Origin of the sequence: Desulfopila aestuarii DSM 18488 (genome assembly GCF_900143695.1) — a bacterium.
In the GTDB taxonomy this organism is placed as follows: Bacteria; Desulfobacterota; Desulfobulbia; order Desulfobulbales; family Desulfocapsaceae; genus Desulfopila; species Desulfopila aestuarii.
The window spans coordinates 57,672-143,272 of the sequence record NZ_FRFE01000016.1 but is presented as its reverse complement, the minus strand read 5'-3'; the positions used below and the strand labels follow the sequence as shown (position 1 = coordinate 143,272).

The 85,601-nt window shown below is 51.2% G+C and carries 75 protein-coding genes and 1 tRNA gene (1 of these 76 only partly in view); 47 read left to right on the top strand and 29 right to left on the bottom strand.

Annotation, left to right across the window (positions count from 1 at the left end):
• A partial coding sequence (locus BUF15_RS15970) for a transposase domain-containing protein (RefSeq protein ID WP_143170739.1) occupies positions 1-313 on the top strand: 313 nt, incomplete at its 5' end.
• 470 nt (positions 314-783) lie between these two features.
• On the top strand, positions 784-963 hold the full coding sequence (locus BUF15_RS26825; protein WP_143170738.1) for a hypothetical protein: 180 nt from the start codon (positions 784-786) through the stop codon (positions 961-963).
• Between the two features lie 107 nt (positions 964-1,070).
• On the opposite strand, the gene BUF15_RS15960 is transcribed toward BUF15_RS26825, so the two are convergent.
• Together BUF15_RS15960 and BUF15_RS15955 are read right to left on the bottom strand one after the other, a co-directional pair.
• Positions 1,071-1,727, bottom strand: coding sequence for an alpha/beta hydrolase (locus tag BUF15_RS15960; RefSeq protein ID WP_084554068.1), 657 nt, complete (start codon positions 1,725-1,727; stop codon positions 1,071-1,073).
• Positions 1,728-1,752: 25 nt separating this feature from the next.
• Positions 1,753-2,220 carry a flavodoxin family protein gene (locus BUF15_RS15955; protein WP_073614702.1) on the bottom strand — a complete coding sequence of 156 codons (468 nt, stop codon included), beginning with the start codon at positions 2,218-2,220 and terminating at the stop codon, positions 1,753-1,755.
• 465 nt (positions 2,221-2,685) lie between these two features.
• Between BUF15_RS15955 and BUF15_RS15950 the strand changes: the two genes are divergently transcribed.
• The 3 genes from BUF15_RS15950 to BUF15_RS15940 all read left to right on the top strand — a co-directional run bounded on the left by BUF15_RS15950 (position 2,686) and on the right by BUF15_RS15940 (position 4,716).
• On the top strand, positions 2,686-3,345 hold the full coding sequence (locus BUF15_RS15950) for a ferric reductase-like transmembrane domain-containing protein (protein WP_073614701.1): 660 nt from the start codon (positions 2,686-2,688) through the stop codon (positions 3,343-3,345).
• Positions 3,346-3,669: 324 nt separating this feature from the next.
• Positions 3,670-4,260 carry a YceI family protein gene (locus BUF15_RS15945; RefSeq protein ID WP_073614700.1) on the top strand — a complete coding sequence of 197 codons (591 nt, stop codon included), beginning with the start codon at positions 3,670-3,672 and terminating at the stop codon, positions 4,258-4,260.
• 267 nt (positions 4,261-4,527) lie between these two features.
• Positions 4,528-4,716, top strand: coding sequence for a hypothetical protein (locus BUF15_RS15940; RefSeq protein WP_073614699.1), 189 nt, complete (start codon positions 4,528-4,530; stop codon positions 4,714-4,716).
• Positions 4,717-4,854: 138 nt separating this feature from the next.
• Here the strand turns inward: BUF15_RS15940 and BUF15_RS15935 are convergent, their stop codons facing one another.
• Entirely contained in the window at positions 4,855-5,271 is a 417-nt protein-coding gene (locus tag BUF15_RS15935; RefSeq protein WP_073614698.1) for a hypothetical protein, read from the bottom strand.
• Between the two features lie 457 nt (positions 5,272-5,728).
• On the opposite strand from BUF15_RS15935, the gene BUF15_RS15930 reads away from it, so the two are divergent.
• The 8 genes from BUF15_RS15930 (at position 5,729) to BUF15_RS15895 (ending at position 13,458) form a co-directional block, all read left to right on the top strand.
• Positions 5,729-7,102 carry an FAD-binding oxidoreductase gene (locus tag BUF15_RS15930; protein WP_073614697.1) on the top strand — a complete coding sequence of 458 codons (1,374 nt, stop codon included), beginning with the start codon at positions 5,729-5,731 and terminating at the stop codon, positions 7,100-7,102.
• Entirely contained in the window at positions 7,102-8,337 is a 1,236-nt protein-coding gene (locus BUF15_RS15925; RefSeq protein ID WP_073614696.1) for a (Fe-S)-binding protein, read from the top strand. The genes BUF15_RS15930 and BUF15_RS15925 overlap by 1 nt, the downstream gene beginning before the upstream one ends.
• 30 nt (positions 8,338-8,367) lie before the next feature.
• Positions 8,368-8,940 (top strand): cupin domain-containing protein, encoded by a 573-nt coding sequence (locus BUF15_RS15920; protein WP_073614695.1) that lies wholly within the window; start codon positions 8,368-8,370, stop codon positions 8,938-8,940.
• 658 nt (positions 8,941-9,598) lie between these two features.
• Positions 9,599-10,879 carry a DEAD/DEAH box helicase gene (locus tag BUF15_RS15915; RefSeq protein WP_073614712.1) on the top strand — a complete coding sequence of 427 codons (1,281 nt, stop codon included), beginning with the start codon at positions 9,599-9,601 and terminating at the stop codon, positions 10,877-10,879.
• A gap of 115 nt (positions 10,880-10,994) precedes the next feature.
• A complete protein-coding gene (locus tag BUF15_RS15910; RefSeq protein ID WP_073614694.1) occupies positions 10,995-11,198 on the top strand; it encodes a cold-shock protein in 204 nt (67 codons plus the stop codon).
• Positions 11,199-11,554: 356 nt separating this feature from the next.
• Positions 11,555-12,316 carry a DUF1538 domain-containing protein gene (locus tag BUF15_RS15905; RefSeq protein ID WP_073614693.1) on the top strand — a complete coding sequence of 254 codons (762 nt, stop codon included), beginning with the start codon at positions 11,555-11,557 and terminating at the stop codon, positions 12,314-12,316.
• Positions 12,317-12,326: 10 nt separating this feature from the next.
• Positions 12,327-13,115, top strand: a complete 789-nt coding sequence (locus tag BUF15_RS15900) for a DUF1538 domain-containing protein (RefSeq protein WP_073614692.1) — start codon at positions 12,327-12,329, stop codon at positions 13,113-13,115.
• Position 13,116: 1 nt separating this feature from the next.
• The gene (locus tag BUF15_RS15895) at positions 13,117-13,458 is read left to right on the top strand and encodes a P-II family nitrogen regulator (protein WP_073614691.1); all 342 of its coding nucleotides are present in this window, start codon (positions 13,117-13,119) and stop codon (positions 13,456-13,458) included.
• A gap of 100 nt (positions 13,459-13,558) precedes the next feature.
• Here the strand turns inward: BUF15_RS15895 and BUF15_RS15890 are convergent, their stop codons facing one another.
• A complete protein-coding gene (locus BUF15_RS15890; RefSeq protein WP_073614690.1) occupies positions 13,559-14,125 on the bottom strand; it encodes a flavodoxin family protein in 567 nt (188 codons plus the stop codon).
• A gap of 316 nt (positions 14,126-14,441) precedes the next feature.
• Here BUF15_RS15890 and BUF15_RS15885 point away from each other — a divergent pair, with 316 nt between their 5' ends.
• Together BUF15_RS15885 and BUF15_RS15880 are read left to right on the top strand one after the other, a co-directional pair.
• Positions 14,442-15,227 (top strand): methyltransferase domain-containing protein, encoded by a 786-nt coding sequence (locus tag BUF15_RS15885; protein WP_272483557.1) that lies wholly within the window; start codon positions 14,442-14,444, stop codon positions 15,225-15,227.
• Positions 15,228-15,380: 153 nt separating this feature from the next.
• On the top strand, positions 15,381-16,397 hold the full coding sequence (locus BUF15_RS15880) for a potassium channel family protein (RefSeq protein ID WP_084554066.1): 1,017 nt from the start codon (positions 15,381-15,383) through the stop codon (positions 16,395-16,397).
• A gap of 121 nt (positions 16,398-16,518) precedes the next feature.
• On the opposite strand, the gene BUF15_RS15875 is transcribed toward BUF15_RS15880, so the two are convergent.
• Together BUF15_RS15875 and BUF15_RS15870 are read right to left on the bottom strand one after the other, a co-directional pair.
• On the bottom strand, positions 16,519-16,905 hold the full coding sequence (locus BUF15_RS15875) for an Hsp20/alpha crystallin family protein (RefSeq protein ID WP_073614687.1): 387 nt from the start codon (positions 16,903-16,905) through the stop codon (positions 16,519-16,521).
• Between the two features lie 51 nt (positions 16,906-16,956).
• Positions 16,957-17,397, bottom strand: a complete 441-nt coding sequence (locus tag BUF15_RS15870; RefSeq protein WP_073614686.1) for an Hsp20/alpha crystallin family protein — start codon at positions 17,395-17,397, stop codon at positions 16,957-16,959.
• A gap of 353 nt (positions 17,398-17,750) precedes the next feature.
• Here BUF15_RS15870 and BUF15_RS15865 point away from each other — a divergent pair, with 353 nt between their 5' ends.
• Positions 17,751-18,158: a hypothetical protein gene (locus tag BUF15_RS15865; protein WP_073614685.1), complete on the top strand. Its 408-nt coding sequence runs from the start codon at positions 17,751-17,753 to the stop codon at positions 18,156-18,158.
• A gap of 43 nt (positions 18,159-18,201) precedes the next feature.
• On the opposite strand, the gene BUF15_RS15860 is transcribed toward BUF15_RS15865, so the two are convergent.
• Together BUF15_RS15860 and BUF15_RS15855 are read right to left on the bottom strand one after the other, a co-directional pair.
• On the bottom strand, positions 18,202-20,928 hold the full coding sequence (locus tag BUF15_RS15860; protein ID WP_073614684.1) for an ATP-binding protein: 2,727 nt from the start codon (positions 20,926-20,928) through the stop codon (positions 18,202-18,204).
• Between the two features lie 97 nt (positions 20,929-21,025).
• Positions 21,026-21,517: a cupin domain-containing protein gene (locus tag BUF15_RS15855; RefSeq protein ID WP_073614683.1), complete on the bottom strand. Its 492-nt coding sequence runs from the start codon at positions 21,515-21,517 to the stop codon at positions 21,026-21,028.
• 202 nt (positions 21,518-21,719) lie between these two features.
• Between BUF15_RS15855 and BUF15_RS15850 the strand changes: the two genes are divergently transcribed.
• The 3 genes from BUF15_RS15850 (at position 21,720) to BUF15_RS15840 (ending at position 25,041) form a co-directional block, all read left to right on the top strand.
• Positions 21,720-22,955 (top strand): amidohydrolase family protein, encoded by a 1,236-nt coding sequence (locus BUF15_RS15850; protein WP_073614682.1) that lies wholly within the window; start codon positions 21,720-21,722, stop codon positions 22,953-22,955.
• 167 nt (positions 22,956-23,122) lie between these two features.
• Positions 23,123-24,829 carry an aldehyde ferredoxin oxidoreductase C-terminal domain-containing protein gene (locus tag BUF15_RS15845; protein ID WP_073614681.1) on the top strand — a complete coding sequence of 569 codons (1,707 nt, stop codon included), beginning with the start codon at positions 23,123-23,125 and terminating at the stop codon, positions 24,827-24,829.
• Entirely contained in the window at positions 24,823-25,041 is a 219-nt protein-coding gene (locus BUF15_RS15840; protein ID WP_073614680.1) for a MoaD/ThiS family protein, read from the top strand. Before BUF15_RS15845 ends, BUF15_RS15840 begins: the two co-directional genes overlap by 7 nt.
• Before the next feature lie 8 nt (positions 25,042-25,049).
• Here BUF15_RS15840 and BUF15_RS15835 read toward each other — a convergent pair whose 3' ends face one another.
• The gene (locus BUF15_RS15835) at positions 25,050-25,442 is read right to left on the bottom strand and encodes a universal stress protein (RefSeq protein ID WP_073614679.1); all 393 of its coding nucleotides are present in this window, start codon (positions 25,440-25,442) and stop codon (positions 25,050-25,052) included.
• Between the two features lie 371 nt (positions 25,443-25,813).
• Here BUF15_RS15835 and BUF15_RS15830 point away from each other — a divergent pair, with 371 nt between their 5' ends.
• Both BUF15_RS15830 and BUF15_RS15825 read left to right on the top strand, forming a co-directional pair.
• Positions 25,814-26,659, top strand: coding sequence for a rhomboid family intramembrane serine protease (locus BUF15_RS15830; RefSeq protein ID WP_073614678.1), 846 nt, complete (start codon positions 25,814-25,816; stop codon positions 26,657-26,659).
• Positions 26,660-26,766: 107 nt separating this feature from the next.
• Positions 26,767-28,164: a tryptophanase gene (locus BUF15_RS15825; RefSeq protein WP_073614677.1), complete on the top strand. Its 1,398-nt coding sequence runs from the start codon at positions 26,767-26,769 to the stop codon at positions 28,162-28,164.
• A 306-nt stretch (positions 28,165-28,470) separates the two neighbouring features.
• Here the strand turns inward: BUF15_RS15825 and BUF15_RS15820 are convergent, their stop codons facing one another.
• From BUF15_RS15820 to BUF15_RS15810, 4 genes are all read right to left on the bottom strand, one after another.
• Positions 28,471-29,844 (bottom strand): alanine/glycine:cation symporter family protein, encoded by a 1,374-nt coding sequence (locus BUF15_RS15820; protein ID WP_073614676.1) that lies wholly within the window; start codon positions 29,842-29,844, stop codon positions 28,471-28,473.
• A 272-nt stretch (positions 29,845-30,116) separates the two neighbouring features.
• A complete protein-coding gene (ald, locus tag BUF15_RS15815; protein WP_073614675.1) occupies positions 30,117-31,229 on the bottom strand; it encodes an alanine dehydrogenase in 1,113 nt (370 codons plus the stop codon).
• Positions 31,230-31,649: 420 nt separating this feature from the next.
• Positions 31,650-32,108 (bottom strand): AAA-type ATPase lid domain-containing protein, encoded by a 459-nt coding sequence (locus BUF15_RS26615; RefSeq protein ID WP_159441314.1) that lies wholly within the window; start codon positions 32,106-32,108, stop codon positions 31,650-31,652.
• Complete coding sequence (locus tag BUF15_RS15810; RefSeq protein ID WP_084554062.1) at positions 32,065-33,273, bottom strand: sigma-54 interaction domain-containing protein; 1,209 nt, start codon at positions 33,271-33,273, stop codon at positions 32,065-32,067. Before BUF15_RS15810 ends, BUF15_RS26615 begins: the two co-directional genes overlap by 44 nt.
• Before the next feature lie 134 nt (positions 33,274-33,407).
• Between BUF15_RS15810 and BUF15_RS27160 the strand changes: the two genes are divergently transcribed.
• The 3 genes from BUF15_RS27160 to BUF15_RS15800 all read left to right on the top strand — a co-directional run bounded on the left by BUF15_RS27160 (position 33,408) and on the right by BUF15_RS15800 (position 35,480).
• Positions 33,408-33,569 carry a hypothetical protein gene (locus BUF15_RS27160; RefSeq protein ID WP_159441313.1) on the top strand — a complete coding sequence of 54 codons (162 nt, stop codon included), beginning with the start codon at positions 33,408-33,410 and terminating at the stop codon, positions 33,567-33,569.
• Between the two features lie 498 nt (positions 33,570-34,067).
• Entirely contained in the window at positions 34,068-34,529 is a 462-nt protein-coding gene (locus tag BUF15_RS15805) for an Lrp/AsnC family transcriptional regulator (protein WP_073614674.1), read from the top strand.
• A 33-nt stretch (positions 34,530-34,562) separates the two neighbouring features.
• On the top strand, positions 34,563-35,480 hold the full coding sequence (locus tag BUF15_RS15800; RefSeq protein WP_073614673.1) for an AEC family transporter: 918 nt from the start codon (positions 34,563-34,565) through the stop codon (positions 35,478-35,480).
• Positions 35,481-35,543: 63 nt separating this feature from the next.
• Here BUF15_RS15800 and BUF15_RS15795 read toward each other — a convergent pair whose 3' ends face one another.
• The gene (locus tag BUF15_RS15795) at positions 35,544-37,151 is read right to left on the bottom strand and encodes a protein adenylyltransferase SelO (RefSeq protein WP_073614672.1); all 1,608 of its coding nucleotides are present in this window, start codon (positions 37,149-37,151) and stop codon (positions 35,544-35,546) included.
• A gap of 108 nt (positions 37,152-37,259) precedes the next feature.
• Positions 37,260-38,114, bottom strand: a complete 855-nt coding sequence (locus BUF15_RS15790) for a PAS and helix-turn-helix domain-containing protein (protein WP_073614671.1) — start codon at positions 38,112-38,114, stop codon at positions 37,260-37,262.
• Positions 38,115-38,389: 275 nt separating this feature from the next.
• Between BUF15_RS15790 and uvsE the strand changes: the two genes are divergently transcribed.
• The 3 genes from uvsE (at position 38,390) to BUF15_RS15775 (ending at position 42,654) form a co-directional block, all read left to right on the top strand.
• Complete coding sequence (uvsE, locus tag BUF15_RS15785; protein WP_234981193.1) at positions 38,390-39,256, top strand: UV DNA damage repair endonuclease UvsE; 867 nt, start codon at positions 38,390-38,392, stop codon at positions 39,254-39,256.
• Positions 39,257-39,538: 282 nt separating this feature from the next.
• On the top strand, positions 39,539-40,858 hold the full coding sequence (locus tag BUF15_RS15780) for a putative sensor domain DACNV-containing protein (protein WP_073614669.1): 1,320 nt from the start codon (positions 39,539-39,541) through the stop codon (positions 40,856-40,858).
• A gap of 239 nt (positions 40,859-41,097) precedes the next feature.
• Positions 41,098-42,654, top strand: coding sequence for a sensor histidine kinase (locus BUF15_RS15775; RefSeq protein WP_073614668.1), 1,557 nt, complete (start codon positions 41,098-41,100; stop codon positions 42,652-42,654).
• A 52-nt stretch (positions 42,655-42,706) separates the two neighbouring features.
• On the opposite strand, the gene BUF15_RS15770 is transcribed toward BUF15_RS15775, so the two are convergent.
• Positions 42,707-43,804, bottom strand: coding sequence for an AI-2E family transporter (locus BUF15_RS15770; RefSeq protein ID WP_234981192.1), 1,098 nt, complete (start codon positions 43,802-43,804; stop codon positions 42,707-42,709).
• Between the two features lie 190 nt (positions 43,805-43,994).
• On the opposite strand from BUF15_RS15770, the gene BUF15_RS15765 reads away from it, so the two are divergent.
• The 5 genes from BUF15_RS15765 to BUF15_RS15745 all read left to right on the top strand — a co-directional run bounded on the left by BUF15_RS15765 (position 43,995) and on the right by BUF15_RS15745 (position 48,277).
• Complete coding sequence (locus BUF15_RS15765) at positions 43,995-45,077, top strand: branched-chain amino acid aminotransferase (RefSeq protein ID WP_073614666.1); 1,083 nt, start codon at positions 43,995-43,997, stop codon at positions 45,075-45,077.
• A gap of 242 nt (positions 45,078-45,319) precedes the next feature.
• Positions 45,320-45,607, top strand: coding sequence for a co-chaperone GroES (groES, locus tag BUF15_RS15760; protein ID WP_073614665.1), 288 nt, complete (start codon positions 45,320-45,322; stop codon positions 45,605-45,607).
• Positions 45,608-45,676: 69 nt separating this feature from the next.
• The gene (gene groL, locus BUF15_RS15755; protein WP_073614664.1) at positions 45,677-47,323 is read left to right on the top strand and encodes a chaperonin GroEL; all 1,647 of its coding nucleotides are present in this window, start codon (positions 45,677-45,679) and stop codon (positions 47,321-47,323) included.
• A 149-nt stretch (positions 47,324-47,472) separates the two neighbouring features.
• Positions 47,473-47,549: transfer RNA gene (locus BUF15_RS15750), tRNA-Met, on the top strand.
• A gap of 326 nt (positions 47,550-47,875) precedes the next feature.
• Positions 47,876-48,277: a bacteriohemerythrin gene (locus tag BUF15_RS15745; RefSeq protein ID WP_073614663.1), complete on the top strand. Its 402-nt coding sequence runs from the start codon at positions 47,876-47,878 to the stop codon at positions 48,275-48,277.
• 102 nt (positions 48,278-48,379) lie between these two features.
• Here the strand turns inward: BUF15_RS15745 and BUF15_RS15740 are convergent, their stop codons facing one another.
• From BUF15_RS15740 to pspA, 6 genes are all read right to left on the bottom strand, one after another.
• Positions 48,380-49,228, bottom strand: coding sequence for an HAD family hydrolase (locus BUF15_RS15740; protein ID WP_073614662.1), 849 nt, complete (start codon positions 49,226-49,228; stop codon positions 48,380-48,382).
• A 5-nt stretch (positions 49,229-49,233) separates the two neighbouring features.
• Positions 49,234-50,799: a bifunctional GNAT family N-acetyltransferase/carbon-nitrogen hydrolase family protein gene (locus BUF15_RS15735; protein ID WP_073614661.1), complete on the bottom strand. Its 1,566-nt coding sequence runs from the start codon at positions 50,797-50,799 to the stop codon at positions 49,234-49,236.
• Between the two features lie 105 nt (positions 50,800-50,904).
• Positions 50,905-51,162 (bottom strand): hypothetical protein, encoded by a 258-nt coding sequence (locus tag BUF15_RS15730; RefSeq protein WP_073614660.1) that lies wholly within the window; start codon positions 51,160-51,162, stop codon positions 50,905-50,907.
• 252 nt (positions 51,163-51,414) lie between these two features.
• Entirely contained in the window at positions 51,415-51,792 is a 378-nt protein-coding gene (pspC, locus tag BUF15_RS15725; protein ID WP_073614659.1) for an envelope stress response membrane protein PspC, read from the bottom strand.
• Complete coding sequence (locus BUF15_RS15720) at positions 51,789-52,040, bottom strand: hypothetical protein (protein ID WP_073614658.1); 252 nt, start codon at positions 52,038-52,040, stop codon at positions 51,789-51,791. The genes pspC and BUF15_RS15720 overlap by 4 nt, the downstream gene beginning before the upstream one ends.
• A gap of 45 nt (positions 52,041-52,085) precedes the next feature.
• Positions 52,086-52,751: a phage shock protein PspA gene (gene pspA / locus BUF15_RS15715; protein ID WP_073614657.1), complete on the bottom strand. Its 666-nt coding sequence runs from the start codon at positions 52,749-52,751 to the stop codon at positions 52,086-52,088.
• 186 nt (positions 52,752-52,937) lie between these two features.
• Between pspA and pspF the strand changes: the two genes are divergently transcribed.
• Entirely contained in the window at positions 52,938-53,996 is a 1,059-nt protein-coding gene (gene pspF / locus BUF15_RS15710; protein ID WP_073614656.1) for a phage shock protein operon transcriptional activator, read from the top strand.
• A 60-nt stretch (positions 53,997-54,056) separates the two neighbouring features.
• On the opposite strand, the gene BUF15_RS15705 is transcribed toward pspF, so the two are convergent.
• Together BUF15_RS15705 and BUF15_RS15700 are read right to left on the bottom strand one after the other, a co-directional pair.
• Positions 54,057-56,693, bottom strand: coding sequence for a hybrid sensor histidine kinase/response regulator (locus BUF15_RS15705; protein ID WP_073614655.1), 2,637 nt, complete (start codon positions 56,691-56,693; stop codon positions 54,057-54,059).
• Positions 56,694-56,699: 6 nt separating this feature from the next.
• Positions 56,700-58,004 (bottom strand): ABC transporter substrate-binding protein, encoded by a 1,305-nt coding sequence (locus BUF15_RS15700; RefSeq protein WP_159441312.1) that lies wholly within the window; start codon positions 58,002-58,004, stop codon positions 56,700-56,702.
• A 228-nt stretch (positions 58,005-58,232) separates the two neighbouring features.
• Here BUF15_RS15700 and BUF15_RS15695 point away from each other — a divergent pair, with 228 nt between their 5' ends.
• The 7 genes from BUF15_RS15695 to lpdA all read left to right on the top strand — a co-directional run bounded on the left by BUF15_RS15695 (position 58,233) and on the right by lpdA (position 68,282).
• Positions 58,233-58,664 carry an iron-sulfur cluster assembly scaffold protein gene (locus tag BUF15_RS15695; RefSeq protein ID WP_073614653.1) on the top strand — a complete coding sequence of 144 codons (432 nt, stop codon included), beginning with the start codon at positions 58,233-58,235 and terminating at the stop codon, positions 58,662-58,664.
• Between the two features lie 2 nt (positions 58,665-58,666).
• Positions 58,667-59,626 carry a UDP-N-acetylmuramate dehydrogenase gene (gene murB, locus BUF15_RS15690; RefSeq protein ID WP_073614652.1) on the top strand — a complete coding sequence of 320 codons (960 nt, stop codon included), beginning with the start codon at positions 58,667-58,669 and terminating at the stop codon, positions 59,624-59,626.
• 110 nt (positions 59,627-59,736) lie between these two features.
• Positions 59,737-61,497 carry a c-type cytochrome gene (locus tag BUF15_RS15685; RefSeq protein WP_073614651.1) on the top strand — a complete coding sequence of 587 codons (1,761 nt, stop codon included), beginning with the start codon at positions 59,737-59,739 and terminating at the stop codon, positions 61,495-61,497.
• Complete coding sequence (locus BUF15_RS15680) at positions 61,497-62,561, top strand: hypothetical protein (protein ID WP_073614650.1); 1,065 nt, start codon at positions 61,497-61,499, stop codon at positions 62,559-62,561. The genes BUF15_RS15685 and BUF15_RS15680 overlap by 1 nt, the downstream gene beginning before the upstream one ends.
• A 156-nt stretch (positions 62,562-62,717) precedes the next feature.
• On the top strand, positions 62,718-65,375 hold the full coding sequence (gene aceE / locus BUF15_RS15675; protein ID WP_073614649.1) for a pyruvate dehydrogenase (acetyl-transferring), homodimeric type: 2,658 nt from the start codon (positions 62,718-62,720) through the stop codon (positions 65,373-65,375).
• 13 nt (positions 65,376-65,388) lie between these two features.
• Positions 65,389-66,717 carry a 2-oxo acid dehydrogenase subunit E2 gene (locus BUF15_RS15670; protein ID WP_073614648.1) on the top strand — a complete coding sequence of 443 codons (1,329 nt, stop codon included), beginning with the start codon at positions 65,389-65,391 and terminating at the stop codon, positions 66,715-66,717.
• A 155-nt stretch (positions 66,718-66,872) separates the two neighbouring features.
• Positions 66,873-68,282, top strand: a complete 1,410-nt coding sequence (gene lpdA / locus BUF15_RS15665; protein WP_073614647.1) for a dihydrolipoyl dehydrogenase — start codon at positions 66,873-66,875, stop codon at positions 68,280-68,282.
• Positions 68,283-68,434: 152 nt separating this feature from the next.
• On the opposite strand, the gene BUF15_RS15660 is transcribed toward lpdA, so the two are convergent.
• A complete protein-coding gene (locus BUF15_RS15660) occupies positions 68,435-69,205 on the bottom strand; it encodes a LuxR C-terminal-related transcriptional regulator (protein ID WP_143170737.1) in 771 nt (256 codons plus the stop codon).
• Positions 69,206-69,780: 575 nt separating this feature from the next.
• Here BUF15_RS15660 and BUF15_RS15655 point away from each other — a divergent pair.
• Positions 69,781-70,041 (top strand): hypothetical protein, encoded by a 261-nt coding sequence (locus BUF15_RS15655; RefSeq protein ID WP_143170736.1) that lies wholly within the window; start codon positions 69,781-69,783, stop codon positions 70,039-70,041.
• Between the two features lie 579 nt (positions 70,042-70,620).
• On the opposite strand, the gene BUF15_RS15650 is transcribed toward BUF15_RS15655, so the two are convergent.
• The 3 genes from BUF15_RS15650 to BUF15_RS15640 all read right to left on the bottom strand — a co-directional run bounded on the left by BUF15_RS15650 (position 70,621) and on the right by BUF15_RS15640 (position 79,516).
• Positions 70,621-76,506 carry a choice-of-anchor D domain-containing protein gene (locus BUF15_RS15650; protein WP_073614644.1) on the bottom strand — a complete coding sequence of 1,962 codons (5,886 nt, stop codon included), beginning with the start codon at positions 76,504-76,506 and terminating at the stop codon, positions 70,621-70,623.
• 775 nt (positions 76,507-77,281) lie between these two features.
• The gene (locus tag BUF15_RS15645; protein ID WP_073614643.1) at positions 77,282-77,950 is read right to left on the bottom strand and encodes a response regulator; all 669 of its coding nucleotides are present in this window, start codon (positions 77,948-77,950) and stop codon (positions 77,282-77,284) included.
• Positions 77,951-77,962: 12 nt separating this feature from the next.
• On the bottom strand, positions 77,963-79,516 hold the full coding sequence (locus BUF15_RS15640) for an ATP-binding protein (protein ID WP_084554054.1): 1,554 nt from the start codon (positions 79,514-79,516) through the stop codon (positions 77,963-77,965).
• Between the two features lie 258 nt (positions 79,517-79,774).
• Between BUF15_RS15640 and BUF15_RS15635 the strand changes: the two genes are divergently transcribed.
• The 6 genes from BUF15_RS15635 to BUF15_RS15605 all read left to right on the top strand — a co-directional run bounded on the left by BUF15_RS15635 (position 79,775) and on the right by BUF15_RS15605 (position 84,645).
• The gene (locus tag BUF15_RS15635; protein ID WP_159441311.1) at positions 79,775-80,470 is read left to right on the top strand and encodes a response regulator transcription factor; all 696 of its coding nucleotides are present in this window, start codon (positions 79,775-79,777) and stop codon (positions 80,468-80,470) included.
• A 142-nt stretch (positions 80,471-80,612) separates the two neighbouring features.
• Positions 80,613-81,092 (top strand): EF-hand domain-containing protein, encoded by a 480-nt coding sequence (locus tag BUF15_RS15630; protein ID WP_073614641.1) that lies wholly within the window; start codon positions 80,613-80,615, stop codon positions 81,090-81,092.
• A 405-nt stretch (positions 81,093-81,497) separates the two neighbouring features.
• The gene (locus BUF15_RS15620; RefSeq protein WP_073614639.1) at positions 81,498-81,851 is read left to right on the top strand and encodes a hypothetical protein; all 354 of its coding nucleotides are present in this window, start codon (positions 81,498-81,500) and stop codon (positions 81,849-81,851) included.
• Between the two features lie 270 nt (positions 81,852-82,121).
• Complete coding sequence (locus BUF15_RS15615; protein ID WP_200802399.1) at positions 82,122-82,385, top strand: hypothetical protein; 264 nt, start codon at positions 82,122-82,124, stop codon at positions 82,383-82,385.
• Positions 82,386-82,461: 76 nt separating this feature from the next.
• Positions 82,462-82,887, top strand: a complete 426-nt coding sequence (locus BUF15_RS15610) for a hypothetical protein (RefSeq protein ID WP_073614638.1) — start codon at positions 82,462-82,464, stop codon at positions 82,885-82,887.
• A gap of 18 nt (positions 82,888-82,905) precedes the next feature.
• A complete protein-coding gene (locus tag BUF15_RS15605; protein ID WP_073614637.1) occupies positions 82,906-84,645 on the top strand; it encodes an FAD-dependent oxidoreductase in 1,740 nt (579 codons plus the stop codon).
• 151 nt (positions 84,646-84,796) lie between these two features.
• On the opposite strand, the gene BUF15_RS15600 is transcribed toward BUF15_RS15605, so the two are convergent.
• On the bottom strand, positions 84,797-85,601 hold the final stretch of the coding sequence (locus tag BUF15_RS15600; protein ID WP_084554050.1) for a PAS domain S-box protein. It continues 2,084 nt past the right edge of the window; the window shows 805 of its 2,889 coding nt (coding positions 2,085-2,889); its start codon lies beyond the right edge, outside the window; the stop codon is at positions 84,797-84,799.

Below are 85,601 nucleotides of genomic sequence, written 5' to 3'. Positions count from 1 at the left end.
CCGCCTCACCGTCTACCTTGACCAAGGCGTAGTCGGCCCAGACAATAATGCAGCTGAAAATGCCATCAGGCCGTTTGTGATAGGCCGCAAAAACTGGCTCTTTGCCGGTAATCCTGCCGGAGCGGCAGCTAGTGCCAGCCTCTACAGTCTCGTCGAATCAGCGAAAGCAAATGGCCTGGAACCGTACAGATATCTTCGTTTTATCTTCGAAAAACTTCCTTTCGCAGAATCGCAGAGCGATTACGAAGAGCTGCTACCGAACAGGCTCAAAGCCGCCGACCTCCTTTTGCCGCAATCAATAAGTGGGGTTTAATTAGCGGATACGTACCTGCTGTTTTCCACCGGGGTTATGTTGTGGTTGATTTATGGCCTTATGTTGGTGCTTTGGCCGGTGATTATTGCCAACGGCGTGACCCTGCTTCTTTCACTTGTCGTTATCTTTTTTAAAATACGTGAACAGGATTGCTCACTGGAAAGCTCTGACGCCTGTCAGTGAATAGGTGGGGTGGCGAACACTGATGTTGGAAATGGATTAATTGCGATATCCGCCCCCTTGAGAGAAGGAGGTCGAGAGTTTGATGCATCCACTCCGACAAGCATTTTTCTATCACGTCAATTGCTTGTGTAGTTGCTGGCGTCCTCCTTTTCCCGTTACCTGGTCTTCCTTTTGACGAATATTTGACGTTTCAGAATTTTTCGATTTTACTGCCCCTTTTACTGACGCAGGCTGGTGTTGAAGAAGATATTCAAACGCTACAGATCATTTTTGGGGAAACGAGTGTTATGGACCAGATTGACTCTTTGAGGGAACAGATAGCAAAAACTGAGGTGATATTGGCAGAGTCCCGGGAAAATTTTGAGAAGAATCCCGATAGCTACAGTGCACGACTTCTTCTTATGAGTACGGAAAACTACCTGGCTGACCTGCTGAAACAGATGGATAAATTGCAGACGAAAGGGTGAGCATGGCAGGTGTGGTTTTCGATAAACAGCTGGTGCGGATCTGTTTACCTGTGAAGGTGACTGTGCGAAGGCGGTAGTTCCCGTGTCGCTTCCCTTGAGATATACTATTAGCCGCTCGCCTCACAGGAAAGGTAATTGTGCATAACATCCTCAAGCGCATCAAAGCAGCCGTAATAGAAATGATCGGCATGGTCGATTACCTCAACTTTTGCGCCGGGGCTCCATGTCTGAAGAGAATTCCTGATCAAATGAACCGGAGCTATTTCATCTTCCTCGCCGGTAATAACAAGCTTTAGCTGCGACAGCGAGTGAACAGTCCTGAATGGCATGAAGGCAAGAGGGGGCGAGACGAAGATCATCCCGTTGACCTCGGCCGGTACTGCAGGTAAATGGGCGAGCACCCAGGAGCCGAAAGAATATCCGGCCAGCTGGATGGACGTTATCCCGCTTTCTTTGAGAAAACGGATCGCTGCGATGGTATCCTGTCCTTCATCGATCCCTCCTCCGTGGTTGCCTTCGCTCCTGCCGACTCCCCGAAAGTTGAATCGAAGTGTCGAAATGTTTTTTCTGTTGAAGCTGCGTACTAAGGCTTCAACAACAGGGTTGGACATGTCCCCGCCATAGAGAGGGTGAGGATGCGTAATGATTGCGCCTCTGGCGCCTCTGTGTTTCTGATAAAGGCCTTCCAGGGTGAGATTGCCGCTTGTAAAGGTGATATGTTCTTCCATAGTGTGCCGTTTTTTCTTCCCGTTTTTCTTGAGCATTCATCTGCTCTACTTGGGCAGACCCCTAAAAAATGCCAAAATCAATGCCAGCTGCGAGCGTCTGGCCCAGCTCCTCAAGGTCCGCCAGCTCCTGTTCTGTCGGGCTGCCGACAATCCTTCTGTGTTCCTGGACCTTCTTCCATTTGTAGCCAGCTGCTAACCGTTCTATCTGGGTAATGGCACCTCTCCCATCGTTTCCGGCACAGACAAAGATAACGAAAGGAAGTCCAGTCGTTACGTCTTTGGCGGCTTCGTATGTACGATCAAAGAAGTCCTTGATCAAGCCTGCCATGGTCCCGAAATATTCAGGGGTGCCGATGGCAATTCCGTTACAGCTTAAAAGATCTTCTATCTGTGCATCAGCCGCATGTTTATAAACAACAGCAATACTTGTCTCTCTTCTTGCTCCAGTGGCGAACCGATCGGCCATTCGCTTCATAGTGCCGCCTTGAGAGTGATAAATGATCAGCAGCTTTTTTTTGTTTTCGTCCATTTGCGCCTCTTGCGTGCAGTCAAACGACAGGAAAATGCTCCTTGTTTGGAGCAGAATATACTCTTCGAGGTAACGATAAAAATTTCCAGCGGAGGACCCGAAGGGAATTGTGACGGTCGCAATTGCTTAACGGATGAATAAAACGGTTTTTCCAAAACTTAGCAATGATTTGCTCTCAGGGTGTCTGCAGAGGGTTTGGATTCTGTTTGCTACTAGAGACATCACGAGAAGCAGAGCAATAGATCTCTGAGGACAGGCCGGGGCCCTTGGTCCGGTAGCCGCGATGGTTGTCTGAACATCTTCTCTGCTTGCAGTCCTCTTTGTCGGTCATATCATGTAGAAAGTGAAATGAACTCGATAATGGCAGTATTGTTTTTGCTCGTTGCCATGCAACGACTCACCAAGACGAGCAGAGTCTGGAGCTCTTTGGAGAGAGACGAGCCAATGGCAAAAGGAGGATAAACCATGCAGAATAATAATGAGGCGCAGTCGATATCAGAGAAATCCGCTGTTGTAAAAATGCTCTTCTTTCTCGTTCTCGCTCTAATTTCAGGACTGGCTGTCAGTATTCCCTTTTTTTATCCGTCGATGACCCTTTGGTACAAGGTCGGGACGGACAAAATCTTGCTCCAGGCAGGGCAGGTGGTCGGGCTGCTGGCATTGGTGCTCATTTGCCTGCAACTCCTTGCTGCCGTGAGGCCGCCGTATTGGGTGAAGCTCTTTGGCCTGTCCGCGGTGATGCGTTTTCACCGGATGAATGGCATTTTGATTTTTCTTCTGGCGCTTGGGCATATCCTTCTCGTTCTTGGCCCGGAGGGGTTTGCCAACCTGCCAATTGGCAAGAAATACTGGCCTGAAATGGTAGGGGCACTACTGTTTGGCGTTATCTCCTTTCTCGTTCTCTTCTCCTGGTTTCGAGAGCGGTTGGGGGTCAGTTATCCACGGTGGCGTAGTCTTCATAGGCCGTTTGGCTATGGGGCTTTGTTCCTGCTTTTTGTTCATGTTCGTTTTGTCAGCGACTCCTTTACTCACCTTGTGCCTCAGGTTGGTCTCTATCTGCTTTTCTTGGTCATTATCTCTATTCTTGTTGGTGTAAAGTATGGTTACTTTAACCTGAAGAGTTGAGAAAACATTGTAATTTTACCTGATACGAGGGGGTATTCTCTGCCTCCTTGTTCCCGAAAAGACCGGCGCGCCCGTGATGATTTTAGGTGCACGTCAAGCTAACTTGATTCGCATTTCATCCGTCTTACTGTAAACAGAATGCTGCATGCCACGATGTGGGGTGTGTGTGATGGTGAAGAGATGGCTTATTTGTGAAAAAATCGTGAAAAAATGTTGGGTTTGACAGGGGGGCGATGGCTTCATCCTGTCGAATCGGCAAGTGCCCATTTTGTAATGTATTTACTATGATTTTTCGATCCTGCAGGTGCAGGACAGGAGGAGATTATGAAGAAAAGGATATCGATGTCGTTGGCTGGTCTGCTGTTATTCTTTGTTTTGTCAGTTCCGGCCTATGCTGCCAATTGGGAAACTGATAACGCCCATTCCAACTTCTATTTCACCGTGGACCATATCTTTTCAAAGGTACGCGGCTTTTTCGCTGATTATACGGCTGATATAGTTTTCGACCAGGAAAACCCTGAGGCGGCGAAATTCGTCTTTGTCATTAAGACAGATTCCGTAGATACCAATATCGCCAAGCGCGACAAACATCTGCAGTCGCCTGACTTTTTTGATGCTGCAACCTTCCCTGAAATGAAATTCACATCAACTTCCGTAAAGGATCTTGGTAGTGGCCGGTTGGAGGTGATTGGGAGACTGGCAGTTAAGGGTGCTGAGCATGATATTGTTCTGCCACTTGTATTTGCCGGCATAAAGGATCATCCGGCGGCAAAAGGCAAGAAGGTGATTGGGTTTAACGGCACAGTCGTCCTGGACCGACTCAAGCTTGGGGTTGGTAGCGGTAAATTTTTTGACATGGGTGTTGTTGGAAAAGACGTCGAGGTGCTGGTTACGCTTGAGGCACTTGGTGATTAAGGCCGGATTGCAATCCGGGCTATCTTGAAAAAAACTCACTTGGTCAACTTCTTCATTGCATTCACAATTATATCTTCGAGTGTACCGGTTATATGTAAATGATATGATTGTGAATGTCCTTGCATTTTGAACAAAAACCCTCAATTTGCACGAGGCTCAATGGTAAAAAAATGCAATTTTATTCATTTCACGCTCTTTTCGTCAGCAACTTGTAAGAGGGTTATGATACACTCTCCTATATCAACAATTCTAACATAGGGGGGGAATATGTTGTCACAGGAACAGAAGGAAAATCTGAGAGCTGGGTGGCGCAATTGTCCGGCAGGTGAAAAGAAGGTGATCATGGCCGAATTCATCCGTGAATACGGGGACGATCCAGGCTGGGAAGCATGGCTTGTTTTTTTGCAGGATCGGCTTGAAATTCCAGGCTATGAAGAGTCCTTCGCGGTTTCATGAGGAGGAGTGCGTAGCGACCGGACATCTGCAGGACATGTGGTGCGCAGAACAACAAAAAAGCGTGATTGGCAAGATAGGGGGCCGGTCACGCTTTTTGTCGTTTTTCACATGTGTTGATTGTGCTTTCAGGTAAATTCGTTACCTGCGCTTTACCCCGACCCGCTGGCCGATAATACTTTTGACCTCATAGGAGTTGCTGCCGAATAATCTCGGATTCCAGGCGCATTTAAAACGAACCTGACTGCCCACTAACAGTTTAAGGGATTTCTGGGTCCCGAATGGCAAGTCGAAGCCCGCGCCTTCAGGTGATATGTCGTGTAGGGTGATTTCAGTTTCCCTTTGGTCGTTGGTGACCATGATCACTTTCCCGGCTTGAGGTTCTCTTGGCTTGGTCCGTCGATTCAGGATGCATTTGGTGGCCAGTTGGCATTTGTGGCAGGTGATAACTTTCTGACGTATATTGGGGAGAACAGCCATATTTCGTCTTGCTCTGCAGGCCGGGCAGCGAAACAATAACCTGTTTTGGATTACCTGGACCGTTGCTGTTCTTCCCATTACTCCCCCATCCTGTGCTTGGTGGTTGTGGTTTTCTTTTTTTTGTCCTCAGTGGGTTCTAAATCTTTCTGATTTTTCATAGTAACGAACTTTAGGAGTCGTGGCAAGGCGACGGCCATGCTTTTGGCCAAAGGCTGATGGAATTGATCATATGAGCAGCATGTTTGGGTTCATGCTTGGGCGTTTGGACAATTATGATGTTTCCTTATCGGCAACATATGTCGGTTAGCGATCAGGCAGCAATTTGATAGTAATTTGGAGTATATGTATGTAGTTGTATGAAATGGTGTATAAATATCTGGAATTGTTTCCAGGCGCCAAGTGATATGAGTTGACAGAAAGAGAACATCTATTAAAGTGAAATTTCAGGTCTCTCGGGTGGGGCTGGTAGCTGTTGTTTGCCTGGGTGATTACAATTTCTTTTCTTCCTGATCTGTTGTTGCACTAGAGGATGGTTATGCTCAAACCGGATGTAAAAATGGAGCTGGTTGCGATTGTCGGCAGTGATCGCTATGTCGATCAGCCGGAGGTGCTGACCTGCTATTCGTATGATTCCTTTGCCGAAGAGGCAATGCCGGAGGCGGTCATCTTCCCGCTTACCACTGAGGAGGTGGCAGAGGTGATGCGCATTGCCTCCCGTGAGAAAATTCCGGTGACGGCCCGGGGCGCTGGAACCAGCGTCTGTGGCGGACCGGTGCCAGTGCAACACGGTATCGTGCTCTGCTTTTCCAAGATGAACAAAATCCTCTCGATTAACACCCGCGACCGGCATGCGGTTGTGCAGCCAGGTGTGGTCAATCTTGATTTGCAGAAGGCGCTCGCACCCCATGGCTTTTTCTTTCCGCCCGATCCAGGTTCCATGAATTTTTCGACCATCGGCGGCAATGTTTCCCACAATGCTGGCGGCCCGCGTTGTCTCAAATATGGGGTGACGGTGGATTATGTGCTGGGTATGCAGGTTGTCCTGGCCTCGGGTAAGGTGGTTCGTTTTGGCTCAAAAAATATTAAGGACGTGACCGGTTATAATTTCTCCGCCCTTTACTGTGGATCGGAAGGGACTCTGGGACTGGTGACCGAAATCATTCTGAGGGTGGTGCCCCGACCTGAAACCATGCAGACCCTTTTGGTCACCTTTGATTCACTCGATAATACTGCCAGAGCCGTTTCAGATATTATCGGTTCTGGAATTTTGCCGGCGGCAATGGAACTGATGGACAAGATGACCATCAATGCTATTGAGGATGCGGTAGGCATCGGACTTCCCCGCGAGGCTGAAGGGACTCTTCTGATCGAGGTTGATGGTACCACGGAGGCGTGCAGTCGTGAACGTCAGCAGATCGTTGCCAAGGTTCAGGAGCACGGGGCGGTGACCATTGAGGAGGCCTGTACCGAAGAGGACCGAAATCGACTCTGGACCGCACGACGGGCTGCGTACGGGGTCTTTGCCAAGATCTCTCCGAATATTGTGTCAGAAGATGTTACTGTTCCGGTAAGCAGGGTGCCGGAGATGATCCGAAAGATTGTCGAAATCACAGATAGATATGGCCTTAAGGCCGGAGTGCTGGCCCACGCCGGAGACGGCAATATGCACCCGCTTGTCTGCACTGATAGGGAAAACCATGAGGAGTGGCAGCGTGTGGAAAAAGCTTTTGCCGAGATTTTCCAGGCGGCGGCTGACATGGAAGGAACCCTTTCCGGTGAGCATGGTATTGGTCTCGCCAAGGCAGAGTACCTGCCCCTGGTAATGGATCAGGATACAAGAGACTTCATGGCACTGATAAAGCATGCAGTTGATCCCGATAACATCCTCAACCCAGGGAAATTTGTGTAATGAGTGGAACAGGAAATTGCGGAAAATGCGGGATCTGCCTGTCGGTTTGCCCGGTATACGCCGTTTTGAAAGAAGAACAGAACTCTCCGCGGGCGAGGGTTCAACTGATCAAAGCCTATAAAAATAAAAAGCTGCCCTCCTCGCCGCTGTTAAAGGAGTTGATTGCCAAATGCCTGATGTGCGGCAGCTGTGCCGCCAACTGTCCGTCGGGGGTCGATCATTATTCTCAATTTATGGAGATGCGCTCACAACTGATCGAAAAGCATGGTGATCGGCTGGAGATTCGAGGGCTGGTCTATCTTCTGGCAAAAGAGCAGCGGTTGCGGCTTGCCATGGGTGCGGCCCGAATGGGGCAGGCTGTGGTGCCTTCCGCCTTCCAGAAAAAATACCGGCTAGGAAATATACCGGTGAAAAACTATCCGAAGCTTAATAAAAAACCGTTTCGGGCAGAGGTACCAGAAGAGATTCCACCGATTTCTCAAGAGCGCGGCACCGTCCTGTATTTTACCGGTTGCGGCACCAACTATATCTTTGGTGAGACCGGCCATGCCGCGTTGAAAATACTTAGCCGGCTCGGGTATCGAGTGCTCATCCCACAAAAGCAGACCTGTTGCTCTATCCCGATGCTTTTTCATGGCGGGGTGGAAGAGGCGCGTGAAAATATTATCGCCAATATTGAGTGTCTCCAGCATGAGAATGCCTGCGCCGTTCTCGTCGATTGCCCAACCTGCGGATCCGCCTTACGGGACGAGTTTCCGGCGATGATGCGAAAATACGGTCTTGATGATGCCGTGGCCGAACAAATTGCTGCCAAAACACAAGATATGACGGCATTTATTGCCGATCATCTCGACCAGTTGACCTTCCGGCAGGAAGATGCGGAGCCGGCCAGGGTTGGCTATCATCTCCCCTGTCACCTGAAAAACGCTGCCGGCTCGTCGGAGGCAATATTGCGCCAGATCCCGACTATCGACTATGTGCAGTTGGCTAACAGCGGCGACTGCTGTGGTGGCGGTGGTACCTTCTTCTATGAATATCCCGAGTTGTCCGGGCAGATTGCCGCAGCAAAAATTGCGTCGATCAGAGAGTCCGGTGCACAAATATGGCTTACCGACTGCCCGGTCTGCCGTATCAACCTGGCTGGTCAACTGGCCGAAGAGGATGGCATAGCAATGATGCACCCGCTCAGTTTGCTTGCTGGTCTGCTGGATGAGCTGGATAAACAGGTACTGTAAAGGGTCAGCGCAATAAAAGTAGAGCGGTCTATGGATGAGAAAACCATTGCGAGCAACCTGAAAAAAACTCGCCTGAAATTGAAGATGACTTTGCAGGAGTTGGCGGATAGAACCGGCCTGACCAAAGGCTATCTCTCCAAGGTGGAGCGCTCTGAGAAGGCGCCGCCCTACTCGACACTTTCCAAGATTGTCGGGGCTATGGGGCTGGAGATCACCGATGTACTCAAGATCGAGCCGGGCCCGCTGCATGATCTGCCCATTGTTTTCGCCAAAAAAGAGGATGGGCAGATTATCCGGGAGAGCCGACAATATGTCGGTTACGACTATGAGGTGCTGGCCGCTGGTAAACCCGGCAAAAATATGGAGCCTTTCATCATCTATGCCCCTGACGAGTTCACATCACTTTTTGAACATGAGGGTGAGGAGTTCATCTATGTCCTGGAAGGACAGCTCGAATTAAAATATGGAGATCGGATATTACAACTGTCCGCGGGGGATCATGCCTATTTCGAGTCCCGCATCCCCCATGCCGGTAGAAGTATCGGGAAAAAACGGGCTAAGCTGCTGGTGACCATTTATTTTTATAAACGAAACCGTCAATAATGATGGTTTGTATTTTTTACGCTGTTTGTTCTATCTTCTTTGTATTGTGTCGAAAATTTATTCCTTTGCAGATGCGGGCAGTGTCCTGTGAAAGTTCACGACAAAAGAAATTATTACTTTCCACGAAAATATCACTTGTGTAACCGCAATGCATAGCCTATAGTCTCAGTCAAGATCATTCATAGGCAAATTCCTCTGATGTACGTTCATACGACCGTTACCTGAAAGTTTCCTGATGAGAGAAGAAACAAGGGGAACATGCTAGAAGTTTTTTGGGTACACGCGCCTTTGCACACCGCACACACACTACATTTTATTTTTGATACATTTCCTGATAGCGCTTCAGGGAAAAGTGATATTGTGGTTTTCCGTCTTTTCACATCGACAGCTGTCTAAGGACTGGAACCCATCATGGCGGATGCATTTTTCTATATTCAATTAAATCAGTTTACGTGCAGATCAATCTAATTCATTCTTCGGTCGCAACCTCCCGTGAGGTCGTCGCCTATTCTGATCAGCCCGTTATCATTGTGCCGTCCATTGGCATGTCATTATCTACAATTTCAGAGAACAAGATTGTTTTGCTTCCGGAAGATGCGCCTTGTATGCAAAGAGCGTGGAAAACCGTGCCGAACCTGACGTGTTCTTGGGAGCAAAAATGAGTTTTTCAAAATTTGAATTCGGCCCGCATATTGTTGAGGCCATCAACCGGTGCGGCTTTTCGCAACCGACACCAATTCAGGCGCAATCGATTGAACCAATCCTTGCTGGACGTGACCTGCTTGGTCTCGCCCAGACCGGGACCGGCAAGACTGCAGCCTTTATTCTGCCCACAGTACAGCAGCTGCTGGCGCGCCCGGCACGCCATGTCCGGATGCTGATCGTTGCCCCGACCCGGGAGCTGGCGGAGCAGATCCACGAATTCACCGTTTCTGTGACAGAAGGTTCTTCGCTGCGTTCCGTAGTTGTCTATGGTGGTGTCAGCAAGAACGTGCAGGCCGGAAAACTGAGAAAAGGCGTAGACATCGTGGTTGCCTGCCCTGGCAGGTTGCTGGATCTTGTCCAGGATAGAGCCGTTGATTTGAGCCGGGTGGAGCATTTAATCCTTGATGAAGCGGACCATATGTTCGATAAAGGATTTTTGCCGGATATCCGTCGCATCTTAAAGTTGTTGCCGGGGAAGAGGCAGTCTCTGCTCTTTTCAGCAACCATGCCGAAAGAAATTCGCCATCTGGCCGATGAGATCCTGAGTAACCCGGTAACCGTGCAGATTGACCGTATTACCCCGACAAGTACTGTCGAGCATGCATTGTATAAGGTTGAGCAGAAACAGAAGACCCAGCTGCTGGTTGAGCTCCTTGGCAATAAAGAGCTGAGCACTACTCTGGTCTTTACCAGAACTAAACATAAGGCGAAAAATCTGGCGACCCAGTTGGACAGCAAAGGGTACAAGGCAGTTGCGCTCCAGGGCAATATGTCCCAGAGCCGTCGGCAGCAGGCGCTGGATGGTTTTAAGGATGGCACCTACAATATTCTGGTGGCCACCGATATCGCCGCACGAGGCATTGATGTAACCGGCATCTCGCATGTTATCAATTATGACATCCCGGATACTGCCGAGGCGTACATCCATCGTACCGGACGGACCGGCAGGGCCGCCTGCACCGGCGAGGCATTTACCTTCGCCACCGGCGAGGAGAATAGAATTGTCCAAATGATTGAAAAATCTCTCGGGAGTGTGCTGGAGCGTCGAATGGTCGACTTGCCGGCAATGACGGAGCCTGTACGTGAGCGAGCCGGTTCGGGTGAGCGGCGGCAACAGCCCCGGGAATCAGCCGGCAAGCGGACAACGTCCCGCCCGGCTGCAAAGAGTCGGAGAAACCGGACAGCACCACAGGGTGTTTTTGGTTTAACCGCAAGAGGCAAGCAGGGTAACTGATCGCCTCAAAAACTTGCTGAACTGCCGTATGCGGCAGCAACAGCGATTTTTCGGCTCCATCCTGGAGCCACTTACAACCGTGCATAATAACGCACAATGAACAAGGAGTAGTAACATGGCAGAAGGTACAGTGAAGTGGTTTAATGATTCCAAAGGTTTCGGTTTCATCGAGCAGGACGGTGGCAAGGATGTTTTCGTACATCACTCTGCGATCCAGTCTGATGGCTTCAGATCCCTCCAGGAAGGTGAAAGAGTACGCTTTGATGTGGTTGACGGCGCCAAAGGCCCAGCTGCATCAAATGTAACAAAAATCAAGTAACACCTGAGTTTCGTCCTTGGGCGAAACTCGCGGATCTGTCTGGTGGCCGTCTACGGTTTGACCAACAGATCCCCTGGCTCTGTCGGGAACTGACCGCGAGTACTCCGCTGAATGTTCCCGGGCGGCCTCTTATGCTGCCCGATGTGTCGTGGGGTCTCCTGCGTCGCCGATGGGGAAAGGAAAGGTGGAATATCTTTTGGATATTCGGACCCCGCCGTAATGGCGGGGTTTTTTTTTGCCTTTTGACGGGGACCGTCATTATCGGACGTGAGTAGCTGAAAAGTGCTGTTTTTTCGTAAATTGTGGGATATGTTAACAGAATTATATTAACAATTCACCTATTCACAAAGATGAAGATGGCGCCATTCCTTCTTAATTCCAAGACGATATCCTTTGTTCTCGGCAAGCTTCGGCAGTCGGCCACCGACCTGTTGCCCATCGTGCTGGTCATCGCGTTTTTTCAGCTGGTGGTTATCCGCCAACCCTTGCCGCAACTGGGTGAAATGCTCTTTGGCGCTCTGCTGGTGCTTATAGGTCTGTCCATGTTTATCCAGGGGCTGGAGATGGCTCTCTTTCCTATCGGCGAGAATATGGCCTACGCCCTGTCCCGTAAGGGGAGTCTGTTCTGGCTGATGCTCTTCGCCTTTTCCCTCGGTTTCTCCACAACGGTTGCCGAACCGGCGCTGATTGCCATCGCCAAAGAGGCGGCGCAGATTGCTATGGAGGGCGGGTTGCTTGCAGATGATCCGAAGACGATGGCTTCCTATGCTTTTGGGTTACGGATGACCGTGGCTTTTTCGGTGGGTTTTGCGATTTTGCTTGGGGTTCTGCGCATCCTGTTGAACTGGCCGATCCATTATCTCATTATTGGCGGTTACATCCTGGTTATGCTGATCACTACTATTGCTCCTGCTGAAATTGTTGGTATTGCCTATGATGCAGGTGGCGTTACCACCTCGACAATTACCGTGCCGCTGGTCACCGCTCTGGGAGTGGGGCTGGCGACGGTTATCCGCGGGCGTAACCCGCTTTTGGATGGTTTCGGTCTCATTGCTTTTGCCTCACTGTTGCCAATGATGTTTGTCATGGGCTATGGTGTGGTTGTTTTCGGCATCTGAGAGAGGGCTCATGATACTTGTCATCGACTTTTTCAAAACCCTGCTGCTGACCAGTCGGGACCTTCTTCCCATTGTTCTGTTGTTTGGATTTTTTCAGCTGGTGGTTATCAGGCAGCCGGTACCGAATCTGGCTCGTATCCTGGTCGGCAGTCTCTATGTGCTGATCGGCTTAACACTCTTTCTCACCGGGCTTGAAGATGCGTTGTTTCCGCTTGGCAAAATTATGGCGGAGCAACTGACTCATCCGGATTTGCTTGGTAACGGTAGTGCGGTACTCGATCTTACTGACTGGAAGTCGTATGGCTGGATCTATCTTTTTGCAGCCACCATCGGCTTTGCTACCACTATTGCCGAGCCTTCTCTTATCGCGGTCGCGTTTAAGGCCCGGGAAGTGTCGGGTGGCGCCATTAGCGAATGGGGCCTCAGAATTACCGTGGCCATTGGCGTGGCCTTCGGCATCAGTCTTGGGGCTTTCCGGATCGTTACCGGTACCCCGTTGTATCTGTATATTATGGCTGGTTATATGATTGTCATTATCCAGACATTCTTTGCCCCGAAGACCTTGATCCCGCTGGCGTATGACTCGGGGGGGGTGACGACTTCAACAGTAACGGTGCCGATTGTGGCCGCCCTTGGACTTGGCCTCTCGGCAGCAGTGCCGGGGCGGAATCCTGCAATTGATGGCTTTGGCCTGATAGCTTTTGCCAGCCTTTTTCCAATCATAACGGTTCTCGCCTATGCCCAGTGTGCGCAATGGCTGAGTACTCGCGCCTTGATGAAACCCAGAAAGGAGAAGTAAGATGCGTTTCAAGATTATCCTTGCCTCGGTCAAACCGGTCTTGACCGATAAAATCGTTGATTCGGCTAAAGACTCCGGTGCTACCGGGGCCACTATTATCCCGGCGCGTGGCACTGGCATGCGCGAAGCGAAAACATTTTTCGGGCTCAGTCTAGAGGCACAGACTGATATCATAATGTTTCTGCTTGAGGAGCATCTGGTAGAGCCGGTGCTGGCAGCTATCGCAAGGGTGGGGGAGTTTTCCAAACCGGGGACCGGCATCGCTTTTGTCTTGCCGGTGGAGCAGGTGGTTGGCCTTGAATCACAGATGGAGCAGTTTAAGAAGGCGGCAGGGAATGAATAATAGGTGACGACACCTGTATTGTGATGACCGTTAAAAATAGTAAAGCCGGACATCCGTATTGGGATGTCCGGCTTTACTATTGGTTGAGCTGGGCAGCTAATTATCGGGTATAGAGTGCTTCTCCCAGTTGGAAAGCACTGTCGAGGCTTTGTGTGTCACCGGCGATAGCAGCATAGTCGGCCACGCCTTTCACACTTAAACTCCCAACTGTCTTGATGCCGAGAAACGACAGAATCTTAACGAGATCATCGCAGACTTTCTCAGCAAGATTCTCCGTGGGGTTGCCGCAACAGGCAACGATAACGGCCCGCTTTCCTGCGATGCGCGATGTGTAATCAGGCCGAAGAAACGCCCCCCAATGGTCCATAAAGATTTTCAGGTAGCTGGACGGGGCAAGCCACCAGACAGGGGTGGCAATAACAATTCCATCCGCCTTTTTGATCATCTCCAGCTTTTCCGTCACCTGGGGGAATTGCAGACATTCTCCGGCAGCCCGGCAGCGTCCACATGCGCAACAGACATAGTCCTGCAGTTCGACGAGATCCACTTTCTCGATGACATCATCGGGAGAACCAGTCGCCCTGATACCTTCCATAACTTTATTGGCCAGTAGATCGGTATTGCTTTGTAATCTGGGGCTGGCCATCAGTACAACGGTTCGTTTCATATTACTACTCTCCTTAAAGGACAATTGTCGGGAAATGTTGTTGGGCAAAGTCTACTATTTACAAGGTTTTGAATGATTCGTCAAAACATGAAGGGCTGGCAGACTTTTCCCCATCTGTTCTTTCGTATATCGAAATTATGGGCTACTATTACGTTGTAGTGCATTTCCTGGTGCCCGGGTTGTGGCTTTCGGGGATGACGTTGGGAGTACCGTACATAACTGGATGAGGACGAAAATGAATGATTTTCCAAAATGTGATTTGAAAGCTGGGGGCTGACCTCCCCGTGCTACGTCCGGCAGTCTGCCGGTGCAGGTAATGATAGAAACTCAGCCGCCTCGGGACCAACTGGCGGAGAATGGGTTCAGTACGGCGGAACTCAGCAATATTCGTGAGGCGATAAAAAATAAATATCAAGGGGTTGCAACCTCGGCGGAGGGGATGTTCCGATACCTTACCGGCAAGGCAGGTGCCCTGCAACTAGGGTATAATGAGTCGTTGATAGCTGATATACCCGAGGGGCTGGTGAAAAGCTTTTGCGGGGTCGGCAATCCCTTTACCATCAAGGACATTTTTCCTGGGAGCTGTCTGCTTGATATTGGTTGTGGTGCCGGTTTTGATTTGATAGTTGCGCGGCGTATTGTCGGGGATACGGGACGTGTTGCCGGTATCGATATGACGGTAGAAATGCTCAAGATGGCCGGCAGGAACTTGACTGAAATGGGCATCGACGATGTCGAGACACGCCTTGTCGAGTCCGAAGAGATTCCATATGGTGACAACACTTTTGATGTGGTGATCTCCAATGGTGTTATAAATCTTTCGCCGTTGAAGCTGGATTTGCTCAAGGAAATATTCCGGGTGCTGCGTCCTGGCGGCCGGCTGCAATTTGCCGATATTGTGCTGGATAAGGAATTGCCGCCAATGCTGGCCAATAGCGTCGAATCCTGGGTCCAGTGAATAGGTGGAGCGATCCCCGTGCGGGATCAGATTGCTTTGTTGGAAAAAGCCGGTTTTTCTGAAGTGCAGTTTGTCGGCACTACCGGAACAAAAACATCTGACTATACTGTTGGGGCACTTTTTTGTGCTCTCGCGGCCAAATAACAGTTTGCCGCAAAGTGCGGTGAAGTACGAACAATTTACAAAAATGCCTTTAGTATCATCCGGATGGGCGCCAGTTGCTGAATGCTGCTGGCGCCTCTTCTTTTTTCATGGTAATGGTGTTTTCCAGGCAATACGGATGACAGTTATTAGGTGATGAGCACACCTTTTTACGGGCATATGGACTATTATAAACTCAAACTTTCCCTGTTTTTTCTTTTCATCACGATCACCTTCGGGACCGTAGGTTATGTCGCGTTTGAAGGCATGACCCCTTTTGATGCCTTTTATATGGTGCTGATTACCATCAGTACGGTCGGTTTCGGTGAGATTAAACCACTCTCCGAGGTCGGCAGAGGGATTACGCTGGTTATCATCGTTTCCGGGATCAGCCTCCTGACCTACACGCTGAGTCAGGTTGCAACAATACTCGTGGAAGGGGAACTGCGGAAAATTCTTGGGAGAAGGAAATTGGAAAAGCAGATCGCTGCACTGAAAAACCATTACATTATCTGCGGCTACGGCCGGATTGGTCAGATTATTGTAAAGGAGTTGCGGGCCGCCAATATGCCGTTGGTGGTGGTTGAGCAGAGTCAGGTCGGAGTTGACCAGCTGGAATCGGACGGGGTCCTGTACCTTGTCATGGATGCGACCTCCGATGATGCACTGATTGCGGCGGGGCTGGATAAGGCCAAGGGGTTGGTTACCGCGGTCAGTTCCGATGCCGATAACGTTTTTATCGCTCTTTCCGCCAAAGGGCTGCGGCCGGATATCTTTATTCTTGCCCGTGCTTCCGATGCCAAAAACGAACGGAAATTGCTCCGTGCCGGTGCCTCCCGGGTCGTCTGCCCTTATGATATGGGCGGCAGGCGGATGGCGGAAATTCTCGAAAAACCGACGGTTGTCGATTTTCTCGATCAGACCATGATGCGCAGTGACCTCGGACTGCAGATGGAAGAAGCCGTTATTTCGGATGGGTCCGAGTTGACGGGGAAAACCGTGATGAGCAGTAACCTGAGGCAGGATTTCGGGGTGATTATCGTTGCCATCAAACGGAGAAACGGGGACATGGTGTTCAACCCCGGTCCGCAGGAAATCTTCAATGCCGGCGACGTCATTGTGGTGATCGGCAAGCGTGCAGAATTGCAGAGGATGACAGAGGCGATCAGCTGAACTTCGCGTAAGTGCATTCCGGGTAGGGGCAGGTGGGGAAATGCAAAAGCGGGAAATCGCGTTTGGCGATTTCCCGCTTTTGTCATCTAACAGGGAGTTGCTGCTCCTATAATGTAGTTAGTTATCCAGCCTTAATCTCGACCATCCGCGGTTTTGCTTTTTCCGACTTGGGTAGGTGCAGACGTAACACCCCATCCTGTAATTCCGCATTCACCTTGGCTACATCAATGGTCTGTGGTACCGAAAATACGCGTCGGTATTCAGCATCACCAAACTCCTGCCAAGTTATTGAACCGGTGGCTGAGAGTTTCCGTGTGCCGCTAATTTCCAGTCTGCCGTTATCGATATTGACGGTGATTTCCTCTTTTGGTACGCCGGGCATATCGGCATGGAGGAGAATCTCATTGTCATTTTCAAAGATATCGACGAGCGGCGTCAAAGTGGCAAGTTTGCTTGTTTGTTCAGGCATACGCTCTTCTCGGGCAACTATTTCAGATTTCTCGCTCATGGTTATACCTCCTGTATCTCGAAAGGGGACGGGTATCTCCTGGTATCTCTCTTATGAGATGGTGATTTGTCGTGGCTTGGCTGCTTCAATTTTGGGTATTTCCAGGATCAGCATGCCATTTTTCAGTGCTGCTTCCGCCCGTTCCGCATCCACTTCAACCGGCAGGGTAAAGCTGCGGGTAAAGGTTGTGGTCGTCCTCTCAATTCGATGCGCTTTGTACCCTTCGGGGGTCTCAACTTTTCGACTTCCGCTCAGTTCCAGGTAGTTGCCCTGAATCCTGATGTTCAGGTCTCCTTTGGCGATGCCTGGGACCTCAGCGATTATTTTCAGTTTGTCGCCGGAGTCATACAAGTTGGTTTTTGGCCCTGTCTCGACCTGAAAGGTGTAATCACCATACGATCGGTCGAAATCATTGAGTAATCTGCCCATTCTGGAGCGGAGCAGATCCATGGCACCAAACATCCGATCAAAATCATTTCCTCTTGTCCACATAGCCGTTCCTCCTTCACGTTGTGCTGTGTGTTTTGCCGACAGGATGCGCCTGCTGTCGGTGATAGAAAAACAGTGCTGCATTGTGGTTATGTTACTGTAAATGTGTTATTGTTTCGCTCCGTTCTTGTGTGTCTCAGAAGGTAAATCGACACCATGTGTCTGTCAATATGGTGAGGAAATAAAAAATCACCATACTAACAGTTACCAATAAAAATATATTGCAAAAGTAATTGAATCGATGCTTTTGATACAATTCCAAAACGATACGGTGTAGTGTGAGGTGATCAACGATCAATGATCAGAGGGAATGTGAACCTTAAGCATGTGTGCAACATATTTCTATGTGAATACGAATGGCTGAGCTGAAAACAGAAGAGGGAAAGAAGGGAGATCGGCAACTCGGACGAACCGGAGAACGATCCTATGGCATGTTACTGTTTTCTATTATCATCAGGGCTGCTCACCAGGTCGGAGCGGCAATATTCCTGGCAGTATACCTGTTGCATTGGGAAGGTGGAAACTCAAGATTGTACACGTGGTTGGTGATGGGCAGCGGTCTTATCCTCGTGGTGACCGAGTGGCTGAGGCATCGTCAGCTGTACAGGGAGATTTCCGGAATGGTGACGATGGGAAAATGTGTAATGCTGGGGGGGATCATCCACGGACTGTTCCCACAGGAACCGTTTGTCCTCATCGTTTTCGTTGCGGCATCTTTGGGAGCACATGCTCCCAAGAATATCCGGCATAGATTACTTTGGTAACTGTTAAACTCGGTAAGGTCAACGCCGCGGCCAATAGTTATTGCTATGCTGGTGTATCCAGAACTTCCCGTACCGCCCCGGCCAACTGGCTTATGGACAGCGGCTTATAGAGAAATTTGCGGATACCCATCTGAGTCGCCTGTTCGGGACTGGCGGTTTCACTGTAACCAGTATAGAGAATGATCGGCAGATCAGGCCGGATAGCCAGCATTTCCCTGGCGGTTTCCACACCGGTAAGCTCCGGCATGGTCTGATCGGTGAGCAGCAGATCGACGCTGGCGGAGGCGCCACGGAACGCTTGCAGCGCTTCTAAGCTGCTTGTGTAGCCGCTCACATTATAACCAAGTTTTATCAACATTTCCCTGACCATGTGCACCAGCGATTCTTCGTCATCGATCAACATAATTCGTTCATTACCTGTGGGGTAGAGCTCGCAGCTCACCTGCTGTTCAATCTGTTCGTCCTCTTCCCCACAGGGAAGATAGATGTTGAATCTGGTTCCCTGTTCAGGTGTGCTCACCAGCTCGATGATTCCGCCATGATCCTTGATGATCCCGTGGACCACCGCCAGCCCCATGCCCGATCCTTCGCCAGGCCCTTTGGTGGTGAAAAATGGATCGAAGATCTTTTCCTGTAGCTCATAGGGAATTCCGGGACCGTTGTCTTCGACAAACAGCAGCAGGTGTGGTTTGCTCCTGACCGGATCGCTGTTTTCCTGAAGCGGGCCATCACTCACTCCAACTGTAATAGTTCCACCGGTGGCCTTTAATGCATGATAACTGTTGGTGCACAGATTCATGAGGACCTGGTGAATACGTGACCCGTCACCGTATATTGGCCGAAGTCCCTTGGCCAGTTCGGCACGGATAGATATGGTGGTTGGAATTGAGGAGCGTAGTAGATCAAGGACCTCTTTGGTTATCGCCGTGAGACTGACCAAAGCTTTACTGCTTTCCTGGCGTCTGCTGAACGCGAGGATCTGATGCACCATTTCCTTGGCTCTTCGGGCTGCGTTGAGGATGTTGGTGAGGTGGGATCGGGTGACCGGGGTTAAGTCGTTGCCGACTAGGCTCAATTCACTGTAGCCGATGATGGGCGAGAGGATGTTGTTGAAGTCGTGGGCAATGCCGCCGGCGAGAGTGCCAACCGTCTCCATCTTTTGTGCAAGCATGAGCTGGCGCTCCAACTCTTTCCGTTGTCTCTCGATGTGATAACGTTCCGTGAGGTCAAAAACAGAAACGAAAACCCTGGCCCAGCTCCTTTCATAGCCGACCGGCAGTGCCGAGTTGATAAGAGCCGGGAAAACCCTGCCACCGAGGGTGACATTCTCGACCTCGATGGCGAAAGGCGTTCCTTTGGCTATGGCTGCCAGTTCGCTCTTCATCAGATGCTCGCTGCTGGGAGGGATAATCTTGTTCAGAGATCCGAGCAGATCTTCTTCTGATTCAGCCTCGTAGAGCGTGAGAGTGGCCTGGTTGACATGAAGGATGGTGACCATCTGCAGGCATTTCTGGATCTGCTCTGGATTGTCCTCAAAATAAGCGTGGAAATCGGTGACTCCGCTTTCGCTGAGATTATCGAGATACCCTTTCAGGACCGAGAGATCCTCTTCCCAGAGGGAGACGGGGTTCTGCTCAAAAAGAGCGCGGTAGCGCTGCTCACTTTCGCGCAAGGCCTGTTCGGCAGCGTTGCGCTCTTTTTCGCGCTGGACGAGTTGTCCGGTCATGGCCGTAAAAGAGTTGGCGAGAAGGCGGAACTCACCGGTCAGTTGGGTCTCGGGGCCATCTGTTTCCAGTTTGCCAGCGCTGATTTTCCGGGTCTGTTCAACCAGCAGCCGAATAGGGGTGATGAGGAGGCGGCTGCCATAGTACCAGGCAAAACCGGCCATGAGGATCAGGAGCGCCGACAGCGCGAAAAAATGTATTGCCTGCTTGGTGTTGCTTTCAGAAAAAAGGGTATTTTGCGGAATACCAACGACCAGCGAAATGGCGTTTGGTTCATTTTCGAGGGTGATGTTGCGCCGCCAATAGAAGTATTCACCGTGTCTCAGGCGGGTGATGATGCTATTGTCAGCGCTTTCATCAAAAGGGGGCAGAAATTGAACGGAAGCAATATTTTTTCCAGAAGGCTCAGAACCTAGCCCTGCGGTGTACAAAATGGTGCCGTTTCGGTCAGTGATGAGAATCTGCGAGCTTTGTGGAAGAGGGGAGTCCTGGAAAAAGCGGTCATAGTTTGAAAGGTCAAGGGCGGCGCCAAGGATAGCATGCAGACTACCATCCTTGTTGAAGACCGGGTAGGCAAAAGGCAGCGAGGCCTTGCCTGAACTCCTGCTGATGATGAAATTGCCAACAACAAACTGCCGGGTTGAGAGTGCACGCTGGTACCATTGCCGATCCTTCACATTGAGTGGTTTGGGCAGTGGCAGGGAGCAGCAATTGATAATTCCATCGAGGTTTGCCACAACCATTGTCGAGTATTCGGGATAGCTGCCGTGCATTGCGGCAAGGGTAGCACTACAATTACTGTCGGTACCATTTGCCACGTCGGGCATCCGCGAAAGGACCGCGAGCAGATTCCGGGTCTTTTCCACCAGAAGCTGTTGGCGGTCGCTAAAGATGCGCATGCTGCTATCCACCTGCAGTTCCGCGTAGTTCAACGCCTGTTGCCGTTGTGCATACCCTGCGTACCACAGATGCACCAGCACCGGCAGCATGATGATGCTGAAAAGAAAGAGTAGTTGCCTGCGGATGCTTGAGGTGAAGATGGTCATGGAGCCTTGTCGCTGAGCATGTTATGTACCGCTGGAATCGTTACAATGTCGTTATATCGCAACACGTCCAGGTTGGATACACACAGGTTGCAAGGTTTCATCTCAGTTTTTTCTCTTCTCTTTTGGCGCGGGATTTTTCCATTCGTTCAAGGAGCAGCGCATTTTTTTTGGCAATGTCCTCCCGCCCTTTGTACCAGGCCGGAATGTCATCATAATGGGGAATGCCATCGTCAATCATGTAGCGAGAGTCAGGGTTTTTGGGAAATCCCATGGGCACGCCTCCGGCACAGATGATAAAGAGGCCCTCTTCGTTTGCCTTAAGGGCTCGGCGTGCGGTGGGAGAGACTCGAACCAGATCGCCTGGCTCCAATGTGATCTGCTGATCATTGACGGCGATGATGCCACGGCCTTCGATGACGATGTACACTTCCTCCTGTTGTCTATGGCTGTGGGTAAAAGTATATCCCTCGTTGGCAGGGATGTGAATCAGACCGAGTGCCACCCCTTCCAGATCGAGCTGCTTCCGGGGGCTGGTCAGCCAGGGGAGGCTGGCAAAATCAAAGTGCGCTTTGGTGAAATCACTGCTCATATGGTCGCTCCTGTTAACGTTGAGCGTGGATGAATCTGAAATCACTATAAACTATGGTAGCGTAGACATCTCCCGTTGAAAAGACTATTTTTTCCGGGAAGAGAAAGCCAGCCGGCCTTGAGTTCGGTAGCCGAAGAGAACTATACTGAGGGAAGGTGAAGCCTTGTCGTGATCTGGAGGCATCTGCATTGAAAGGAAAGGTATGACAAAAAAACATTGTATACGAGCAGGATGGCTGATTGACGGGAGCGGTGGAGCGATACAGAAAGATGTGCTGTTGACCGTGTCTGGCGGCAAAATTGTTGCGATTGAGCCTTATTCACCGTCAGCGGTAACAGCTGCCGATAGCTTGACGGATTTCTCCTATGGCACGCTTTTGCCGCCTCTCATAGATTGCCATGTGCACCTGGCCATGAGCGGCACCATGAACCGGACGACGCGTGAACAGCAACTGGTGGCCGGTTGCGCAGAACTTATGCCGGTGATTGAGCAGAACCTTACCCTTCTGGCCGGTCATGGTGTTCTTGCGGTTCGTGATGGCGGTGATCGGGAAAACTGTGTGCTCAAATATATTGATCGGGGTATCGCTGCAAACCAGCAACCAGTGCATATTCAGACGCCGGGCCGGGCCTGGCATCGTCAGGGGCGCTATGGAACACTGATCGGATCAGGCATCGCGGAAGAGGAATCGTTGGTGGATGTCTGTAGCGCGAACCCTATCTCGTCGGGCTATATAAAACTGGTTAACTCAGGGTTGAACAGTTTGAAAAATTTTGGCAGGGAAACTCCGCCGCAGTTTGCTAAAGATGAAATCCGTCAACTGGTGGAGATGGCAGAACGGCAGGGAAAAAAGGTAATGGTGCACGCCAACGGACAACAACCGGTGCGCGAGGCCGTTGAGGCGGGCTGTCATTCCGTTGAGCATGGCTTTTTCATGGGGAGGGACAATCTGGAAAGGATGGCTGAGCACGGCTGTGTCTGGGTGCCCACCACCTGTACCATGAAGGCCTACGCGGAGATTCTTGAATATGAAGGGGATATGGCCTCTTCCGAGGTGGCAAGGAAAAATCTTGAGCACCAACTTGGCCAACTGCGGATTGCCCGGCAGCTTGGGGTGAAGGTGGCACTTGGCACTGATGCGGGCAGTCCCGGGGTGTTGCATGGCGAGTCGGCCTTTGAAGAGATGAAGCTTTTGGCAAAGGCCGGATATGCACTCCCCGAAATTGTCCACTGTGCAACCCTGGCCGGGGCCAGATTGCTGGAATTACCGAATATGGGGCTGCTGGCACCGGGGCGTATGGCCGATTTCCTGGTAGCTCGCGGGGCACCGGCCCAGCTACCGCGTAAGCTTTCTTATCTTGAAACTATTTATCTTGGTGGCGAACCTGCACAGTTTTATCGGAAAAATCCGGTGAAACATGTGCAAAAGAGGTATTGACCTGCGGATTGGATTCATATATTGTGCACAATAGTGCAGGCTCCATAAATAACGTCAAGATGGCGAGATGAGTCGTTCGGTTTTTCTCGTGTTATTGGCTGAGAAACAGTGAGTCTTTCCATACAGCTTGATGAACTTCATGCGGAAAAAAAGAGAAGGGGCAACAAATGTTTACAATGTTGAGAATTAACACCGCCACAGGTGCTACCGTTAAAGAGCAGGCCAATACTCGAGAATTTCTTCTGGGGGCGCGTACGCTCTCATCGCGGCTGGTCAGTCGAGAGGTTGTTCCCGCTTGTGATCCGTTTGGTCGCCAGAATAAACTGTTTTTTACCAACGGAGTCTTGAGTGGAACCACGGTGTCGAGTTCGAACCGTTTGAGCATCGGTGGCAAGAGTCCGCTTACCGGTGGCATCAAGGAGAGTAACGCCGGCGGCATTGTCGGCACCAGGATGGCGGAGCAAGGACTGCGCTGCATTGCCCTTGAAGATGCTCCAGGTCGTGATGCCGGCTGGAAAATCATTGTTGTCGGTAAGGAAGGTGTAACCTTTCATGATGGCGAATTCCTGGCCGGCAAGGGCGTCTATGAAAAATCTGAGCTGCTTGTCGAACGTTTTGGTGCAAAGGCGGGTTGTGTTACCATCGGTCCTGCCGGAGAGAAGCTACTGCTGGCATCGGGGCTTGCCTGCTCAGATCCCCATGGTGTCTGCTCCCGTTATGCCGGGCGCGGCGGGCTGGGTGCGGTTATGGCCAGCAAGAAGGTTATCGCCCTGGTGGTGCTGGCGGATGGTGATGTGAAACCGGAATTCGTCGACTCTGAAGTGTTCAAGACCGGTTCCCGTCGGATCGTTAAGCTGCTGCAGGAAAATCCTGTTTCCTCGCTCTTTACGAAATACGGCACTGCCGCCATGGTCGATATCTGCCAGGCTGTAAACGTTTTGCCCACCCGGAACTTCACCCACGGCTGGATGGAAGGTGCCGAGAGAATCAATGCCCAGACCATGTATGATACCATCAAGGAGCGCGGTGGCGAAGGCAGAACCCAGCACGCCTGTCAGCATCCCTGTGCCATCCAGTGTTCTAACGTTTATCCGGATAAGGACGGTGCCCTGCTCTGTTCTCCGATCGAATATGAGACCATGGCGCTTATGGGTTCCAACCTTTGCCTGAAGAACCTTGATACCATTGCAACCATGAACCGGATTGCCAATGATGCCGGGGTCGACACTCTAGATTGCGGTGCAGCCATCGGCGTAGCCATGGAGGCGGGTCTTGCAGAGTTCGGCGATGATCAGGCCGCGATTGGATTTATGGAAGAGATCAGGAACCTTACACCGCTTGGTCGTATTCTTGGTTCCGGATGCAAGACTGCCGCCAAAGTGCTGGGAGTGCGTCATGCTCCGCATATCCTGGGGCAGGCCCTTCCGGCCTACGAGCCACGCGGCACCAAGGGCATGGCCATGACCTATCTTTCATCGCCCATGGGTGCTGATCACACCTTCGGTTTCACCTTGCGGGACGAGGAGGTGCCCACCACCAAAGAGGGAAAAGTGAACCTGTCGAAGAAGTTCCAGGTTATAGGCTCCCGCATGGATGCCATGGGCATGTGCAATTTCGTCCGTTACTCGGTACGTAACGATATGACTCCGCTGCTGGACCTGATCAAAATTCTCCATGATGTGGAAATCAGCGACGTGGAGTTTGACGACATCGTCAAAGAAACCCTGAGATTGGAACACCAGTTCAATCGGGACGCCGGCATAACCGCACTTGATCATCGCTTTGCCGAAACATTCTATGAAGAGGCACAACCGGAAACAGGCGAGAAAATCGATATTACCGATGAGGAGGTCGCCGAGGCAAGGCGATGGTGAAAGTGAGCTTCAGGTTGAGCGGGACCTCAGCGGTCCCGCTCAGTGTCGATGTTCCCCGGCGTCTTGATGAGGTCGTGCACCAGTGCGCCATCCAGGCGGGAGTTGAGCTCGGCGGTTATATCGCAGTCAGGAAAGGACGGGTGGTTACTGGTGAAACAATGGTGAGCGGGGAAGATGAAATTGATGTCTTCCCCGCCATTTCCGGAGGGTAACAAAGGCTCTATTTCACCGAAACTACCGGGCAATGAGCTTTTAAAATAACGAACTGGGCGGTTGAACCAAATAAGAGTTTGCCCACCTTGGAGCGGCTTTTCACTCCGATGATGATCTCATCTACATTCTGCTCTTTGGCGAATTCCACTATATCCTCGCCGGCAGTCATATTTCTGACCAGCAGGTGGGTTTCGCACTGAATTTGCATTTTTTTGAAAAAATCCTGTACTTCCTTAAGGTTGTCTTCGGCCTCGATGACTTTTTCCCGAGTGGTTTTATCTCCACCTACCATGGAAGTGGCAATAATGACCTCGCCCTGGAATGCTTTGGCGTGTTGGGCTGCAAGCTGCAGCAGATCCTGACCGATATTTTTCCCACTGTAACCTACAAGTATTTTCATCTGGTCACGTCTCCTTTCTTGTCGCGAATTAATACTGTTGTTGGTAACGCATTATGACGAAAGTGTAACTTTTGTAAAGAGCTATTTTGTCGATCTTGAAAGGAAAAAACGAAAGATCGGTATCTTCTGCCGGACTCTCGACATTGGCGTGACGATCGCCTTGCTTTTCCAGTACTGCTTGTTATGGTTTTCAGAGATATTCGATCGTCGATGGCGTTGTAATAATCACTCCGCCTGCTTTGTTACTGCAAATATTGAACATTTGCGATCTACATTCAGTGCATTGAAACAATGGAAATTTGCCGCGTCTTCTCTATGCAATTTTTTACTGAGCCTATTTCAAATACGAGGTTTTTACGAGACTGTCACCTATGAATGCATCAACTGAGAGAAGTTCTCTGCTCTGCCCCAACTGCAGGAGACTGGTAAGCCGCGCCGCTGCAGCCTGCCCTCATTGCGGGCTTTCCCGGCCGGGTTCACCATGGAAGAATGGCAGTATTGCCAGATTGTTCGGTGACGGAAACGACATCATTCGGCTCATTATTACCTGTAATGTTGTCATGTTCGTTCTTTCCATCTTCATAGATCCGCGTTTTGCGGCCTATGGCGGCAGTCCCTTTCATCTGCTTTCGCCCAGCAACAGCAGTCTTTTGGTGCTGGGTTCTACCGGTACCATCCCGATTTTTCAACTCCACGCCTGGTGGTCGCTTGTTTCGGCCAGCTACCTGCATGGTAGCCTATTGCATATCGTATTCAACATGATCGCCCTCTACCAGTTAGGGCCGTTGCTTATAAAGGAATTCGGCAGCAGCAGGATGTTTACCATCTATACGCTCAGCGGAATCGGCGGTTTTGTTCTTTCCGCGCTTATGGGGGTACGTTTTACTATTGGTGCTTCGGCGGCAGTCTGTGGCCTTATTGGTGCCGCCCTGTACTATGGCAAGAGTCGGGGCGGTGTCTATGGCAACGCGGTGTATAGCCAGATCAGTGGTTGGGCGCTCAGTATCTTTGTCTTCGGCTTTTTCGTGCCCGGTATCAACAACTGGGGCCATGGCGGCGGCATGGCGGCCGGTGCGCTGGTGGCAATGCTGCTTGGGTATCGGGAACGGAAATCCGACCGTTTCAGCCACACGTTCATGGCTATTCTATGCCTGGTGGCTACTGGACTGGTGCTGGCCTGGTCGATTTTCAACGGGACGCTCTTTTTCTTTCTTTGAACTGATTTGCATCTTTATCGTGTGGTGTGACAGGACTGGACGAAGCATGACATAACGTTGTCCGCTGGCCGGGAGCGTTCCCGGTAGAATCGAAATGCGGGGTAGCCATGCACTTTCAACCATTTTCACCCAAAACCATCGTCGAACCTTTTCGTATCCGCTCCGTCGAGCCCGTGGGCTTCACTACCCCGGAAGAGCGGAAAGAGCTGCTGGCCCAGGCGGGCTATAACCCCTTTCTGCTGCGGGCCAAAGATATCCTTATTGACCTGTTGACCGACAGCGGCACCGGGGCCATGTCCTCGCAGCAATGGGCAGGGATGATGGCCAGTGACGAGTCCTATGCCGGGGCGAGATCTTTTTACCGGTTTGAGGAAGCGGTGAAAGATATCACCGGCTACGCTCATGTTATGCCGACCCATCAGGGAGGCGGGGCGGAGCATATTCTCTTTCATGCCATTGCCAGTGCCGGTAAGATCATCCCCAATAATAATCACTTTGACACAACCCGTGCCCATGTTGAACATTGCGGGGCTGAGGCGCGGGATCTGGTGATTGACGAGGGGGCGGATCTGGCGCTGATCCATCCCTTCAAGGGCAACATGAATGTGGAGAAACTGGCCGCACTTATCGAGAAAGAGGGCGTTGCCCGGATTCCCCTCATCATGATGACGGTCACCAATAATTCCGGAGGCGGCCAACCGGTGAGCATGGAAAATGTTCGGAAGGTGAGTGCACTGGCCAAAGCGCATGGTATCCCGTTCTTTCTTGACGCCTGCCGCTTCGCTGAAAACTGCTGGTTTATCAAAACCAGGGAAGCTGGGTATGCCAATGTGCCGCTCATCGACATTGCCCGTGAGCTGTTCGGCTATGCCGACGGTTGCACAATGAGCGCCAAAAAGGACGGCATGGCCAATATCGGCGGTTTTCTGGCCATGAACGATTCGAAGCTGGCTGAACAGTGCCGCAGTTTTGAAATTTTAATGGAGGGGTTTCCGACGTATGGAGGGATGGCCGGCTACGATATGGAGGCTATTGCCATCGGCCTCTATGAAGCGATGGATGAGCGTTATCTCGCCTATAGAATCCGTTCCATTGAGTATCTGGGCGAAAAATTACAGGATGCAGGTATTCCTATCATCCGGCCCACTGGAGGTCATGCCATCTATCTCGATGCCCGGCGTATGCTGTCGCACCTTTCATGGCAGGAGTATCCGGCTTGGAGCCTTAATAATGGCCTGTATCTGCTTGGCGGGGTGCGGGGGGTGGAGATCGGCTCAGTGATGTTCGGGCTGCAGCCCGATGGCTCAGAAAAGGAGGCTGCCCACGAGTTGGTGCGGCTGGCCTTTCCTCGCCGGGTCTACACTCAAAGTCATGTGGATTACCTGGCGGAGGTGATTGTTGAGCTTGATCGCCAGAAAGATAAGCTCCCGGGCTATCGTATTGTCCGGCAGGCTCAGGTGCTCCGTCATTTCACTGTCCTGATGGAGCCGGTTGTTGGTGGCTAAACGATCTGAGAATACTCATGGAAGTGGCTGCAATTGCCTCCGCAATAAACAGAAGCAGGAGTCTAAACGGGGGCTGGCGTCAATCGCTTAGAAAGCAATATCTTATTTCCTGATCTATCGCCATTCCCCCTTAAGGGTATAAACTCGGGTCTTTGCCGTTACCAGGCCGAAATTATGAAATGCAAAAAAGATATTCCCCTGACAAAGATGGCTCCTTCCAGTTTAAGACTGAAGGAGCCATTTGGGTTGAGACTTGCTTCTGTTTTTCCTGAAATCTTCTGATCTGGTTTCAGGTTATGTAGTTGTTCAATCCTTGACAGTTACGGAGACCTTTTCTTTTTTGTTATCAAAATATTTCTTTGTCTCTGAAACAACAACCGGGGTCAGGAACAGGAGGCCGATAAGGTTCGGAATAGCCATCAATCCGTTGAGGGTATCGGAAATATTCCAGACAAGGCTCAGTTTGGCTACAGCTCCAACACCAACAAAAATGACAAATGCGATCCTGTACGGCAGAACTGACTTGACGCCAAAGATATACTCAATGGACTTTTCACCATAATAACACCAACCGAGAATGGTCGAATAGGCGAAGAGGATTATACCAATGGTCACAACATGAGCACCACCAGGCATGCCGGCAGCAAAAGCCATCGTTGTCAATTGAGCACCAGTTTCACCATTTGACCAGGCACCTGTAATAATGAGAACAAGGCCAGTCATGGTACAAACGATAATGGTATCGATAAATGTCTGCGTCATGGACACAAGGGCTTGACTGATCGGGCTCTTGGTTTGTGCTGCCGCTGCAGCGATAGGAGCACTACCGAGACCTGATTCATTGGAGAACACACCACGAGCAACGCCCATCCGAATCGCCAGCATTATTGAGGCACCGGCAAAACCGCCGACTGCCGCGGTAGGATTGAATGCCTGCTTGACGATGAACACCAGAGCCGCAGGAACTGCTGAGATATGGGTAAGAATAATATACGATGCACCGGCCATATAGAAAACAATCATGATTGGTACAAGAACGCCGGTGACCTTACCAATTTTCTTAATACCGCCGAGAACAACGGCGGCGGTGCAAACCATCAGGATGACGCCCGTTACCAGTTGCGGTACATGGTAGGTTGCCTCCACTGCGTCAGCAACTGAGTTGGACTGAACCATGTTGCCAATACCAAAGGCGGCAACAGATGCAAAAACTGCGAAAACGGTTCCAAGCCAGGGCAGATTTAACCCTTTCGAGATGTAATACATCGGTCCACCGCTCATTTCGCCGTTTTCATCTACAACACGATATTTTACAGCAAGTACTGCTTCGGCATATTTGGTAGCCATCCCAACAAGACCGGTTACCCACATCCAGAACAGAGCTCCGGGGCCACCTACAGCAATGGCAGTGGCAACACCGGCTATATTACCGGTGCCAACCGTTGCTGAAAGTGCGGTCATGAGAGCTTGAAAATGTGTGATATCACCAGGTTCGTCGGTATCTTCCTTGCGTTTAATCAGTGCAAGATACAGGGCATGTCCAAGCTTACTAAACTGCAGTCCACGAAGTGCAAAGGTCAACCAGAAGCCAGTTCCAACAAGTAAAATCAACATCGGTGGTCCCCAGGCAAAGGCACCTATTTTTCCGACTATGGCATCTAGAGTACTTATTAATTCCATTCTTTCTCTCCCTATGTATTTCTGTTTGACATTTACTTCTCTGAAATCTTAAGAAAAGTTTGCATTCGGCTGCTTACTTGCGACTGCCTCTGCATCTACTGCCATTTTTTTTATAAGTCGCTCGTCCCTGTATTGAAAAGCTTGGGGCTATACAACTGACCGGCAGTGCTTCAGGGGTGTACAAACAGGCTCGAAAACTATTGTAATTTCATGTTATCCAGCCTGATTGTTCGCAGGTGAGCGCAGACTCCGGGTAATGCACTGCTCAACAGTTACAGCACCTCCTCAACCGGGGTATAGTCCAGCCCAAAGGCATCGGCCACCCCCTTGTAGGTGACCTTCCCGTAGACAATATTGAGACCGGTTTTTATACCATGGTTCTCCAATGCAGATTTCTTCCAGCCCTTATTGGCTATCTCCACGGCATACGGCAGGGTTGCATTTGTCAGGGCCATGGTTGAGGTAACAGGAACAGCACCCGGCATATTGGCAACGCAATAATGAATAACTCCATCGACTTCATACACAGGCTCTGCATGGGTTGTGGCTTTTGAAGTTTCAAAGCAGCCACCCTGGTCGATGGCTACATCAACAATGACAGCACCCCGCTTCATGGACTTCAACATCTCTCGTGTAACGAGTTTCGGGGCCTTGGTCCCTGCCACAAGAATTGCGCCGATCACAACATCGGCCTCTACAACCAGCTCGCGCAGGAGCGTGGGGCTACTCATCATAGGAAAGCAATTTTTCGGCATTATCTCAGAAAGGTATCGAAGGCGGTCTAGATTCATATCGAGCAGATACACCTTGGCGCCAAGCCCGCAGGCCATTTGTGCCGCGTTTGTACCAACCACACCGCCGCCGATAACAACAACGGTAGCCGGCGCAACACCAGTCACACCGCCTAGAAGAAGCCCTCTGCCACCATAGAAACGTTCAAGATACTTGGCTCCTTCCTGCATCGACATTCGTCCTGCAACTTCACTCATTGGGGTAAGCAGTGGCAGGTCGCCTTTTGGTCCTTCAACAGTCTCGTAGGCGATAGCGACGGATTTGTTTTTGACAAAGGCTCGTGTAAGTTGTTCATCTGGAGCGAAATGAAAATAGGTAAAGACAATCTGACCTTCCCTGACCATATCGTACTCGGAAGGCTGAGGCTCTTTGACGTGCATGACCATATCGGCAATTCCATAGATCTCAGAAGGGGTGTCCACGATTTTTGCCCCTGCTGCACGATAGGCCTCGTCTGAAAACCCGGAGCCGACACCAGCCGATTGCTCCACCATAACCTCATGGCCGTTTGCCAGCATTGTCTCGACTCCGGAAGGAGTCATGGAAACTCTGTTTTCTGCACTTTTAATTTCTTTGAGAATTCCAACTTTCATTCTTCCTGACCTCCTGGTTAAAGGACTGTTTCCCATCTGTTCACCTGGAGCCTGTCCGGGAATGCCTGGATCTGAGACAAAATTTCTTTTTCCGGACAACCTCCTAGGGACACGTATAATGGTGAACAGCGTTGGCGTACAACTCAACGAACCTTCTGCAAGGCACGCAAACATCGTTCAGTCAAGGAGATAGCAAGATGCCTGCCAGTTGCGAGAAAGGCATTGCCAATATCTACGGATAGCAATCGGAATGAATCGATATGTAAGGGGATAACAGATAGTTGCTATCGAACGATCATAATGAAAGAAAATTCATTATGAGACAGAAGGGAGATGTGCAGGTGAGAAAAGAATATAGAAATGGTATCATTTATTACCAAAAATCCTATATGTAAATCCAAAATAATGATATGTTTATACTTAATTTTGCGGTTCGTTTTTGATCCACCGGTTCGTTTTGTTACCGCACTGTAGTTTATACTTTTCTATCTTTTTCAATAGGGCAGTATGTGAAATCGATAGTCTTTGAGCTGCCTTACGGATGCTGGGACTTGAATTAAGGGTATCGAGCAATATCTCCCGTTCATAGAAACCAACAATATCTTTCAATGAGTTCGTGCTCCCCTTAGCGAGTCCGGAGTTGATCCGGTTGCCATGGCTTGTTGTTTCGTGACTGAGAAGTATTGCATCCGCGCCAATCTCATCAGAATCACTCAACACCGAGGCCCGTTCTATTACATTTTTCAGTTCTCTCACGTTACCGGGCCAGCTTGAGTTGTACAATTTGGCAATTGCCGCACTACTTATCGTCTGATCCGCTTTGCCAAGTTTTCGATTAAAATGTTGCAGGAAACTTCTTGCAAGAAGGGGAATATCCATCAGTCTCTCTTTGAGGGGGGGGGATCTGGATCGTAAGAACATTAATACGATAATAGAGATCCTCACGAAAACGGTTCTCCTGCACCATCGACTTAAGATCTTTATTTGTAGCAGTAATTACCCTGGCATTTACCGGAATCTCTTCAAAGCCTCCAATCCTCCTGACGAGTCCGTCCTGCAATACACGAAGAATTTTAGCCTGCGGTCCGGGAGGCATATCGCCGATCTCATCAAGAAATATGGTGCCATCAGTGGCTGCCTCAAATAAACCGGGTTTGCCTCTTTTTCGTGCCCCGGTAAATGCCCCGTCAACATAGCCGAACAGTTCACTTTCAATAAGCTGTTCGGGTAATGCTGCGCAGTTTATCGGGATAAATGGGCCTTTCCTGCCACTTTCAAAATGAATGGCTTTAGCAAAGAGTTCTTTGCCTGTTCCACTTTCGCCGGTAATTGAGACGGTTGTAGTAGTATCTGAAATTTTTTTGGCAAAAGTGATCAGGTTCTTAATGACCGGACTCTGACCGATAAAATCGAGAAAAGTAACTTCCAGAGGAGTTGAGACGGCATCAACCATCTCTTTTACCTCTTTCAAGTTTTTCATAAGGAGCACTGCCCCGACAAACCTCCCCTGAGAGTCATGAATCGGCTTGGCCGATCCGTAAAATTCAACTCTGCCCGTGTTTGTAAGCGCCCATTTTCTTCTACTGACCGGTATTTTTTTTCGTATACAATCCAGCAAAATTGAATCCTTAGGACTTAATTCGCTTATATGTTGCCCGATAATGTTTTCATAAACTTCCCCTAGGAGACGACAGGCTACACTATTGACAGTATTAATCGTGCCACTGGCATCAACAGACATAACGCCTTCGCTCATGCCGTCAAACAAGGTGCGAAACCATTGCTCCCTCTTCTCCTGTGGGAGACTTCGCACTTCGGTATAGCTTTCAAGGCCGGGAAGGGTGGCAAAAAGGGTAATCAGAGCATCCTTGTCAAAGAATTGATCTTCTACTTCAATCTCGATCGAGATTTTCGCAAAACCTTCTATCTGCTCAACCTCCATTGCGACGATATTTATGCTCTGCTCGCTCATCAGCCTGGCGATATCGAAGACTATCCCTATGCGATCCTTAAAAAGAAGTTGAAATTTCAGATTATCCGCCATATATCACCTGCCGCCAAACTATACATTTGAGATTTCATTCAATGTTCGGGATGTGTAGCATATCGTTACAAACCTTACTTCCTGTTCTGGCCAAACACGAGAGGAATTTTAACCTCACCTCAGGCATTTGAGATATGGATGCCATCGCCATCGACCTCTATCAAGTGATGGATGAACGTTATGTCGCCAATCGGATCAGTTCCATCGAATATTTGGGCAAAAAGGCAGTAGCCGGACCCCGTGGGCCCGGCTACCGGAAGGGAATGCTCATGGACGTGGCTGCAATGCCACAATGATTGTAGTTGAAGAAGAGGAGGATAACCTGATTGTCGGGGAAAACCGGCTGTGGCGGGAACCGTTGCGAGGAGTTCCGTGGATGCCGTCAGCACTACCCTGCCAGAGATTATCAAGAGGAAGAAGAGCACTACGTTATTATCAATGGCATGAGGAGCAACCTCCGCCCATGAGCACTTGATGTACAGCATCTCTGCTGTTCACATATCTCCAGACCCCATACGATCAACGTCTCTGCTTGCCGGAAATTCCGTATCCAGATCAGCGCTGTTGCCGCATATTAGCCTGTATGCTCATTTTATATAATTTTATTAAGATGAAGTCAATAAGTGATTAATCAGCTCCCGGTCTTATTTGGCGGCTTCCCTAATTATATTGAAGTATTTTTGTTGGAAGAGTGAATAAAATTCAATACAATGGTGGACTCGGTGACCCCGGTTCATTTTTGAAATATTTTTTTGGTTTAATAATCTTTGCATCACGCGGATAAAAGGTTGGGTATGGACAGAACGGACAGAAGAATACTGAATATCCTGCAGGAGAATGGTCGGATTACGAATTCCAAGCTGGCGGGGGAGATCGGTATCTCGCCACCGGCCATGCTGGAACGGGTCAAACGGTTGGAGGCTTCGGGGATGATCCGTCAGTATGCGGCTTTGGTGGATCGCGAGAAAGCCGGGTTTGGTCTGTTGGCCATCATCATCATCTCGGTTAGCCTCAATAATATCACTTCGCTGAAGGAAGTGAAACGGCAGTTGATGGCGCTTGAGGAGATGCAGGAGTGCTTTCAGCTAACCGGTGATGTCGATTTCCTGTTGAAAGTAGCGGTGCGGGATATGCCGAGCTATACCCGGTTCATTAATGATAAACTCACCGCCATTCCCGGCATCCAGAATATCCGGACCTCCTTTGTGTTGGAAACGTTAAAGAGTACCACGGTGCTGCCGCTTGATGAGGCTTGATCCATGTTCCGATAACGGAGGAGTCCGCTGCCCGTGATAGTTGTCAACTCACTCTTTCCAGTTTTTCTCCTCATTCTGCTGGGAGTTCTGTTGAAAAAGTGGGGGTTCACCGATCCAACCTTTTTGCGCCAGTCGGACCGGCTGATCTATTATATTTTTTTTCCGGTCATGCTGTTCTGGAAGATCGGCGGGGCCTCGTATGCGGCTGGCAACATCGACTGGAGCTTTCATCTGGTCACTCTGCTGGTGATCGTGCTGATGTTTCTCCTCTCGGTGATCTCGATCCGGCTCTTTGGTATCAGCGACTTTCAGGCTGGGACCTTCTCCCAGGCCTGCTACCGGTTCAACACCTATATCGGGGTAGCGGTGACACTCACCGCTCTGGGGGAAAAGGGCATTGCCATCTTCGGTATCCTGATCGGTTTAGCCATCCCGATTATCAACGTTCTGGCGGTATCTACCCTCATCTGGTTTTCGGGTGAACAACTGTCTATCCGAGGGCGATTGAAGGTGCTTACTCGGGCACTGGCTGCCAATCCTCTTATCCTTGGCTGCCTTGCCGGTTTTATCTATTCGCGGCTGATAGGCAGTTTCCCGATGTTTCTAAATAATACCTTCAGTCTGATGTCGATGGTGACCCTGCCGCTTGCGCTCCTTTCCATCGGCGGTGCCCTAACCTTTTCCGGTGTCAGGGCCCATTTTGCCAATTCGTTTCTGACCTCGATTCTGAAACTGCTGGTACTGCCTCTCATAGGGTATGTTTGCTATAGTCTGGTCGGGGTCGGCGCCACTGAGTTCAAGGTGGGCATGATCTTTCTTGCCCTGCCTGCAGCCACCTCAATCTATGTGCTTTCCTCCCAGCTCAACAGCGATACCGACCTGGCGTCTTCGGCGATCGTACTCTCGACTATTCTCTCGTTTTTCTCCCTGACCGTTGCCTTGTTATTGTAAACGGGACGGGCGCCCATTGTGTTTTATGGCCGGCACCAACTGTGCCGGTGGCTCTTATGAGCTTCAGGAGAGCATCGAGCAGCCCGCTTTGTGTCGGGCCCAGTCGGGTCGCTTCATAAAGAACTTTTCGTTTTCCGGTTGTTCGTCATAGGGGTGGCGAAGCAGTTCCAACAGTTCATGAATCCTTGAATAGTCACCGCACTCCGCCTTTTCTATGGCGATCTGGGCCATATAATTCCGGAGCACATATTTGGGGTTGGTACGGTTCATGAGCATTCTTCGCTCGGCAGGATTCTGTGCATCACGCACAAGACGGGCGCGGTATTTAATGAGCCAGGAGTTCATGCTGGCCTGGTAGTCGTCAGTGAGTGCATCGGCGTTGTAGTACGCCGGTATAAGCTGTTCCGGGAGTTGACTGGCAGGAGCATTCTGGCCAGCGGGATCGAGTTTTGCCAGCTGGCGGAAAAAAATGGTCATGTCGGTTTCCACCGCACAGAGAAGGTCGAGCAATTCGGTGATAAGTGTTTCGTCGTGATCCTCGATATAGGCGGTAAGCCCGAGTTTGGCGGCCATTGTTTTCCGCCAGCCCGCAAGAAATTCCTGCCTGTAGGAGGTGTCGAGTATGGCTTGCAGCCGCTCTGCGTTATCTGTGAGCGGATGGAGAGCATTGGCCAGCTGGGTCAGGTTCCAGAGGGCGATATACGGCTGTTTGCCGAAGGCATATCGGTGGCCATTGGCATCGGTGGTGTTGGGCGTCCAATCCGGATCGTAATTGTCGATCCATCCGTAGGGGCCGTAATCGATAGTGAGGCCGAGAATCGACATATTGTCGGTGTTCATCACGCCATGCACGAAGCCTACGCGCATCCAGTGGACGATCATTGCTGCTGTCCTACTGCAGATTTCGGCAAACCAGTCAAAATATACTTCCGGAGAATCGGCTTCTAGATGGGGGAAGTCGGTGCGGATGGTGTAATCTACCAGCTTCCGCAAAACATCGTGTTCACCTCGGGAAGCAAAAATTTCAAAATTACCGAAACGGATAAATGAAGGTGAGACCCTGCAGACGATAGCCCCTGGCTCCTCGGCTGGGTGGCCGTCATAGAACATGTCGCGCATGACACCTTCGCCGGTGAGCACCAGGCTGAGTGCCCGGGTGGTCGGGACACCGAGATGATGCATTGCCTCGCTGCATAAGAACTCCCGGATTGAGGATCGCAGCACGGCGAGTCCATCGGCTCGCCGGGAATAGGGTGTTGGCCCGGCTCCTTTCAGCTGCAGAACCCAGCGCTGTCCCAGCCGATTGATAACCTCTCCGAGATTGATGGCACGACCGTCGCCAAGTTGGCCGGCCCAGTTGCCAAACTGATGGCCTCCGTAACACATGGCAAAGGGGTCCATGGCGGAAAGCAGGGTGTTGCCGGAAAAGATCCCGGTAAAAGCAGGAGAGAGGCAGCTTTCCTTGTCAAGATCCAGTAATTCTGCCATTTCATGAGAATAAGCGATGAGCTGCGGTTCTGCTACCCTCGTTGGCAGCACTCGCGAATAGCAGGCCCCTGCGACTTGCCTCCTGGTGTTATCGGCACGAGGATCGCCCGGTAGCTCGCGGACAAACGTATTGTCAAAGTGAAGAGAGTCAAGGGATGAGAGACTATGGATGTGTTGAGTCATAGTAAAAATTGCCTGTAGGAGGAGTTTGTTGAGAATGTTTCCTACAAGCTAACCACCCTTGAACAGCTGGCAAGGTGGCTTGCGGGGCTGGTCAAGCGGTATGGCGATCTACTGAAGTGAGAGCAGATAGGTGCGCAGATTCTGGCTGCGGTCTTCAAGGCCAAGTTTCTTGCGCAGTTTCTTACGATGAAAGCTGACCGTTGCAACTGAGATGTTAAGAATATCGCCGATTTCCTGGCTGCTTTTGCCCTGGCGAACCAACAGCGAGACCTCAAGTTCCTGCGGGGTGAGGAGAAGATGCAGTGCCGAGAGCCGATGGAGAAAGGGGCTGCTGATATCTTCGAGATGTTCCCGGATGATGGAGATGAGTGCCTTTTCCCGTTGCTGCAGTTTGCCGGTATTGAGTCTTTCCAGATAAGGGAGCACCAGTTCACGGATGTTTGCCAGAAAGCGGTTCTCAAGTTCCTGGCGGTCTCGGCTGCGATGGTCGAGCAAAACCTTCATGGCGATGTTGGTTTCCTCCAGCTTTTCGGCTTTGCTCCGCAACTGCTCTTCCTTGGCCCGCAATTCTTCCTGGATGAGGATCATTTGAGTGATGTCCTCATGGGTAACGATCACCCGCCGCTCTTCTTCTGATCGGTAGGGCAATACACGCAAAGAATACCAGTGTTGTTCGGTGGGGGAATGGCAGGGGTATTGGGTTGTATATTCCGGGAGTTCTCCACTGAGGACCCGCCGAATGGCTGTGCCGACCGATGCGGCTTCACAGTCGCCGTCACGACAGCTGTCGCATACCTTGAGATAGTCAATTCCCACGCAATCGACGGCACCCTGCATACCGTTTTCCCGGGCATAATTCTGCCAGGCGTTATTGGTTTCCAGGATAATTCCCTGGTGATCAAGAACGGCCACGTGGGTTACCAGGGAGTTGAGAATGACCTGGTACATATTCTGTCGGCTCATACCGTATTTTCCTGAAGATATAAATGATAGTTTCGGCTATCTAAATCCTGTCAAGATGCCTTCATTGTGACCGCTGTGTTCATGTTTAGTGTTACGAATAATAGAAAATAAAATCAAACGAAATTGCACGTGTGTTGCGTGGAATAGCTGGAGAGTTAACTCTAATTAACATGGGCAGGGAGGAACAAATGTATAATGGAAAACGTATTCGACTCGGTCTCTGCTGTATTTTTCATTCAGCTGACATCAGGTTCAGGTCGCGTCAGGCGGGCCATATGCTGAAGTTGTCTAGGGATGAGCAGCTTGACCGGTTGTCGACCACGATTCTTCACAACGCCTCATCTCTGGTGCGTGCACTATCGTATTGTTCCGAACATGGTATCGGCAGTTTCAGGGTGAACTCTGGATTTCTGCCGTTAAAGTCCCATCCGCGTCTTACATACCGGCTTGACGAACTGCCCGATGCTCTGTTGATTGGCGAATTACTTGCCGTTTCCCGGAGTCATGCGGATAACCACAACATCCGCAGGACTTTTCACCCAGATCAGTTCACCTTGCTTTCATCTCCGCATGACCATGTGATTCGACAATCTCTGGATGAACTTGATTACCATGCGGAACTGGCAGAATTGATCGGCGCGGATGTCATTACCCTCCATGGCGGCGGCGCCTATGGTGACAAGGAGTCGGCACTGGCACGTCTGGTAGAGAATATCGATCGCCTTCCCGCTCAGGTCCGTAGCAGGCTGGCACTGGAGAACGACGATCGAACCTACACTCCGCAGGATCTTCTGCCTGTCTGTGAGCAAACCGGAGTCCCCCTGGTATATGACGTGCATCATCATCGCTGCCTTCCGGATGAGTTGACTGTTGAAGAAGCCACGCAGAAGGCACTGGCTACCTGGAATCGGGAGCCGCTCTTTCATCTCTCAAGCCCAAGAGATGGATGGCAGGGAAAGGATTCTCGCCCACACCATGACTATATTGATCCCAGCGATTTCCCGAGCTGCTGGTTTGATCGGAATCTTACCGTTGAGGTTGAGGCTAAGGCAAAGGAGCTGGCTGTTGAGAGGTTGTCAGGGGATCTTGTGGCACAAAAACACCCTTTAGCCAGAAGGCGGAAACACTATCTGGCGGCCTGACGTGTGGATAGCTTTGTTTTGCTGGAAAAGCTGAAGTCTCATCCATCAACGCTAATGTGATGTGCTCAAGGTGATCTGCAAAATCCAAGCGTGCAGTCGGTGGTGGGCGAACGCTGTATCGACAACTCATCCATTTTTTTGAAAGTATTTTTCTTTGGCCGGTTCCATCTTTTCGAAAAGTGTCATATCCTGAGAGAATATAATCTGGCTTTTTGCTGTTATGGCGGAATCTACCTTCCGGCATAACCGACAGACTAATTCAGTGAGTGAGCGTTCTCCGATATGATCCATAAATATCCCCAGGACCTGGTGCGCAGTCTGCTTGAAAAATGGCGGACACCACCGATGTCGAGGGAGCCCGGTCCGAGGCAGTTCCGGGACTTGCCGGAAACTTCTGTACTTGAGGAGTTGATTTCCACCTGCTATCAGGCCAGTCAGATGCAGGAGGAGCGGAGGGACATCAGTTTTCGATTGATGCTGGCCGAACCGGAGGAGTTCGGGGTCCAGGAAGGGTTATTGCAGGGCATGTTTACCCTAAAAATGACGGACCCCATTCCGTACAACACCTACGAGTTACTGAAAATGGTGCCGGCCCTGAATTATAATAACTCACTGGTGGGTGTGCGCTATCGTGAGAAGGATGGGCTGCAGATCTGGGGTCTTATCCATTCCGGTTCACGCTGGACCCAGGTCATTCATGGCGGTTCGAAACAGGCGGCACCCCTCCCAGGTGCCTTGGGGATAAATGTGCTGGGGCCAGGGCGGCTGATGGTGCTGCGCGGTCTTGAAATCCTCGTTCAGCTCACTGGCGGCAGGATCATCTCCCCGTCAATGAACGTTTTCCAATCCAACTGGATGAACGCCCGCTTTTCCAAGGTGCAGGCCCAGCTGGCCTCACTGCACGCCCAGAATCCGCTGTTGGTGAAAAACGAGTGGGCGCGGATAGACCCCTCGTTTGTGGGCAAGCTCTATCTCGAATTCTTCAAGCATATGATCAGTACCGTGCGCCGTGCCGGCCACGGTGGGACCATCCTCTCATTTCCGGCAGGCATGGAAAATATTGTCTCAAAGGATAATCCTTATATTTCCATCAAATATCGCTTTTCCGAGGGCGGGGCGAATATCCAGCTGAAGACTCTGGTGCTGGAGATCATGCAGGCCCTTGCCACTATTTGCGGCCGGCTCTATGGCCCGGAATATGTGGCGGGCTGGAATGATTACGTGGCACTGCAGGGCAAGCGTCTTGCCCAGCTCGATGAACAGGTCTTCAAATATGCCCGATTTGTGGCCCGGCTGGCCGGGGTTGACGGGGCCGTGGTGACCACCGAGGGGCCGGAGTTGATCGGTTTCGGCGGTATTATCCAGGGGAATTACGAGATGGGTCAGCATGTCGCCAAGGCTCTCGACCCTGAAGGACGCAGCCGGCAGATCGAACGGATTGAGAGCGTTGGCACCCGGCACCGATCGTGCTATTATCTTTGTAAGAAGTTGCAGACTGTTCTGGCCATTGTCGTCTCCCAGGACAGCAAGGTGCGGGCTGTGACCTGGGGTGAGGATACCGTTCTTTACTGGGATGTCATTCCCATCGACTTTGCTCAGTAAGGAGTTACGCGCCAGCGATGCACTACTCTGGCGGTATAGGCAGGGGATGTGGTATAGGTGCAGTATTCAGTGCGTGAAGCTAAAACCAAAAATTTGGGTATGCGCCTGACGAAATGATACCTCTCTCGTGTCGGCTGTTGCCGCAAGGTAATATTTACGTAGCGTGAACCACGCGGCACAATACTCACTGAAACTGCGACCCGATTGGCGCGGTTTTTCATTCTTTTGTGCGACATCAAATGCAATCGTCGATAATCTTACGACATTATAATATAGCAACCCGTATAGGCAGTGTCGTTGGGGTGATCCTGGCGCTGATGCTGGTGCTGGCCTTTGTCGAGATGCGAGGGCTGGACAGTATCCGGAAGAGTCTTGATGAGATCGTCGGCCAGCATGATAAACGACTGCAGACTGCTCAGGAATTGCGTTTCCAGGCCCGTCACGCTGCGGTAGTGGTGCGTAATGTCCTGCTTGTCTCTAACCGAAAAGCAAAAGACGAAGAAGTTGCCCGGTTTGAGGAGGCAGCTACCCAATACAATGCTATGTTGCGCGATCTGAAGAGTCAGCAGGGGCTTTCGGATGAGGAGCGCGTTATCCTTGGCAGCATCAGCCGCTGCAGTGATATCACCTTTAATCTCTGGCGAACTATCACCGATGTTGATAGGGGAATAAGCCTGGAAGACGCGATGCAGATCCTGCAGGCCGAAGTGCGTAACCACCAATGGGGTTTGCTCGGTGATCTTGACCAGCTGGTACAGTTGGAAAAACAACGGGCGGCAGAGAGCATGCAGGATGCCTTACAGAATCATGCCCGGATCAAGTCGATCATGATCATGATCAATGTACTGGCTATTGGTGCCGGCCTCTTTTTCATGGCTGCTATTACCGCCAGTATCGTAGGACCATTATCGGAAATCAGCCGCAAAGTTGATAAAATTGCCGGGGGTGATTTCAGCACCAGGATCGACCTTAATCAGGACGACGAAATCGGCCAGCTGGCGGGCCATATCAATCGTATGGTGGAAAAGCTTGACGCTAATGAGGATGAGCTTGAGGAATACAGATACCACCTCGAAGAGCTGATCGAGTTGCGCACGGGTGAAATCAACGAGCAGCGGGAGCGATTTGTCTCGGTGCTGATCCACGACCTGAAAGGGCCGTTGGTGCCGATTATCGGCTTTTCCAAACTGCTGATGAAGCACGAAAACCTTGCACCGGAGAAGATTGCCCTTTATGCAGGGGAAATTCACGCTTCCACTATCAAGTTTTCTCAGGTTATAGATCAGACGACAAGATACCTGAAGGAAAAACGGATGGCTCTCAGTTTTGACAAGGAGCCGTTTGATGTGAAGGAGCTGTTACACTCGGTGGCGAAAAGCACACTGCCTGCTCTCAAGGCGGACCGAATTTCCCTGAAGCTGAACGGCAAAGATGTGGGCGAATATGAAAAAAACGGACAGCCGGTAATGTTTCTGGGGGATGTGGGCAAGTTCCGGACTCTTGTGGAAAATCTTCTCGGCAATGCCTCTAAATACGCAACATCCCGTATAGAGGTAGAGCTGGCGAGCAATGATCAGCAACTGCAGCTCGTGGTGGATGATGATGGCGCGGGCGTGGCAGAACCGTTTCGTAAAAAAATATTTCAGGAGTATTATCAGGTTCCTGGAAGCAAAGATGGCACAGGTGTCGGGCTCTACAGCGTCAAGCGCACTGTCGACCATTATCAGGGCACTATCATCGTCCAGACTTCACCATTTGGCGGGGCTCGCTTTATGGTGACACTCCCTCTCGAGTGACATCGGGGCAGAGAGCCTCCATGGTAGCAGCAACGAGTATGAGCCAGGCGGATTACAAACGCTGCACATACCGGTCGTATTTTTTCAGATAAATCTCGGACAAGGTTAAAAAGGCGGTGACGATAAGTGGACCGTAGATGATGCCGAGAATGCCGTAGACGGATAATCCCCCAAGAATAGCCAGAAAGACCAGCAGGGTATGCATCTTCACCTGTTTCCCCACCATTTTCGGCTTCACCAGGTATTCCATCGAAAGCGACAAAATAAGATAATAGACAAACATGAAAATGCCGGCGGGAATGTTGCCGTTGATCGCCAGAATTGCCGCGGTGGGGACCATGACCAGTCCGATACCGAAAATGGGCAGAAAGGCGAGAACAGCCATCAGGCAGCCCCAGAGCAGCGGAGAGTTGAGTCCCATTACTGAAAAGAGACCTCCGCCCAGCACACCCTGGATAAGGCCGCAGATGCCGTTGCCTTTTAAGATGGCGTTGGCAATCTCCTCAAACTTCTGGAGCAGAAGCCGATCTTCGTCGTCGGGCAGCGGTGAGAGGCGGATGATGTATTCCATCAGTTTCGGCAGATCGATTAACAGGAAAAAGATCACCAGGATCATCATGAGAAACTGTGCTACAAACTGCATGATATTTGCTGCCCAGCTGCTGGCCTGATTGTATAGATAGAGACCGCTGTTCTTTGCCACATAGGAGAAAAAGTTGGTGATGGATGCCGGTTTGAAATCAAAACCGAAGTCTGCGAGATATTCCTGCAGCCTGCGCACCGGTTCACTTTCCTGCAGATATTGCTGGATCTTCATGCCCACCAGATTATCACGTCCCCAGTTGTAGAAGCTGAGCGCCTCGCCGGCGAGTGAGGTGATGAAAAGGGTCAAAGGAACAAAGACGATAGCGGTGATCAGCATGCAGGTTAACACCGAAGCCATGTTCTCCGACATCCACCGGCATAAAAGAACGTAAATGGGTCGAAAAAGATTGGTCAAAAGAAATGAGAGCACCAGGATCGGCCAGAAGGGCCAGAGCACTTTTCCAAGGAAGAAAAGTGAGATCAGGAACACCAGCAGGAAATACTTAATACGCATCGGTCCTGGGGGATGCGCAATTACTGTTTCTGGGCGAGATTCGTTGGTCATGCCGACTGTGGCGCCAGTTAGGCGTATAAAGCTATGAATTAGTGTTGCAAGAGGGAAGAGAACTGAGGTATCGTGAGACTTTGCCGCATCTGTTTTCGGCAAAAGGCTGCAATCCCTTTATGTTCCGAAAGTATATATCCTCTCGGTGATTAAGCAAAGAAAAATAAGTGCAGGTTAGGAGATTGATATAATGTGGGAAGACATTGATGTCACAGTAGAAAAGGTTCCGGAAGGCCAGCGGAAAGAAAAGCCTGCCCAGGAAAGCCTCGGGTTTGGCCGCCATTTTACCGATCACATGTTCCTGATGAAGTGGAATCGTCAGGAAGGCTGGCACGATGCCAGAATATGCCCGTACCAGAAATTTGAGTTTGATCCCGCTGCCGTGGTCTTTCATTATGGACAGGCAATCTTCGAGGGCCTCAAAGCGTATAAAGACAAAGATGGACAGGTCTTTCTGTTTCGCCCCCAGGACAATTTTGAACGGATGAACGGTTCGGCGGTCAGGATGTGCATGCCGCGATTGCCGATCGATAAGGTTTTGAAATCGCTGAAGGCATTGCTCTATCTTGAGCGTGAATGGATTCCGACTCTTGAGGGCGCGACGCTCTATATCCGCCCGACAATGATCGGCGTCGAGCCATTTCTCGGAGTGCGGCCTTCCGAAGAGTACTATTTCTATATTATCCTGAGTCCAGTAGGCGCTTATTACCCCGAAGGGTTCAATCCCACCAAAATCTATGTAAGTGATGAGCATGTGCGGGCGGTGAAGGGCGGTGTGGGCAATGTCAAGACCGCCGGCAACTATGCGGCTTCGCTCTACACCTCGGAAATAGCCAAAAAGGCCGGTTATACCCAGGTTCTCTGGCTTGACGCCTGCGAGCATAAATATGTCGAGGAGGTTGGCACCAGTAATATCTTTTTCAAGATCGGTGACGAACTGATCACTCCGCCGCTGGAAGGATCTATTCTCGGCGGTATCACCCGCAATTCGGTGTTGCAGCTTGCGGCCAGATGGGGTGTAAAGACGGTGGAGCGTGACGTCACCATCGATGAAGTGATTGCAGCAAGTCAGGATGGCAGCCTTGAGGAGGCTTTCGGAACCGGAACTGCGGCAGTTATTTCGCCCGTCGGCGAGCTCTTCTATCAGGGTAAGCCGTACATAATCAATAACGGAGAGACAGGGCCTCTGTCGCGTCGCCTCTATGATGAGCTGCAGGCTATTCAGGCGGGCCGTGCCGAGGACCCATTTAAATGGGTCGTGAGGGTTGGGTAAGAAATTCTTGTAAGAATATCTTTCTGTAAATTCAATATATTGTATCCCGATTTGTAAGGCGGGGACGGACTGTTATTTTTTTTCCGTTCCCGCCTTGATTTTTATATTTCCACGCTTAGTGTATCGGCCAGTCTAGGATACCTGCTTAAAAGTGGGTAAATAAACAAATTGGGGAGCCATATCAAACCTTTCAATGGGCCCCTTTGCTCATCAAAACATTTATTAATCAGTAGGAGGAAGTAATGAAAATTCGTCCATTGAACGATCGTCTTTTGGTCAAGCGACTGGAAGAAGAGGCAAAAACCGCTGGTGGCATCATCATTCCCGACAGTGCAAAAGAGAAGCCGGCCGAAGGTCAGGTTGTTGCAGTCGGCCCGGGCAAACTCAACGATAAAGGTGACCGTGTTGCGTTGCAGGTAAAAGCTGGCGACCGCGTGCTTTTCTCCAAATATGGCGGAACTGATGTACGGCTTGATGGTGAGGATTACCTCATCATGCGTGAGGACGACATTCTTGGTGTTGTAGAATAATTGCAGATTGGCATTTGCTTCTTACGCCCGCTTTCTGGCGGGAGAAACTGATAATAGGAGAATGAAATAATGGCTGGAAAAGATATTAAATACGGTGTGAAGGCCCGCGAGGCTATCCTCGAGGGTGTAAATACCCTTGCCAATGCAGTAAAAGTAACCCTCGGCCCGAAAGGCCGTAACGTTCTTATCGAGAAATCCTTTGGCGCCCCGACCATCACCAAAGATGGCGTTACCGTTGCCAAAGAGATCGAGATCAAAGACAAGTTTGAGAACATGGGTGCCCAGATGGTAAAAGAGGTTGCTTCCAAGACCTCTGATGTTGCCGGTGACGGTACAACCACTGCTACCGTTCTGGCTCAGGCCATCTACACCGAAGGCGTAAAGCTGGTAGCTGCTGGTGGCAACCCCATGGAAATCAAGCGTGGTATCGACAAAGGTGTTGAGGTTGTTGTTGCTGAGCTTGCCAAGATCGCTACCCCGACCAAAGAGCAGAAAGAGATCGCTCAGGTTGGTACCATCTCCGCCAACAGCGACGAGACCATCGGTAACATCATTGCCGAGGCCATGGACAAAGTTGGTAAAGAAGGCGTTATCACCGTTGAGGAAGCCAAGTCCATGGAGACCACCCTGGACGTGGTTGAGGGTATGCAGTTTGACCGCGGTTACCTCTCTCCATACTTTGTTACCGATCCGGATCGTATGGAAGTCTCCATGGACGACCCCTACATCCTCCTTGTTGAGAAGAAAGTATCCAGCATGAAAGACCTGCTGCCGGTACTCGAGTCTGTTGCCAAGATGGGCAAAGGCCTTCTCATCATCGCTGAGGATGTTGACGGCGAAGCACTTGCTACCCTTGTTGTCAACAAACTGCGCGGCACCTTAAATGTTGCTGCTGTTAAAGCTCCGGGCTTTGGCGATCGCCGTAAGGCAATGCTTGAGGATATCGCTATCCTCACCGGTGGCCAGGTAATCACCGAAGATCTCGGCATCAAGCTTGAGAACGTAACTGTAAATGACCTTGGCTCCTGCAAGCGCGTCGTTATCGACAAAGACAACACCACCATCGTTGACGGTGCTGGTGATGCCGCGAAACTTGAGGCACGTGTTAAGCAGATTCGTACCCAGATTGAAGACACCACCTCTGATTACGATCGTGAGAAGCTCCAGGAGCGTCTTGCCAAGCTGATCGGCGGTGTTGCCGTAATCAACGTCGGTGCTGCTACCGAAGTTGAGATGAAAGAGAAGAAAGCTCGCGTTGAGGATGCATTGAACGCTACTCGTGCAGCGGTAGAGGAAGGTGTTGTTCCTGGCGGTGGCGTTGCCTATATCCGCTGCCTCAAGGCACTTGGTGCTCTTGAGCTTGCCGGTGAGCAGAATCTTGGTAAGAACATCCTTCTCCGCGCTCTTGAAGAGCCGGTACGTCAGATCGCTTCCAACGCTGGTCGCGAAGGTTCTGTTATCGTCGAGCATGTCAAAGGCATGGAAGGCGCAATGGGCTTCAACGCTGCCACCGAGGAGTACGAAGACCTCATTCAGGCCGGCGTTATCGATCCTGCTAAAGTAACCCGTACTGCCCTGCAGAACGCTGCCTCTGTTTCCGGTATGCTGCTGACCACCGAGTGTGTCATCGCTGATAAGCCGGAAGAGAAAGAAGGCGGCGGTATGCCTCCGATGGGCGGCATGGGCGGCATGGGCGGCATGGGCGGCATGATGTAATCATTTCCCCTGTTGTTGTGCCCCGGGCCTAACCCGGAATGAAATGATCAGAGGCCTTGTAAACGGCCTCTGATCATTGTTGTAAAAAGTAGTGAAAAAAAGATTGACAGGATCAGCCGATCAATGTATAAAATCGGACCTTGTCAAAAGGCGATGTAGCTCAGCTGGTCAGAGCATACGGCTCATATCCGTAGTGTCCGGGGTTCAAGTCCCTGCATCGCCACCAGTTCCAACCAATCCTTTGGGATTGTTTACATAAAGCCCGATTCATTGCCCCTGATGCATAAGGTGGTACATGATTCGGGCATTTTTTTTGCTTTTTGACCGTTGTTTCCCCACCATCATCTGTTCTTCTCGCTCCGGTATGACTTCGTATTCAATGATGCTTATCGCAATAGCAAATGCACGTTCGTCCAAGTAGAAGTGAGTGCCAGTATTTCCTGTAATAAGATTGGTACCAGAGTTGCTGTTTAGTACTGTTCTGCTACAATTAATCTATCGAAAAAGAGGAGTTGCTTGGAGCAGGTACATAAACTTTAACTGGCAAATTGTATGAAATGGTCAAACGAGTATCGCGTAGGTATTCCGGTAATTGATGCTCAACATAAGCGGCTTTTTGAACTGATTCAGGAATTGTCCGAGGCTTTACATTCTGGTTTGCGTGGCAGCGATGTCGCGAGAACGCTGGAAGCACTTGATCAGTATACGACCAGGCACTTTCAGTTGGAAGAAAAATATATGCGTGAGTCGGGGTACCCCGGCATTGAGGAGCAGCAGAAGGCGCATGTCTATTTCGGCCGGCGTTTTGCCCAATTGCAGGATTTGTTGAAAGACTCAGGTTTGACCTTGGAACTCATGAATAGCATTCAGGATGAGTTGAGCCAATGGGTAACCGAACATGTCACAGGACTTGATAAAAAATTTGGGCAGTTTTACCAGTCATTGCCTAGATGAACTGCATCGTCTGGCAATTCTTTTTGTCCTCGCAAGAGGATGCCATGGCCCGCGCTGTGTTTTAGAGTTTTTTACTGATATTTGTGGGAGAGAAGGAAAAACCTAGAGGATGCTGAGGCCATGTCGGACAGCATGACAGAAGCCGTCTTCATCATTGGAGCGAGCGAGGCAATAGCGATTATGTATCTCAGCCGGACCGTTTTTCAGCAAGTAGCTTTGGGCTGTGAAATCGAGCAGGTCGAGATCATTGTAGTCGTTGCCGATACCCAACGAATGAGCCGGGTCAATGTCAAGATGGTTGCAGAGCCAGGCGGCTGCGCTGCCTTTGTGGATATTGTGGGGGTGGATCTCCATCCACATTGAGTGGTGATCGAGGGGTGATGTGGTGCGGGTTACCTGATATTGGCCAAAGCAGGAGGTAAGGCGGGTAAAACGCCGCGTATCGTGTTCGAGCACGGCGATGATCTGGGCGGCTGGCGCGGGGAACTGATTGCCGTTGCCGAATTCCCTGGCAAAAGCACGATAGATGTCGATACGGTGTCGGAAATCTTTGTTGCCGCCTCCTGCAGCCTGATAAACAAAATGGTGGTTGTCCGGCACCTGATGATGGACCATGAAGTCGGCTTCTTCTTCCTGCAGTTTGCAGGTTATGTCAGCGACATCATGGTCGGTGAGATTGGCGGAAAAGAGAAGTTCGCCGCTTTGCAGGTCAAGTATTCCGGCGCCTGACGAGAAGATCAGGTAGTCGGCCGGAAAAGAGGCGTCTATGACCCGTGTAAAAGAATAGTGGGAACGGCCGGTGGCGATGACCCGCACAATACCGTTCTCCCCAAGTTGGTTGAGGCTGGTGAGGTTGTTTGCACTGACCTTTCGCTCTGAGTTGAGCAGCGTGCCGTCGAGATCGGTGAAGACAATCCCGACGTTTGTGGAGTCCTGCTCTTTGTGAACCATGCTCTTTAGCTCACCTTGATTTTCTGAATCGGAATTTGCCGTTCGATGGTATAAATGTCCGGCCTGCGATCCATGAGTGGGCGTACATTGGCGACCTCCCGTTCAACCTCCAGGGCGCCGAGATCGATGTCGCTGATTACTACAGTCTGGGTGTTGATGATGCCTTCGGCTGCCACCGCATTCATCGGAAAGGCAAAGTCTGAGGGGGTCAGGATTGCTGCCTGGCCGAAATTCAGGGTCATTGCCGGGCTGCGTGGGAGGGCGCCCACGTTACCCGCCAACACCACATAGATCGTGTTTTCCACTGCCCTGGCCTGGGCGCAATAGCGCACTCGCTGGTAGGCCTTTCGTTCATCTGTGGCAAAGGGAACCACGATCAAGTCGACACCAGCATCGACCAGCATTCGAGAAAGTTCGGGAAACTCAATGTCATAGCAGATAAGGATCGCAATGCGTCCAAGCGGCGTATCAAAAACCTTCAGCCCTTCTCCCTGGGAAAGCCCCCAGTAGGTTGCCTCAGCCGGGGTCAGGTGCAGCTTGTCCTGGGTGTAGACGTTGCCCATGGCTGAGAACAGATGCGCGACGTTGCGGATGGAACCGTCGGGTTGGTGTACTGGCACTGAACCCGCCACAATCATCATTTGCCTGCTGGTGGCAAGACTGGTGAAGAGTTCAATGTATTTGTCATGGAAGTCGGCCAGTTCCTTCACCAGTTCTGGCAGGGGTGCAGTACGGTCGAGGGTACAGAGCATTTGGGCGATAAAGAGTTCCGGGAAGACAACGAGGTGACTATCGTAGAGATCGGCGGTATCGACAAAATATTCCACCTGTTCCGAGAGTTCTTGCCAGCTGGCGATCTTGCGCATTTCGTACTGGACTGCACAAATCCTGGCTCGGCGAACCGTGCGCTTGATTGGCTGACCTGCGAGAGCTCGTTTGGTCGGGTTATGGCGGGGGTTGGGCATGACCAGATGGGTCGAGTAACCAAGTGACTGCTCGTCGTCCATATAACCGAAATGAACGCCGTGCACTTCATAGCCGGCTTTCATGTGGGCATTCAGCGCCTTGTCCTGCAGTTCTCCGGCAAGAACTTTGGCGACATAGGCCTTGGCGCTCATTTTGCCGGAGTAATGCTTGTAGCCTGGGATACGGCCGCCGGCAATCATTTGCTTGAGATTGTACCGTTTAAAGAGGGATTTCCGGGCAGTGTACAGCTTTTTGGAAACACCCATGCGTTGATAGTCGGGGTCGACAGCAATGTCAGATCCGTATAGCGTGTTGCCTGAATAGTTGTGGGTCGAGAAACTGCCGAAACCCGTGATTTCGCCATGGGCATACCAGGGAGAGTCGTCATCAAGATAGACGATAAGGCTGGAGCAGTAGCCGACGACGTTGCCGTCGACTACCGCGACAAACTGTCCCTCGGGAAAAGCGGAAATCTGCATCTGGTAGTTACGCTCATTTGCTCGCTGCAACTCCGACCATTGCGGATACGCTTTTTTCGCCACCTCGAGAATCGCCGGGACATCATCAAGAGTGGCATTGCGGACGACAATCGATTTCTTTTTCACGGGACTCTCCTTGGAGGTGTATGTGATGAGCCTCTTGCCTTGATCCCGAAAGATCCGGCAGGTGGAGCAAAGCGCAATCTTTTCCCTTGAATAATAGGGCCTGGGTTAGTTTTTGGCGTCAGACGAGAAGCCTTGTTCGGCCGAAAAAACACCGATCAGCTTCCCGTCGGCATCACGAAGTTCCGCTCTTCCCATGGGCTGCAACACCAGCGTACCGGATTCACGTCCCATCTCATCGACAAGTTTGTAGGATTTGGTGAGTGATCCTTTTGGAACCTCCGGGGTGGCAGTTGGTTGCATGGCACAGCCGATAAGAGTCATGGTGCAGGCCAATACGGCCAATTGCAGAATGATCGCGCGCATGGCGTTCTCCTTAATGTAATGGATAGTGATGGTGTGTGGAAAGGTAACTTTTCGTCGGTTGACGTAAATTGTGGAAAAGGGCGCTCGAGAGTATAGTCGGTTGCCTTTGAAGGAGCCGATATTACCACGACAAGATGAAATGTGGAATGCGAAAGATAGGGTCTCGAGCGGTGTCCACAGAAAAAAACCGAGGCTTTTTGGTCGGGAAGGAACCGGCCAGTCGAAGGTGTTTCGACTGGCCGGGGAAGGGGGTTATGAATTGAACTTACGTTCCCATTCGTAATCGCGGCCGGTGACCTTGTCTTCCATCCGCCGGATTCTTCTTTCGAGATTCTCGAACTTTCGTCTGAGTCGCTGGGCTGCGTTCTTGGGGGAGTTGACGTAGCTGTCGTAGAATTCCTGTTCTTCCTCGTTTTCGATCGGCTTCACAGGTCTCGGCTTCATGAGAAGGGCCGCGACGATGTAGATACCGATCACCGGCCAGAAGCCACTTAAGAGAAAGACGATGACAAGGCCCAGCCGTATCCAGAACACCGACAGATCGTAGTAGTCGGCAATGCCTCGGCAGACACCGAGGAGAACGCCATCTCGTGAGCGGTAGATACCGCCATTGCGTAGACATTTTCTCATTTTTCGTATCCTTTATTTTTCTGGCTGTCCATGAGGATTGTCTCCAGTGCGTCAATCCGTTGTTCCATGTGCGACAGGCCCTGATAGATTTCCTGGATGATCCGCGCCTCGTCGCTCTGCGACCCTCGTCCGCCTTTGGAGAGGCCTGAATTGCGCATTTTGACAATGGCCAGCACCGTGCCGCAGACAAGCGCAGCAAAGGTAAGGATCGATCCGAAGACGATAGCGACGATTATAACGGTGTTCATGGCAGATGTGCTCCGACTAGACGAAGATGGTTGCTGTATACGTGGTTACGCTGCCGGTTTTCTGGCAGCTTTCATTTCGGCAAGCTCACGTTCAATCTCATCATCGGTGGCGAGATTGTCAAATTCTTCGTCAAGAGTCGGCTGTTTGCCAAAGTTGACCATATCCGCTTCAGCCTCCATGCTGTCGATGCGGCGCTCAAGGTCTTCAAAGCGGCGCATGGTGTCGACGCTGTCCATTCTGCGGATATCGCTCTGGGCTCGTTTTTTGCCGCTGGCCCGCTTGTGGCGTTGTACCAGTATCCGCTTTTTTTCTTTGGCGGTGGTGAGCTTCTGCTCCAGTTCCTGGATGTCACCGTGATATTGTTCGATCAGGCCGCTGTGGTCGGCAATTTCCGCCTGCAAAGTTTCGACAAGTTCTCCAAATCGTCTTTTTTCAAGTAACGCTTCTCTGGCCAGGTCGTCTCGGCCCCTGGCAACAGCCAGGTCGGCCCGCTCCGCCCATAGATCCCGCTGTGAAGCGATCTCATCAAGCCGGCGCTCCAGTTTCTTTCTGTCGGCGATAACACCGGCACAGGACGACTTGAGCTCCACCAGGGTGTCCTCCATTTCCCGGACCATCATTTTGATCATTTTTTCCGGATCTTCCGCCCGGTCCAGCATGGCATTGATGTTTGAACTGACGATATCGGCAAATCGTGTGAATATTCCCATGGTATCCTCCAGTGTTATAGGGATTGTGCTTTGTCGTTAATACTGCATGAGGTGTGCCGGAAGAAAGAAAAAAACAAAAACACGGAAAAACAATGCGATGCGGCTTTGACGGCAATTGAGTCATATGGTATATATGGCTAATAAATATATTTTAACACTCAATATTGGTGAAATATGCCAACATCTATGGGCAGGGCACGAAAAGGAACAAGTTATGCCAGCCCGGCAAATGCACCGGGTGAGGCTTTGGGGCAGTCGGAGCCGTTTCTGCAGTTTCAGGAGCAGTTATCACGGGTTGCCCGGGTGGATAGGCCGGTGCTGCTTATCGGTGAACGGGGAACGGGCAAGGAGCTGGCGGCGCGCAGGCTCCATTTTCTCTCCCAGCGCTGGTCCGGGCCTTGCGTGACCTTAAACTGTGCGGCCTTGTCGCCGAATCTGATCGAGTCCGAGCTGTTTGGCTATGAAAAAGGGGCGTTTACTGGGGCTGAAGTGCGTCGAAGCGGCCGATTTGAGGCAGCCAGCGGTGGCACCCTCTTTCTCGATGAGATTGGTAATATTCCCATGGAGGCACAGGAGAAGATCCTGCGAGTTGTCGAGTACAATTCTTTTGAACGGGTGGGATCGACCACATCGGTGGAGGTGGATGTCCGCATCGTTGGCGCCACCAACGCCGACCTGCCGGCGCTGGCGCAGAAGGGGGAATTCAAAAGGGACTTGCTGGATCGGTTGTCCTTTGAAGTACTCTTTCTGCCGCCGCTGCGAGCCCGGGAGGAGGATATCATGCTGCTGGCCCGCCATTTCGCCGGCAGGATGGCCTATGAACTTGGCCTTGAAAAGATTCCCGAGTTCTCTGGACGGGCGATAGCCGCGCTGCAGGAGTATGGTTGGCCTGGCAATATCAGGGAGCTGAAAAATGTGGTAGAGCGGGCGGTCTATTCCGCCGATGATGATGTTATCGATCAGATCGTTTTCGATCCGTTTATCTCGCCGTATGGAACGACTTTCCATGAAGGTGTGAAAAAGAGCGGGTCCGCGCCCGCTGAGGCGCAGACAACACTGTTCGATACTTTTGGCGTACTGCCGCTAAAGGAGGCAGTGAAAGAACTGGAACGAGGTATGTTGCTGAAAGCGCTGGTGGAGAGCCGCTATAATCAGCGCAAGGCGGCGAAGATGTTGGGATTGAGTTACGATCAGTTGCGTGGGATGATCCGAAAATATGACGATGTGCTGAAGAAAGAAGATTGATAATTCTCTGAAAATGGCATGAAAAGCGTTTTTTTTTCATGGGCGCTTAGCATCTCGCTGTTACCTGCCGTCCAGCCGAAGAGTTTGTTCAAGAACGTGCTGCAAATCCTTTAGATGAAAAGGTTTTGAGAGAAAGCCCCGGAAACCGAACAAGGCGTAGTTGGCCATGATCGGGTCTTGGGAATAACCGCTGGAGACAATGAGTCTTGCCGTTGGATCCATGGCCAGAATCTTTTCTGCCGCTTCTTTGCCACCCATCCCGCCCGGGATGGTGAGATCCATGATGACGAGGTCCACTCTGTTGTCGTTGTTCAGATGCTGCTGATAGACATCGATGGCCTCATTGCCGTCTGCAACAGTTATGACCGAGTAGCCCAGATGGCTCAGTAACTGCCGTGTGATATCACGAACTGGTGCTTCATCGTCCATCACCATGATAGTTCCGGCTGCTGTGCGCGGCAGAGTCTGATCCTGGGTCTTTACAGGGGGCAGGATGGTGTCAAGAGCAGGCAGCAGGATGGTGAAGCTGGTCCCTTTCCCTGGTGATGACTGCACCGATATAGCCCCATTATGTTTGCGAATGATGGAATGGGTAATGGCCAGTCCCAGGCCACTGCCACTTTTTTTGGTGGTGAAGTACGGGTCGAATATCCGTTCGATCTGTTCCGGTGCTATGCCCGGTCCATTATCGGTAAGAGTGATTTCCAGGCAGTTCTGGCCTGCAAGGGCTTCGGACATGGCCGGGGAGGGAATGGTGTTCCGGCAGGTGATGGTGACAACCCCACCGTCCGGCATGGCGTACCTGGCGTTGACGACGATATTTTGAATAACCTGGCTTATCTGGCCGGCATCGACTTCAGCGTTCCATAGGTTTTCGGCAAAATTGAAATCACAACGGACATTACTGCCCCGGAGAATGAAGCTGGCAGATTCCCGGATGATTTCCGTAACCGAGGTGAGCTCTTTGACCGGTTCGCCACCTTTAGAGAAGGTGAGCAACTGCTGGGTGAGATCGCGGGCCCGGAGAGAAGCCTTTTCCAGCTCTTTTAGAAGAGGGAACCGCTTGTCGTCCTGATCGGTATAGGCCATAGTGAGACTGACATTGCCAAGAATCGCCGCCAGGATATTGTTGAAGTCATGGGCAATGCCGCCAGCCAGAACGCCGACTGACTCAAGCTTTCGGATTTTGAGCCGTTCTTCCTCCGCGGCTTTTCTTTCAGAAATATCCCTGAAGCTACCGAGCATATATTTTTGTTCACCGATGTTAATAAACGCTGCGGTGATCTCGGCTGGAAAGACCGTGCCATCCTTGCAGAGAATCGGTATGTCCTTTGCGATGGTTGATGTTCCTTCGGCGCATTTTTGAAATTCCATCCTGACCCACTCCCGGTCCTGGGGAGGGTGGATATCCATGGCTACGAGGGACAGCAGTTCATGTTCAGCGTACCCGAGCATGTTGCAGATGGTGTTGTTGGCGACGACAAACATCCCTGATATTGGTTCGACAATCAAAACGCCGTCATTGGAGTTGTCAAAAATTGTCCTGAACCGTTGTTCCGAAGCGGCCAGTTCCTTTTCAGTTTCCTTACGTTCAATGATCTCCAATTCCAGTTCATGGGTTCGTTCCTTGACAAGATCTTCAAGTCTGTCCCGATATTTGTTCAACTCCTCGAAGTTAGCGCGTAGTCTGTCCGTCATGGTGTTGAACAGCTCACCCAGTTGGCCGATTTCATCTTTGGAACGAATCTCCACTGAGGTGGAAAGGTCGCCGCTGACGATACGCAGAGCGGATTTTTTCAAGAGATCGATTGGGCGGGTGATGAACTCTGAGAGCAGCAGTGTCGCGGCGATACTGAGCATCACCGCCAGCAAGGCGGTGCTGATAGTGAGGGCCTGCAAGCCGGCAATGTGTTGATTGACCAGATTGGTTTTGGTGGCAACTGCCCGGCTGAATTCCTCACTGAGCCGGGTGAACGCATTTCTCAGATTGTCATGGGCAATCGCGGCATTTTCCTGTTGCGTTGCGAACTGTTTGAAAATGGTGCCGAAAGTCGTTGCTGTCTTGTCGATACGAAATGCGAGAAGATTGACACTGTCTTCCGGCTGTTTTTGCCGCAAGGATACTATCCGTTGATGGAGGAGCGCGATGGTTTCTGTCAGTTGCTGATACGATTCGACTCGGTGGGTAAGGGCGTATTCTTTTTGGTGGAGTAGTGCTGTGATAGCCAGATGGTCGATTTCCTTACCCAGGGGCGACTCCAGAACGAGCTCATCCACTTGACTATGGAGCCGGCCGGCCTCCTGCTCCATACGGCTGCGAATTGTCTGCATCTCGAGATTTTGCTGCACATAGAGTGAAAATGCTTTCTCATAGTTTTCGAGCATGACAAGGACAACAGCCAGCTGCTCTCGTTGCAGTTGGTCTTTTTCTCCATATTGTATTTTTTCTATCTGCGGCCTCATTTCCGCAATATGATCGAAGACAAGATGGGAGTGGCTGGTGGTTTCCTCGGCGGTGAACGCCTGTTCCTGCCTGTTCATGGCGCTGAAGGTGCGCTCAATATGGTTCTGGAAACCATACACCTCTTTCTGGCTGTCGAGAGCGTTTTGCATGCCCCACCAGCTGGTCAAGGAGACGATGACGGTCAGCAGCAGAACCAGAGAGAAGGCGATGGAGAGTTTATTGCGAAAGGACATGGGTTATTACTTTCCCTCTTCTGCAGAAGGGGCTATTTCAGTTTGCAGGTCGCTCAGGATCTGCAGGTATTGCCCGGGGAACTCGATCAGTTCGTTGAAGCTGTCCATGGCCCGATCGGCAATTTCGGGCGGCGTTGCGAGATCAAAGTTGAAGGCCCATCGCTCAGAATGTTCAATCTCCTGTTTTAATCGGAGTTTGAATGGAGAATAAAAATTGTCCGACACGGTTTGATTCGGGGCTAGTGCACCTGAGCCGGTGCTCATGAGTTTCTGGGCCTCCGTGCCTGCAAAATACGCCAGGACATTCTTGGCAAAGTCATGATTTTCCGAGGCGCGGGAGATGATGATACCGTCAATAGGGCCGACCGAGACCCGTGGCACATTTTCAGCTACAGTCGGGAAAGGGAAAAAATCATAATCCTTGCCTGCTTCAAGACCCGGTGACTGGCCTTCAAGTATCTGGGTGGCCCAGGTACCCATGAGTGTCATGGCCGCTTTTCCCTCGCGGACCAGCGCGGTCGCCTCGTCCCAGTCGAGCTGATTGGCGTTACCATTAAAATAACCATTTTGCAACAGTTCCGACCAAATCCTGAAGGATTCCATCACCTGGGGATCAGTGTAGGACTGCTTGCCCTCCATCAGCAGCTTGCGATAATCCGGCCCGGCGGTACGCAGCAGTAGGTAATCGAACCAGAACTGGGCCGGCCAGCGTTCTCGGGCTCCGATTGCCAGTGGGGTTATGCCACTGCTTTTCAGTTGGGCGCAGATGGCGAGAAACTCCGGCCAGGATTGCGGTGGGGAAAGCCCGTGAGCTGTGAAGATCTGCGTATTATAGAAAAAAACCACAATATGCTGGGTGATGGGGAGCAGGTATTTTTTCCCATTGTAGGTGACGGCCGACTCGACAATGGCGGGGGGGAATTGTGCCGAAAGGTTTTCCCGCTCCCAGAGATCATCGATCTCCATGAGCTGGTTTTTTAAAACCAGCTGTCGGACCCGTTCACCGGCCCAATAGGAAAACAGCTCGGGAGGATTGCCCCGATCAAGCGAAGATAAAATCATGGTTTTGAACGCTTCATGGTCCAGGCCGTTGGCAAGCACTGTATAGCCTGGGCTTTTGGCATTGACCGTCTCCACCATATTATCGATACCTCCACTCAGAGCACCTGAAAAGTAGTGGAAGAGGCTGATTTTCTGTGAGTGGCTGCTGGTTGCTGTTAATTCATTATTCTTCTGGCTTGTACGCTGGTAGACTATGAGGGCGGCTATGGCCATCATGGCGAACAGCAGAGGAAGGAAAATTCTTTTCATATGTGAGGCTTTGGTTGGTGGTTTGCTGAATTTTTTATAAGACGCCTCGGTTGACATCGCACGAGAGTCCCAAAATAATTGCATTTGGTAAAGTGTACCAAATAGATGAGAAGATTAAAAACGGCTTTTCTGCGGTTATTGGTCTTATCGCTTTTCGTTTTGAGAAACTCTTATTAGGATAGAGCCGCTCGCTGTCCGAGCAGAAAAATGGTATAGGAGAACATGTTTATGGAGATATCGTCTATTGCTCTCGCCTTTGGTATTTTGCTTTTACTGGTTGCGGCCTGGTTTGGTTTCTATTACCTGGCCAATCCTCCGCTCAAAGATCCCGATGCAATTGCTCGAATAACTGGTAACTGTGGTGACACCATGGAACTGGCGTTAGGTATTGTTGGTGACCGGGTTCAACGGACCCGTCACTGGACTGATGGCTGCTCCGTGAGTAATCAATGCATCGAGGCCACAGCTATGCTGGCCCAGGGCAAGGATATCGGTGAATTGAAGGGTATCAATATGATGCATATCATGGAACTTACCGGCCAGCTGCCCGATACCCATCTGCACTGCGCCCAGCTGGCAGAGACTACCCTGCAGCGAGCGGTGGCGGATTATCTGCAGAAGCGGGGACCGGAGTCGTGCCATACCGGGCACAGCTGTTAATTATGGAAATTTCAATAGAAGGCTGGCGGCAGTGTGTGGTCGATATGGTTCCCGCCGAACTGGTCAGGTTCGACGAGCCAATGTCGCGCCACACCTCATTTAAGATCGGTGGCCCCGCCGATGTCTTTCTCGCGCCCCGCAGCTATGATGATCTCTTGACCTGCCTTGAGGTGGTGAAGAAGAATGGGCTGCCCTGTTTTCTCTTAGGTGGCGGTACCAACATCCTGGTGGCGGATCGAGGGATCAGGGGAGTGGTTATCTCCACAGCAGGTCTTGATTCTATCTCGGTTACCGGCGAGCGTCTTACCGCGGAGGCTGGCGCAAGGGTTGAAGATGTGTGTATGGTGGCTGCCGAATATGGTCTTTCCGGTGTGGAGTTTATTAACGGTATGCCAGGTTCCATTGGCGGTGCGGTCTGGATGAATGCCCGCTGCTACGGCAACTCCATATCCGAGGTACTGGAACAGGTGGAAGTGGTGGGGGAGGATTTGTCGCTGACAACAGTATCCTGCGATCCGTCCCAGTTCGACTATAAACGCTCCCCGTTTCAAGCCATGTCAGGCTGTATCTGGCAGGTGAAACTGCACCTGAAAAAGGGCGATCGCCAGGAAATTTACCGAAAGATGGAAGAAAACCATAAAGATAGGGTGGATAAAGGCCATTTTAAAGCACCATCCGCCGGGTCGCTGTTTAAAAACAACCATGATTTCGGCGCTCCCACTGGCAAGATCATTGACGAGTTGGGGTTACGTGGTGTTACCTCCGGTGGGGCAGCGATTGCTCCTTTTCATGGCAATATCTTTATCAATCAAAACAACGCCACTGCTGGCGACGTCCTGTCCCTTATCCGACTGGCAGTGGAGAAGGCGGCGCGTGAGAGGGGGATCCGGCTGGAGCCGGAAGTCCGATTAGTCGGCGACTGGAGTCCTGAAGAACTCTCCTTTCTGACAAACGTCGCCTGACCGACATATTACGTTTTGGTGGTTGTGGCACAATGTCGCAATTGCAGGTCATTCCCGGCTGTTGTATTCTTCCATGAACTGATATTTATTGGTATTTATACGGAGGAAATATGCACTATCCTGTCTGGTATCTGCCCGAAATAGGGGGCGGTACGCTGATTGCCCTGATTGCGGTCTTTCACGTTTTCATCTCTCATTTCGCGGTGGGGGGCGGGCTCTATCTGGTCTTGGCCGAAAAAAAAGGCCTTGCCGAACAGAGCCAGGCCATTCTCGATTTCACCAAACGCCACGCCCGTTTTTTCCTTTTGACGACCATGGTCCTGGGGTCCATCAGCGGGGTCGGTATCTGGTTCATTATCGCTTTGGTCAATCCGGCAGCGACCTCCTACCTTATTCATAATTTCGTATTTGGCTGGGCGGCGGAGTGGGTCTTCTTCACGGTGGAGATCGCCGCTGCTTTCGTCTATTACTATTTCTTTGGGCGGATGGAATCCTCGACCCATCTGAAAGTCGGCTACCTCTATTTCTTTGCCGCATGGATGTCTTTGCTGCTCATTAATGGAATCATCGGGGTGATGCTGACACCGGGTGCCTGGGCGGAGAGCTCGCTCTTTTGGCAGGGTTTTTTCAATCCGTCATTCTGGCCATCCCTTTTCTTTCGTACCTGCATAGCGGTGCTTATGGCCGGCTGTTACGGCTGCCTGACTGCCGCATGGTCCGATGAGGAAGAGGTTCGGGTGAAAATGACCCGTTTCTCCGGTATCTGGTCATTGGTGGCCATGGTCGCAGCTATCCCTTGCGCCTTGTGGTATGTGGCGGTCTTGCCGGAACAGGCTCAGCAGCTGGTGACAGGCAAATCACCCACAGTCGCTCTCGCCCTGCAGTACGGTTTGGTGGCAGTCATTTTGCTACTGGTTCTGACGCTGGTTACAGCCATTCTGAGACCGACACTCAACAACCGGCCAGTGGCTCTTGCGGCCATGCTCTGTGCCTTTGTAATGCTTGGCTCGTTTGAATGGACCCGGGAGGCGGCCCGCCGTCCCTATGTGATCAACGAGGTGATCTACTCCAACTCCATTTTCAAAAAAGACCTGGAAAGCTTGAATGAGAAAGGTTTTCTCAAATCTGCACTGTGGGTGCAGCATCACGAGGTGACTGCTGACAACAGAATGGGTGCCGGGCACGAACTCTATATTCAGCAATGTTACAGTTGTCATACCCTTGGTGCTGGCAACAACGATCTGGCAGCCCTGACGGAAAAGATGAGCTACCCGGCGCTGGTCGCCTATATCGGCAAGATGCATACCATCCGCCCGTTCATGCCGCCCTTTGCCGGAACCGACACGGAGGTGCGGGCACTGTCAGCTTTTCTGGCCGGAGAGGTGCACGGTAAGGAGACCGTTGATGTCGTCGCCGAAGCCGGTGATGGCCTGGCAGCCGGTAAACAACTGTTTGAGGAAAACTGTGCAGCATGTCACGCCAGGGAAGATCTGTCTGGCGCGTTTGCTGGTAAAGATGTGGTGGGAGCTGGTGAGATGTTGAGTACCTTAAATGAGATTTCCGATGAAATGGAGCCTTTTGGTGGGACCGACGAAGAGCGGAATCAGCTTGCCGGTTATCTGATTTCAGAGAGTGGCGGGATAGTCTCGACTGCAGGAGTGGACGGGGGCGGAGTGTTTGATACCCATTGTTCAGCCTGTCACGCCGTCGAGGATATAACGGAGTTTACCAGTGGTTGGGATCGGGCACAGATTTTTACCAATCTCGGCAGATTGCCGGAACTGGTCCCAGAAATGCCGCCGTTTGAGGGAACTGAAACCGAACGGGAAGCACTTGCCGACTATATCGACGGCCTAAAAGGAGGAAAGTGATGGCGACGATTCTTATTCCACCTGCCGACACCCTGCCGGTTGCCTGGGGCTGGTTCCAGTTCCTGCTGCTGCTTACCTTTCCGCTGCACCTCCTGGCAATGAACGCGATGCTGGGCGGGCTTATTCTCGGGGTGGTTGCCCATCTGCGTGGTGATGAAGTGGAACGGCGGCTTGCCCATCGCATTGCGGTGATCACCCCGATGCTTATTGCGCTTACTGTCAATCTCGGTGTGGCCCCTTATCTTTTTCTCCAGGTACTCTATGGCCAGTTTATTTACACCAGCTCTATCCTCATGGGAATTGGCTGGATTCTGGTGGTGCCGCTGTTGATGTTTGCCTATCGCGGTGTTTATCTCTACGACTTTCATTTTGAAAAACTAGGACGTCTGGGGCTGGTGATCGGTGGGATTTGTGCCGTGATCTTTCTCGGTATCGCTGCCATTTTCTCCCATAACATGCTGCTGATGGGCTTGCCTGAAAGGTTTGGTGAATATTTCAGCCATTTGGACGGCTCGATGCTTATTGCCAGCGAGAACAGTTTCCCGTTTCGCTATTTGCATATGGTATTGGGGGCGCTGGCGATGGGCGGGCTGGCCGTGGCGCTCATGGGTCGCTTTCGGGCCGAACGTGACCTGGAACTGGCCGAATATTCTGCAAAGCATGGTTTGCGTGTTTTCCTGGGAGTGACCGTGATCAACACCGTGGTGGGTATTCTCTACCTTCTCAGCCTGCCCCGGGGCCAGATGCTGCTCTTTATGGGCCGAGATATGGGAGCCACCATCGCCTTCGCACTTGGCTTGCTGCTGACTGTCGGTATGCTGTTCACCGCCTGGCGGGGCCGGTTATGGATGACAATTGCCCATGCCGTGCCACTTGTTGTGATTATGGTCTTTATGCGCAGTTGGCTGCGTACGGGCTACCTGCAGAAATACTATACCCTCGATCAGCTCCAGGTTGTACCGCAGTACTCCCCCATGATTTTCTTTTTTGTCATCCTTATTTTCGGACTCCTCTGTCTCGGTTGGCTCTGGAAAAAGAGTGCTGAGGCGCTCGCCCAGACCTGATTTCTTTTCCTGATGCCAGACATTTCGATGAATCGGAGCCGGTTTTACGGCTCCGATTCCATCATCATGATTTTCTTGCAAATGTAAAATCAATGATGATACTTTACCCGTGTTGTCCTTGCTTTTTACCCATCCATATCTAACGCGAGGTAGCAGATGAGTGCATACTATACCGATCCTGATCCGGCTGAGACCAGTGACTGGCTGGAATCGTTGGATGGCGTTATTCGTCATGAAGGCGCTGAAAAAGCCGATTACCTGTTACGTGAGCTGACCGACCGGGCCCGCGAGCGGGGTGTGTCAACTTCCCCGGGTATTCTCACCCCTTATGGTAATACTATCCCGCCAGGCGACGAGCAGCACATGCCTGATGATTCCTACACCGCTATGAAGGTTGCCGCCTATGTGCGCTGGAATGCCATGGCCATGGTGGCACGAGCCAACAAGGGCGGCAAGGGGCTGGGAGGCCATATTGCCACCTACACCTCGGTTTCAGCTATGTACGAGGTTGGCTTCAACTGGTTTTTCCGGGGCCCGCAGGCCGAATTCGGCGCCGATATGATCTATTTCCAGGGACACAGTTCACCTGGTATCTATGCCCGGGCATTTGTGGAAGGGAGGTTTGATGAAGAGCATTTGCGCAATTTCAGGCAGGAGGTAGGTGGCCACGGGCTGTCGTCCTATCCCCATCCCTGGCTGATGCCCGACTTCTGGCAATTTCCCACCGTTTCCATGGGGTTGGGGCCAATGGCGGCCATCTACCAGGCCAGATTTATGAAATATATGGACAGCCGTGAGCTGAAAAAGGCCGGTGATCGAAAGGTCTGGGTCTTTATGGGCGATGGCGAGTCAGATGAACCGGAATCGCTTGGGGCTCTTTCTGTAGCTGCAAGGGAAAAGCTTGATAACCTGATCTTTGTGGTCAACTGTAACCTTCAGCGACTCGACGGTCCGGTACGCGGCAACGGCAAAATTATCCAGGAGCTGGAAGGGCGTTTTCGCGGAGCCGGCTGGAATGTGATAAAGCTCCTTTGGGGGAGTGAGTGGGATCGTATTCTGAGCCGTGATAAGGAAGGACTGCTGTTGAAAAAGTTTGGCAGCATGGTGGATGGCGATTTTCAGACCATCCGGGCACGCGGGCCAGAATATCTGCGAGAATTGGTCTTTGCTGACGACCCGAAACTGGCGGCCCTTGTTGAGGATATCAGTGACAGTGAGCTGTGGCAGATGACCCGTGGCGGCCATGACCCGCGCAAGGTCTATACGGCCTTATCGGCAGCTACCCGCCATCAGGGCCAGCCGACGGTCATCCTTGTGAAAACCATTAAGGGTTTTGGTATGGGTCAGGCGGGTGAATCGGTTATGGTTGCCCATAATGTCAAGAAAATGGACCTTGAGTCGCTGAAGGCTTTTCGTGACCGGTTCCATGTTCCTTTAGCAGATGAACAGCTCGGTGAACTGCCTTTTATCCGACCGGCGGAAGGCAGTGATGAGGAACGTTTTCTCCGGGAGCGGCGTGAGGCCATGGGCGGTCCAGTTCCCTGGCGTGAGACCCAACATATCCCGCTCACCGTTCCTGATCTTAGCGTTTTCAAGGCGCTGCTTGGCTCGTCAAAAGGGCGCGAATTATCAACCACCATGGCCTTTGTCCGGCTGCTCGGTATGCTGGTAAAGGATAAGGAAATTGGCAAAAATATCGTACCGATCATCCCCGACGAAGCCCGCACCTTCGGGATGGAGGGGCTGTTCCGGCAACTCGGGATCTATGCGCCCACCGGCCAACTCTATGAACCGCAGGACTCCGAGACAATCTCCTGGTACCGGGAGGATCCGCAAGGCCAGATTCTGGAAGAGGGTATAACCGAAGCGGGGGCAATTTCGTCGTGGCTGGCAGCCGCCACGGCCCATACCAATTACGGGGTGCCGATGATCCCGTTTTATGCCTTTTACTCCATGTTCGGCTTCCAGCGTATTGGCGACCAGCTCTGGGCAGCAGGTGATAGCAGGGCAAGGGGCTTTCTCATGGGAGCGACTGCGGGCCGTACCACATTGAATGGTGAAGGTCTCCAGCATCAGGATGGCCAGGCGCTGCTGATGGCCTCTGTCTACCCCACCTGCCTGGCCTATGATCCTACCTTCAGTTATGAGGTGGCGGTGCTGGTGCAGCAGGGAATTGAGCGGATGTTCGGTAAAGGTGAAGATCTTTTTTATTACATCACCTTATTAAACGAAAACTATGAGCAGCCGGAGATGCCCGAAGGTGTTGAAGAAGGCATAGGCCGAGGGATGTATCTGTATCGCCAGGGCGGTGAAGGCGAGCTGCGGGTGCAGTTGATGGGCAGTGGATCCATTCTGCGCGAGGTGATTGCTGCCGCCGATCTGTTGGCCGATGATTTTGGCGTGCAGGCGGATATCTGGTCCATTCTGGGTGTCAATCAATTGCATCGGCAGGGCATGGAGGTGGAGGACTGGAACCGCAACCATCCGGAGGAGGAGCCGCGGAAATCCTATGTTGAACAACAGCTGGCAGGCTTTGCGGGGCCGGCGGTGATCAGTACCGACTATGTCCAGGCCTATAGTGAGCAATTACGACGACTTATCCCCAATTCCCTCACTATTCTTGGTACTGATGGTTTTGGGCGTAGCGATTCGCGGGAGGTGCTGCGCGATTTCTTCAAGGTGGACCGGCGCCATATTGTGGTCGCCGCTTTAAAAGCTTTGGCTGACCAGGGTGCAGTCGAGCGCACAAAGGTATCCGAGGCTATACGAAAATACGAAATCAACCCGGATGCACCACATCCGGTAACCCGCTGAGACGGAGGAAAAGATGGCAGTCGAAAAGATTGTGGTGCCCGATTTCGGTGATGTGCAGGAGATTTCCGTGGTGGAAGTCTACATCAAGCCCGGGGATGTGGTCGAGGTTGAGAGTCCGTTGATTGCATTGGAGAGTGAGAAGGCGGTGATGGATATTCCCTCGCCACTTGCCGGTACCATTACCGAGGTCAAAATACAGGAAGGAGATACGGTCAAAAGTGGCGACCTGATTGCACTGGTGGAGACCGCAGCCGAGGCTGTACCCGAGAAGAAGGAGTCGGCGGATGAATCCCAAAAGAAGGAAAAGGCAGAGGCCGAACCGGTAAAAGAAACGGAAGCTCTGGCTGTGTCTGCGAAAGCTCCACAAGCAGCGACAGTTTCCACTTCAACATCAGCTGCCACTGATGTTGAAGCGGTTGAGCATGGCAGCTTTCACGCTACCCCGTCGGTGCGGGCCTATGCCCGGGAGTTGGGTGTCGACCTTGCCCTGGTATCGGGCAGTGGCCCCAAGGGCAGGATTGTGAAAGAGGATGTGCAGGTGGTGGTGAAGGCGGCAATGAAGGCCAGTTCTACCCGCCCTGCTGGCACCGGTGGGGGAATTGCGATTGAGGTCCCACCACTTGAAGACTTCAGTGTTTATGGGGAAATCGAGGAAGCGACCCTTAGCCGCATTAAAAAGATTTCCGGCCCGCATTTGCACCGGAGCTGGGTGACTATCCCCCATGTCACCCATTTTGACGAAGCTGATGTTACCGAACTTGAAGAGTTCCGGAAGCAGCTGAATGATGAGGCGGGCAAAGAGGGTCCCCGTTTCAGTCCACTGGTATTTATCATCAAGGCAGTGGTGGCAACGTTGCGGGAGTTTCCGATGTTCAACTGCTCGCTCATGCCAAGCGGTGACAAGGTTATCTTGAAACACTACTACAACATCGGTATTGCCGTAGACACTCCTGGCGGTTTGGTGGTGCCGGTAATCAAAAACGCCGATAAAAAGGGTTTGCGGGAGATTGCCCGTGAGCTCCATGAGGTAGGGGGCAAGGCGAGGGATGGAAAGCTGTCAATCGGCGATTTACAGGGAGCCTCTTTTACCATCTCCAGTCTTGGTGGAATTGGTGGCACCGGTTTTACTCCCATCGTCAACGGGCCGCAGGTGGCCATTATCGGTTTGTCGCGCAACTACATGAAACCCTTCTGGGATGAAAACAAACAGCAGTTTGTTCCGCGGTTGACTCTGCCGTTCTCGCTCTCATACGACCACAGGGTCATCGACGGTGCAGAGGCGGCCAGGTTTTGCCGGGCACTCAGCGATGCTATTGAAGATCTAAGGCGTGTAATGCTCTAAAATTAACGAAATCGACAAATATCTGTTAAAATATTGTCGTATTCGTTAGAATGGTCTTGATGTTAAGATCGGATGAGCAGCGGGTTGCACATCCAGCGGTATGTAGCGGTTGCCGCGCGAATGTTCGTCATGAGCTCTTCAGAGGAGAAAATGCTATGTCTTCAGATACAAAATATGATGTTGTCGTACTGGGTGGTGGGCCGGGCGGCTATACGGCGGCCTTTCGGGCGGCGGATCTGGGTCTTTCAGTCTGTCTGGTTGAGCAGGGGGAACGGCTGGGTGGTGTCTGCCTCAACGTCGGTTGTATCCCGTCCAAGACGCTGCTCCATGGCGCGGCGGTGATTGAGGAGGCCCGGGAAGCTGAAACTCTTGGGATCTCCTTTGGCGAGCCGAAGGTCGATCTTGATATGTTTCGATCCCATAAGGAGGGAATTATCAATCAGCTGACCGGCGGGCTCGATAAGCTCTGCCAGGCGCGCAAGGTCACCCGTATTGTTGGCAAAGGAAGTTTTGTAAACGGTTCAACTCTCAAAGTGAGTGGTGCTGAAGGTGATACGGAAGTGGCCTTCGGCAACTGTATTATCGCCACCGGTTCGCATCCGTTCATGCTGCCGGGATTGCCTCAGGACGAGCGCATCTGGAACTCCACCGATGCCCTGGCGTTAAAATTTATCCCCAAACGTTTTCTCATTATCGGCGGCGGCATTATCGGCATGGAAATGGCCCAGATCTATAGCGCCCTTGGTTCGGAGATCACTATCGTTGAGATGATGGACCATATCATTCCGCCGGCAGATAAAGACCTGGTCCAGCCCCTCTTTTTGAAGTTGAAAAACAAATATCAGATTCTGACCAAGACCAAAGTGACTTCGATCGAAGCGACCGAAAGCGGGATAGTCGCGTCCTTTGAAGGGACCAAGGCGCCAGAGAAGGGCGAGTATGATGCGGTGCTCGTGGCAGTCGGTCGAAAGCCGAATACCGGCAACTTTGATCGAGAGAAGATCGGTCTGGAATTAAACGAGCGTGGCTTTATTCCGGTAAACGCCCAGCAGCAGACAACGGTGGCCAATATCTACGCCATTGGAGATGTCGTGGGTGAGCCGATGCTGGCTCATAAAGCGACCCACGAAGGCAAGGTGGCGGCGGAGGTGATTGCCGGCCATAAAGCGGCCTTTGACCCGATGACCATTCCCTCAGTGGCCTACACCCATCCTGAAATCGCCTGGATGGGACTCACCGAAAAAGAGGCCAAGGAAAAGGGCATCGACTATGACAAGGGTAAGTTTCCCTGGGGTGCTTCAGGGCGGGCCTTAAGTTCGGGAGCGGCCAGCGGTGTGACCAAGGTGCTTTTCGACAAAGAGACCGGACGGATTATCGGTGCAGGCATTTGCGGTCAGAATGCGGGGGAATTGATTCATGAAGCGGTACTGGCCCTTGAAATGGGTGCCGATGCAGAGGATATCAGCAAAACCGTCCATGCCCATCCGACTTTGGCCGAGACTTTTGCCTTTGCTGCCGAAATTGTCGATGGTTCCATCACCGACATCATGCCGTCGAAAAAATGATGGGAATGGAAAAAAGGCAATACTATAAAGGCCTATATTGCAATTTTCTGGAGGTCTGAAGCACTGTCGGTCCTTGCAACGCCTTGCGGGACCGACAGTGTTTTCAAATTGTTTTCACTTCTTTTCTCAATTTCTCATATTCGGGCAGTTCCCTATAACAAGCCATATTTAAAGGCGATCTTGGCAAGCTCTACCACCGAGTTGCATTGGAGCTTCTTTAAGAGATTGCGTCGATGAGTGTCGACGGTATACGGACTGATGAACAGTTCCTTCGCTATCTCTTTGCTCCGCTTTCCTGCAGCCAGGTTTCTCAAAATATCCAGTTCCCGGCCCGTTACATCACTTAATGGTGTGGTGATCGGGTTGTACACTTTCGAGAATATCGTTTCGTACACAGCGTTGTTGCGAAAAATTTTGCTTGAAAGACGTAACGGGAGGACCTCTTCATTATCCAGCACGATGATGTTGCCGAGAATGAGCGTGGCTAAACCATTTTCGTCCACTTCAAGCACATAGAGCTGCTCCATGAGATTTATATACTCGCCGGTCTTGCGTTTGAATCTATAATTATATTGAGTGAGGATCTGTTGTTTCTCTTGTTCATCAGCCTGGGAGATAACATCCATGCCGTCTGGATACATCTGGTTGACGATGATATCGATTTCTTCGGGATGGAGACATTGTAAAAATAGTCCAATGCCTTGTTGAAGAAACTCCTCATTGGTATAACCGGATACATTTTCCTGCAGCCGCCCCATAAAATGATAGGTGTGGGAAGGTGACTCCGCCACATAGAAAAACGAGGCGGAATCTGGAAGGAATGTATCAATGGTGGTCTGTTGCTCGATATGCTTCTGAATGGTTTCGCCTTTGACCAGGCCAGTTCCGAAAAGATCTTTATATGCCTGAAGATATTGTCGCATACCGATGAAAATCTCCGTTTTCTGCAGCAAATTACTCAATTTTGAGTATGGAATCTGACAAGCCTATCGTATATCCTGCGTCGTGACCAAGTCATATTTTTTAAGAATTCCCAGCCTAACATACAGAAGACTTTACTGAAACTGTTGTTGGAAATAAACGACATTTTCATCAAGCGGTAATGTCTGAAATCCGCAGAATGCATGGTCGGATAGTTCCACGGCAGCGCGTTGGATATCGCCGGTCAGGTAGTTCTGCAACAGACGAGTCTTTATAGCTGCTATTGCATGAAACGACTCCCTAAAGGTCATCGCTCAATGAGGTAATTCCATGAACCAACTGCAACAATATATAGTTCTTTTCTGGTTACTCCCTGTTCTTGTCCAGATCGTTTTGCCATTACTGCTCTTTGCTCTTCATTTGCCCAAGTTCGTCATGGGGGAAAAAACAGATTCGATCCCTGCAATCCCCCGAGTATATATTTCGTAATATTGATGAATTAAGAACATGGTGGGTGAAAGTTGTCAGGAGATTCTCGCATTATCTTGAGAAAGACTCGTTAAAAGGTCAAACAGTTATGAAGCATCCGATTGGATATTTTGAGGTAACTTCTTCGGGGAAGGCTCCGCAATTGGTTATTGTTAGTCAGGAAATGAGCGTAACTGACCAAAATGTGATTGTCGCATCTCGAAAAATATTCACATTGAACACTGAAAATGGCGAAGAGATCTTCCCGACAAAAGATTCTCAAACATTCAGTAAAAAAGATGGAACATTGTTTAGAAAGTTGGGATTGTGCCGGGTCAGTGGTGGTTCTCGTAATCGCATTGAGTATTGATTGTCGAGAACCCAGGTTGCGTGATAGTGTATGAAAAATGTACGATGAGATCTTGAAAAATCAGATGTAAAGCTTACGCCCAAAAGAAATGGACCAACGCTGCGCCTTCGATACCTCAGAATATGATTCTTGCTGGTTCGATCGCAGATAATCCGTCGGTCACGACAGATTTGGTTCACCAGCAGACCTCGAGTGAGAACTCGTCCTGGGTTTAGCTGGAATGCTGTTGAGTACCTGAAATTCCACAGTGCCTTAAATTAAGTACCTGGTCTTGTAGGGGTGTGTTGCGGTGGAGAACCGTCTTGCCCCTTGGCCTCAGCTCTTGCCATTACTTCACATGGGCTGAAAGGTTTACAGATGTAGTCATCCGTCCAGAATTCCAATCCAGGCAACCGGTCGAATCGTACTATTAATGATAATCTTGAGACTGGCAAAGGGTCAGGTGGGAGTAATTGACTCTCACCTGACCCTTCTTTATCTAAGGGGTGAACCCCTTTTTTCTCTAGGACTGCCTCGATCTTGCGTTTCCCTTGTAGGCATGAGAACGACAACTTGAGGCTTAGTTGTCTTTACAGCCCCTTAAATGGAAGCGTTTTGCTTTCTGCTTCCATTCCTGCGACTATAGATAATCCCTGCCAAACCGCTGCCGAAAAGGAGGAGAGTGGTCGGTTCAGGAACGGGATCGGCTGACCCAGTGACATAGGCCCGGAAGGTAAGATCAATCGGACCCAGGGCATAATCAGCAAAGCCTGCCAGTGAGCTGTAGGGGTTGAGGGTGATGGTACGTTCATAGAGGCCAAGTGTGAGTTGGGAAGTGTCCAGCTCAACCCACAGACCACTTTTTACATCTCCAGCCCTCAGATCGGCAAAATCGCTCATGCCGATAATGCTAAAGGCACCGAGGCCGAGATGGGTAAAGTAGCCGCCCAAGTCGTCTGCTGGTCCGGTTGCACTGTTTTCAACACCGATTTCATCTCTTAGCATCCCCCCAAGATCACTGAACAGAAAGCTGCCGAAGTCTAGCGTATAGGCAATACCTCCTCCAGTCAGTGTCGCATTGTCATATGTGTCGGCAAGGTCAATGATGAGGGCTTTGGCGAGGTTATTTACTGTGCCGGAAAGGGCAATGGTTGTCAGGCCGAGATCTTCGTCTGTCAAGTAATCATTTCGGCTGGCAAAACCCATTCTGGCTGTCCCTGAGTACACGCCTGCAGTGGTGGTATCCATTTTCAATTCGACTCCAGCTGATTCGCCCGAGGCGAGGCCGGGTATAGAGAGAGAGGATAGAGTGAATGGCGCATCTGCAGTGGCGGAGGTCTGGATAAGTCTGTCCACCAAATCTCCAGACGCTGTATTTTGCACGGTGACCAGTTGGGCAATATCTGTTCCTATGCGGACGGTGCCAAAATCGATGGCATCGGTGACAGTGGCCTCTGCCAGGTCAAAGACGGAGGAGGTGACATCGATATTTTGGCTGGTAAGGGCAATATTTTCACCCAGCCCGAATTCCTGGCCGTTTGACATGTAGTCGATATTGATGCCACCAGAGAATTTACCTGACTGGCCGGTATCGGCGTAGACAATCATCGTGGCTGTTTCGCCAGCTTTCAAGGCAATCACTTCATTACCGGATAGAGCGTTGATACCGTCACCAGTGTAGCTTGCCGAGACATCAAGGGACTCGGAGTACCCATCAGTAGGTGCTGTGTTGTCAACCTGTACCTCTTGGCTGATCGTATCCCCAACCCTGGAGAAGAAAGTTAACGAACTGGCAGAGGTCGCTCCTTCAGCGAGCCTGAAGACCTCGGCGCTCAGCGTGACATCCTGCGACGGTAGGGCTGTTATACCAAGATCGCTTGAGCCTTGGCCGTTAGAGGTGAAAGCCAGGGTTACCGTGCCCTCCTGGTGGCCGGCAATTGATGTATCACCCATGGAGACCATCATCGATGCTGTATCATTACTGCCTGGAGTAAGTAGATCGATCTTGCCCGATGCAAAGGCGTTGCCGGTCACCCCACCGATGACGGCATCAAGGGCTTCGGAATAGCCGTCATTTGGAACATCGTTTGTAATCGAAAGGGTCTGTTGCGGGCTGCTGGAATCAGCACGGATATTGCCGAGGTCGATGGTTGTTTCGCCAATGACGGGATTGGCGTACCGGTAGACGTCGGCCAGGGTTGTAATGGTTGCAAGGATATTCACCTCTTCACCACCGATCGCTTCGGTACCGAAGCCAAAGCGCGTTCCGTCGGAAAACAGGTTGACTGTCGCATTGCTGTTGATGCTGCCTGCGCTGCTGGTGTCGAGACCGACAGTGAGTGCCGTCGAGGATGTACCGGCAGCAAGACCGGTGACGCTGCCGCCAAGGGTGATCCCGTCGATGGATGAAGAAGAATCCCACCCGGCGTTAAGATAGTCGGTAAAGGCGGCATCGGCAGCAGTGCGGCTGTTGGTGACCAGAACGGTCTCTTTATCGACGACCTGGCCCACATGGACATTACCGAAATTCACCACATCCTGTACTTCGCCGCTCGCCAGTTGCGTGACGGTGGTTGCCAGGCGGATAACCTGGTCATCGAGGGGAGTTTGGCCGAGAGCGTTTATGCCGTCACCATCAGATATGAAGCCGACTGTTGCGGAGCCCTCGACCAGGCCGAGGATTGATGTATCGAGGCTGACAGACATCGCCTGGCTGGAGGTGCCTGCATCAAGGTTGTCGATGTTGCCGGAGGTGGAGAGATTGGTGCTATTATCAGAAAAGGCGGCGTCAAGTTTTTCCGAATAGCCGTTGGCAGCGGCGTTGTTGGAAATGGTCAGTACCGCGTCCACCGCATCATTGACCCTTACATACTCCGGTGTTGCGGAAAGGCTTACTCCTGCCTGGGCATAATCAAAGACCGTGCCGGTCACAGTGATCTCTTCCTGACCGAAGTCTTCGGCAGTATAGCTCACTGTCCCGTCGGTCTGGAGCAGAACCTTGGCCGTGCCGGACTTTTCACCTGATGAGGATGCGTCTATGCCGACCTGCATGGTCGAGGCGTCGGTGTCGCCTGCTGCAAGCGAACTGATGGGGCCGCCAATGGTTATCGCATTGCCGGTGGTACCGTTGAACAGCGCATTGGCACCGTCAGAGCCGCTTGTGGCCACGTTGGTGATGGCAATACCATTTGTTATCGTATCCCCGGTGTGCATCTCGCCAAGGCTGACGGCGGTGTTGTCAATATAGGGGACCGCCCGGTGTGTGATGACCGAGTTGCCAAGGACAAAATCGGCAACAAAGCCATTTTCCGGATTAGTTGAGTGCATTTCCATGGCTATCTGGATATTCAGGGGACCGGCTATGGAGATAGCACTGGTGTCGATCTCCATAGTCTGGTCCTTGAAGAAGGCGATCGCATCGGCTGAGTTGTTGAATGTCCGTGTCAGTGCATTGATGGTTGTGTTTTCGACCTTGACCTTGAAGGTTATTGACGTGTCATCGCTCTCCGTAAAGCCATTCCCAAGCACTTGCGGAGACATGGATCCCAGCAGCAGCTTCTGGGTGCCGCTGGTATATTTTCTGGTATCAACTGTGAAATCTATAGTACTGTTGTACTCATGGTCGGTTGCACTACCGTCAGGAGATCCAGCGCCGCCAAGGACCCCATAGCCGATCACATCCGAATTGAACCCGCTTGAATGGAAGACCGTTGCGCCGTCACCGATATTGAAATTGGCCAGTACCCCACTGTCACGTGTTACAGGGACCAAAACCGAATTGTCAGGTGTGGCAGTGGCAAAGGCCGAGGCCTGCTGTCCCGCCGTGGTGCTGACAGAGGAGAGGTCAGCGCCGTACGACGCCCGGGATTGTGCGGTGCTGCTGCTACCGACCTCTGCCGTGGCGGTTGTTTTTACCTGGGTGACAAGGCCTGAGACAGCGCTTGAGCTGGCACTGCTATTGACTTTTCCCGAAGTGCCGGAACCAGTTGCTGTAGCAATGGCCGAGCCACTCTGCCCCTGGGTTGAATCGAGGTACGCTTCTCCGCCATGGCCAGCAGTCGCTGTGGCAGAGACAGCGATTTCGCCGCCAGCGCTTAAGCCGGTGGCGGTGGCTATGGCATTGCCACCATCTCCGCCAGTAAAACCTGCGCCTTGGCCATGGCCACCGCTGCCAGCCCAGGCATTGGCGTTTGAGCGGAGGATTTGCGTGCCACTGCTGTTCTTTTCAGCGTACGATGTGGAAGTAGCGTCACCGCCATCACCGCCAGTGGCGGACCCTCCAATGGCAATACCTCCATGGCCGCCACGGGCGTCATCATTGGCGACCGTGTACTGATCGCCTGCGGCAATAGCCGTTGAGATGCTGTCACCCTTGCCGCCAGCGCCTGCATTGGAGAACGTGCTTCCTCCGCCAGCCCCGCCCATGGCCTGGGAATACGCTGAGACATGACCGCTATTATCAGTATCGATGCTTTCAGCCATCGCTCGCATGGTCGCATCGCCGCCATTTCCGCCCACACCACTTCCATAACCATATCCACCTGCGCCTCCTTGTCCTGAAGTGTCGGCGCTGGCTGCATAGGTATTTGGTGAAAGTGTGCCTGTATTAGTTACAGAAACACTGCCCAAAGCGTCGCCGCCCTTGCCACCGTTGGCAGCATTGCCAGCCAGACCGCGACCGCCGTCACCACCAAAAGTGCTTGCGGTCCCATAGGCCGTACCGGAATCACTGCTGACTACGGTTTCGGCTGTGCTTATGGCTCCGTTGCCTGCGTATCCGCTGGTGCCGCGGTCGCCACCGTTTCCACCATTGGCGACGGTGTTCACCGTTACAACTGCCGCCTGATTTTCATCATGGGTGACAGATGACAAGGCGCTTCCTGCTTCTCCGGTGTTGCCGGTCCCATAAACCCGGCCGCCATTGCCGCCGTATGCGGTCTGGCTGAGGATGAGATGGCCCGTTGTTGACCCCGTAACCTTGTCGACAAGTGACACCGCTGCACCATTTCCGGCTTGGCCATTAACGGCAGCACCGCCGTGGCCGCCAACGCCCTTTGCGGTTACCTCAACAATATTTCCACCAATAGATTGTCCGGTACTGGATACTTCAACCCCACCGCCATCACCGCCCGTTCCGTTAAACGATGCGTTACCGCCAGCCCCTCCGGTGGCTGTCACATCCACATCGACCCGGCCTGCTGCAGATGCCCCACCACTCAAGGTGGAAGTGGCAAAGCCGCCATTGCCGCCATTGCCAGAGATGTTTTGGATCCCACTGACTGCAGCTCCTCCGACTCCGCCGGAGGCTATCTGGACGATTTGAAGGTTGCCGATATTTGTCCCCGATGCTGCATCAACCAAGGTGGCCTCGCCGCCTGCACCGCCATCGGCACCATTTGTGCCTTGGCCACCACGGCCTCCTGTGGCAGTAGCCCAACTATCAGCTGCACCGGAACTATTGCCCGTCACCGATGATGTGGCTGTGGAAGTGCCGCCATCTCCGCCACTGAATCCGACCCCATAGCCGACACCACCAGTACCACCAACACTGTTGGCGCGGGCTGAGCTACCCATAGTGCTGCTAAATAGCTGGTTGGCTTGTGCTGTTGCGCTGGAATTGCCGCCATAACCGCCATTACCAGAAGTGCCCGAAATGTTGCCTCCAGCTCCACCGAACGTGGTGGCGCCAGCTGAAGTCTGCTGGTTGCCTGAGGAGGTTGCCGTGCTCAGACTGTAAGCATCTCCCCCATTGCCAGCTGTACCGTTTTCAGCAAAGTTAACGCTTCCTCCTTCTCCACCTGTTGATGTACCTGTTGCGACTACGTCATGAATGTTATTGATATTTTGAGAGTTGGCTGATGTTATAGCGTGTGCATATCCTCCTGCCCCGCCTGAGCCGGAACCGTAACTGTCACCACCACTACCACCTATTGCTATCCCGGTTGTTTTCGTCCACCCGGATGGACCAGTTTGTGTCGCACTCGTTGAAATATAACTGTCACCACCGCTACCGCCATTTCCTGCCAAACCATCACTGCCGTTGCCGGTTGCCTGGCCGCCATGCCCACCATTGCCGCCCTTGCCACCGTTGCTTTCAGCATGAGCCGTTGTGTCTCCGCCGGCGACGTCAGTATCGGCTACTGCCGTCGATTCACCACCGTCACCACCGTCGCCACCGTTGCCACCGTCGGCGTTAGTTCCACTGCCGTCTCCGCCATCGCCTCCCGTTCCGCCAGCCCCTCCGGTAGCAAGCGCGGAGTTGTTGGGGTCCCCGGATGTGGCTGCCGTAATGATGATATTCTCGCCGTTGCCACCTGCGGTGCCATCGGTTCCCGGATTGCCGCTGGTCCCATCGATGCCTGGGATGCCGGCAGCACCAGTTAGTGTGACAGTGTCCGCCCACCCTGAATGGGACAGGGGGGATAAGACGAGCAGCGTTGAAGAAAGTGCAATAGTCGATCGGAGAATTTTTCGAGATTTGTTCATGGTTTATTGCCTGCAGATTTCGAGATCAGGGATGTCTTTTCCCAGTGATGTTGCATGGCAACACTTCCCGTGTTGTCATGCTGCCCTCCCCTAAAAAAAATATTTTCCTTAAAAACGTAAGCAAAACGGCGAGTTACTAGCAAATAGCATGCCACGAATGGTCAGGGGTGGAAGTTTTGTTAGATTTGGGAAAGGCGATCCTTCAATTGTCTAGGCATATTGCATCTTTGAACTGATTTTGTTTCGACGATGCTGGTTGGTAAACATGCACCGGATAAACTCAATGTGTTGTCGCGAGATCGTTATTCTGAGGATGTTAATTCCGTAAATGCGAATATTTACGGTGTGCATTGGAGAAATCTCATATGAAGTGAGAAGTAGGAGGGGGAAGATGGGATGAGGCTCATGCATGCCTTGAGAGTGGTAAGGATATTATGCCTTACAAAAGATGCTGCTGTGAGCTTCAGGTTTTGGATTCTCTAGCAATGATGTTTGTCCCAAATGAGTTTTTGGCATCGACACTTGCTCGCATTTCTCATTTGCTATTGGTATTTCAGTGCGCTCGGCAAATACCAGTGAACATTCTGGATTTCCGGAAAAAAAGGGCTGGAAAAGATGGATCCGTCAAGGGGTGAAAGGGCACCGCTCAGGCCCAATGTTCCCACCCAACAATGTCTTCTAACGGCGTTACTTTTGTTCGTTGGCAATCACAGTCGCTTGATACGATTGTCAAACGCTTATCCGTAAAGATAAGCATTGGGCCAAAAGGGAGAGTTTACGGAGCCTCATACTTATATCCCACCCCATAGACCGAGTGGATCACCTCAATATCCGGTGTAACGGCAGAAATCTTCCTTCTCAACTTTTTGATATGGCTGTCGATGGTTCGGTCGCAGACAATTCGCCGGTCATTGTAGATCCGGTCCATCAGCTGGTCTCGATTGAGAATTCGTCCCGGCTTTGCCGCAAGGATGCTGAGCAGCTGAAATTCCACCGCACTTAAGTCAAGCACCTGGCCCTGAAGGGTCGCTAGATAGCGCTCTTCATCAAGATGCAGGAAAGTGCTGTCATCCTGCAGGGTGGCGCTGCGACGGAGAACGGCTTTGACTCTTGCCACAACTTCACGTGGGCTGAAGGGTTTACAGATATAATCATCTGCCCCGAATTCCAACCCCAGCAACCGGTCGATTTCTTCGACGCGGGCCGTGACCATGATAATCGGCACAGCGGAAAATTTGCGGATCTCCTTGCAGATATCCAGGCCATCTTTGCCAGGGAGCATCAGGTCAAGAAGAATAAGTGCCGGCAGGCTTTCCCGTACCCGGGCGGTCACCAATAGCCCATCTTCCAGACATTCAGTTGCAAAACCGGCTTGCTGTAGATAATCCCGGTGCAGGTTCGCTAGTCTTTGCTCGTCCTCAACTATCAATATTGTCTGCTTCATGGAAAAACCTTGTCAGGAATGTAGGGGGAGGTCAATGGTAATTTTGAGTCCACCGAGGGGGGAGGGGTATGCTGCTATGCTGCCCTGGTGCGCTTCGGCGATGTTTTTACAGATTGCCAGGCCGAGCCCGGCCCCGCCACTTTTACGATTACGGGACGAATCCAGCCGGTACAAACGATCAAAGAGTTTGGGAAGCTGCTTATCGCCCACTCCCGGTTTTGAATCTTCAAAGGTGATCTGAATTCCTTCTTTCGTCGCCACCATTCGAATCTCAAGCCTTCCCGGTGCGTCTGTATAACGCAAACTGTTTTCCAGTAGATTTGTGAACAATTGTTGTAATCGATCGGGGTCCCCTAGCATCGATCTATCAAAATCACTCAGCAGGTATGGAAGAATGACCAAGCCTTTGTTTGAAAAACGCGTTTCAAACATTTCGAGTGTCCCTTGCAAAATGCCAAGGGGATTCAAATCAGTTCTTTTGTAATTGAGTGCACCGATATCGGACATTGAAAGTTCATAGAGGTCACCGACCAGCCGCTCCAGATGCAATATTTCGCCATGCAATCCTTCGATGTTTTTCGGTTCAAGCTTGCGAACGCCATCTTGCATTGCTTCGACTTCACCTCGTAACACCGCAAGGGGGGTACGTAACTCATGGGAGATATCTGCGACCCACTGACGTCGTGCCTCTTCATTTTTTTCCAGAGTCATGGCGAGAATATTAAAATGCTCTGAAAGCCGCCCCAGTTCATCGCCTGACGAAACTCCAATACGCGTTTTGAATACTCCGGCAATGAGTTTGTCTGTTCCGGCAGAAAGGGCCTTGATCGGGCGCAGCAGATGGCTGGTGAGTGGATAGGCCAGCAACAGCGAAAATACCACCATGATGAGTGTTACCAGGACAAACGACTCTTTTTGCTGTTCAACAAAACGCAAATCTCCGGAGTCGGAGAGCTCCTGAAGCGGCATTAGGCCGAGGTAGCCGATGATATTTCCCTTATATTGAAAAGGATGCATGACGAAGTTATCGACTCCACCCGGAGGGCCACCAATCATCCATTTTTTATTACTGTCGAAAAGGGCTACCCGTGGGCCGAAGATTTTCCCGTCATTCGGGGGCGGTGCCGGATGCAGAGAGGATTCCGGTCGCATCCTCCGGTCCGGTGCCCCTTTCTCTTTGCCAATCGCGGGCAGTGCCCGTACAGGACCACTGTTATGGAGTCGACGCGATAACGGGTCACTTTCTGTGACGGTACGGACCCAGAGCTTGTGGTTGTTCTCCATGAACTTCCAGTTTTCATGCTCTGCATAGTACAATGTTAGTTTTGATGCGAGCCGCTGTATCTGCTCGATTTCCTGGTTTTTTACATAGTTGAGAAAGCCGCGGTCAAAACTCCACTGAAGGAAAAAAAACAGCACCGCTGCGACCGCAACACTGGTGATAAGCAGGGTCAGGAAAAGTTTATGTCGAATCTGTAATCGCACATCAATCCCGAGGTTGAGATGAGTTTTGCCCAAAAAGAGGAAAATCCACGGTCGGTGGTGTATTCCTTTCGGTGTTTGCATCCATATAATACGACCTCATTGTGGAAGAAATGTGGAATGTGGATGTTATTTTTATGTGATAGAGACCAGTTGGCAGAAGATGTTAGCATGGTAAAAAGCCGTAAAAGTCAAGTGTTATACGTTTTACTATAAATCCGTAAAAGATTGATGAGAGAAGTTTTGCTTTCCATATTTCTTTCACATTGTCTGTCTAATGTTACTTCCAGGCTTGAAGCGATTCTCTCAGTTAACCAAAAACATCACCAAAAGTTGAAGGGTATGCAGAGCTGGAAAATTCTATTACTCACCCCGCAATCGTCATCTTTAGCAAAATTAAAGAGCATGCTGGTAGACGAAAATATCCGGGTGGAGCATGCTGAGTGTCGCGAGTCGTCGATTGCCCAAATCAGCACAGCGCCGCCTCATATGATCGTGCTTGAATGTGCAGAACAAGGTGTCGTCGATCTGCTCTATTGCCAGAAAATTCGTTATCTCTATAAAGGCCTATTGGTCCTGCTTTCTGACCTTGATAAGGCCAACTTTCAGATCTTTGCCCTGAATCTGGGCGTTGATGCTTCTTTTTCGCGATCTACTGACGTTGTGCTGATACGGGCGAACCTTTTGTCACTTCTGCGACGCTTCATGCCACCCACGCCTGTTGGACAGTTGGAGTTCGATGGTTTGGTTCTCGATCTGAACCGCAGAGATGCAATTGTCGGTGACAGCGCCGTAAATCTTTCTACCGTAGAATTCGATATTTTTTATCATCTGGTACAAAAACCAGGTTGTGTTGTCTCCCGTGATGAGATCCACAGAAAGGTATATAAAGCTGAATATAACGGTTACGATCGCAGTATTGATCTCTATATCTCACGTATTCGCCAGAAAATCGGAGATTCGCTCAGTTCTCCAATTTTCCTGAAAACCGTGCGGGGCGCAGGTTACCAGTTTATTGGCACAGCCCATTCGGACTAATACTCACCGCGCTCCTGATACATACTGTTACATGTATGTTACCTCATCACTATAAACGCACCTGTTGTTGCATCCGAAAGATTCCCCATGGGATAGGTGCTTTGCCTTTAATTCAGCACAGAATAATTCCGAGGAGGTTGATATGGTCAGTAGCATAAGCAGCATGAACAGCGCTGTGTCGATGATGCGCAGTAACAGTATGCAGAGACAGCCCCCACCGCCGCCGGCGGATAAGGATGTCTTCAAACTCTCAGACACCGACAGCAATGGCGTGGTCTCCGGAACTGAACTGGACACGCTTGTTAAGGGTATCGAGGAAGTAACCGGAAAGACGATTGATCCTGATACACTAGCCGGTTTTGACACAGATCAGGATGGCGGTCTGAATGGTAAAGAACTCCTGAGCTTGATGCAGAAAAATGGTTTTTCGGTTCCAGAGATAATCAACTCCGAAAGCGAGGGAACAGGTATACGCCCGCCACCACCGCCACCCCCTACAGAACAGGCGCTGTCCGCCTATGCCAAGAACACTGGAGACGATATGCTGTCTCAGCTCATGGACCTATTGCAGAGCGGGGCGTCGGAGAATAATGGTACGACTTCGGTTGATGTGACGTCATAGGGTAGGCGGTTCATCGTTTCATATCTTCGGTAGAGAACAATGGTTGCAGTATTCCCATGGCAGAGACCTATCCTTGTTTTTCGTGGTGTACTGTGATCATTGTTTCTGTTTTTCTCTTTTCGCTATGGTCATAGCGCATCCAAGCATTTTTTGAAAAAATGGCGGGAGCCGTCTGGTCGTGAGGAAATATCTGTATATGACAAACCCTCCCTGACCATATCTCTACACACTTCCATATTTCCTCCATATTTGCTCCTCATTCACGAGCTACAACTGTTTCTCAAAGAACAGCATGTCAGGTTCTCCGGAACCGTCTCTTCTCCCCCCCTCCCTCTCTCAGGTGCCGGAGAACCAGGCATGCTGTTTAACAACTACAGATTAAACGTTTGTTGCAAGGAACAGTAAATGACTACTCGAGGCAGGATATCGCAAATCATTACAGCCTTGATGTTACTTTTTCTCGCAGACCTTTCCGGTTGTGCAAATACCGAGAGTAGTGACATCGGTCGTAGCCAGCCGCCTCCGCCTGGCATGAACAATGGTGGTCGTTCTATGCGCAAGGGAGCTCCTCCAGAAAGAAGAGAAACCACCTACGCTGAACAGAAAACCCAAACTCCGTCTGAAGAAGCATTTGCGGCCTGCGAAGGAAAACTCGTGGGAGATTTTGTCACATTTATTGACTCAAGAGGCAAAACAATCTCCGCAATATGTCAGGAGGATCACGATCATCTGGTCGCTATTGCTCATGAAAAAAGATAGCGACGTTTCGTTAATAGCATAAAAACTTCACTTACCACGTGCCAAACACATGTCAGGTTCCCCGGTGCCCTCCCTCCAGAGTCCCCCACTCTCATCTCCAGCACCGGGGAGCCTGATCTGTCTTAAGAGATGTCGTTCATCTTTCACATTTCCTCCCTAATTGCTGCGCAATTACTCGGTAAAAGAAACACCAGACAGTCACCATCAAGAGAAATGGTGGGAATCACAACGTCATTTTCGACAATCAAAAGAACGACAAGGAGACACACAATGAAAAATCTGAAAGCGCTGAAATGTTCTGCGATCCTGATACTACTGGTCTTGATGCCGGTCGCCGGATGTGCCGAAAACAGTAATCGTGAATCTAAAAGAGGTCCTCAAGGTCCGCCTCCGGAAGCAATTGATGCGTGTAAAGACAAACAGGAAGGCGATAGCGTTACATTCACCGGTCGTCGAGGAGAATCTCTCAAGGCAACCTGTAAGGCTATGCAAGGCATACTCGCAGCTGTACCTGAAGGCCACGTACGAAATTAAGCACTTGCAGGAGTGGGCTGTCTGTGCAGTCTGCTCCTTCGTCATTCCTGTTAGAAGAGAGAGGTCCAAAAGAGATATGAGACGAAGTTATCACGCAGTGCAGTATGACGATACCGAACAGCACGAGAGCATACTTGGAATCGTTATATTACTTCTGCACCCATTTGTTATTGTGTTTCCTCGCTATTATGAACATGGACTCGATCCGGGCGGGGCATTTGTCATTATGGTTACTACGCTGACCAGCACAGGTGTTGTGCTTGGTCTTATCTCATGGTTGCTCCTACTCACTCTTGGGTTAACCACCTTTTTCAGGAAAAACTTCCTTATTCGATATGTCACCTGGCAGAGACTACACAGGATTTTAGCACTTTCGTTCCTCATTACAGCGAGTTGGCATGCAATTGACCTCGGCCGGCATACTGGTATTGGTATGTCGATGCTGCTTGTACTGTTTGGCTGTTGCGGGATGATCATATTTTTCAACAGAACTCGTTCGTAATCTCTTGAGGGGCAGAATATGAAGTCATTTGACAGAAAGTGCAATCTCACCCGCCGTCAATTCATGGCCATTACAGGTGGTGCCGCTTCCATTGCAGCGTTTTCAGCCATTGGTCTTTCTATGGAAAGACGGAATTATACGCCCAATATAAGTGAAATAGATCTGGGCGATATGCGTTCTGTAGATCTTGAAACCGACGTGCTGGTGGTAGGGAGCGGTATGGCCGGAGTCTTTGCCTCAGTAAAGGCGCATGATGCCGGTGCCAGGGTATTGGTGGTCTCTAAGGGACGACTCGGTGCATCTGGACAGGCACCATTTGCCCGTGGAATTTTTTCCTATGATCCAAAGACAGCAACAATGTCCATCGACGAATTTGTTGCGGCAGTATCTCATTCGGCGATGGGCACGAATAATCCGGTCTTTACCCGGCAAATGGCTATCCATTCGTTTGATCGTGTACAGGAACTGAAGGAGTGGGGCTTTTTCAATTCCCCGCTCTACCACGACGCATTCAAAAAGCCCATTGAGGAACGCAAAATTCGGGTCATCGAACGTGTCATGCTGACCCATTTGGTTGAGGTGCAGGGCAGGGTTGTCGGAGCAGCTGGTTTCAGCATGGATGATACCCAGTTGTATTGTATCACGGCTAAGAGTGTTATTCTCTGTACGGGCGCAGGCGGATTTAAGCCTAACGGATTTCCGATTTGCGATCTCACCCATGACGGGACGATGATGGCCTATGAAATCGGGGCAGAAATTACCGGTAAGGAGTGGAATGACGGGCACCCTTCCAACCTTGAAAATCCGGCATCTGTATATGATCAATGGGGTGGGATGTTCAAAAGTGTACCGCATACAACCAACATCGGAGTCTGCCATAATCTTGGGGTTGAGCTCAATTACAGTGTCTATATGCAGGGGCCCATGCATGACGAATCTGATCAGCCATTCTTTCATAGAGAGAAAGTCGCAGGAGGTCCGCAACGCCCCTCAGGCTTCGCTAATCCCGATGGGCCGCCACCGCCACCCCCCGGAAGTGCTGGCGAAAGAAAAGGGCCTCCTCCGGGAATGGGCGGAATTCCATCTGGCGGTGCTTCTGCCGGGATGTCGATCCATAAAGCGGAAGGCCTTGTGCCGCTAAGTGAGAGGTGTGATACATCAATTCCCGGACTGTTTGCTGCCGGGGATGCCCTTGGCTCGCATATGGCTGGAGGAATCTATACACAGAACGGGTCATCGTTGGCAGGCTCGGCGGTACAGGGGGCAATAGCCGGTGAATCAGCAGCTGCTTATGTGGAAGGCATGCCGTTACCTCGCGTGACAAAAAACAAATGGCAGCAGATTGAAGAGCAGATGCTTGCTCCGTTGAAAAGAGAACGGGGTTACAGCCCCGCCTGGGTAACCCAGACGCTTCAGGGGATTATGATCCCAAATTTTGTGCTCTATATCAAAAAAGAGAAGATGATGCGTGCGGCACTTGCCTATATCGAGGAGCTGCGGGAGCATCACCAGCCACTGCTTCGGGCCGCTGATATGCATGAGCTCCGGCTTGCCCATGAAACAGCAAACATGCTTCTCAATGCAGAGATGAAATTGCGCGCATCGCTTTTTCGACAAGAAAGCAGATGCAGTCACTTCAGACTTGATTGCCAGGCCGTTGACAACAAGAACTGGGATTGCTGGATACATATTTTTAAGGGCAAAGAAGGTCAAATGATACTGAAAAAGCAGCCATTTTCGGCATGGTCTGCTGGATGACTGGACCGAAGAATTGGAACGTGCCTCCTTTACCGGTACCGCATGACAGGAAAATGTCCTTGAGGCAGATGAATTTCACCAATGCTTCAGACCTAAACTCTTGCATGAAAAAATACCGGGAAATACAACCTCTAACCGGGTGATTATAGGTTCACGCGAGATCGATCATTAGAACTTCTCGCACTTTCTTGCTGAGATCAGCCATGGAAAATGGTTTCTGGATGAAGTGGACCCCCTCGTCGAGAACCCCATGATGGGCAATAACATCGGCTGTATAGCCGGACATGAAGAGGCGTTTGAGATTGGGATGCAAAGATAGCAGGTTTTTTGCGAGATCCTTGCCGTTCATTTCAGGCATGACGACATCGGTGATGAGTAGATGGATTTTGCCCGTATAATCGCGGGCAAGACGAATGGCATCGCCTGGAGTCACAGCAGTCAGCACTTTGTAACCCTGCTGTTCCAGCATTATTGCGGTCATGTCGAGGATCATCTGTTCATCTTCAACGAGAAGAACTGTTTCGTCACCCTGTTCTTCAGCGGCAATTGTGCTGCTCGTCTTTTGGGGCAAAGCAGTGGAGGTACGTTTCGGCAGGTAAATTGTGAAAGTCGTTCCTTGACCAGGCTCGCTATCAACATGTATGAGGCCACTGTTCTGCTTGATAATTCCATAGATAGTCGCAAGGCCCAGCCCGGTGCCTTTCCCCACCTCTTTGGTGGTGAAGAAAGGCTCAAACAGCTGTGCCTTTGTTTCCTGGGCCATGCCGCAGCCATTGTCATTGACAACGAGCAGAACGTAATCTCCTGGTACAAAGCCTGAATGTGTCGAGCAGTAGAGTTTGTCGAGGACAGCTGTACCAGTCTTGATGGTAATTGTGCCGGTACTGGTGATAGCGTCTCTGGCGTTGATGCAGAGGTTTACAAGAATCTGGTCTATCTGGGTGGGATCGATTTTA

Excerpts from the sequence above, each read along its gene's own strand:
- BUF15_RS15780 (WP_073614669.1), top strand. The coding sequence starts at position 39,539 with ATGATCCATAAATATCCCCAGGACCTGGTGCGCAGTCTGCTTGAAAAA.
- BUF15_RS15870 (WP_073614686.1), bottom strand. The coding sequence starts at position 17,397 with ATGTGGACAAGAGGAAATGATTTTGATCGGATGTTTGGTGCCATGGAT.
- BUF15_RS15790 (WP_073614671.1), bottom strand. The coding sequence starts at position 38,114 with ATGAGCCGACAGAATATGTACCAGGTCATTCTCAACTCCCTGGTAACC.
- murB (WP_073614652.1), top strand. The coding sequence starts at position 58,667 with ATGGAAATTTCAATAGAAGGCTGGCGGCAGTGTGTGGTCGATATGGTT.
- BUF15_RS15655 (WP_143170736.1), top strand. The coding sequence starts at position 69,781 with ATGAAGCATCCGATTGGATATTTTGAGGTAACTTCTTCGGGGAAGGCT.
- BUF15_RS15730 (WP_073614660.1), bottom strand. The coding sequence starts at position 51,162 with ATGCGCGCGATCATTCTGCAATTGGCCGTATTGGCCTGCACCATGACT.
- BUF15_RS15910 (WP_073614694.1), top strand. The coding sequence starts at position 10,995 with ATGGCAGAAGGTACAGTGAAGTGGTTTAATGATTCCAAAGGTTTCGGT.
- BUF15_RS15830 (WP_073614678.1), top strand. The coding sequence starts at position 25,814 with ATGAATGCATCAACTGAGAGAAGTTCTCTGCTCTGCCCCAACTGCAGG.
- BUF15_RS26825 (WP_143170738.1), top strand. The coding sequence starts at position 784 with ATGGACCAGATTGACTCTTTGAGGGAACAGATAGCAAAAACTGAGGTG.
- BUF15_RS15880 (WP_084554066.1), top strand. The coding sequence starts at position 15,381 with ATGAGCACACCTTTTTACGGGCATATGGACTATTATAAACTCAAACTT.
- BUF15_RS15775 (WP_073614668.1), top strand. The coding sequence starts at position 41,098 with ATGCAATCGTCGATAATCTTACGACATTATAATATAGCAACCCGTATA.
- BUF15_RS15955 (WP_073614702.1), bottom strand. The coding sequence starts at position 2,220 with ATGGACGAAAACAAAAAAAAGCTGCTGATCATTTATCACTCTCAAGGC.
- pspA (WP_073614657.1), bottom strand. The coding sequence starts at position 52,751 with ATGGGAATATTCACACGATTTGCCGATATCGTCAGTTCAAACATCAAT.
- BUF15_RS15860 (WP_073614684.1), bottom strand. The coding sequence starts at position 20,928 with ATGACCATCTTCACCTCAAGCATCCGCAGGCAACTACTCTTTCTTTTC.
- BUF15_RS15905 (WP_073614693.1), top strand. The coding sequence starts at position 11,555 with ATGGCGCCATTCCTTCTTAATTCCAAGACGATATCCTTTGTTCTCGGC.
- pspC (WP_073614659.1), bottom strand. The coding sequence starts at position 51,792 with ATGAGAAAATGTCTACGCAATGGCGGTATCTACCGCTCACGAGATGGC.
- BUF15_RS15835 (WP_073614679.1), bottom strand. The coding sequence starts at position 25,442 with ATGAAAATACTTGTAGGTTACAGTGGGAAAAATATCGGTCAGGATCTG.
- BUF15_RS15945 (WP_073614700.1), top strand. The coding sequence starts at position 3,670 with ATGAAGAAAAGGATATCGATGTCGTTGGCTGGTCTGCTGTTATTCTTT.
- BUF15_RS15840 (WP_073614680.1), top strand. The coding sequence starts at position 24,823 with ATGGTGAAAGTGAGCTTCAGGTTGAGCGGGACCTCAGCGGTCCCGCTC.
- BUF15_RS15700 (WP_159441312.1), bottom strand. The coding sequence starts at position 58,004 with ATGAAAAGAATTTTCCTTCCTCTGCTGTTCGCCATGATGGCCATAGCC.
- BUF15_RS15650 (WP_073614644.1), bottom strand. The coding sequence starts at position 76,506 with ATGAACAAATCTCGAAAAATTCTCCGATCGACTATTGCACTTTCTTCA.
- BUF15_RS15915 (WP_073614712.1), top strand. The coding sequence starts at position 9,599 with ATGAGTTTTTCAAAATTTGAATTCGGCCCGCATATTGTTGAGGCCATC.
- BUF15_RS15865 (WP_073614685.1), top strand. The coding sequence starts at position 17,751 with ATGGCTGAGCTGAAAACAGAAGAGGGAAAGAAGGGAGATCGGCAACTC.
- BUF15_RS15685 (WP_073614651.1), top strand. The coding sequence starts at position 59,737 with ATGCACTATCCTGTCTGGTATCTGCCCGAAATAGGGGGCGGTACGCTG.
- BUF15_RS15850 (WP_073614682.1), top strand. The coding sequence starts at position 21,720 with ATGACAAAAAAACATTGTATACGAGCAGGATGGCTGATTGACGGGAGC.
- BUF15_RS15680 (WP_073614650.1), top strand. The coding sequence starts at position 61,497 with ATGGCGACGATTCTTATTCCACCTGCCGACACCCTGCCGGTTGCCTGG.
- BUF15_RS15635 (WP_159441311.1), top strand. The coding sequence starts at position 79,775 with ATGCAGAGCTGGAAAATTCTATTACTCACCCCGCAATCGTCATCTTTA.
- BUF15_RS15745 (WP_073614663.1), top strand. The coding sequence starts at position 47,876 with ATGAAATGGTCAAACGAGTATCGCGTAGGTATTCCGGTAATTGATGCT.
- BUF15_RS15660 (WP_143170737.1), bottom strand. The coding sequence starts at position 69,205 with ATGCGACAATATCTTCAGGCATATAAAGATCTTTTCGGAACTGGCCTG.
- ald (WP_073614675.1), bottom strand. The coding sequence starts at position 31,229 with ATGAAAGTTGGAATTCTCAAAGAAATTAAAAGTGCAGAAAACAGAGTT.
- BUF15_RS15855 (WP_073614683.1), bottom strand. The coding sequence starts at position 21,517 with ATGAGCAGTGATTTCACCAAAGCGCACTTTGATTTTGCCAGCCTCCCC.
- groL (WP_073614664.1), top strand. The coding sequence starts at position 45,677 with ATGGCTGGAAAAGATATTAAATACGGTGTGAAGGCCCGCGAGGCTATC.
- BUF15_RS15890 (WP_073614690.1), bottom strand. The coding sequence starts at position 14,125 with ATGAAACGAACCGTTGTACTGATGGCCAGCCCCAGATTACAAAGCAAT.
- BUF15_RS15875 (WP_073614687.1), bottom strand. The coding sequence starts at position 16,905 with ATGAGCGAGAAATCTGAAATAGTTGCCCGAGAAGAGCGTATGCCTGAA.
- BUF15_RS15805 (WP_073614674.1), top strand. The coding sequence starts at position 34,068 with ATGGACAGAACGGACAGAAGAATACTGAATATCCTGCAGGAGAATGGT.
- BUF15_RS15935 (WP_073614698.1), bottom strand. The coding sequence starts at position 5,271 with ATGGGAAGAACAGCAACGGTCCAGGTAATCCAAAACAGGTTATTGTTT.
- BUF15_RS15845 (WP_073614681.1), top strand. The coding sequence starts at position 23,123 with ATGTTTACAATGTTGAGAATTAACACCGCCACAGGTGCTACCGTTAAA.
- BUF15_RS15615 (WP_200802399.1), top strand. The coding sequence starts at position 82,122 with ATGAAAAATCTGAAAGCGCTGAAATGTTCTGCGATCCTGATACTACTG.
- BUF15_RS15605 (WP_073614637.1), top strand. The coding sequence starts at position 82,906 with ATGAAGTCATTTGACAGAAAGTGCAATCTCACCCGCCGTCAATTCATG.
- BUF15_RS26615 (WP_159441314.1), bottom strand. The coding sequence starts at position 32,108 with ATGGATATTCCCCTTCTTGCAAGAAGTTTCCTGCAACATTTTAATCGA.
- BUF15_RS15620 (WP_073614639.1), top strand. The coding sequence starts at position 81,498 with ATGACTACTCGAGGCAGGATATCGCAAATCATTACAGCCTTGATGTTA.
- BUF15_RS15740 (WP_073614662.1), bottom strand. The coding sequence starts at position 49,228 with ATGGTTCACAAAGAGCAGGACTCCACAAACGTCGGGATTGTCTTCACC.
- BUF15_RS15900 (WP_073614692.1), top strand. The coding sequence starts at position 12,327 with ATGATACTTGTCATCGACTTTTTCAAAACCCTGCTGCTGACCAGTCGG.
- BUF15_RS15720 (WP_073614658.1), bottom strand. The coding sequence starts at position 52,040 with ATGAACACCGTTATAATCGTCGCTATCGTCTTCGGATCGATCCTTACC.
- uvsE (WP_234981193.1), top strand. The coding sequence starts at position 38,390 with ATGCTGAAGTTGTCTAGGGATGAGCAGCTTGACCGGTTGTCGACCACG.
- BUF15_RS15820 (WP_073614676.1), bottom strand. The coding sequence starts at position 29,844 with ATGGAATTAATAAGTACTCTAGATGCCATAGTCGGAAAAATAGGTGCC.
- BUF15_RS27160 (WP_159441313.1), top strand. The coding sequence starts at position 33,408 with ATGGATGCCATCGCCATCGACCTCTATCAAGTGATGGATGAACGTTAT.
- BUF15_RS15765 (WP_073614666.1), top strand. The coding sequence starts at position 43,995 with ATGTGGGAAGACATTGATGTCACAGTAGAAAAGGTTCCGGAAGGCCAG.
- BUF15_RS15610 (WP_073614638.1), top strand. The coding sequence starts at position 82,462 with ATGAGACGAAGTTATCACGCAGTGCAGTATGACGATACCGAACAGCAC.
- BUF15_RS15960 (WP_084554068.1), bottom strand. The coding sequence starts at position 1,727 with ATGCTCAAGAAAAACGGGAAGAAAAAACGGCACACTATGGAAGAACAT.
- BUF15_RS15825 (WP_073614677.1), top strand. The coding sequence starts at position 26,767 with ATGCACTTTCAACCATTTTCACCCAAAACCATCGTCGAACCTTTTCGT.
- BUF15_RS15950 (WP_073614701.1), top strand. The coding sequence starts at position 2,686 with ATGCAGAATAATAATGAGGCGCAGTCGATATCAGAGAAATCCGCTGTT.
- BUF15_RS15670 (WP_073614648.1), top strand. The coding sequence starts at position 65,389 with ATGGCAGTCGAAAAGATTGTGGTGCCCGATTTCGGTGATGTGCAGGAG.
- BUF15_RS15895 (WP_073614691.1), top strand. The coding sequence starts at position 13,117 with ATGCGTTTCAAGATTATCCTTGCCTCGGTCAAACCGGTCTTGACCGAT.
- BUF15_RS15930 (WP_073614697.1), top strand. The coding sequence starts at position 5,729 with ATGCTCAAACCGGATGTAAAAATGGAGCTGGTTGCGATTGTCGGCAGT.
- BUF15_RS15630 (WP_073614641.1), top strand. The coding sequence starts at position 80,613 with ATGGTCAGTAGCATAAGCAGCATGAACAGCGCTGTGTCGATGATGCGC.
- BUF15_RS15925 (WP_073614696.1), top strand. The coding sequence starts at position 7,102 with ATGAGTGGAACAGGAAATTGCGGAAAATGCGGGATCTGCCTGTCGGTT.
- groES (WP_073614665.1), top strand. The coding sequence starts at position 45,320 with ATGAAAATTCGTCCATTGAACGATCGTCTTTTGGTCAAGCGACTGGAA.
- BUF15_RS15920 (WP_073614695.1), top strand. The coding sequence starts at position 8,368 with ATGGATGAGAAAACCATTGCGAGCAACCTGAAAAAAACTCGCCTGAAA.
- BUF15_RS15705 (WP_073614655.1), bottom strand. The coding sequence starts at position 56,693 with ATGTCCTTTCGCAATAAACTCTCCATCGCCTTCTCTCTGGTTCTGCTG.
- BUF15_RS15695 (WP_073614653.1), top strand. The coding sequence starts at position 58,233 with ATGGAGATATCGTCTATTGCTCTCGCCTTTGGTATTTTGCTTTTACTG.
- BUF15_RS15645 (WP_073614643.1), bottom strand. The coding sequence starts at position 77,950 with ATGAAGCAGACAATATTGATAGTTGAGGACGAGCAAAGACTAGCGAAC.
- BUF15_RS15810 (WP_084554062.1), bottom strand. The coding sequence starts at position 33,273 with ATGGCGGATAATCTGAAATTTCAACTTCTTTTTAAGGATCGCATAGGG.
- BUF15_RS15940 (WP_073614699.1), top strand. The coding sequence starts at position 4,528 with ATGTTGTCACAGGAACAGAAGGAAAATCTGAGAGCTGGGTGGCGCAAT.
- aceE (WP_073614649.1), top strand. The coding sequence starts at position 62,718 with ATGAGTGCATACTATACCGATCCTGATCCGGCTGAGACCAGTGACTGG.
- lpdA (WP_073614647.1), top strand. The coding sequence starts at position 66,873 with ATGTCTTCAGATACAAAATATGATGTTGTCGTACTGGGTGGTGGGCCG.
- BUF15_RS15640 (WP_084554054.1), bottom strand. The coding sequence starts at position 79,516 with ATGCAAACACCGAAAGGAATACACCACCGACCGTGGATTTTCCTCTTT.
- BUF15_RS15795 (WP_073614672.1), bottom strand. The coding sequence starts at position 37,151 with ATGACTCAACACATCCATAGTCTCTCATCCCTTGACTCTCTTCACTTT.
- BUF15_RS15770 (WP_234981192.1), bottom strand. The coding sequence starts at position 43,804 with ATGACCAACGAATCTCGCCCAGAAACAGTAATTGCGCATCCCCCAGGA.
- pspF (WP_073614656.1), top strand. The coding sequence starts at position 52,938 with ATGGGCAGGGCACGAAAAGGAACAAGTTATGCCAGCCCGGCAAATGCA.